The sequence below is a fragment of the Duganella sp. GW822-FHT06D06 genome (assembly GCF_058799615.1).
The window spans coordinates 1-111735 of record NZ_JBXALQ010000014.1; the positions used below are offsets into that span (position 1 = coordinate 1).

The 111735-nt window shown below is 63.2% G+C and carries 112 protein-coding genes and 1 tRNA gene (1 of these 113 only partly in view); 83 read left to right on the top strand and 30 right to left on the bottom strand.

Going from position 1 to position 111735, the window contains the following annotated elements; translation table 11 throughout:
* On the bottom strand, positions 1–866 hold an 866-nt coding region (locus tag AC1RMD_RS22445; RefSeq protein ID WP_492929561.1), incomplete at its 3' end, for a serine/threonine-protein kinase.
* 412 nt (positions 867–1278) lie between these two features.
* Between AC1RMD_RS22445 and rplC the strand changes: the two genes are divergently transcribed.
* From rplC to rplQ, 28 genes are all read left to right on the top strand, one after another.
* Positions 1279–1935, top strand: coding sequence for a 50S ribosomal protein L3 (gene rplC, locus AC1RMD_RS22450; RefSeq protein ID WP_020704370.1), 657 nt, complete (start codon positions 1279–1281; stop codon positions 1933–1935).
* Between the two features lie 3 nt (positions 1936–1938).
* Entirely contained in the window at positions 1939–2559 is a 621-nt protein-coding gene (rplD, locus tag AC1RMD_RS22455) for a 50S ribosomal protein L4 (protein ID WP_026334873.1), read from the top strand.
* Entirely contained in the window at positions 2556–2870 is a 315-nt protein-coding gene (gene rplW / locus AC1RMD_RS22460) for a 50S ribosomal protein L23 (RefSeq protein WP_492929564.1), read from the top strand. Before rplD ends, rplW begins: the two co-directional genes overlap by 4 nt.
* Positions 2870–3697 (top strand): 50S ribosomal protein L2, encoded by an 828-nt coding sequence (gene rplB / locus AC1RMD_RS22465; RefSeq protein ID WP_020704372.1) that lies wholly within the window; start codon positions 2870–2872, stop codon positions 3695–3697. Before rplW ends, rplB begins: the two co-directional genes overlap by 1 nt.
* A gap of 10 nt (positions 3698–3707) precedes the next feature.
* The gene (gene rpsS, locus AC1RMD_RS22470; RefSeq protein ID WP_008444295.1) at positions 3708–3983 is read left to right on the top strand and encodes a 30S ribosomal protein S19; all 276 of its coding nucleotides are present in this window, start codon (positions 3708–3710) and stop codon (positions 3981–3983) included.
* Positions 3980–4312, top strand: coding sequence for a 50S ribosomal protein L22 (rplV, locus tag AC1RMD_RS22475; protein ID WP_173595008.1), 333 nt, complete (start codon positions 3980–3982; stop codon positions 4310–4312). Before rpsS ends, rplV begins: the two co-directional genes overlap by 4 nt.
* 10 nt (positions 4313–4322) lie before the next feature.
* Entirely contained in the window at positions 4323–5126 is an 804-nt protein-coding gene (gene rpsC / locus AC1RMD_RS22480; protein WP_217943624.1) for a 30S ribosomal protein S3, read from the top strand.
* Positions 5127–5128: 2 nt separating this feature from the next.
* Entirely contained in the window at positions 5129–5548 is a 420-nt protein-coding gene (rplP, locus tag AC1RMD_RS22485; RefSeq protein WP_020704376.1) for a 50S ribosomal protein L16, read from the top strand.
* 12 nt (positions 5549–5560) lie between these two features.
* On the top strand, positions 5561–5752 hold the full coding sequence (gene rpmC / locus AC1RMD_RS22490) for a 50S ribosomal protein L29 (RefSeq protein ID WP_020704377.1): 192 nt from the start codon (positions 5561–5563) through the stop codon (positions 5750–5752).
* Positions 5749–6018: a 30S ribosomal protein S17 gene (gene rpsQ, locus AC1RMD_RS22495; protein ID WP_008444314.1), complete on the top strand. Its 270-nt coding sequence runs from the start codon at positions 5749–5751 to the stop codon at positions 6016–6018. The genes rpmC and rpsQ overlap by 4 nt, the downstream gene beginning before the upstream one ends.
* 263 nt (positions 6019–6281) lie before the next feature.
* Positions 6282–6650, top strand: coding sequence for a 50S ribosomal protein L14 (gene rplN, locus AC1RMD_RS22500; RefSeq protein ID WP_008444317.1), 369 nt, complete (start codon positions 6282–6284; stop codon positions 6648–6650).
* Between the two features lie 9 nt (positions 6651–6659).
* Positions 6660–6974: a 50S ribosomal protein L24 gene (gene rplX / locus AC1RMD_RS22505; RefSeq protein ID WP_008444319.1), complete on the top strand. Its 315-nt coding sequence runs from the start codon at positions 6660–6662 to the stop codon at positions 6972–6974.
* Between the two features lie 6 nt (positions 6975–6980).
* Positions 6981–7520 carry a 50S ribosomal protein L5 gene (rplE, locus tag AC1RMD_RS22510; RefSeq protein ID WP_008444321.1) on the top strand — a complete coding sequence of 180 codons (540 nt, stop codon included), beginning with the start codon at positions 6981–6983 and terminating at the stop codon, positions 7518–7520.
* A 7-nt stretch (positions 7521–7527) separates the two neighbouring features.
* A complete protein-coding gene (rpsN, locus tag AC1RMD_RS22515) occupies positions 7528–7833 on the top strand; it encodes a 30S ribosomal protein S14 (RefSeq protein ID WP_008444324.1) in 306 nt (101 codons plus the stop codon).
* Positions 7834–7847: 14 nt separating this feature from the next.
* Complete coding sequence (rpsH, locus tag AC1RMD_RS22520) at positions 7848–8243, top strand: 30S ribosomal protein S8 (protein ID WP_008444325.1); 396 nt, start codon at positions 7848–7850, stop codon at positions 8241–8243.
* A 10-nt stretch (positions 8244–8253) separates the two neighbouring features.
* The gene (rplF, locus tag AC1RMD_RS22525; RefSeq protein ID WP_116992807.1) at positions 8254–8787 is read left to right on the top strand and encodes a 50S ribosomal protein L6; all 534 of its coding nucleotides are present in this window, start codon (positions 8254–8256) and stop codon (positions 8785–8787) included.
* 13 nt (positions 8788–8800) lie between these two features.
* Complete coding sequence (gene rplR / locus AC1RMD_RS22530) at positions 8801–9163, top strand: 50S ribosomal protein L18 (protein ID WP_020704378.1); 363 nt, start codon at positions 8801–8803, stop codon at positions 9161–9163.
* Between the two features lie 9 nt (positions 9164–9172).
* Positions 9173–9691, top strand: a complete 519-nt coding sequence (gene rpsE / locus AC1RMD_RS22535) for a 30S ribosomal protein S5 (protein WP_026334874.1) — start codon at positions 9173–9175, stop codon at positions 9689–9691.
* A 10-nt stretch (positions 9692–9701) separates the two neighbouring features.
* Positions 9702–9884: a 50S ribosomal protein L30 gene (gene rpmD, locus AC1RMD_RS22540; protein WP_036623375.1), complete on the top strand. Its 183-nt coding sequence runs from the start codon at positions 9702–9704 to the stop codon at positions 9882–9884.
* Between the two features lie 27 nt (positions 9885–9911).
* Positions 9912–10343 (top strand): 50S ribosomal protein L15, encoded by a 432-nt coding sequence (gene rplO / locus AC1RMD_RS22545; protein ID WP_116992806.1) that lies wholly within the window; start codon positions 9912–9914, stop codon positions 10341–10343.
* A 32-nt stretch (positions 10344–10375) separates the two neighbouring features.
* A complete protein-coding gene (secY, locus tag AC1RMD_RS22550) occupies positions 10376–11710 on the top strand; it encodes a preprotein translocase subunit SecY (protein WP_492929573.1) in 1335 nt (444 codons plus the stop codon).
* A gap of 18 nt (positions 11711–11728) precedes the next feature.
* Positions 11729–11947, top strand: a complete 219-nt coding sequence (infA, locus tag AC1RMD_RS22555; RefSeq protein WP_005663428.1) for a translation initiation factor IF-1 — start codon at positions 11729–11731, stop codon at positions 11945–11947.
* Between the two features lie 30 nt (positions 11948–11977).
* Complete coding sequence (gene rpmJ, locus AC1RMD_RS22560) at positions 11978–12091, top strand: 50S ribosomal protein L36 (RefSeq protein WP_005663407.1); 114 nt, start codon at positions 11978–11980, stop codon at positions 12089–12091.
* Positions 12092–12118: 27 nt separating this feature from the next.
* The gene (gene rpsM / locus AC1RMD_RS22565) at positions 12119–12484 is read left to right on the top strand and encodes a 30S ribosomal protein S13 (protein ID WP_492929577.1); all 366 of its coding nucleotides are present in this window, start codon (positions 12119–12121) and stop codon (positions 12482–12484) included.
* A gap of 14 nt (positions 12485–12498) precedes the next feature.
* The gene (gene rpsK / locus AC1RMD_RS22570; RefSeq protein ID WP_008444339.1) at positions 12499–12903 is read left to right on the top strand and encodes a 30S ribosomal protein S11; all 405 of its coding nucleotides are present in this window, start codon (positions 12499–12501) and stop codon (positions 12901–12903) included.
* Between the two features lie 224 nt (positions 12904–13127).
* Positions 13128–13751 carry a 30S ribosomal protein S4 gene (rpsD, locus tag AC1RMD_RS22575; RefSeq protein WP_008444341.1) on the top strand — a complete coding sequence of 208 codons (624 nt, stop codon included), beginning with the start codon at positions 13128–13130 and terminating at the stop codon, positions 13749–13751.
* Between the two features lie 109 nt (positions 13752–13860).
* The gene (locus AC1RMD_RS22580) at positions 13861–14838 is read left to right on the top strand and encodes a DNA-directed RNA polymerase subunit alpha (RefSeq protein WP_008444343.1); all 978 of its coding nucleotides are present in this window, start codon (positions 13861–13863) and stop codon (positions 14836–14838) included.
* A gap of 236 nt (positions 14839–15074) precedes the next feature.
* The gene (gene rplQ, locus AC1RMD_RS22585; protein WP_026334876.1) at positions 15075–15473 is read left to right on the top strand and encodes a 50S ribosomal protein L17; all 399 of its coding nucleotides are present in this window, start codon (positions 15075–15077) and stop codon (positions 15471–15473) included.
* A 54-nt stretch (positions 15474–15527) separates the two neighbouring features.
* On the opposite strand, the gene AC1RMD_RS22590 is transcribed toward rplQ, so the two are convergent.
* On the bottom strand, positions 15528–17198 hold the full coding sequence (locus AC1RMD_RS22590) for a M28 family peptidase (protein ID WP_492929580.1): 1671 nt from the start codon (positions 17196–17198) through the stop codon (positions 15528–15530).
* A gap of 113 nt (positions 17199–17311) precedes the next feature.
* Here AC1RMD_RS22590 and dsbD point away from each other — a divergent pair, with 113 nt between their 5' ends.
* A complete protein-coding gene (gene dsbD, locus AC1RMD_RS22595) occupies positions 17312–19255 on the top strand; it encodes a protein-disulfide reductase DsbD (protein ID WP_492929582.1) in 1944 nt (647 codons plus the stop codon).
* 1 nt (position 19256) lies between these two features.
* Here the strand turns inward: dsbD and AC1RMD_RS22600 are convergent, their stop codons facing one another.
* Positions 19257–19742: a Spy/CpxP family protein refolding chaperone gene (locus AC1RMD_RS22600; RefSeq protein WP_492929584.1), complete on the bottom strand. Its 486-nt coding sequence runs from the start codon at positions 19740–19742 to the stop codon at positions 19257–19259.
* 197 nt (positions 19743–19939) lie between these two features.
* Here AC1RMD_RS22600 and AC1RMD_RS22605 point away from each other — a divergent pair, with 197 nt between their 5' ends.
* From AC1RMD_RS22605 to AC1RMD_RS22640, 8 genes are all read left to right on the top strand, one after another.
* Positions 19940–20668, top strand: coding sequence for a response regulator (locus AC1RMD_RS22605; protein ID WP_492929586.1), 729 nt, complete (start codon positions 19940–19942; stop codon positions 20666–20668).
* Positions 20665–22020 carry an ATP-binding protein gene (locus AC1RMD_RS22610; RefSeq protein ID WP_492929588.1) on the top strand — a complete coding sequence of 452 codons (1356 nt, stop codon included), beginning with the start codon at positions 20665–20667 and terminating at the stop codon, positions 22018–22020. The genes AC1RMD_RS22605 and AC1RMD_RS22610 overlap by 4 nt, the downstream gene beginning before the upstream one ends.
* A gap of 29 nt (positions 22021–22049) precedes the next feature.
* On the top strand, positions 22050–23198 hold the full coding sequence (locus AC1RMD_RS22615) for an efflux RND transporter periplasmic adaptor subunit (RefSeq protein ID WP_492929590.1): 1149 nt from the start codon (positions 22050–22052) through the stop codon (positions 23196–23198).
* Positions 23199–23200: 2 nt separating this feature from the next.
* Complete coding sequence (locus AC1RMD_RS22620) at positions 23201–26347, top strand: efflux RND transporter permease subunit (protein WP_492929592.1); 3147 nt, start codon at positions 23201–23203, stop codon at positions 26345–26347.
* A 71-nt stretch (positions 26348–26418) separates the two neighbouring features.
* Positions 26419–28329 (top strand): FAD/NAD(P)-binding protein, encoded by a 1911-nt coding sequence (locus tag AC1RMD_RS22625; RefSeq protein WP_492929594.1) that lies wholly within the window; start codon positions 26419–26421, stop codon positions 28327–28329.
* Between the two features lie 252 nt (positions 28330–28581).
* A complete protein-coding gene (locus AC1RMD_RS22630; protein WP_492929596.1) occupies positions 28582–29418 on the top strand; it encodes a hypothetical protein in 837 nt (278 codons plus the stop codon).
* A gap of 131 nt (positions 29419–29549) precedes the next feature.
* On the top strand, positions 29550–30437 hold the full coding sequence (locus tag AC1RMD_RS22635) for an ABC transporter ATP-binding protein (RefSeq protein ID WP_492929598.1): 888 nt from the start codon (positions 29550–29552) through the stop codon (positions 30435–30437).
* Positions 30438–30447: 10 nt separating this feature from the next.
* Entirely contained in the window at positions 30448–34032 is a 3585-nt protein-coding gene (locus tag AC1RMD_RS22640) for a M1 family aminopeptidase (RefSeq protein WP_492929600.1), read from the top strand.
* A gap of 121 nt (positions 34033–34153) precedes the next feature.
* Here the strand turns inward: AC1RMD_RS22640 and hemB are convergent, their stop codons facing one another.
* Both hemB and yihA read right to left on the bottom strand, forming a co-directional pair.
* Positions 34154–35164, bottom strand: coding sequence for a porphobilinogen synthase (gene hemB, locus AC1RMD_RS22645; protein ID WP_492929602.1), 1011 nt, complete (start codon positions 35162–35164; stop codon positions 34154–34156).
* A gap of 27 nt (positions 35165–35191) precedes the next feature.
* The gene (gene yihA / locus AC1RMD_RS22650; protein WP_217943639.1) at positions 35192–35920 is read right to left on the bottom strand and encodes a ribosome biogenesis GTP-binding protein YihA/YsxC; all 729 of its coding nucleotides are present in this window, start codon (positions 35918–35920) and stop codon (positions 35192–35194) included.
* 137 nt (positions 35921–36057) lie between these two features.
* On the opposite strand from yihA, the gene AC1RMD_RS22655 reads away from it, so the two are divergent.
* From AC1RMD_RS22655 to AC1RMD_RS22680, 6 genes are all read left to right on the top strand, one after another.
* Positions 36058–36738 carry a c-type cytochrome gene (locus tag AC1RMD_RS22655; RefSeq protein WP_492929604.1) on the top strand — a complete coding sequence of 227 codons (681 nt, stop codon included), beginning with the start codon at positions 36058–36060 and terminating at the stop codon, positions 36736–36738.
* Between the two features lie 122 nt (positions 36739–36860).
* Positions 36861–38954, top strand: coding sequence for a cytochrome c biogenesis protein ResB (locus AC1RMD_RS22660; protein WP_492929606.1), 2094 nt, complete (start codon positions 36861–36863; stop codon positions 38952–38954).
* Between the two features lie 25 nt (positions 38955–38979).
* On the top strand, positions 38980–40134 hold the full coding sequence (gene ccsB / locus AC1RMD_RS22665; protein ID WP_492929854.1) for a c-type cytochrome biogenesis protein CcsB: 1155 nt from the start codon (positions 38980–38982) through the stop codon (positions 40132–40134).
* A 92-nt stretch (positions 40135–40226) separates the two neighbouring features.
* The gene (gene msrP / locus AC1RMD_RS22670) at positions 40227–41204 is read left to right on the top strand and encodes a protein-methionine-sulfoxide reductase catalytic subunit MsrP (protein ID WP_492929608.1); all 978 of its coding nucleotides are present in this window, start codon (positions 40227–40229) and stop codon (positions 41202–41204) included.
* Between the two features lie 4 nt (positions 41205–41208).
* A complete protein-coding gene (gene msrQ / locus AC1RMD_RS22675; protein WP_492929610.1) occupies positions 41209–41829 on the top strand; it encodes a protein-methionine-sulfoxide reductase heme-binding subunit MsrQ in 621 nt (206 codons plus the stop codon).
* A 54-nt stretch (positions 41830–41883) separates the two neighbouring features.
* A complete protein-coding gene (locus AC1RMD_RS22680) occupies positions 41884–42825 on the top strand; it encodes an Rpn family recombination-promoting nuclease/putative transposase (RefSeq protein WP_492929612.1) in 942 nt (313 codons plus the stop codon).
* A gap of 51 nt (positions 42826–42876) precedes the next feature.
* Here the strand turns inward: AC1RMD_RS22680 and lysA are convergent, their stop codons facing one another.
* Both lysA and lptM read right to left on the bottom strand, forming a co-directional pair.
* Positions 42877–44154 carry a diaminopimelate decarboxylase gene (lysA, locus tag AC1RMD_RS22685; protein ID WP_492929614.1) on the bottom strand — a complete coding sequence of 426 codons (1278 nt, stop codon included), beginning with the start codon at positions 44152–44154 and terminating at the stop codon, positions 42877–42879.
* Between the two features lie 5 nt (positions 44155–44159).
* Positions 44160–44342 (bottom strand): LPS translocon maturation chaperone LptM, encoded by a 183-nt coding sequence (gene lptM, locus AC1RMD_RS22690; RefSeq protein ID WP_492929616.1) that lies wholly within the window; start codon positions 44340–44342, stop codon positions 44160–44162.
* Between the two features lie 39 nt (positions 44343–44381).
* Between lptM and cyaY the strand changes: the two genes are divergently transcribed.
* Entirely contained in the window at positions 44382–44714 is a 333-nt protein-coding gene (gene cyaY, locus AC1RMD_RS22695) for an iron donor protein CyaY (protein ID WP_492929618.1), read from the top strand.
* A 168-nt stretch (positions 44715–44882) separates the two neighbouring features.
* On the opposite strand, the gene AC1RMD_RS22700 is transcribed toward cyaY, so the two are convergent.
* The 5 genes from AC1RMD_RS22700 to AC1RMD_RS22720 form a co-directional block, all read right to left on the bottom strand.
* A complete protein-coding gene (locus AC1RMD_RS22700) occupies positions 44883–45113 on the bottom strand; it encodes a hypothetical protein (RefSeq protein WP_492929620.1) in 231 nt (76 codons plus the stop codon).
* A gap of 720 nt (positions 45114–45833) precedes the next feature.
* The gene (locus AC1RMD_RS22705) at positions 45834–47021 is read right to left on the bottom strand and encodes an IS91 family transposase (RefSeq protein ID WP_492929622.1); all 1188 of its coding nucleotides are present in this window, start codon (positions 47019–47021) and stop codon (positions 45834–45836) included.
* Between the two features lie 9 nt (positions 47022–47030).
* Positions 47031–47900, bottom strand: coding sequence for a tyrosine-type recombinase/integrase (locus tag AC1RMD_RS22710; RefSeq protein WP_492929624.1), 870 nt, complete (start codon positions 47898–47900; stop codon positions 47031–47033).
* Positions 47901–48026: 126 nt separating this feature from the next.
* Positions 48027–48443, bottom strand: coding sequence for a hypothetical protein (locus AC1RMD_RS22715; protein WP_492929626.1), 417 nt, complete (start codon positions 48441–48443; stop codon positions 48027–48029).
* A 65-nt stretch (positions 48444–48508) separates the two neighbouring features.
* Entirely contained in the window at positions 48509–50860 is a 2352-nt protein-coding gene (locus tag AC1RMD_RS22720; RefSeq protein ID WP_492929628.1) for a penicillin-binding protein 1A, read from the bottom strand.
* Between the two features lie 339 nt (positions 50861–51199).
* Between AC1RMD_RS22720 and AC1RMD_RS22725 the strand changes: the two genes are divergently transcribed.
* From AC1RMD_RS22725 to AC1RMD_RS22765, 9 genes are all read left to right on the top strand, one after another.
* The gene (locus AC1RMD_RS22725; protein WP_492929630.1) at positions 51200–52276 is read left to right on the top strand and encodes a pilus assembly protein PilM; all 1077 of its coding nucleotides are present in this window, start codon (positions 51200–51202) and stop codon (positions 52274–52276) included.
* Positions 52276–52920, top strand: coding sequence for a PilN domain-containing protein (locus tag AC1RMD_RS22730; protein ID WP_492929632.1), 645 nt, complete (start codon positions 52276–52278; stop codon positions 52918–52920). The genes AC1RMD_RS22725 and AC1RMD_RS22730 overlap by 1 nt, the downstream gene beginning before the upstream one ends.
* 2 nt (positions 52921–52922) lie before the next feature.
* Entirely contained in the window at positions 52923–53591 is a 669-nt protein-coding gene (locus AC1RMD_RS22735; protein ID WP_492929634.1) for a type IV pilus inner membrane component PilO, read from the top strand.
* Entirely contained in the window at positions 53588–54133 is a 546-nt protein-coding gene (locus AC1RMD_RS22740) for a pilus assembly protein PilP (RefSeq protein ID WP_492929636.1), read from the top strand. Before AC1RMD_RS22735 ends, AC1RMD_RS22740 begins: the two co-directional genes overlap by 4 nt.
* Positions 54130–56319, top strand: coding sequence for a type IV pilus secretin PilQ (locus AC1RMD_RS22745; RefSeq protein WP_492929638.1), 2190 nt, complete (start codon positions 54130–54132; stop codon positions 56317–56319). Before AC1RMD_RS22740 ends, AC1RMD_RS22745 begins: the two co-directional genes overlap by 4 nt.
* 71 nt (positions 56320–56390) lie before the next feature.
* Positions 56391–58586 carry a beta strand repeat-containing protein gene (locus AC1RMD_RS22750; protein WP_492929640.1) on the top strand — a complete coding sequence of 732 codons (2196 nt, stop codon included), beginning with the start codon at positions 56391–56393 and terminating at the stop codon, positions 58584–58586.
* Positions 58587–58591: 5 nt separating this feature from the next.
* Entirely contained in the window at positions 58592–60235 is a 1644-nt protein-coding gene (gene aroKB / locus AC1RMD_RS22755; protein ID WP_492929642.1) for a bifunctional shikimate kinase/3-dehydroquinate synthase AroKB, read from the top strand.
* Positions 60236–60248: 13 nt separating this feature from the next.
* Positions 60249–61385, top strand: coding sequence for a deoxyguanosinetriphosphate triphosphohydrolase (locus AC1RMD_RS22760; RefSeq protein WP_492929644.1), 1137 nt, complete (start codon positions 60249–60251; stop codon positions 61383–61385).
* A 55-nt stretch (positions 61386–61440) separates the two neighbouring features.
* On the top strand, positions 61441–61764 hold the full coding sequence (locus AC1RMD_RS22765) for a hypothetical protein (protein WP_492929646.1): 324 nt from the start codon (positions 61441–61443) through the stop codon (positions 61762–61764).
* Here AC1RMD_RS22765 and mutY read toward each other — a convergent pair.
* Genes mutY through mutM form a run of 3 tightly spaced genes read right to left on the bottom strand, consistent with a single transcriptional unit; the run spans position 61761 to position 65680 of the window.
* A complete protein-coding gene (gene mutY, locus AC1RMD_RS22770; protein WP_492929648.1) occupies positions 61761–62891 on the bottom strand; it encodes an A/G-specific adenine glycosylase in 1131 nt (376 codons plus the stop codon). The genes AC1RMD_RS22765 and mutY overlap by 4 nt on opposite strands.
* Before the next feature lie 14 nt (positions 62892–62905).
* Complete coding sequence (locus AC1RMD_RS22775) at positions 62906–64834, bottom strand: dynamin family protein (protein WP_492929856.1); 1929 nt, start codon at positions 64832–64834, stop codon at positions 62906–62908.
* Between the two features lie 12 nt (positions 64835–64846).
* Positions 64847–65680 (bottom strand): bifunctional DNA-formamidopyrimidine glycosylase/DNA-(apurinic or apyrimidinic site) lyase, encoded by an 834-nt coding sequence (mutM, locus tag AC1RMD_RS22780; RefSeq protein WP_492929650.1) that lies wholly within the window; start codon positions 65678–65680, stop codon positions 64847–64849.
* A gap of 304 nt (positions 65681–65984) precedes the next feature.
* Here mutM and AC1RMD_RS22785 point away from each other — a divergent pair, with 304 nt between their 5' ends.
* From AC1RMD_RS22785 to AC1RMD_RS22820, 8 genes are all read left to right on the top strand, one after another.
* Positions 65985–67766 (top strand): tetratricopeptide repeat protein, encoded by a 1782-nt coding sequence (locus AC1RMD_RS22785; protein WP_492929652.1) that lies wholly within the window; start codon positions 65985–65987, stop codon positions 67764–67766.
* A gap of 10 nt (positions 67767–67776) precedes the next feature.
* Positions 67777–68415: a lipoprotein insertase outer membrane protein LolB gene (locus tag AC1RMD_RS22790; protein ID WP_492929654.1), complete on the top strand. Its 639-nt coding sequence runs from the start codon at positions 67777–67779 to the stop codon at positions 68413–68415.
* 8 nt (positions 68416–68423) lie between these two features.
* Positions 68424–69302: a 4-(cytidine 5'-diphospho)-2-C-methyl-D-erythritol kinase gene (ispE, locus tag AC1RMD_RS22795; protein WP_492929656.1), complete on the top strand. Its 879-nt coding sequence runs from the start codon at positions 68424–68426 to the stop codon at positions 69300–69302.
* A gap of 76 nt (positions 69303–69378) precedes the next feature.
* A tRNA-Gln gene (locus AC1RMD_RS22800) sits at positions 69379–69455 on the top strand.
* A 164-nt stretch (positions 69456–69619) separates the two neighbouring features.
* Positions 69620–70570 (top strand): ribose-phosphate pyrophosphokinase, encoded by a 951-nt coding sequence (locus tag AC1RMD_RS22805; protein WP_026334886.1) that lies wholly within the window; start codon positions 69620–69622, stop codon positions 70568–70570.
* Positions 70571–70733: 163 nt separating this feature from the next.
* Positions 70734–71369: a 50S ribosomal protein L25/general stress protein Ctc gene (locus AC1RMD_RS22810; protein ID WP_492929658.1), complete on the top strand. Its 636-nt coding sequence runs from the start codon at positions 70734–70736 to the stop codon at positions 71367–71369.
* A gap of 114 nt (positions 71370–71483) precedes the next feature.
* Complete coding sequence (pth, locus tag AC1RMD_RS22815) at positions 71484–72065, top strand: aminoacyl-tRNA hydrolase (RefSeq protein WP_492929660.1); 582 nt, start codon at positions 71484–71486, stop codon at positions 72063–72065.
* A gap of 138 nt (positions 72066–72203) precedes the next feature.
* Positions 72204–73508, top strand: coding sequence for an amidohydrolase (locus tag AC1RMD_RS22820; protein ID WP_492929662.1), 1305 nt, complete (start codon positions 72204–72206; stop codon positions 73506–73508).
* Here the strand turns inward: AC1RMD_RS22820 and AC1RMD_RS22825 are convergent.
* The 3 genes from AC1RMD_RS22825 to AC1RMD_RS22835 all read right to left on the bottom strand — a co-directional run bounded on the left by AC1RMD_RS22825 (position 73471) and on the right by AC1RMD_RS22835 (position 80024).
* Positions 73471–74871: a DUF3999 family protein gene (locus tag AC1RMD_RS22825; protein WP_492929664.1), complete on the bottom strand. Its 1401-nt coding sequence runs from the start codon at positions 74869–74871 to the stop codon at positions 73471–73473. The genes AC1RMD_RS22820 and AC1RMD_RS22825 overlap by 38 nt on opposite strands.
* Positions 74868–78035 (bottom strand): DUF2339 domain-containing protein, encoded by a 3168-nt coding sequence (locus AC1RMD_RS22830; RefSeq protein WP_492929666.1) that lies wholly within the window; start codon positions 78033–78035, stop codon positions 74868–74870. The genes AC1RMD_RS22825 and AC1RMD_RS22830 overlap by 4 nt, the downstream gene beginning before the upstream one ends.
* Before the next feature lie 165 nt (positions 78036–78200).
* A complete protein-coding gene (locus tag AC1RMD_RS22835; protein ID WP_492929668.1) occupies positions 78201–80024 on the bottom strand; it encodes a DUF885 domain-containing protein in 1824 nt (607 codons plus the stop codon).
* A 171-nt stretch (positions 80025–80195) separates the two neighbouring features.
* Between AC1RMD_RS22835 and AC1RMD_RS22840 the strand changes: the two genes are divergently transcribed.
* Together AC1RMD_RS22840 and AC1RMD_RS22845 are read left to right on the top strand one after the other, a co-directional pair.
* Positions 80196–81110 carry a hypothetical protein gene (locus AC1RMD_RS22840; protein ID WP_492929670.1) on the top strand — a complete coding sequence of 305 codons (915 nt, stop codon included), beginning with the start codon at positions 80196–80198 and terminating at the stop codon, positions 81108–81110.
* Positions 81111–81300: 190 nt separating this feature from the next.
* Positions 81301–82572 carry an MFS transporter gene (locus tag AC1RMD_RS22845; protein WP_492929858.1) on the top strand — a complete coding sequence of 424 codons (1272 nt, stop codon included), beginning with the start codon at positions 81301–81303 and terminating at the stop codon, positions 82570–82572.
* Here AC1RMD_RS22845 and AC1RMD_RS22850 read toward each other — a convergent pair.
* The 7 genes from AC1RMD_RS22850 to AC1RMD_RS22880 all read right to left on the bottom strand — a co-directional run bounded on the left by AC1RMD_RS22850 (position 82544) and on the right by AC1RMD_RS22880 (position 88857).
* Positions 82544–83704 (bottom strand): acyltransferase family protein, encoded by a 1161-nt coding sequence (locus AC1RMD_RS22850; RefSeq protein WP_492929672.1) that lies wholly within the window; start codon positions 83702–83704, stop codon positions 82544–82546. The genes AC1RMD_RS22845 and AC1RMD_RS22850 overlap by 29 nt on opposite strands.
* Before the next feature lie 2 nt (positions 83705–83706).
* The gene (locus AC1RMD_RS22855; protein WP_492929674.1) at positions 83707–84744 is read right to left on the bottom strand and encodes a hypothetical protein; all 1038 of its coding nucleotides are present in this window, start codon (positions 84742–84744) and stop codon (positions 83707–83709) included.
* 88 nt (positions 84745–84832) lie between these two features.
* A complete protein-coding gene (locus AC1RMD_RS22860; protein WP_492929676.1) occupies positions 84833–85834 on the bottom strand; it encodes a formylglycine-generating enzyme family protein in 1002 nt (333 codons plus the stop codon).
* A gap of 112 nt (positions 85835–85946) precedes the next feature.
* Positions 85947–86714, bottom strand: coding sequence for a LytR/AlgR family response regulator transcription factor (locus AC1RMD_RS22865; RefSeq protein ID WP_492929678.1), 768 nt, complete (start codon positions 86712–86714; stop codon positions 85947–85949).
* Positions 86711–87841, bottom strand: coding sequence for a sensor histidine kinase (locus AC1RMD_RS22870; RefSeq protein WP_492929680.1), 1131 nt, complete (start codon positions 87839–87841; stop codon positions 86711–86713). Before AC1RMD_RS22870 ends, AC1RMD_RS22865 begins: the two co-directional genes overlap by 4 nt.
* A gap of 107 nt (positions 87842–87948) precedes the next feature.
* Positions 87949–88422 carry an XRE family transcriptional regulator gene (locus AC1RMD_RS22875; protein WP_492929682.1) on the bottom strand — a complete coding sequence of 158 codons (474 nt, stop codon included), beginning with the start codon at positions 88420–88422 and terminating at the stop codon, positions 87949–87951.
* Positions 88423–88431: 9 nt separating this feature from the next.
* Positions 88432–88857 carry a type II toxin-antitoxin system RelE/ParE family toxin gene (locus AC1RMD_RS22880; protein WP_492929684.1) on the bottom strand — a complete coding sequence of 142 codons (426 nt, stop codon included), beginning with the start codon at positions 88855–88857 and terminating at the stop codon, positions 88432–88434.
* A gap of 350 nt (positions 88858–89207) precedes the next feature.
* On the opposite strand from AC1RMD_RS22880, the gene ychF reads away from it, so the two are divergent.
* Entirely contained in the window at positions 89208–90299 is a 1092-nt protein-coding gene (ychF, locus tag AC1RMD_RS22885) for a redox-regulated ATPase YchF (protein WP_492929686.1), read from the top strand.
* A 365-nt stretch (positions 90300–90664) separates the two neighbouring features.
* A complete protein-coding gene (locus tag AC1RMD_RS22890) occupies positions 90665–91261 on the top strand; it encodes a PEPxxWA-CTERM sorting domain-containing protein (protein ID WP_492929688.1) in 597 nt (198 codons plus the stop codon).
* A 70-nt stretch (positions 91262–91331) separates the two neighbouring features.
* On the opposite strand, the gene AC1RMD_RS22895 is transcribed toward AC1RMD_RS22890, so the two are convergent.
* Positions 91332–91538: a hypothetical protein gene (locus tag AC1RMD_RS22895; RefSeq protein WP_492929690.1), complete on the bottom strand. Its 207-nt coding sequence runs from the start codon at positions 91536–91538 to the stop codon at positions 91332–91334.
* 181 nt (positions 91539–91719) lie between these two features.
* Between AC1RMD_RS22895 and AC1RMD_RS22900 the strand changes: the two genes are divergently transcribed.
* From AC1RMD_RS22900 to AC1RMD_RS22925, 6 genes are all read left to right on the top strand, one after another.
* Positions 91720–92448 carry a Crp/Fnr family transcriptional regulator gene (locus tag AC1RMD_RS22900; protein WP_492929692.1) on the top strand — a complete coding sequence of 243 codons (729 nt, stop codon included), beginning with the start codon at positions 91720–91722 and terminating at the stop codon, positions 92446–92448.
* Entirely contained in the window at positions 92445–94163 is a 1719-nt protein-coding gene (locus tag AC1RMD_RS22905; protein ID WP_492929694.1) for a hybrid sensor histidine kinase/response regulator, read from the top strand. The genes AC1RMD_RS22900 and AC1RMD_RS22905 overlap by 4 nt, the downstream gene beginning before the upstream one ends.
* On the top strand, positions 94160–94972 hold the full coding sequence (locus AC1RMD_RS22910) for a response regulator (protein ID WP_492929696.1): 813 nt from the start codon (positions 94160–94162) through the stop codon (positions 94970–94972). Before AC1RMD_RS22905 ends, AC1RMD_RS22910 begins: the two co-directional genes overlap by 4 nt.
* A gap of 139 nt (positions 94973–95111) precedes the next feature.
* Entirely contained in the window at positions 95112–96737 is a 1626-nt protein-coding gene (locus tag AC1RMD_RS22915; protein ID WP_492929698.1) for an NYN domain-containing protein, read from the top strand.
* Positions 96738–96849: 112 nt separating this feature from the next.
* Positions 96850–97701 carry an MOSC domain-containing protein gene (locus AC1RMD_RS22920; RefSeq protein ID WP_492929699.1) on the top strand — a complete coding sequence of 284 codons (852 nt, stop codon included), beginning with the start codon at positions 96850–96852 and terminating at the stop codon, positions 97699–97701.
* A gap of 80 nt (positions 97702–97781) precedes the next feature.
* A complete protein-coding gene (locus AC1RMD_RS22925) occupies positions 97782–98966 on the top strand; it encodes a GGDEF domain-containing protein (protein ID WP_492929701.1) in 1185 nt (394 codons plus the stop codon).
* A gap of 76 nt (positions 98967–99042) precedes the next feature.
* Here the strand turns inward: AC1RMD_RS22925 and AC1RMD_RS22930 are convergent, their stop codons facing one another.
* Positions 99043–101025: a monovalent cation:proton antiporter family protein gene (locus AC1RMD_RS22930; protein WP_492929703.1), complete on the bottom strand. Its 1983-nt coding sequence runs from the start codon at positions 101023–101025 to the stop codon at positions 99043–99045.
* Positions 101026–101165: 140 nt separating this feature from the next.
* On the opposite strand from AC1RMD_RS22930, the gene AC1RMD_RS22935 reads away from it, so the two are divergent.
* The 11 genes from AC1RMD_RS22935 (at position 101166) to AC1RMD_RS22985 (ending at position 109680) form a co-directional block, all read left to right on the top strand.
* Positions 101166–102164 (top strand): KpsF/GutQ family sugar-phosphate isomerase, encoded by a 999-nt coding sequence (locus AC1RMD_RS22935; RefSeq protein ID WP_492929705.1) that lies wholly within the window; start codon positions 101166–101168, stop codon positions 102162–102164.
* Positions 102164–102694 (top strand): KdsC family phosphatase, encoded by a 531-nt coding sequence (locus tag AC1RMD_RS22940; RefSeq protein WP_492929707.1) that lies wholly within the window; start codon positions 102164–102166, stop codon positions 102692–102694. Before AC1RMD_RS22935 ends, AC1RMD_RS22940 begins: the two co-directional genes overlap by 1 nt.
* A 12-nt stretch (positions 102695–102706) precedes the next feature.
* Positions 102707–103300: an LPS export ABC transporter periplasmic protein LptC gene (gene lptC / locus AC1RMD_RS22945; RefSeq protein WP_492929709.1), complete on the top strand. Its 594-nt coding sequence runs from the start codon at positions 102707–102709 to the stop codon at positions 103298–103300.
* A 28-nt stretch (positions 103301–103328) separates the two neighbouring features.
* Complete coding sequence (gene lptA / locus AC1RMD_RS22950) at positions 103329–103910, top strand: lipopolysaccharide transport periplasmic protein LptA (protein WP_492929711.1); 582 nt, start codon at positions 103329–103331, stop codon at positions 103908–103910.
* A gap of 2 nt (positions 103911–103912) precedes the next feature.
* Positions 103913–104665: an LPS export ABC transporter ATP-binding protein gene (gene lptB / locus AC1RMD_RS22955; protein WP_020704452.1), complete on the top strand. Its 753-nt coding sequence runs from the start codon at positions 103913–103915 to the stop codon at positions 104663–104665.
* Between the two features lie 5 nt (positions 104666–104670).
* Entirely contained in the window at positions 104671–106149 is a 1479-nt protein-coding gene (locus AC1RMD_RS22960; RefSeq protein ID WP_492929713.1) for an RNA polymerase factor sigma-54, read from the top strand.
* Positions 106150–106226: 77 nt separating this feature from the next.
* Positions 106227–106586, top strand: a complete 360-nt coding sequence (gene hpf / locus AC1RMD_RS22965) for a ribosome hibernation-promoting factor, HPF/YfiA family (RefSeq protein WP_026334892.1) — start codon at positions 106227–106229, stop codon at positions 106584–106586.
* Between the two features lie 98 nt (positions 106587–106684).
* Entirely contained in the window at positions 106685–107620 is a 936-nt protein-coding gene (locus AC1RMD_RS22970; RefSeq protein WP_492929715.1) for an alginate lyase family protein, read from the top strand.
* A 32-nt stretch (positions 107621–107652) separates the two neighbouring features.
* Entirely contained in the window at positions 107653–108738 is a 1086-nt protein-coding gene (locus AC1RMD_RS22975) for an enoyl-CoA hydratase/isomerase family protein (RefSeq protein WP_492929717.1), read from the top strand.
* Positions 108739–108750: 12 nt separating this feature from the next.
* Complete coding sequence (locus tag AC1RMD_RS22980) at positions 108751–109209, top strand: Lrp/AsnC family transcriptional regulator (protein WP_492929719.1); 459 nt, start codon at positions 108751–108753, stop codon at positions 109207–109209.
* Positions 109210–109305: 96 nt separating this feature from the next.
* Positions 109306–109680, top strand: a complete 375-nt coding sequence (locus tag AC1RMD_RS22985) for a VOC family protein (RefSeq protein WP_492929721.1) — start codon at positions 109306–109308, stop codon at positions 109678–109680.
* Positions 109681–109699: 19 nt separating this feature from the next.
* Here the strand turns inward: AC1RMD_RS22985 and AC1RMD_RS22990 are convergent, their stop codons facing one another.
* Genes AC1RMD_RS22990 through rapZ form a run of 3 tightly spaced genes read right to left on the bottom strand, consistent with a single transcriptional unit; the run spans position 109700 to position 111160 of the window.
* Positions 109700–109948, bottom strand: coding sequence for a helix-turn-helix domain-containing transcriptional regulator (locus AC1RMD_RS22990; protein ID WP_492929723.1), 249 nt, complete (start codon positions 109946–109948; stop codon positions 109700–109702).
* A complete protein-coding gene (locus AC1RMD_RS22995; protein ID WP_492929725.1) occupies positions 109941–110246 on the bottom strand; it encodes a type II toxin-antitoxin system RelE/ParE family toxin in 306 nt (101 codons plus the stop codon). The genes AC1RMD_RS22990 and AC1RMD_RS22995 overlap by 8 nt, the downstream gene beginning before the upstream one ends.
* Before the next feature lie 53 nt (positions 110247–110299).
* Positions 110300–111160 carry an RNase adapter RapZ gene (rapZ, locus tag AC1RMD_RS23000; protein ID WP_492929727.1) on the bottom strand — a complete coding sequence of 287 codons (861 nt, stop codon included), beginning with the start codon at positions 111158–111160 and terminating at the stop codon, positions 110300–110302.
* 150 nt (positions 111161–111310) lie between these two features.
* On the opposite strand from rapZ, the gene AC1RMD_RS23005 reads away from it, so the two are divergent.
* Positions 111311–111735, top strand: partial view of a TonB-dependent receptor domain-containing protein gene (locus tag AC1RMD_RS23005; RefSeq protein WP_492929729.1) — the start only. Its footprint extends 1534 nt past the window's final position; only the first 425 of its 1959 coding nucleotides appear in the window; its start codon is at positions 111311–111313; its stop codon lies off the right edge, out of view.

Here is a 111735-nt window from a genome sequence, read left to right on the forward strand (position 1 = left end):
GCCGGGTGCCGCCAACCCGGCCAGCGCGGTGCGCGCCCGGCCGGCGCCGGCCGGCCGGCGCCGATGGCGTCGATCCGCGCGCACACCGCGGCCATGCTGGCCAGCCGCTGGTCTTGCCGGCGCGCCGTCATGTCGCGCACCAGCTGCACCACGGCGGCGTCGGCGGCCGGCGCGAACGGCCACTGCGCCGACGACGACTGCATCTGCGCCGCCGCCAGCGCCAGCCCGCTGAGCTGGGCGAATGGCCGCTCGCCGCACAGCAGTTCGTACAGCAGCACGCCCAGCGCGTAGATGTCGCCCTGGACGGCGGGCGCGCCGCCCAGCAGCCGCTCCGGCGCCATGTAGGCGATCGTGCCCTGCGGATCGAGCAGGCTGAGCGAGGCGGTCGCCTGCGGGTCGCCGTGGCTGGCCAGGCCGAAGTCGAGGATGCGGGCCGCGCCCGACGGTTCGAGGATCACGTTCGACGGTTTCAGATCGCCGTGCACCAGGGTCGAGGCGTGGGCCTCGCGCATGGCCAGGGCCAGCTGGTGGACGATGCGCAGCGCCTCGTCCGGCGCCGGCCGGCGTTCGCGCAGCACGGCGCGCAGCGTCTGGCCGGGCACGAACTCCATGACGATGGACTGGACGTCCTGCTCGTCCTCGATGGCGTGGATCTTGACGAAGGCGGCGTGCTGCAGCGAGGCCGCCAGCCGCGCCTCGCGCACCAGGCTGGCGCCGTCGGCGCCGCCGGCGGCCGGCCGCAGCCGCTTGATCGCGACCGTCCGGCACAGCTTACTGTCCCAGGCCTCGAACACTTCGCCGAAGCCGCCCTCGCCGAGCTTGGCGCGGATTTCGTAGTGCTTGATGGTGGACGGGGCGAAGGTCATGGCGGCGGGGCAGGGGGCGGGTGGTCCATCGGTTCGGTGCCGGCGGATGCGAGCGGATGGCGCGCGGCCAGCGAGTTCGCCGGGCTATTGTCAGGCCTGGGCCGGCCGGCGACAAGTGAAATATTGTCCAATGCCTATCAGATCGCGCCCGGCGCGACACCGTTGACATGTCAAGCGCTGCGCTTGACATGTCAAGACCGCGCGCCGTCCCGGCAGCCGCCGCCGGCCTCGCCCGCAGCCTCGTCCGGCAACGGTGGGAAACTGCGACATACCTCTTACTTAGTTGTTGCGTCAACCCCTTTTTCGCGCTACACTAGCCGGCTTCGGTATGGATACGTCTTTTTATTGGTCCGTACTAATTTTAGTAGTTCAACATATCCCCGCCCAATCGTAGGTGGGAATTGGAGAAAAAATGAGCCTTGGCCTTCTCGGTCGCAAGGTTGGTATGATGCGCATCTTCACCGATGACGGGGATTCGATCCCGGTCACCGTGTTGGACGTATCGAACAACCGTGTTGCGCAAATCAAAACTCCTGAAACCGACGGTTATACCGCGGTTCAGGTCGCATTCGGTCAACGTCGCGCTTCCCGCGTAACGAAGGCTGTTGCTGGTCACCACGCTAAAGCCGGTGTCGAAGCTGGTACTCTGTTGAAAGAGTTCCGCGTTGACGCAGCCAAAGCTGCCGAACTGAAAGCTGGCGACGTTGTTGCCGCTTCGCTGTTCGAAGTCGGTCAGAAGATCGACGTTCAAGGTGTCACGATCGGTAAAGGCTACGCCGGTACCATCAAGCGTCACCACTTTGCTTCGGGCCGTGCTACCCACGGTAACTCCCGTTCGCACAATGTTCCAGGTTCCATCGGTATGGCGCAAGATCCAGGCCGCGTGTTCCCTGGTAAGCGCATGACCGGTCACCTCGGTGACGTCACCCGCACTGTGCAGAACCTCGAAATCGCCCGTATCGATGCCGACCGTCAGCTGCTGCTGGTCAAAGGCGCGATCCCAGGCGCGAAAAATGGCCAGGTTGTCGTATCGCCTGCTGTCAAAGTTAAAGCAAAGAAGGGAGCTTAAACGATGGAACTCAAGCTCTTGAACGCTCAAGGTCAAGCCGCCTCTAACGTAGCTGCCGCCGACACCATTTTCGGCCGCGACTACAACGAAGCCCTGATCCACCAAGTCGTCGTTGCTTACCAAGCCAATGCTCGCAGCGGCAACCGTAAACAAAAAGACCGTGAAGAAGTCCACCACACGACCAAGAAGCCATGGCGCCAAAAAGGTACCGGCCGTGCTCGTGCTGGTATGTCGTCGTCGCCACTGTGGCGCGGCGGTGGTCGCATCTTCCCGAACTCGCCTGACGAGAACTTCACCCACAAAGTGAACAAGAAGATGTATCGCGCAGGTATCTGCTCGATCCTGTCCCAGCTGGCCCGCGAAGATCGCCTGACGATCATCGAAGACCTGACGATCGAAGCGCCAAAGACCAAGCTGCTGTCGCAAAAGCTGACCGGCATGGGCTTTGACTCGGTTCTGATCATCACCGACGTCGCCAACGAAAACCTGGAACTGGCATCGCGTAACCTGCCTAACGTACTGGTTGTTGAACCACGTCACGCAGATCCAATGTCCCTGGTGTTCTACAAGAAGATCCTGGTCACCAAAGCTGCACTGGCTAAGATTGAGGAGATGCTGGCATGAGCGCATTGAAATTTAGCGAAGAGCGCCTGATGAAGGTGCTGCTGGCTCCGGTCATTTCCGAGAAGGCCACCATGGTCGCGGAAAAGAACGAACAGATCGTGTTCCGTGTAACCACCGACGCGACCAAGCCGGAAATCAAAGCCGCTGTTGAACTGCTGTTCAAAGTGGAAGTGGAATCGGTGCAGACCGTCAATCGCGAAGGTAAGCAGAAGCGTTCCGGTGCTCACTCCGGCCGCCGCAACCATACCAAGCGTGCTTTCGTGTGCCTGAAGCCTGGCCAGGAAATCAATTTCTCCGAGGAGGCTAAATAATGGCACTCGTTAAGATGAAGCCAACCTCCCCAGGCCGTCGCGGCATGGTGAAGGTTGTGAACCCGGACCTGTACAAAGGTCGTCCGTTCGCAGCCCTGGTTGAGAAAAAATCGAAAACTGCTGGTCGTAACAACAACGGCCACATCACCACTCGCCACATCGGCGGTGGTCACAAGCAGCACTATCGCCTGATCGACTTCAAGCGTCAGAAGGATGGCATTCCAGCGAAAGTGGAACGGATCGAATACGATCCAAACCGCACCGCGAATATCGCCCTGCTGTGCTACGCCGACGGCGAACGCCAGTACATCATCGCAACCAAGGGCATGTCCGTTGGCGATGCAGTGATGAATGGTTCGGAAGCGCCGATCAAGTCGGGCAACTGCCTGCCGATCCGCAACATTCCGGTCGGTACCGTCATGCACTGCGTCGAAATGCTGCCAGGTAAGGGTGCCCAAATGGCCCGTTCCGCCGGCGCCGGCGTGGTCCTGATGGCCCGTGACGGCACCTACGCCCAGGTTCGCCTGCGCTCGGGTGAAGTACGTCGCGTGCACATCGAGTGCCGTGCAACCGTGGGTGAAGTCGGCAATGCCGAACACAGCCTGCGTAAAATCGGTAAGGCCGGCGCGATGCGCTGGCGCGGTGTTCGTCCTACCGTTCGCGGTGTGGTCATGAACCCGGTCGATCACCCGCACGGTGGTGGTGAAGGTAAAACTGCAGCTGGTCGTCATCCAGTGTCGCCTTGGGGCCAACAGACTAAGGGTAAGAAGACCCGCAGCAACAAGCGTACTTCTTCCATGATCGTCTCGCGCCGCGGCAAGAAATAAGGGGTAGCACATGACTCGTTCATTGAAAAAAGGGCCGTTCTGTGACGCCCACCTGGTGAAAAAAGTCGAAGCCGCGCAAGCTGCCAAAGACAAAAAGCCAATCAAAACCTGGTCCCGTCGTTCGACCATCATGCCTGACTTCATCGGCCTGACGATCGCCGTCCACAATGGCAAGCTGCACGTGCCAGTGTACGTTTCCGAGAACATGGTTGGTCACAAGCTCGGTGAATTCGCGCTGACCCGCACGTTCAAGGGCCATGCCGCTGACAAGAAGGCGAAGAAATAATGGAAACCAAAGCTATCCTCAAGGGTGTGCGTTTGTCGGATCAAAAAGGTCGCCTCGTGGCTGACCAGATCCGCGGCAAGAAAGTTGACGCTGCACTCAACATTCTGCAATTCAGCCCAAAAAAGGGCGCGACCATCATCAAGAAAGTGCTGGAGTCCGCCATCGCGAACGCCGAGCACAATGATGGCGCCGACATCGACGAGCTGTTCGTAAAAGTCATCTACGTCGAAAAGGGCCCGATCCTGAAGCGCTTCACTGCACGCGCAAAAGGCCGGGGCGATCGCATCTCGAAACAATCGTGTCACATTTACGTGACCGTCGGCAACTAAGGAGCTAAAAATGGGTCAAAAAATTCACCCAACCGGCTTCCGCCTGTCGGTTACCCGTAACTGGGCCTCGCGTTGGTACGCGGGCAACAGCAACTTCGCTTCGATGCTGAACGAAGATCTGAAGGCACGCGCCTACCTGAAAACCAAACTGAAGAACGCTTCGGTCGGCCGCATCGTCATCGAGCGTCCAGCCAAGAACGCGCGCTTCACGATCTACAGCTCGCGTCCGGGCGTGGTCATTGGTAAAAAAGGCGAAGACATCGAAGTGCTGAAGGCCGCGCTGACCAAGATCATGGGCGTGCCGGTGCACGTCAATATCGAAGAAATCCGCAAGCCGGAAATCGACTCGCAACTGATCGCCGATTCGATCGCCCAGCAGCTGGAAAAGCGCATCATGTTCCGTCGCGCCATGAAGCGCGCCATGCAAAACGCCATGCGTCTGGGTGCCCTGGGCATCAAGATCATGTCGTCGGGCCGTCTGAACGGTATCGAAATCGCTCGTAAAGAGTGGTATCGCGAAGGCCGTGTGCCACTGCACACCCTGCGCGCCGATATCGACTACGGCACCAGCGAAGCTTCGACCACCTACGGCATCATCGGTGTCAAGGTGTGGGTATACAAGGGTGACCGCGCGCCGAACGGCGATGCACCAGTCATCGATACCCCGCCGGACGAGAAGAAGCCACGTGGCCCACGTCGTGACGACGGCAAACCAGCTGGCCGTCCGCGTCCAGCAGGCGCCGGCGCCAAGCCAGCGGCTCCAGGCGCTCGTGTTCGCACTGCCGCCAAGCCGGCCGAGAAAGCAGGAGAATAATCATGCTGCAACCAGCACGCAGGAAGTATCGTAAAGAGCAGAAAGGCCGCAACACCGGCATTTCGCATGGCACCGGCACTTCGGTGTCGTTCGGTGAGTTCGGTCTGAAAGCCGTTGCCCGTGGTCGTATCACGGCACGCCAGATCGAAGCCGCACGTCGCGCCATGACCCGTCACATCAAACGTGGTGGCCGTATCTGGATTCGTATCTTCCCGGACAAGCCAATTTCGAACAAGCCTGCCGAAGTCCGTATGGGTAACGGCAAGGGTAATCCGGAATACTACGTCGCTGAAATCCGTCCGGGCAAAGTCCTGTACGAAATGGACGGCGTAGACGAAGTACTGGCGCGCGAAGCATTCCGCCTGGCCGCTGCCAAACTGCCACTGGCGACCACTTTCGTGGTCCGTCAAGTCGGCCAATAACAGGAGTGAAATATGAAAGCATCTGAACTCCGCGGCAAAGACCAGGCAGCTCTGCAAAAAGAGCTGAATGACCTGTTGAAGGCCCAGTTCGGCCTGCGTATGCAAACCGCTACGCAGCAGCTGAGCAACACTTCGCAGCTCAAGAAGGTACGTCGCGATATCGCACGTGTAAAAACGGTAATGAACACGAAGGAAGCCAAATGACCGAACCAGTAAAGTCGCTCAAGCGCACCCTGATCGGTAAAGTGGTGTCCGACAAGATGGACAAAACCGTCACCGTTCTGATCGAACGTCACGTCAAGCATCCTTTGTACGGCAAGATCATCGTGCGCTCGAACAAGTATCACGCGCACGACGAGACCAACCAGGTGAAAGCCGGTGACACGGTGGAAATCGTGGAAGGTCGTCCGATCTCCAAAACGAAGGCATGGACCGTGACGCGCGTGGTGCAAGCCGCGCAAATCGTTTAATTGATTATTCGCCTCCGGCTTTCGGGCCGGGGGCGATTTTCAATTAGTTCTTGCAAGCCCGCGAGTTGTATGTAATACTTGCGGGCTTCGTTCATGTAACGCCGCAAAGTGTCTGGCCACAGACGCTGAACCGTGCGGTCAGTAGCAAGACGAAGGTCAAGCACCCAAACAGTGGGCTCTTCATGAGCGCTCTGGCGGGACCAAGACTGACCGCAGGTCCGCATTGTGTGGATTCTTCGGCTTAAGTTGGGAAAGAGAATACTATGATTCAAACTGAAAGCCGGCTCGAAGTGGCCGACAATACCGGTGCCAAGGAAGTAATGTGCATCAAGGTATTGGGCGGCTCCAAGCGCCGTTATGCTGGCATCGGCGACGTGATCAAGGTAACCGTTAAGGTTGCTGCGCCACGTGGTCGTGTCAAAAAAGGTGAAATTTATAACGCCGTGGTAGTGCGCACCGCTAAAGGTGTTCGCCGCCAAGACGGTTCCCTGGTGAAGTTCGACGGCAACGCTGCCGTTCTGCTGAACGCCAAGCTGGAACCGATCGGTACCCGTATTTTTGGACCAGTGACGCGCGAGCTGCGTACTGAAAAGTTCATGAAGATCGTGTCCCTGGCACCGGAAGTCCTGTAAGGAGTCGTAATGGATAAGATTCGTAAAAACGACGAAGTCATCGTTCTGACCGGGAAAGACAAGGGCAAACGTGGCGTCGTTCAGCAGCGTATCGATGCTGAGCATGTCGTGGTTGAAGGCGTCAACGTCGCTAAAAAAGCGACCAAGCCTAACCCAATGACTGGCGTACAAGGTGGTATCGTCGATAAGACTATGCCGATTCACGTGTCCAACGTTGCATTGTTCAATGCAGCGACTGGCAAGGCAGACCGTGTCGGTTTCAAGGAAGTGGATGGCAAAAAAGTCCGCGTCTTCAAATCGTCCGGCGAAGTAGTGAAGGCTTAAGAAATCATGGCACGTCTCCAAGAATTCTATAAAGAAAAAGTCGTCGCCGACCTGACCGCGAAATTCGGTTACAAGTCGGTGATGGAAGTTCCACGTCTGACCAAGATCACCCTGAACATGGGTGTTGGTGAGGCCATCGCGGACAAGAAAGTCCTCGAACACGCTGTCGGCGACCTGACTAAGATTGCTGGCCAGAAGCCAGTGACCACCAAGTCGCGCAAAGCTATCGCGGGTTTCAAAATCCGTGAAGGCTACCCGATCGGTACCATGGTCACCCTGCGCGGCGCTCGCATGTACGAGTTCCTGGATCGCTTCATCACCGTGGCTCTGCCGCGCGTGCGCGATTTCCGTGGTGTCAATGGCCGCTCGTTCGATGGTCGTGGTAACTACAACATCGGTGTCAAAGAGCAGATCATCTTCCCGGAAATCGAGTACGACAAGATCGATGCGCTGCGTGGTATGAATATTTCGATCACCACCACCGCCAAGACCGACGACGAAGCGAAAGCTCTGCTCGCCGCCTTTAAATTCCCGTTCAGGAACTAAGAAGATCATGGCAAAACTCGCACTGATTAACCGTGAGCAGAAACGCGTCGACCTGGCAAACAAGTTTGCTGCCAAGCGCGCTTCGCTGAAGGCCATCATTGATGACCAGTCGAAGTCGGAAGAAGAACGTTACGAAGCGCGCCTGAAACTGCAAGCGCTGCCACGTAACTCGGCTCCGACCCGCCAGCGTAACCGCTGCGCCGTCACCGGTCGTCCACGCGGCACCTTCCGTAAATTCGGTCTGGGCCGTATCAAGCTCCGTGAATTCGCCATGCGTGGCGAGATCCCGGGTATGACTAAAGCAAGCTGGTAATAGGAGAATATGCAATGAGTATGAGCGATCCTATCGCCGATATGCTGACCCGCATTCGTAACGCCCAAGGCGTGCAAAAGACGACCGTGGCCATGCCATCGTCGAAAGTTAAAATTGCGATTGCCAACGTCCTCAAGGACGAGGGTTACATTGAAGATTTCGCCGTAGCCGAAGCTGGTGGCAAAGCGGAACTGAAAATCGGTTTGAAGTATTATGTTGGCCGTCCCGTCATTGAGCGCCTTGAGCGCGTGTCCCGTCCGGGCCTGCGCGTCTACAAGGGCAAAGACGAGATCCCTACTGTGATGAATGGCTTGGGTGTGGCGATCGTGTCGACTCCGCAAGGCGTCATGACTGACCGCAAAGCACGCGCTACCGGTGTCGGCGGCGAAGTTATTTGCTACGTCGCATAAGGAGTTAGACATGTCTCGTGTAGCTAAAATGCCAATCGCTGTGCCAGCTGGCGCTGAAGTCGCCATCTCCGCAGCAGCGATCACCGTCAAGGGCCCGCTGGGCGTCTTGACCCAGGCCCTGAACGGCCAGGTAACGGTGGAAAACAATGCAGGAACCCTGAGCTTTGCCGCCGCTAATGACAGCCGCGAAGCCAATGCCATGTCCGGTACGCTGCGCGCACTGGTCAACAACATGGTCACCGGCGTGACCAAGGGTTTCGAGAAAAAGCTGAACCTGGTTGGTGTGGGTTACAAGGCGCAAGCGCAAGGCGACAAGCTGAATCTGTCGCTGGGCTTCTCGCACCCTGTAGTGCACTCGATGCCAGCCGGCGTCACCTGCGCAACCGCAACGCCGACGGAGATCATCATCAAAGGGATCGACCGTCAGCAAGTGGGCCAAGTGGCTGCTGAAGTTCGCGCTTACCGCTCCCCTGAGCCTTACAAGGGCAAGGGCGTCCGTTATTCGGACGAAGTGGTTAAGATTAAAGAAACCAAGAAGAAGTAACTAGGGGCTGACGATGGACAAGAAAGAATCACGTCTGCGCCGCGGACGCCAAACCCGGATCAAGATCGCGCAACAGAAAGTGAACCGCCTGTCGGTACACCGCACTAACCTGCATATCTACGCGAACCTGATCTCGCCGGATGCCAAAATTCTGGTATCGGCGTCCACGGCAGAAGTCGAAGTGCGCAACGAACTGGCTGGCAAATCGGGCAAGGGCGGCAACGCTGCTGCTGCCGCGATCGTCGGCAAGCGCGTCGCAGAGAAAGCACTGAAAGCAGGGATTACCGAAGTCGCGTTCGACCGCTCCGGTTTCCGTTACCACGGCCGTGTGAAGGCGCTGGCAGAAGCCGCGCGCGAAGCCGGTCTGAAGTTCTAAGGAACGATCATGGCAAAAATGCAAGCAAAAATGGCAAGCGACAAGCCGGATGACGGCATGCGCGAAAAAATGATCGCGATCAACCGCGTGACCAAAGTGGTCAAGGGTGGTCGTATCATGGGTTTCGCCGCGCTGACCGTGGTTGGTGACGGCGATGGCCGCATCGGCATGGGCAAGGGCAAGTCGAAGGAAGTCCCGGTTGGTGTGCAGAAGGCAATGGAAGAAGCCCGTCGCAACCTGATCAAGGTCAACCTGAAGAACGGCACCCTGCAGCACACCGTTACCGGTCGTCACGGCGCGTCGAAAGTAATGATGTCGCCTGCCAAACCAGGTACCGGCGTCATCGCTGGCGGCGCAATGCGCGCAATCTTCGAAGTAATGGGCGTGACCGACGTCGTGGCGAAATCCACCGGCTCGAGCAACCCGTACAACCTGGTGCGCGCCACGCTGGATGGTCTGGCAAAAATGAGTACTCCTGCTGAGATTGCTGCGAAACGCGGCAAGTCGGTAGAAGAGATCCTGGGCTAAGGTGGACATTATGACAACTAAAACCGTCAAAGTACAATTGGTCAAGGGCTTGATCGGCACGCGTGAAGACCACCGTGCCACCGTTCGCGGTCTGGGTCTGCGTCGTGTCAACTCGGTCGCCGAGTTGCAGGACACCCCATCCGTGCGCGGCATGATCAACAAAGTCTCGTACCTCGTTAAAGTAGTTGCGTAAGCCCTCGGGCTTACTCACGGAGAAATCATGGAACTGAATACCATACAACCAGCCGATGGCGCTAAGCACTACAAGCGTCGCGTCGGCCGCGGTATCGGCTCCGGTCTGGGTAAAACCTCGGGCCGTGGTCACAAGGGTCAAAAATCGCGTTCGGGCGGCTTCCACAAAGTCGGTTTCGAAGGCGGTCAGATGCCTCTGCAACGCCGTCTGCCTAAGCGCGGTTTCAAGTCGCTCAACGCCACCTTCAAAGCTGAAGTGCGTCTGTCCGACCTGAACAACCTGGCCGTTGGCGACATCGACATCCTGGTCCTGAAGCAAGCTGGCGTACTGGGCGTGCTGGCACGCGACGTGCGCGTCATTCTGTCCGGCGAGATCACCAAAGCGGTGAACCTCAAAGGCCTGAAAGTGACCGCTGGCGCGAAAGCCGCCATCGAAGCAGCCGGCGGCTCGGTAGCCTGAGTTGACCGCTAACAGCTTGATCGGAGCGAAAATTGGCGACTAATCCACAACTTGCTAAAAGTGCAGCGGCTGGTTTCCCTTGGGGCCGGCTCTGGTTCTTGCTTGGCGCATTGGTGGTTTATCGTATCGGCGCTCACATCCCGGTTCCCGGGATCGATCCGGTACAATTGGCCTCGCTGTTCAAGTCGCAAGAGGGCGGCATCATGGGCATGTTGAACATGTTCAGCGGTGGCGCTCTGGCGCGCTTCACAGTCTTTGCGTTGGGTATCACGCCTTACATCTCGGCCTCGATCATCATGCAACTGGTGTCGATCGTTTCGCCGCAGATGGAAGCGCTCAAAAAAGAAGGCGAAGCTGGCCGTCGCAAGATCACCCAGTACACCCGGTATTTCACGGTGGTGCTGGCTACGTTCCAAGCGTTGGCCATCGCAGTCGCACTGGAGTCGCAAGCAGGTCTGGTGCTGGATCCAGGCTATGCATTCCGTTTCGTTACGGTCGTTTCGCTGTTGACCGGAACCATGTTCGTGATGTGGTTGGGCGAGCAGATTACCGAGCGCGGTCTCGGTAACGGCATCTCGATCATCATCTTCGCGGGCATCGCCGCCGGTCTGCCGGGCGCACTGGGAGGCCTGGCCTCGTCGGTGAGCAACGGTTCGATCGGTGCGATCTCCGCGATCATCATCATGATCCTGGTTGTGGCGGTGACGTTCCTGGTGGTATTTGTGGAACGTGGCCAACGCAAGATTCTGGTGAACTATGCAAAACGCCAGGTGGGTAACAAGATTTACGGTGGACAGACGTCACACCTGCCATTGAAGTTGAATATGGCCGGCGTGATCCCACCGATCTTCGCTTCGTCGATTATCTTGTTCCCGGCAACGATCGTGGGCTGGTTCACTGCGGGCGCCGATACGGCCAACCCTGGTGTCCGGTTCCTGAAAGATTTGGCTGCATCGATGGGGCAAGGCGAGCCCATCCACGCACTGTTGTACGCCATTGCGATCGTGTTCTTCTGTTTCTTCTATACAGCGCTGGTCTTCAACAGCAAAGAAACAGCGGATAACTTGAAGAAGAGCGGGGCCTTTGTGCCAGGGATACGTCCCGGTGAGCAGACTGCCCGCTACATCGACAAGATCCTGACACGTTTGACACTGGCTGGCGCCATCTACATCACTTTGGTGTGTTTGTTGCCGGAATTCATGCAAGCCGAGTGGAAAGTATCGTTCTATTTCGGCGGCACTTCTCTGTTGATTATTGTGGTTGTTACCATGGATTTCATGGCGCAAGTGCAAAACTACGTGATGTCGCAGCAATATGAATCGCTGCTGCGCAAAGCAAATTTCAAGGGCGGAATTCCGACGCGATAAGCGCGGTAAACATACCGAATGGCAAAAGACGACGTCATACAGATGCAGGGCGAGATTCTTGAGAATCTCCCGAATGCAACATTTCGAGTGAAGCTGGAAAACGGACACGTGGTGCTCGGGCATATTTCGGGTAAAATGCGGATGAACTATATCCGCATTCTTCCTGGCGACAAGGTGACGGTAGAGCTGACACCTTACGACCTGAGCCGTGCACGCATCGTGTTCCGGACCAAGTAACTATAAATCGAACCAAGAAGAGAGAGCAAAATGAAAGTTAACGCCTCAGTCAAGCGGATCTGCCGCAACTGCAAGATCATCAAGCGCAAGGGCGTTGTTCGCGTAATCTGCGTCGAACCACGTCACAAGCAGCGTCAAGGTTAATAACCGTTATTTATCGAGGAATAACGAATGGCACGTATTGCAGGGGTTAATATCCCCAATCATCAGCACACCGTTATCGGCCTGACGGCCATCTACGGTGTAGGCCGTCCACGCGCAAAGTTCATCTGCGCCGCAACGGGTATCGAGACCACTAAAAAGGTCAAGGATCTGGACGACAGCGAACTGGAAAAACTGCGCGATGAAGTAGCTAAATTCATCGTCGAAGGCGACCTGCGTCGTGAGCTGTCCATGAACATCAAGCGTTTGATGGATCTGGGTTGCTACCGCGGTATGCGTCACCGTAAGGGCCTGCCGGTCCGCGGCCAACGCACCCGCACCAATGCACGTACCCGCAAGGGCCCGCGCAAAGCCGCTCAATCGCTCAAGAAATAATCTAGGGAAATCACATGGCTAAGCAACAAAGCAGCGCAGCAGCAGCGCGCGTCCGCAAGAAGGTCAAGAAGAACGTTGCCGAAGGTATCGCGCACGTTCACGCTTCCTTCAACAACACCATCATTACCATCACCGACCGTCAGGGCAATGCTCTGTCGTGGGCGACCTCCGGTGGTGCTGGCTTCAAGGGTTCGCGTAAATCGACCCCGTTCGCAGCGCAGGTTGCGGCCGAAGCAGCTGGTAAAGTCGCAGTGGAATGCGGCGTGAAGAACCTGGAAGTGCGTATCAAGGGCCCTGGTCCTGGTCGCGAATCCGCAGTGCGCGCACTGAACAACCTGGGCATCAAGATCACCGAGATCCAGGACGTTACCCCAGTACCGCACAACGGCTGCCGTCCTCCAAAACGTCGTCGTATCTGAGTTCGTGAGGTTGTGGAGGCTTGCCTCCACTCCTTTCGACTAGAAGAAATCGCTGGAGCAGGAGACCGGAAACGGTTATACTGCCCGGCTGTTGTCGCCTGTCGAACAACGTTCGGCGGGTTATTCGCATTTTGAGCCACCGTCTGGCCCACACTGAGGATCAGACTAGCGCCTAACCATCGCAGGATGGCTGGGGCGTTATTATTTAAAAAAAAGGAAGCATCGTGGCACGTTATATCGGACCTAAAGCAAAACTCTCCCGTCGTGAAGGTACTGACCTGTTCCTGAAGAGCGCACGTCGTTCGCTGGACAGCAAGTGCAAACTGGACGTCAAACCAGGCCAGCACGGCGTGAAATCGGGTGCCCGCACCTCGGACTACGGCAACCAACTGCGCGAAAAGCAAAAAGTCAAGCGTATGTACGGCGTTCTGGAACGTCAGTTCCGTCGCTACTTCGCAGAAGCCGACCGTCGCAAAGGCAACACCGGCGAAACCCTGCTGAAGCTGCTGGAAACCCGCCTGGACAACGTTGCATACCGCATGGGCTTCGGCTCGACCCGCGCTGAAGCGCGTCAGCTGGTATCGCACAAGGCGTTCACCGTGAACGGCCAAGTGGTCAACATCGCTTCGTACGTGGTCAAAGTCGGCGACGTCATCGCTGTTCGTGAAAAATCGAAAAAGCAAGTGCGTATCGTTGAAGCGCTGTCGCTGGCTGAACAAGTTGGCATGCCAGCTTGGGTGTCGGTCGATGCCAAGAAAATGGAAGGTACTTTCAAGTCCCTGCCAGAGCGCAACGAGATCGCCAACGACGTCAACGAATCGCTGATCGTCGAACTGTACTCGCGTTAATCCGTAGTCTAGTCGTAAAAAAACCCGCCCGCTGTGACCAGCGGGCGTTTTCACTGATGCCATCAGCCTTATCGGCCTAACGCGCCGAGGGTATTGAAGAGGACACCACATGCAAAACAGTCTGTTGAAGCCACGTATTATCGATGTAGAGGCGCTGGGCGCCGGCCACGCTAAAGTAGTGATGGAGCCGTTCGAACGCGGCTATGGCCATACATTGGGTAATGCGCTGCGCCGCGTACTGCTGTCGTCGATGGTGGGCTACGCGCCGACCGAAGTGACGATCGCGGGCGTTGTACACGAATACTCGTCGCTCGACGGCGTGCAGGAAGACGTCGTTGACCTGCTGCTGAACCTGAAGGGCGTGGTCTTTAAAGTCCACAACCGTGACTCCGTCACCCTGACCCTGAAAAAGGAAGGCGAAGGCGCCATCCTGGCATCGGACATCGATCTGCCACACGACGTGGAACTGATCAATCCGGACCACGTGATCGCCCACCTGACCGCCGGCGGCAAACTGGACATGCAGATCAAGGTCGAAAAAGGCCGTGGCTATGTGCCAGGTAACGTACGCCGCCTGTCCGAAGACACCAACAAGACCATCGGCCGCATCATTCTGGATGCATCGTTCTCGCCGGTACGCCGCGTTTCCTACTTCGTCGAGTCCGCTCGCGTGGAACAGCGTACCGACCTGGACAAGCTGATCATCAACATCGAAACCAACGGCGTCATCTCGCCGGAAGAAGCGATCCGTCAATCGGCCCGCGTGCTGGTCGATCAACTGAACGTGTTCGCCGCCCTGGAAGGCACCGAAGCCGCTGCCGAAGCTCCTTCGCGCGCACCGCTGGTCGATCCTATCCTGCTGCGTCCAGTGGACGACCTGGAACTGACCGTGCGTTCGGCCAACTGCCTGAAAGCCGAAAACATCTACTACATCGGCGACCTGATCCAGCGTTCGGAAAACGAACTGCTGAAGACGCCGAACCTGGGCCGCAAGTCCCTGAACGAAATCAAGGAAGTGCTGGCGTCGCGCGGCCTGACCTTGGGCATGAAGCTGGAAAACTGGCCGCCTGCTGGTCTGGAAAAATAACAGATTGGGTGACAGTGCTGGACATCGCGCAGCGATGTTCTGCCCTGTTACCAACTGATTTGAGATTGGGTGACAGTGCTGGACATCGCGCAGCGATGTTCTGCCCTGTTGCCAACTGATTTGTCGTACCCGCCCGGCGCATGTTGTGCCGGGCGTTATCCCTAGAACCGGTCCGCGCTCGCCTTCAAACGTGAGCGATCGAAGAACTCGGATTTAAACACCTGAAAGGAAGTACCATGCGTCACCGTCACGGCCTCCGTAAACTGAATCGTACCTCGTCCCACCGTCTGGCAATGCTGCGCAACATGACCGTTTCCCTGCTGCGTCATGAAGCCATCAAAACCACGCTGCCAAAAGCTAAAGAGCTGCGCCGCGTAGTTGAGCCTATCCTGACCATGGGCAAGACCGACACCCTGGCTAACAAGCGTCTGGCATTCGCCCGTCTGCGCGATCGTGAAATGGTTCTGAAGCTGTTCGCAGAACTGGGCCCACGCTACGCAAACCGCAACGGCGGCTACCTGCGCATCCTGAAAATGGGTTTCCGTGTTGGCGACAACGCTCCAATGGCTTACGTTGAGCTGATGGACCGTCCAGAAGTCACCGACATCGACGCAGCGCCAACCGCAGAAGAGTAATCTTCGCCGTTGTAAGCGTTTAAAGAAAAGCCAGGCTCTGCCTGGCTTTTTTTATTACTTCAAGCGCCGCTCGCCGGCCGCCTTGAACTCCGAGCCGGCGTTCCATGCCGGCGTCGTCCCCTGGGCGATGTCCAGCCCCACCTGGAACAGCAGCTGGATGTCCTGCACGCCGCCACGGAAGTCCCAATCGTTGCGGACGTCGTCGGTCACCTGATGGTAGTCATGCGCGACATAGCGGTCGACCACCTGGTGCGCATAGTCGTCCGGCTGGTCCAGGAAGCGGCTGCGGGCCTTGGTGTACAGCACCGGCACGCCCACGCGCGCGAACTCCAGCTGGTCGGCGCGGTAGAAGCTGCCCAGCTCCGGCCGCGAGTCCTTCTCCATCAGCCGCCCCTGCAGCATCGCGTATTTGGCCAGCAGCTCGTCGATGCTGGAATGGCCCGAGGTCACGTTCTCGATCTGCGCCGTCTTGCCCCAGGCGTTGATGCCGTCGATATTGATGTTGGCCACCGTCCGCTTGAGCGGGTACAGCGGATGGGCCGCATAGTATTTCGCCCCCAGCAGGCCGCGCTCTTCGGCGGTGGTGGCCAGGAACAGGATCGAGCGCTTGGGCGCCTTCGGCAGCGCCTGGTAGGCCTTGGCCAGCGCCAGCAGCGCGGCGGTGCCGGAGGCGTTGTCCAGCGCGCCGTGGTAGATCTGCTGCGTGCGCGTGCCCGGCAGGCGCTGGTCGATGCCCAGGTGGTCCCAGTGCGCGCTGTAGATCAGGTACTCATGCTTGAGCTTGGGATCGCTGCCCTCGATCAGGCCCAGCACATTGTTCGAATCGACTGTGCGCGCCGTGTTCTCCACCTTGAAGTCGGCCGTGCCCTTCAGGCTGACGGGGCGGAAGTCCCGGGTCTGCGCCTGCCGCTTGAGCGTGTCGAAATCGTAGCCGGCCGCCGCCATCATCTGCCTGGCCTGGTCCAGCTGGATCCAGCCCGGCACCGCCGGCGCGTCGGGATCGGCGCCCTCGTGCAGCAGGCTGAACTGCTCGCCATTGCCGCCGCTGCGCACCACGTCCCACGGATAGGCCGCCGGCTTGGTCTCGTGGATGATGATGGCCGCCGCCGCGCCCAGCTTGGCGGCGATCTCGTACTTGTAGGTCCAGCGGCCGTAGTAGGTCATGGCGCTGCCCTTGAACATGGCCGGGTCCAGCCGGGACGGATCTTGCGGATCGGCCACGGCCGGGTCGTTAATCAGCATCAGGATGGTCTTGCCGCGCACGTCGACACCCTTGTAGTCGTCCCAGCCGTACTCGGGCGCCTGCACGCCGTAGCCGACGAACACGATCTCGGAATTGGCGACGTTGACGCTGGTCGGCTGGCTGGTCGAATGGGCCACGTAGTCTTGCGGGAAGTTCAGCGCCACCGTCCGGCCGCCTATCGTGTAGCTGAAGCTGGGCGTCGGTTGCAGGCCGCGCATCGGCACCGCCTGGGTCCAGCCGCCGTTGGGATTGCCCGGCTTCAGGCCCAGCTTCTTGAACTGCCGCTGCAGGTAGGCCACGGTCTTGGCCTCGCCCGGCGAACCCGGCGCGCGGCCCTCGAAATCGTCCGACGCCAGCGTCTTGATATGGTTCAGCAAATCCTGCGGCGTCACGCTGGCCAGCGCCTTGGCGGGCGCCTGGGCGCAGGCGGCGCCGGCGGCCAGCGCCAGGACGGAAAACAGCAGGGGGCGTAGTGTCGTCATCGGGTGCTCCATCACGGGGAAAAGCCGAGTTTAGCAGGCTTTAAGGCTGGCCTCAGGCGCAAAAAACGGCCCCGGTGTACTATGCTGGTGCTCGTTTCGTCGAAAGAAAACCCATGCCTCGTATTGCCCGCCTGTTCGTGTCGCTGCTGTCGCTGATCGCCTTGTTGATGGCGCGTCCCGCGCTGGCCGACGACGGCTTCCTGGAACCCGATGCGGCGTTCAAGTTCTCGGCCCGCATGGTCGACGGCCACACCGTGTCGGTCAGCTTCCAGATCGCCGACGGCTACTATATGTACCGCGAGCGTTACAAGTTCAGCGCCAACGGCGCCAAGCTGGGCGCGCTGTCGATCCCGGCCGGCACGGTGCACTTCGACGAGACCTTCCAGAAAAACCTCGAGACCTACCGCAAGACCGTCACCATGACGCTGCCGGTGGAGGGCGATGGTCCGTTCACGCTGATGGTCGTGGGGCAGGGCTGCTCGGACAAGGGCCTGTGCTATGCGCCGCAGGATTACAAGGCGTCGCTGGCCGCCAGTGGTTCGGTGCCGCTGCCGGCCGGCGCCAAGCCCGCCGCCGCCGCCGTCGCGGCAACTCCCATCAACGCCACGGCGGCGCCGCTGATGACCGTGCCGCCGGCCGCCAGCGCACCGGCCGCCAGCGCAGCGCCGGCCGCCAGCACCGCGGTCGGCGAAGGCAAGCCCGCGGCGCTGACGCCGGGCGTCACCATCCGCGCCATCCCGATGCCGGCCGCCACCATCCTGCCGCCGCTGAACCCGCCGGCCGCCGCCGTGCCGGCCGGCGATTCCGGCCATCTTGAAGCGGCGCTCAAATCGGGCAGGCTGCTGGTCATCCTGCCGCTGTTCGCCTTGCTGGGCCTGGGCCTGTCGTTCACGCCGTGCGTGCTGCCGATGGTGCCCATCCTGTCCTCGATCATCGTCGGCGAGGGCGCCAACAGCAGTCGTGGGCGCGGCCTGCTGTTGTCGGTCACGTATTCGCTCGGCATGGCCATCGTCTACACCGCGCTGGGCGTCGCCGCCGGCCTGGCGGGCGAGGGCTTGGCCGCCGCGCTGCAGAACCCGTGGGTGCTGGGCGGCTTCGGCCTGCTGATGGCGGCGTTGTCGCTGTCGATGTTCGGCTTCTACCAGCTGCAAGTGCCGGCCGCGCTGCAATCGAAACTGAGCACGGTGTCGAACCGCCAATCTTCCGGCAAGCTGGCCGGCGTGTTCGTGATGGGCGCGATCTCGGCGCTGATCGTCGGTCCTTGCGTGGCCGCGCCGCTGGCCGCCGCGCTGGTCTACATCAGCCAGAGCCGCGACATCGTCATCGGCGGCAGCGCGTTGTTCGCCATGGCGGTCGGCATGAGCGTGCCGCTGATGTTGGTCGGCGTCTCGGCCGGCGCCTTGCTGCCGCGCGCCGGCATGTGGATGGACGCCGTCAAGCGCTTCTTCGGCGTGCTGATGCTGGCGATGGGCTGGTGGCTGGTGTCGCCGGTGCTGCCGGCCGCGGTGCAGATGATGGGCTGGGCCGCGCTGTTCATCGGCTACGGCATGTACCTGCTGATGAACCGGGGCAGGTGGGTGGCCAAGTCGGTCGGCGTCATCGTCGCCGTGCTGGGCCTGATGCAACTGGTGGGCGTGGTCAGCGGCGGCCGCGATCCGCTGGCGCCGCTGGCGCATCTGAGCGGCGGCAAGCATGAGGCGCCGCTGGCCTTCCAGCGCGTCAAGACCGTGCAGCAACTGGACGCCGTGCTGGCCCGGACTGGCGGCAAGACCGCCATGCTGGACTTCTACGCCGACTGGTGCGTGTCCTGCAAGGAAATGGAAAAGCTGACCTTCGTCGATCCGCAAGTGCGCGCCCGGCTGGCCAACAGCGTGCTGCTGCAAGTGGACGTGACCGCCAACGACGCCGACGACAAAGCCATGCTGAAGCGCTTCGGCCTGTTCGGCCCGCCGGGCATCATCCTGTTCGATCAGCAAGGCAAGGAAATCGACGGCGCCCGCGTCATCGGCTTCCAGGATGCGGCCAAGTTCACCGCATCGCTGGCGCGACTGAACTAGCTCAGCCGCGGTGGCTGTGCCAGCCGCCGCGCGGGCCGGCGTGGCCGCCGTGCGCGCCGCCCCGGCTATGGTCGTCGAAGATGGCTTTCTGCTCGGCCGTCAGCTGGCCATAGAACGCCGTCAGCGCGGCCAGGTGCGCCTCCATCCTGACCTGGCGCTGCTTGCTCAGGTCGAGCATCTTGGCCATGCGGTCCGGCGCCGACATCTTGGCGATGGCCGCGCGGTCGGGCAGCGTGCCGCCGGTCGCGGCGGGACCGATGGCCGCCTGGTAGGTGGCCCAGGCCGCTTCCTGCTGCGCCGTCAGCTTCAGCAGATCATGCATCCTGGCCTGGCGCTTGGCGTACATCTCCGCCATCCTGGCTTGCATCTGCTCCTTGTTGACAGTGGCGCCGTGGCGGCCGGCCGCAGGCAACGTATCCTGGGCCTGCGCCGCCGCCATGCCCAGCACGGTAAAACCGATCAATATGCTTTTGCGTAAGACGTTCATGGTGGTTCCTCTATCATTGAAAGTTAGGTATCGCGATGCATTCGGCGCCGCGCTTGACTGCATAGTGGCAGCGCAAGGTTGCCGCCAAGTTTCCCAGACCTGAGATTTTGTATCCAGATGTTTCGTCCCTGGGGGGATATACAAGACGATACAATTGGTGATTGGTCACGCGCCGTCTAACTGGGGATAATTAGCACATGGAACCCACATCAACTATCTTGATCGTAGACGACGATCGCGACATCCGCACCTTGCTGGCCGACTACCTCGAATCGAATGGCTACCGCGCCCTGTGCGCCGCCGACGGCAGCGCCATGTGGAAGCTGCTCGACGAAGGCCGCCCGGACCTGGTGGTGCTCGATCTCAACCTGCCCGGCGACGACGGCCTGACCCTGTGCCGCAAGCTGCGCGCCCACTCCACGCTGCCGGTCATCATGCTGACCGCCCGCAACGAACCGCTGGACCGCATCCTCGGCCTGGAAATGGGCGCCGACGATTACCTGCCGAAGCCGTTCGAGCCGCGCGAGCTGCTGGCGCGCATCCGCAGCGTGCTGCGCCGCAGTAACGCCATGCCGGTCGGCAGCGGCGCCGAGAAGGCGCAGCAGCTGCGCTTCTCCGGCTGGACGCTGGACCTGACCGCGCGCCACCTGCTCAATCCGGACGGCATCGTCATCATGCTGTCGGGCGCCGAGTTCCGCTTGCTCAAGGTCTTCCTCGAGCATCCGAACCGCGTGCTCAACCGCGACCAGCTGCTCAACCTGACCCAGGGCCGCGACGCCGATCCCTTCGACCGCTCGATCGACATCCAGATCAGCCGGCTGCGCCAGAAGCTGGGCGAGGACGCGCGCCTGCCGCAAATCATCAAGACCGTGCGCAACGGCGGCTACGTGCTGGCCGGCACCGTCAGCGTGGAGCCGCAAGCGTGAAAGTCTTCCTGGGATCGATGACCGGGCGGGTGTTCCTGATCCTGCTGCTCGGCATCGTCGCCTCGGCGGCGCTGACCCAGTGGCTGGCGGTGGGCGAGCGCACGCGCGCGCTGGAACGCTACCGCGACTTCCACGCGCTGGAGCGCGCCGAGCAATTGATCACCACGGCCGACGTGCTGCCGGAAGCCTCGCGCCCGACCTACCTGCGCATGGCCAACCGCGGCACGGTTCGGCTGGAGGCGACCGACATGCCGCTGGCCGCCGCGCTGCCGCCGACCGAGTTTTCCGCCACCTTGCAATTGCGCCTGGGCCAGGGCTTCAAGCTGGGGCCGCTGGCCGAACATCCGGCCGCCTGCGACCTGCCGCGCAAGAGCAACAACATCTTCGCGCCCAGCCAGTGGCGCGGCACCTGCGAAACCATGAACGTGCAGCTGCACGACGGCCAGGTGCTCAAGCTGTCCGTGCTGCCGCCGCGCGCGCCGCCGCCGTCGGGCCATAGCGAGTTGATGGCCATGCTGCCTTTCCTGTTCAGCATTGCCGCGCTGGCCTACCTGGTCACCCGCATGACCGTGCGTCCGCTCAAGCAGCTGGCGCAGGCCGCCAAGGACCTGGGCAACGACATCAACCACGCGCCGGTGGTGCTGAGCGGCGCGGCCGAGATCCGCCAGGCCAGCGCCGCCTTCAACGCCATGCAGGCGCGCATCCGCCAGCACATCATGCAGCGCACGCAGATGCTGGCCGCCATCACCCACGACCTGCAGACGCCGCTGACCCGGTTGCGCCTGCGCCTGGAAAAAGTCGGCGACCGCGAGTTGCAGCAGCGCCTGGTCGACGACTTGTCGGCGATGCAGCAAATGGTCAAGGAAGGCCTGGACCTGGCGCGCAGCATGGACACCACCGAAACCATGCAGGCGCTGGACCTCGATGCGCTGCTCGACAGCGTGTGCAGCGACGCCACCGACGGCGGCCAGCAGGTCGAGCTGCGCGGCCGCGCGGCGATGGCGCTGATGGGCCGGCCGCTGGCGATACGCCGCTGCCTGGTCAACCTGATCGACAACGCCGTCAAATATGGCCACTACGCCAACGTGACCGTCGAGCGCATGGTGGGCGCGGCCCGCATCCGCATCCGCGACGGCGGCCCCGGCATCGACCAGGACCAGATGGCACGCGTGTTCGAACCGTTCTACCGCATCGAAACCTCGCGCTCGCGCGAATCGGGCGGCACCGGCCTGGGCCTGACCATCGCCCGCAACATCGCCGAGCAGCACGGCGCCAACGTCATGCTGTCCAACCATGCGGACGGCGGCCTGGAAGTCACCCTGATCGTGCCCGAATACTACGCCGGCGCCTGAGCCCCGCGCCCAACCCCATTAAAAAAATAATGAAAAAATCTTCTTTAGCATTCCTGGTCGGCGCCGTCGTGGCGGCAGGCGGTGGCGTCTGGTACCTGACGCATCCAACGGCGGAACAGCCCAAAGCCGCCAACGGCCCGGGCGCCCAAGGCCCGACCACCGTCAGTGTGATCGCGCCGGTGCGCCAGGACGTGCCGGTGGTGCTGCAAGCGAACGGCACCGTCACGCCGATCAGCACGGTGGACCTGCATCCGCAAACCACCAGCACCATCGCCAAGGTGCACATCAAGGAAGGCCAGTTCGTCAAATCGGGCGAGCTGATGTTCACGCTGGACGACCGCAGCGCGCGCGCCAACGTCGACAAGGCCCAGGCCCAGGTCGCGCGCGACCAGGCCGCGCTGGCCGACTACGAGCGCCAGTACCAGCGCTCGCTGGAACTGCTGGCCAAAGGCTTCATCGCCCAGGGCGCGGTCGACACGCTCAAGAGCCAGGTCGATGCGGCGCGCGCGCTGCTGCAGTCCGATGTGGCCGCCGCCCGCTCGGTCGGGGTCGACGCCAGCTACACTGCGATCCGCGCGCCGATGAACGGCCGCGTCGGCGCCATCAACGTCTATCCGGGCAGCCTGGTGCAACTGGCCACCTCGCTGACCACCATCACCCAGCTCGATCCGATCAACGTCTCCTTCACCTTGCCGGAGTCGGCGCTGGCCGGCCTGCTGCAGGCGCAGCACCAGGGCGCGGTGCCGGTCAAGGTCGCGCTGGGCAACTCCGACCAGGAAATCAGCGGCGCCCTGAGCTTCATCGACAACACCGTCGATCCGGTCGCCGGCGTGATCCGCGTGAAAGCCCAGTTCGACAACCGGGACACCAATTTGTGGCCGGGCCAGTACGTCAACACCAAGCTCATCTCGCAAGTGTTGAAAGATGCCATGGTGATTCCGCAAAACGCTATCATCAGCAACACCCGCGGCACCTTCATCTACGCGGTCGACGCCGACCAGTCCGCCAAGGTGGTGAACATCAAGCGCCTGTACGCGTTCGGCGAGCACGCCGCCGTGTCCGGCTTGAGCGGCAGCGAGCAAGTCATCGTCGACGGCAAGCAAAACCTGCGGCCGGGCGGCAAGGTGCGCATCGCCGGGGCCGACAAGCCTGCGGACACGACCAGGCAGAAAGGCTGAGCATGAACCTTTCCGAGTTATGCATCCGCCGGCCGGTGATGGTGGTGCTGCTGTCGCTGAGCTTGATACTGGCCGGCGTGCTGTCGTACTTCTACATCCCGGTCGCCGCGCTGCCGAGCTACAACACCCCGGTCATCAACGTCTCGGCCGACCTGCCGGGCGCCGCGCCGGACACGATGGCCTCGTCCGTCGCGCTGCCGCTGGAAAAGCAGTTCTCCACCATCGCCGGGCTGGCGCTGATCACCTCCACCAACACGCTGGGCAATTCCTCGCTGACCCTGGAGTTCGACCCCAGCGTCAATGTCAACGAAGCGGCGGTCGATGTGCAGGCGGCGCTGCTGCGCGCCCAGCGCCAGTTGCCGATCGAGATGACCGACCTGCCGTCCTACCGCAAGGTCAACCCGGCCGACGCGCCGGTGCTGTTCATGACCATGAACTCGCCGTCGCTGACCCTGGCCGAACTGAACGACTACGCCGAAAACCTGATCGCGCCCAGCCTGTCGACCTTGCCGGGCGTGGCCCAGGTCAGCGTCAACGGCCAGAAGCGTTTCGCCGTGCGGGTGCGCGCCAAGTCCGAGCTGATGAACGCCCGCAACCTGACCCTGGATGAATTGCAGCAGGCGCTCAAGTCGGCCAACGCCAACACGCCGCTGGGCATCCTCGACGGCCCGAGCCAGACCTTGACCATCCAGGGCAACGCCCAGCTGATGAAGGCCTCCGAATTCGCCGAGCTGATCGTGGCCCAGCGCAACGGCCAGCCGGTGCGCCTGAAGGACGTGGCGACGGTCGAGGACAGCTTCCAGTCGGTCAAGACCGCCGGCAGCTACAATGGCGAGCGCTCCATCGTGCTGCTGGTGCAGCGCCAGCCGGACGCCAACACCGTGCAGGTGGTCGACGGCGTGCGCCGCCTGCTGCCGCGCTTCAAGACCCAGTTGCCGGCGTCGATCAACATCAACCTGGTCAACGACCGTTCGGTGTCGATCCGCGAAGCCATCCACGACGTCAACCTGACCTTGCTGCTGACCATCTTCCTGGTGGTGCTGGTGATCTTCCTGTTCCTGCGGCGCGCGGCCGCCACCTTCATCCCGGCCATCACCATGCCGATCTCGCTGCTGGGCGCGCTGGCCTTGCTGTACGCCTTCGGCTACAGCCTCGACAACGTGTCGCTGCTCGGCATCACCTTGGCGGTCGGCCTGGTGGTCGACGACGCCATCGTGGTGCTGGAGAACATCGTGCGCCACATCGAGATGGGCAAGAAGCCCTTGCAAGCCTCGCTGGTGGGCGCCAAGGAAATGGGCTTCACCATCATCTCGATCTCGGTCTCGCTGGTGGCCGTGTTCATTCCGATCTTCTTCATGCCCGGCGTGATCGGCCTGATGTTCCATGAGTTCGCCGTGGTGGTGGCGCTGTCGGTGCTGGTGTCGGCGGCGGTGTCGCTGATGCTGGTGCCGATGCTGGCCAGCCGCCTGCTGCCGGCCGACGCCATCGATCCCGAGCACGACAAGGGCGGCTTCATCGGCCGCTGGTTCGAGGCCGGCTTCACCGCGCTGCGCAACGGCTATGTGCGCACGCTGGACATCGCGCTGCACCACCGCTACCTCGTGCTGATGGCGGCGATCGGCACCTTCGCGCTGACGGCGGTGCTGTACATCACCATCCCGAAAGGCTTCTTCCCCGAGGAAGACCTGGGCCAGATCCGCGTCAACACCGAAGCGTCGGAAGACATCTCGTCGGCCTCGCTGATGGACTTGCAGGAGCGGGTGGCGGCCGTCATCAAGGCCGACCCCAATGTGCAGGACGTGACCTCGTTCGTCGGCGGCGGCAACGGCGGCCGCATGTTCCTGGTGCTCAAGCCGCGCAACCAGCGCCAGAAGATGCCGCAAGTGCTGGACAGCCTGCGCAAGGCCACCAAGACGGTGGCCGGCATCTCGGTCTACCTGAGTCCGGTGCAGAACCTGCAGCTGGGCGGACGCCAGTCCAAGAGCCGCTACCAGTACACGCTGCAATCGGTCAGCCCCGGCGCGCTCAACGACTGGGCCCAGAAATACCTCGACCAGCTGCGCGCCGATCCCGACTTCCGCGACGTCACCAGCGATTCGCAGAACAAGGGCCTGCAAGCGTCGCTGAAGATAGACCGCGACCGGGCCAACAACCTCGGCGTGGCCATCGGCGACGTCCGCACCGCGCTCTACCTGGCCTTCGGCGAGCGCCAGGTGTCGACCATCTACTCGCCGGCCGCCAGCTACTACGTGATCCTGGAGGCGGCCACCGCCGACCGCCAGTTCGACGACGCGCTGACCCGCATCTCGGTGCGCAACAAGAGCGGCAACCTGGTGCAGCTGTCCAGCTTTGCCACGGTCGAGCGCACCATCGGCCCGACCGCCGTCAACCACCAGGGCCAGCTGCAGGCGATCACCTTGTCGTTCAACCTGGCGCCGGAGGTCCCGCTGGGCAAGGCCACCGCCAAGATCGACCAGATCGGCGTGGACATGCATCTGCCGCCGTCCATCATCACCAACTACGGCGGCGACGCGGCGGTGTTCCAGAGCTCGCAAAGCAGTCAGCTGATCCTGATCATCGCCGCGCTGGGCGTGATCTACGTGCTGCTGGGCGTGCTGTACGAGAGCTACATCCACCCGCTGACCATCCTGGCCGGCCTGCCGTCGGCCGCGGTCGGCGCCTTGCTGACCTTGCGCCTGTTCAACCTGGACCTGACGATGATCGCCATCATCGGCATCCTGATGTTGATCGGCATCGTCAAGAAGAACGCCATCATGATGATCGACTTCGCGCTGCACGTGCAGCGCAACGAAGGCCGCACCCCGGCCGAGGCGATCCGCGAAGCCTGCGTGCTGCGCTTCCGGCCGATCATGATGACCACCATGGCGGCGCTGATGGGCGCCTTGCCGATCGCGCTGGGCCTGGGCGCCGGCGCCGAGCTGCGCCAGCCGCTCGGCCTGGCGGTGGTTGGCGGCCTGATCTTCTCGCAGGTGATCACGCTGTACATCACGCCGGTCATCTACCTGTTCCTCGACAAGTACAGCGGCAGCGGCCCGATGAGCGACGCCGAGCTGGTCGCCGGCGACGTCCCGGACGTCGATGGTGTGCACGCCGTGCCACTGAAAGCCGTGAACACGGTTAAGCATTGAGCGGTAGCAAGTTGCTATAAAGACCGTTTCTTTATCATGGGCAAGTTGACCACGATAAAGGACGGTTGCCCATGAAACGCTACAGTGTCACCATCATCGGCATGGGCCCGCGCGGGCTCAGCGCTTTTGAGCGCATCGCCGCCATCGCCGCCAGCCGGCAACTGCCGCTGGACATCAACCTGATCGAACCGGGCGACTGCGGCCCCGGCGTGCACCGCACGCGCCAGCCGCAGCATCTGCTGATCAACACCATCGCCAGCCAGGTCACGCTGTTTCCCGCGCCCGGCGCGGTGCAATATGCGCCGGTGTGCGCCACGCCCTCGCTGACGGCGTGGGCGCGCCAGGCCGGCTACCGCCGCGTCGGCGAGCGCTACTACCAGCTGGGCGAACACGGCGGCGCCGCCATCACCGAAGCCGACTACCTGCCGCGCAGCCTGCTGGGCGAATACCTGGCCTGGGCCTACCGCCAGATCGCCGCCGCGCTGCCGGCCAGCGTGCGCCTGACCCACCACCGCCTGCGCGCGCGCGACATGTGGCGCCAGCCGGACGGCGGCTGCACCGTCGAGCTCGACACCGGCTACCTGGTGTCCAGCGACTTCGTCTTCCTGACCACCGGCCACGGCCGCAACCAGCCCAGCGCGCTGGACGAGCAGCTGGCCGGCTTCGCGCGCGAGCACGCGCGCCACAACAGCCGCCTGGCCTTCGTGCGCCACGCCTATCCGCTGGAGCAGCTCAACGGCATAGCGGCCGGCGCCCGCGTCGCCATCCAAGGGCTGGGCCTGAGCGCGCACGACCTCATCGCCGAGCTGACGGTGGGGCGGGGCGGGGCCTTCGTGCGCGGCGAGCACGGCTTGCGCTACCAGCGGTCCGGCGCCGAGCCGCAGCTGACCCTGTGCTCGCGCAACTGCCTGCCGGCGGCCGCGCGCGGCGTCAACCAGAAGGGGCTGGACGGCCGCCACCAGCCGCACTACTTCACGCCGGACGCGGTGGCCGCGCTGCGGCGCCTGGCGCTGGCCGCGCGCGGCAGCCGCCAGCTGGACTTCGAGCGCGAACTGCTGCCGCTGCTCAAGCGCGAAATGGCCTGGGTCTACCGCAGCACGCTGGCCAGGGCCGAGCCCAACGGCGCCGCCCCCGATCCCGCCGGCTTCGCGCTGAGCGCGGACGACGAGGCGATGATCGACCAGCTGCTGTTCCCGCTGCGCGGACGCCAGTTCGCCACGCTGGAGGAGTTCCGCGCATTCTTCAGCGGCTGGCTGCGCGAGGACCTGGCCGAAGCCAGGCTGGGCAATGTTGACAGTGCGATCAAGGCCGCCACCGACGTGTTGCGCGACTTGCGCGCCACCCTGCAGGCGGCGATCGAACACGGCGGGCTGACGCCGGCCTCGCACCGCCAATTCCTGGAGCTCTACCACCCGGCCATCAACCGCAGCGCCTTCGGGCCGCCGCTGCGGCGCAACCAGGAACTGCTGGCGCTGATGGACGCCGGCGTCATCGAAATCCTGTCCGGACCCCGCAGCAGCATCGAGCTCGACGAGCGGAATGCGTGCTATGAGCTGAGCACCCCGTTCGGCGCCGGAGTCGCCAGGCATGCGATCGATGTGTTGCTGATCGCCCGCCTGGACGGATTTTTCCCCGCCAGCGACGATTCCTTACTCATCCGTAATATTCTCAAGCGGGGCCTGGCGCGGCCGTATTTCAACGGCAGTTTCCACCCCGGCGGCATCGACATCGACGCCGGCGGCCGGCCGCGCGACGACTTCGGCCAGCCGTCCCGCAACATCTGGGCGCTGGGCTACCTGGTCGAGGGGGCGCATTACTACACCCACGCCTTGCCGCGGCCGCAAATGCGCTCGCGCCAGGTGCTCGACGCCGACCGCAGCGTGCACGCCATGGTGGCGCTGATGGACGCCGTCCCCCAGCCCGACGTCCGCCGCGCGGACGCCCCGGCGGCCTCGATGGTGTTGCCGCGCGTCACTTTGTGAAGCCGGTGGATACATACGGTAACACCCGTCAAGACGCGGAACTTGTAAGCTCTCGCTGTTAAATCCCCTGGAGCGCGCGCGCCGCTGTCCGGCGCGTTATCATGGCCTTGCCCGGCGGTTCCCAAAACGCCGGGACTCTGGCACTATGGCCGCATTTTGTCGACTTCGTTCCAACCAAGGTTTGCTATTTTGCATCACGATTCCCATTTACTCTCTGCAAATTCCGAATATTGCGAAACTTGCGGCCAGCGTTTGCCTGAGGCTGGGGAGCGGTTCGCCGCATGGGATCGGAAATCGCAGTCCAACCGCATCGGCGTCGGCATCTCCATCGCCTTGCACTTGCTGGGCGTGCTGTACTACTTCCTCTCGCCCGCGCCGAAGAACACCCATTCGGCGCCGCCCAAGGGCGGGGCGATAGTCTACGTCGCGCCGTTGCCGGACCAGCCGCGGAACCAGCCGCAGCAGAAGAAACCCGAAGTGTCCAAGGCCACCAAGCCGCCGCCGCCGCGCAAGCAGGTCGCCACCAGGGACGCGCCGGCCGCCATCCGCCCCAAGCTGGAAACCTATGTGCCGCCGGTGCAGGCGACGATGACGCCGCCGCCCGAGCAGGACATGTCCGAAATGATCGCCAAGCGCCGCGCCGCGCGCGAGGCCAACAACCCGCAACCGGCGCCGAGCGCCCCGGCCGAGAGCGACAGCGAACGCTCGCTGCGCATCGCCAAGGGCAATATCGCCGGCGCGCAGGGCCGCACCAGCGGCGCCGACAAGGACGACACCGGCGGCGTTTTCCAGGTCGACAAGAGCTATCACAGCGCCGACGTGAAGTTCCGCGGCTGGAACACCAACTTCAAGCGCCGCTGGCTGCAGCAGATCCACGTCGAGCAGGGCGCCGAGCAGGATATCGAGACCGCCGTGGCCAAGGAAATGGTCAAGATCATCCGCAAGGAAAAGCCGGGCGACTTCGAATGGGATTCGCGCCGGCTGGGCAAGGTGGTGACGATGAGCGCGCGCAAGGAGGACGAAAAGGAGTTGATCGCCTTCTTGCTGAAGGAAATGTTCCCCGAGTACACGCGCGGCCCCGGGCGCTGATTTGCCAAAAAACTACGGTTTGATCCGCAAAATCTGCCGTTGGTCGCAAAATCCCTGATAGCTTGGCAACTTTGCCTTAAGGTAACGTTGCCGCGGACTGTGTCCGTTTCCCTATCAGGAGATTGTGTTCCATGCTATCGATCAAACAGCTGAGCAAGACCTACGCCAACGGCGTCAAAGCCATCAACGACGTCAGCCTCGACATCCCCAACGGCATGTTCGGCTTGCTCGGCCCCAACGGCGCCGGCAAATCGTCGCTGATGCGCACCATCGCCACGCTGCAAGACCCCGATAGCGGCAGCATCCATTTCGACGGCCTCGACGTGCTGGCCCAGCCGGAGGCGCTGCGCCGCCAGCTCGGCTACCTGCCGCAGGACTTCGGCGTCTACCCCAAGGTCACGGCCGAAGTGCTGCTGAACCACTTTGCCGTGCTCAAAGGCCTGACCGCGCGCGGCGAGCGCAAGGAAGCGGTCGAAGCGCTGCTGCAGCAGACCAATTTGTGGGAAGCGCGCAAGCGCGGCCTGGGCACCTATTCGGGCGGCATGCGCCAGCGCTTCGGCATCGCCCAGGCGCTGCTGGGCGCGCCACGGCTGGTGATCGTCGACGAACCCACCGCCGGCCTCGACCCCGACGAGCGCAACCGCTTCCTCAACCTGCTGGCCAAGATCGGCGAGCAGGTGGTGGTGATCCTGTCGACCCACATCGTCGACGACGTCACCGACCTGTGCCCGCGCATGGCGATGATCGTCAAGGGCGAGGTGCTGCTGCAGGGCGAGCCGCAGGCCGCCATCGATACCTTGAAGAACAAGGTCTGGCGCCGCAGCGTCAGCGCCGAGGCCTTGCCGGAGTACCAGCAACGCATGAATGTGCTGCACACCCGCCTGGTCGGCGGCAAGCCGCAGATCAACGTGTTTGCCGACAGCCAGCCGGACGACGGCTTCGTCTCGGTGGAGGCGGACCTGGAGGACGTCTACTTCCTGCATGTGCGCAACGCGGGCCGTGCCGCCGCCGCTGTCTGAGGGGCGCGCCATGTTAATGGAATTCTTTAAATTCGATGTGCGCTACCAGTTGCGCCAGCCGCTGCTGTGGGTGACCGGCGTGATCCTGGGCCTGATGGCCTTCGGCGCCGCCACCAGCGACGCCATCCAGGTCGGCGGCGCGATCGGCAATGTGCACCGCAACGCGCCGGTGGTCGTGGCTCAGCTGATGGGCATGTTCACGGTGATGTCCACCTTCATCGTCACCATCTTCATCGCCGGCGCCGTGCTGCGCGACAGCGAGGTCGGCATCTCCGACATGCTGTTCGCCACGCCGATGCGCAAGTACCAGTACCTGGCCGGGCGCTTCATCGCCGGCCTGGTCGCTTGCCTGGCGATCTTCGTGCTGATCGCCGTCGGCCTGCTGCTGGGGCCGTTGATGCCGTGGGTCGACGCCGCCCGCGTCGGCCCGCAGCCGCTGTTTGCCTACCTGTGGGCCTTCGCTTTCTTCGTCATCCCCAACCTGGTCTTCATCGGCGCCTTGCTGATGCTGCTGGCCGCCACCACGCGTTCGATGATGCTGGTCTACGTCGGCGTGCTGGGCTTCTTCGTGTTGTGGATCGTGGCCGGCGCGTTCACCCGCGACATCAACAACGAATGGACCGCCGTGTTGCTCGACCCGTTCGGCGTGCGCGCCTTCGGCCGCGCCGTGCGCTACTTCTCGAGCGCCGAATCGAACGCCGGCCTGCCGCCGCTGGGCGGTTTCCTGCTGGCCAACCGCGCCTTGTGGCTGGCGGTGGCGCTGGTGTTGTTCGGCGCCACGCTGGTGCTGTTCAAACCGCAGCGCGCCGGCACCGGCCGGCGCTGGTTCGGCAAGGCCAAACCGGACGGCGCCGGCGCGGCGCCGGCGCCGTCCGGGCTGGCGCTGCCGCGCACGGCGGCGCGCTTCAGCGCAGCGACCGGCTGGATCCAGTGCTGGCACATCCTGCGCTTCGACGCCGTGGGCGTGTTCAAGAGCGTGCCCTTCCTGGTGATGCTGCTGTTCAGCGTGCTGAACTTCGTCGGCGGCGCCACCCAGGCCGGCGCCAACTTCGGCACCACCGTCTATCCGGTCACCGGGCTGATGCTGCGCACCCTGGCCAGCAGCTTCAACTTCATGCTGATCATCGTGCTGACCTTCTATGCCGGCGAGCTGATCTTCAAGGAACGCCAGGTCAAGATCGCCGACGTCAGCGACGCCATGCCGGTGCCGGACTGGGCGCCGTTGCTGGCCAAGTCCATCGCGTTGGTCGGCGTGATCTTCGGTTTCCTGCTGGCCGGCGTGCTGGCGGCCGTGTGCTTCCAGCTGGTCAAGGGCGGCGCGCCGATTGAAGTGGGCCTGTATCTGCAAGGGATGCTGCTGGACTCGGCGTTCTTCGTGCTGATGGGCTTGATGGCGCTGGCGCTGCAAGTGCTGACCAATAACAAATTCCTCGGCTACCTGATGGTGATCGTGCTGATGGTGTCGCAGATGGTGCTGAACATCATGCACTTCGACCATAACCTGTACAACTTCGGCGCCATGCCGGGCCTGCGCTATTCGGACATGAACGGCTACGGCCATTTCCTCAAAGGCTGGTCGTGGTTCGGCGTATACTGGAGCCTGTTCAGCCTGGCCCTGATGGTGCTGGCGCAGGCGTTCTGGGTGCGCGGGCTGGCGCGTCCGTGGCGCCAGCGCGTGCGCGTGGCCATCGGCCGCCTGAAGGGGCGGTCCGGCTTGGCGCTGGCGATGCTGCTGGCCGGCTTCGTCGGCAGCGGCGCCTGGATCTACTACAACACCAATGTGCTGAACAAGTACCAAGCGTCCGACGTGGCGATGGACAAGCAGGCCCGCTACGAAAAGCTGTACCGCCAGTACAAGGGCTTGCCGCAGCCGCGCGTCACCGACGTGCGCGCCGATGTCGACATCTATCCGGAACAGCGCCGGGTGGCGATCCGCGGCCACTACCTGATGGAAAACAAGACCGGCGCGCCGCTCGCCGTGTTGCGCATCCAGCGTAATCCCGACATCGAAACGCGCTTCGACAACCTGCCGCCGCACGAAGTGGTGCTGGACGACAAGGTCGCCGGCTTCAGCATCCTCAAGCTGGCGCAGCCGCTGGCGGCGGGCGCGCGGCTGGACCTGTCGTTCAAGGTCGACGTGCGCAACCAGGGCTACACCAACAGCGGCGCGGCCGACAGCATCAACCTGAACGGCACCTTCTTTAATAACTTCGACTTCTTCCCGCACTTCGGCTACAACCAGCAGTTCGAGCTGACCGACCGCAACGAACGGCGCAAGCGCGGCCTGGGCGAGCCGGTGCGCATGGCCAAGCTGGAGGACGAGCAGGCGCGCGCCAACGCCATCTTCAGCGACGAGGCGGACTGGATCAACTTCGAGACCACCGTCTCGACCAGCGCCGACCAGATCGCGATCGCCCCCGGCTACCTGCAGAAGCGCTGGGAGCAGAACGGCCGTCGCTACTTCCACTACAAGATGGACCGCCCGATGGTGCCGTTCTTCGCCTACCTGTCGGCCCGCTGGGAGGTGCGCAAGGGCGAGTGGCACGGCTTGCCGATCGAGATCTACTACGACAGCAAGCACGCCTACAACGTCGACCGCATGATCAGCTCGGCGCAGAAATCGCTCGACTATTTCGAAGCCAACTACACGCCCTACCAGCACAAGCAGGTGAGGGTGCTGGAGTTCCCGAACTACCAGGGCTTCGCGCAATCGTTCGCCAACACCATTCCGTACTCGGAATCGATAGGCTTCATCGCCGACCTGCGCGACAAGGATGACATCGACTACGTCTACTACGTCACCGCGCACGAGATGGCGCACCAGTGGTGGGGCCACCAGGTGGTCAGCGCCAATATGCAGGGATCGACCATGCTGATCGAATCGCTGGCGCAGTACTCGGCGTTGATGGTGATGGAAAAGGAATACGGCCGCGACAAGCTGCGCCGCTTCCTGCGCTTCGAGCTGGACCAGTACCTGCGCGAACGCGGCGGCGAGTTGGTGGAAGAGCAGCCCTTGATGCGCGTGGAGAACCAGCAGTACATCCACTACCGCAAGGGCAGCCTGGTGTTCTACCGACTGCGCGACGAGATCGGCGAGGCGGCGCTCAACCGCGCGCTGAAGCGCTTCCTGGTGGACAAGGCCTACCAGCAGGCGCCGTACGCCACCAGCCGCGAGCTGCTGGCCTACATCCGCGCCGAAGCGCCGCAGGACAAGCAGGCGCTGATCACCGACCTGTTCGAGAAGATTGTCTTCTACGACAACCGCGTAACCGAGGCCAGGGCGCACCAGCGTGCCGACGGCCAATGGGATGTGACGATGACGCTGCACCTGGCCAAGATGGAAGCGGACGGCAAGGGCAAGGAAACGGCGCGCGCGTATGACGAGCCGGTGGAGATCGCCGTATTCGCCCGCGCCAAGGGCGCCAAGGAGCGCGAAGAGCGCGTGCTGTTCACTGAAAAGCGCGTGTTGCAGGGCAGCGATCCGGTGCTGACGGTGACCGTCAAGGAACAGCCATTCGACGTCGGAGTCGATCCCTACAACAAGATGATAGACCGCGTTTCGCGCGACAACCGCAAAGAAGTCACGCTCGACTAAAACCAACCCGGGGTCAAGTCTGACATTCGGACACGAGCTCTGCCGTAAGCAAAGCTACGGCAGAGCTCGTGTCCGAATGTCAGACTTGACCCCGTTGTTTTTAGACTTGACCCCGTTGTTTTTACGCTTTCAGCAGGCGGGCGACGTCGAGCGCGAAGTAGGTCAGCACGGCGTCGGCGCCGGCGCGCTTGAACGCCAGCATCGACTCCATCATCACTTTGTCGTGGTCGAGCCAGCCGTTTTGCGCGGCGGCCTTGATCATCGCGTATTCGCCGCTGACCTGGTAGGCAAAGGTCGGCACTTTGAACTCGTCCTTTACGCGGCGCACGATGTCCAGGTAGGGCATGCCCGGCTTGACCATCACCATGTCGGCGCCTTCGGCCAGGTCCAGCCCCACTTCGCGCAGGGCTTCGTCGCTGTTGGCCGGGTCCATCTGGTAGGTGTTCTTGTCGCTCTTGCCCAGGTTCTTGGCCGAGCCGACCGCGTCGCGGAACGGGCCGTAGAAGGCCGACGCATACTTGGCCGAGTACGCCATGATGCGGGTGTGGATGTGGCCGTGCGCTTCCAGCGCCGCGCGCACCGCGCCGATGCGGCCGTCCATCATGTCCGACGGCGCCACCACGTCGACGCCGGCGTCGGCCTGGCACAGGGCCTGGCGCACCAGCATGTCGGTGGTGACGTCGTTGATCACGTAGCCGTTGTCGTCGATCAGGCCGTCCTGGCCGTGGCTGGTGTACGGGTCCAGCGCGACGTCGGTCAAAATGCCCAGCTGCGGGAAGGCCTGCTTCAGCGTGCGCACGGCGCGCGGCACCAGGCCGTCCGGATTGGTCGCTTCGATGCCGTCCGGGGTCTTCTTGGCGGCGTCGATCACCGGGAACAGCGCCAGCACCGGGATGCCCAGCTCCACGCATTCCTGCGCCACTTTCAGCAGCACATCCACCGACACCCGCTCCACGCCCGGCATCGACAATACCGGCTCGCGCTGCTGCGTGCCTTCCAGGATAAACACCGGATAGATCAAGTCCGCGGCCGTGACGTTGTTTTCACGCATCAATGCGCGCGAAAACGCGTCGCGGCGCATGCGGCGCATGCGGATGGCGGGGAATTGGGCGGAAACGTGTGGATTATGCATCGCTAAAACTTTCCTGTAACAGTGGGGTTATTGCTCGTCGGGCTCGGCGTCGTCTTCCATCTCGATCAATGGCACCTGGGCGGCGGCTTCGTCGTCGGTGACGCCGGCCAGTTCCAGGATCTTGTCGTTGGCTTCTTCGATGCCGACGCGCTTGAGCGCGGAGAACAGTTGTACGGTGAACGGGAAACCTTCGCCGTCTTCGTCGACATAGCTGGCCAGCTTGGCTTTCGCCTGGCGCAGCACGTTGACGGATTCGTTGCGGTTCAATTTGTCAACCTTGGTCAGGATGCAATGAATCGGCTTGCCGGTCGGGGCGAACCATTCCAGCATCTGGATGTCGAGGTCGGTGAACGGGCGGCGCGAGTCCATGATCAGGATCAGCGCGGCCAGCTGTTCGCGGCGCTGGACGTAGTCGCCCAGCAGGCGCTGCCAGTGCAGCTTGGCTGAACCGGACACTTCCGCGTAGCCGTAGCCCGGCAAGTCGACCAGCAGGCACTCGATTTCCTCGACGATGGTCGGGTCCTTGCGGTGCTGCGCAATGTGCGCGCCGCCGATCGAGAAGTAGTTGATGTGCTGGGTACGGCCAGGGGTCTTGGACGCGAACGCCAGGCCTTTCTGGTTGCACAGGATGTTGATGGCGGTCGATTTGCCGGCGTTGGAGCGACCTGCAAAGGCGATTTCCGGCACGTGAGTGTCGGGCAGATCGCGCAATTGGTTAACGGTCGTAAAGAAGCGGGCTTGCCAGAGTTTGGACATGGGATGGGGAAAAATGCAACAAAAGGGAGCAAATATGCTGGAAAGCTATTGTACAATGAGTGGTTACGAAGTGTTGCCATAGCATCTCGTGCCTAGCCTGCGGCATACTTTCGACAAACTTTTTTGAGGGTGCTTGAATGAATCGTGCGTTTTCACCGTTTGTAACTTCCTTGTTGGTCGGCCTGCTGGCAATTGCGGGCACCGCAAGCGCCACAGAAGCAAAAAAACCGGCCCACGCCGAAGCGGCAGCGCCCAAAGTCGACGCGGCCAAAGGCGGCACCCTGTATGACAGCGGCGACAACGCGCGCGGCCTGCCGGCATGCGTCTCCTGCCACGGCGCGGGCGGCAACTCCACCATCGCGGTCAATCCCAAACTGGCCGGCCAGCACGAAGGCTATCTGTACAAGCAGCTGGTGAACTTTTCGGGCGACGACCGGAATCAACCGGTCATGACCACCTACGCGAAGATGCTGACGGACGAGGAAAAACACAACATCTCGGCCTGGCTGGCCGCCCAGGCGCAAAAGCCGGGCGCAGCGAAGAGCAAGGACACGGTTGAACTGGGCAAGAAGATCTATCGCGGCGGCATCGCCGAGAAGAACGTTCCTGCCTGCGCCAGCTGCCACGGCGCGGCCGGCGCCGGCATCCCGGTGCAATATCCGCGCATCGGCGGCCAGCACCAGGATTACACGGTAGCCCAGCTGGGCCTGTTCAAGGCCGGCGGCCGCAAGAACAGCGCGCAGATGACCACCATCGCCAAGCGCATGTCGGACGAGGAAATGAAAGCCGTGGCCGATTACGTCGCCGGCTTGAAATAAGCAGCTGGCCGCGCCCCCGGGTTGCGGCGTAGCTGATAGTGCATAGAGGGCGGCAGCGTAAGCGGGCTGCCCTTTTTGTTGATATGCTGCCGGCAGCATACTTTTTTTGAGATAGTTCCAGCATGAGCAGCAGCCCCAGCACCACCGGCATCGAACTGAAGACCCGTCGTCCCATCGTCGGCGAAATCGTCGAACTGATTTCCTCCATGCGTTTCGCCATCGCGCTGCTGGCGATGATCGCGATCGCCGCCATCGTCGGCACCGTGATGAAGCAGGGCGAGGCGACCAACAACTACATCAACCAGTTCGGACCGTTCTGGTTCGAGGTGTTCGGCAAGCTGGGCCTGTACGGCGTGTACTCGGCCTGGTGGTTCCTGCTGCTGATGACGGCGCTGGTGACGTCGACCTCGCTGTGCATCATCCGCAACGCCCCCAAGATGCTCAAGGACATGCGCAGCTGGCGCGAGAACGTGCGCGAGAATTCGCTGCGCAATTTCCACCACAAGATGCAATGGCGCGCGCCGCTGGCGCGCGCCGCGCTGGCGCAGCAGACCGCGGCCCGCCTGGCCGACGCCGGCTACAAGGTCAAGCTGGTCGACAAGGAGCACGGCACCCTGGTGGCGGCCAAGCAGGGCGCGGCCAACAAGTTCGGCTACATCTTCGCGCACTCGGCCATCGTCGTCATCTGCATCGGCGGCCTGCTCGATTCGGACGTGCCGATCCGCCTGCAGGAATGGTTCCTCGGCAAGGTGCCGTTCAACGGCAGCGGCTTGATCTCGGCAGTGCCGGCCAAGAGCCGCCTCGGCCTGGGCAATCCCACCTTCCGCGGCAACACCATGATCCCGGAAGGCCAGTCCAGCGAAAGCGCCATCATCACCCGCCCCGACGGTGTGCTGATCCAGGACTTGCCGGTCACCATCAAGCTGAAAAAATTCACCATCGATTTCTACTCCACCGGCATGCCCAAGCTGTTCGCCAGCGAGGTGGAAGTGCGCGACCACGCCAGCGGCGAGGTGATCAAGGCCGTCATCGAAGTCAACAAGCCCTTGCTGTACCAGGGCCTGGCGATCTACCAGTCCAGCTTTGACGACGGCGGCAGCAAGCTCAAGCTGACCGGCTTCCCGATGGTGGGCGCGGCCACCACCAAGTTCGACATCGCCGGCGAAGTCGGCGGCAGCACCGCCATGGGCGAGGCCTACAGCGTCGAGTGGTCGGGCTTCCGTCCGTTCAACGTCGAGAACCTGGCGGCCGCGCAGGACGCGCGCGCCGTCACCAAGGGCAAGAGCCTGGAAGAGCAGTTCGCCAACAGCCTCGACAAGCACACCGGCTCGGCCGGCCGCAACGCCAACAACAAGGACTTGAAGAACGTCGGCCCCAGCGTGACCTACAAGCTGCGCGACAAGACCGGCCAGGCGCGCGAGTACCAGAACTACATGCAGCCGGTGACGGTGGACGGCGCCACGGTGTTCCTGGCCGGCATGCGCGTCAATCCGTCGGACCCGTTCAGCTTCCTGCGCATCCCGGCCGACGACGCCCACAGCGTCAACGAATGGATGCGCCTGCGCGCCGCGCTCAGCGACGCCGGCCTGCGCGCCGCCGCCGCCAAACATTACGCCGAACGCGCCACGCCGCAGTCGGCCCATGGCGACGCGCTGCGCGGCCAGCTGCAAGCCTCGGCCGAGAAGAGCCTGACCATTTTCGCCGGCAACGACAAGGCTGCCGGCTTCATGGCCATCTCGCAGTTCCTGGAAAAGATCCCGGGCGCCGAGCAGGAAAAGGCCGCCGATGTGTTCATGAAGATCCTCAACGGCAGCCTGTGGGACCTGTGGCAGGCCGCGCGCGCCAAGGACGGCCTGGAGCCGGTCAGCGCCGACGAGCAGCACGCCCGCTTCCTGCAGCTGGCCACCAACGCCCTGTCGGACGCCTTCTTCTACGGCGCCCCGGTCTACCTGCAGCTGGACGACTTCACCCAGGTCCAGGCCTCGGTGTTCCAGGTCACCCGCTCGCCGGGCAAGAAGGTGGTCTACCTGGGCTGTGTGTTCCTGGTGCTGGGTGTATTCTCGATGTTTTACATCCGCGAGCGCCGCCTGTGGGTCTGGATCAAGGACGACGGCGACGGCGCGGAAGCGCTGATGGCCATGAGCACCCAGCGCAAGACGCTGGACTTCGAGCGCGAGTTTGAAACTTTGAAAGAAAAGCTGCCGCAATCGGCGTAAGCTGTAGCAGCCACGGAGATAAATGATGGAACTGACGCAATCGACACGAACCTATACCCAGGCGCCCGGCTACTTCAAGCGCCTGACTGCGTTCGACTGGGTGTTCGCGCTGGCGCTGCTGGCCGGCTCGCTGTACGGCCTGAACACCTACGGCCACTACATGGACGTCTACGAGAAGGGCATCCTGCTGGCCGCCGCGCCGGCGTTCGCCGCGCTGGGCTGGCACTGGAAGCCGGCGCGCTGGCTGATGCCGCTGGTGGCGCTGCTGGCGCTGGGCGCGATCGCCATGTACGCCGGCGAGCTCGATAACGGCACCAAGAAATTCTGGCTGCGCATGATGCTGTCGAGCCAGTCCGCGATCCTGTGGATGAGCGTGATGTTCTGCCTGTCGACCTTGTTCTACGTGATCGGCCTGGCCGCGCGCTCGGAGATGGCCTCCAGCATCGGCTCCAAGCTGTGCTGGGCCGCCGTGGTGCTGGGCCTGACCGGCATGATGGTGCGCTGGTACGAGTCCTACCTGATCGGCGCCGACGTCGGCCACATCCCGGTGTCGAATCTGTACGAAGTGTTCATCCTGTTCTCGCTGATCACCGCGATGTTCTACCTGTACTTCGAGCAGCGCTACGCCACCCGCCAGCTGGGCGCCTTCGTCACCATGGTGATCACCGCCGCGATCGGCTTCCTGTTCTGGTACACCACCTCGCGCGACGCCGCCGACATCCAGCCGCTGCTGCCGGCGCTGCAAAGCTGGTGGATGAAGATCCACGTGCCGGCCAACTTCATCGGTTATGGCAACTTTGCCCTGGCGGCAATGGTGGCGGCCGCCTATCTGCTGAAAACCTCGGGCCGCCTGGTCGACCGCCTGCCGTCGGAGGAAGTGCTGGACGACGTCATGTACAAGGCCATCTCGGCCGGCTTCGCCTTCTTCACCATCGCCACCATCCTCGGCGCGCTGTGGGCGGCCGAGGCGTGGGGCGGCTACTGGTCGTGGGATCCGAAAGAAACCTGGGCGCTGATCGTCTGGCTCAACTACGCGGCCTGGCTGCACATGCGCCTGATGACGGGCCTGCGCGGCCGTCCGGCGGCCTGGTGGGCGCTGGTGGGCCTGCTGGTGACCACCTTCGCCTTCCTGGGCGTGAACATGTTCCTGTCCGGTCTGCATTCCTACGGCAAGTTGTAAACGCGATGTGAACTTTTGCTGGCCAAGTTTGGTGTAAGGTTCAGGCTATTGGGGCGACCAAGTCTCAACCTTGCACTTTCTTTGGAGTCAGCATGCTGATCAAGCGTAGCCCCAACGGCATCGAGTTGCCGTTTTCATCAGAAATCACCTCGCGCGAAGTCTACGAATCGCGCCGCAGCTTCATCAAGCAGATCGCCGCCGGCGCCATCGGCAGCGCCGCGCTGCTGGAGATGGCCAACCGCGAAGCGTTCGCGCAGGGCGCCAACCCCAGGCTGGCCGCCAAGCTCAATCCCTCCTACTCGGCGCTCGACAAGCAGACGCCGTACAAGGACGCCACCAGCTACAACAACTACTACGAATTCGGCACCGACAAGAGCGAGCCGGCGATGTACGCCAACACGCTCAAGACCCGTCCGTGGACGGTGAGCATCGAAGGCGAAGTGCACAAGCCGATGACCCTGGACATCGACGCGCTGCTCAAGCTGGCGCCGCTGGAAGAGCGCGTCTACCGGCTGCGCTGCGTCGAGGGCTGGTCGATGGTCATTCCGTGGATCGGTTATTCGTTCTCCGAGATCATCAAGAAGGTCGAGCCGACCAGCAACGCCAAGTACGTGGAGTTCGTCACGCTGGCCGACAAGAAGCAGATGCCGGGCGTCGGCAGCCGCGTGCTGCAATGGCCGTACACCGAGGGCTTGCGCATCGACGAAGCCAATCATCCGCTGGCCTTGCTGACGCTGGGCATGTACGGCGAAACGCTGGCCAACCAGAACGGCGCACCGGTGCGCATGGTGCTGCCCTGGAAGTACGGCTTCAAGTCGGCCAAGTCCATCGTCAAGATCCGCTTCGTCAAGGAGCAGCCGCGCACCTCGTGGAATCTGTCGGCGCCGAACGAGTATGGCTTCTATTCGAACGTGAATCCCGAGGTGGACCACCCGCGCTGGTCGCAGGCGTCCGAGCGCCGCATCGGCGAGGACGGCTTCCTGGCCCGCAAGCGCAAGACGCTGATGTTCAACGGCTACGCCGACGTCGCGCCGCTGTATGCCGGCATGGACCTGAAGAAGTTCTTCTAAGCGTATGGCGTTCCATCCTTCCCCGCGTCAGGCCAGCCTGATCAAGGCCGCCATCTTCGTGCTGGCGCTGGTGCCGCTGGCGCGCATGGTCTACCTGACCTTGACCGGGCAACTGGTCGAACCGCTGGAGTTCCTCACGCGCGGCACCGGCGACTGGACTTTGTACTTCCTGTGCTTCACCCTGGCGGTGACGCCGCTGCGCAGGCTGAGCAAATGGAACTGGCTGATCAAGCTGCGCCGCATGCTGGGGCTGTACATGTTCTTCTACGGCTTGCTGCACTTCATGACCTTCCTGTGGTTCGACCATTTCTTCGACCTGCAGGAGATGTGGAAGGATGTGCTGAAGCGGCCCTTCATCACGGTGGGCTTCATCGCCTTTGTGCTGTTGCTGCCGTTGGCGGCGACCAGCACCAACGCCATGGTCAAGCGTCTGGGCGGCAAGCGCTGGCAGTGGCTGCATCGGCTGGTGTACGTGATCGCGCCGCTGGCCATCCTGCACTTCTGGTGGATGAAGGCGGGCAAGCACAACTTCACGCAACCGATCATCTTCGGCGTGATCCTTGGATCGCTGCTGCTGGTGCGCGTGGTCTGGGCGCGCAGCAAGGCGCTGGCGGCAGCGCGCTAACACCCCTTTGAGCGCGCCCAACAGCGGCGCGCTGCACCTCGCTACACTGAGCCGATGGCTAGCGAGGACGACACCGCATACAAGCAACTGTTCGCGCATCCAGAAATGGTGCGCGACCTGCTGCTGGGTTTCGTCCCTGGCGACTGGGTGCGCCAACTGGACCTGACCAGCTTCGAGCGTGTCAACGGCAGCTACGTCAGCGAAGGTGGCCACCATCGCCACAATGACATGGTCTGGCGCGTGCGTCTCGCCGGCGAGTGGATCTACATCTACCTGCTGCTTGAATTCCAATCCCGCTCCGATCATTGGATGGCGTTGCGTATGCAGGTCTACATTGGCCTGTTGTACCAGGACCTGATCAAGCGCCATGAATTGCCACAACCTGACAGGCTGCCTCCGGTGTTTCCGGTTGTGCTTTATAACGGGAAGCGGCCATGGAAGGCCTGTTTAAATTTGACCGAGCTTGTCGCTGGTGTCCCATCCGATCTCCGGTATCTGCAAGCTACGCAACAATATCTGCTGATTGATCAACAGCGACTGAACTCCTCTGACCTGGCGTTGGTAAGTAATTTCGCCGCGTTGGCGTTCCGTATTGAACGCACGCATGCAGTATCTGACCTGGCAATTGAGCTCAAGAAATTACAACGCCATATCGTTACCGATGGCGTGATGGAAATCATGGGGCGATGGGGCGCACGCCAATTGCAGCACCTCGCAGGCGAGCGTACTATTGATTTAGCGAGTTCTTTCGAGAGGAGCGCTGCAATGGCTACCCCGGAATTTAAGACATTTGGAGATATCTTCCGCTCTGAAGCGGAATTGTTTGGGCATAAGAATCGACTGAAAATAATGCTGACCAAACGTTTTGGCAAACTTTCGAGAAAGCTGCGGAGCCGCATCGACTGGGCGGACATGGAGGATGTGGATCTTTGGTTCGATCGTCTTTTGGATGCCAAGGACATCAAAGAGATATTTGCCGAGGGGCAGCCCGCATGAAAAAAGCCGCCGGCGGTGAGGCGGCCGGCTTTTGTTTGCTGGCTGAACGGCTTACTTGATCAACGCTTCCAGCGCGTACAGGTCGGCCGGGTTCTCGCGCTGGCGCACCACGTGGCACAGGCCGCCATCGACGATGATTTCCGCCGCGCGGCCGCGCGTGTTGTAGTTGGACGCCATCGTCATGCCGTAGGCGCCGGCGCTGTGCATCACCAGCAGGTCGCCGGCGGCCACCGCCAGCTCGCGGTCGCGCGCCAGCCAGTCGCCCGATTCGCAGATCGGCCCCACCACGTCATACGTCAACGCGCCAGGCTTGCCCTGCACCACCGGCTGCATGTCCATCCACGCCTGGTACAGCGCCGGACGCGCCATGTCGTTCATCGCCGCATCGACCACGCAGAAATTCTTTTCTTCGCCGTGCTTGATGAACTCGACCTTGGTCAGCAGCACGCCGGTGTCGCCGACGATCGAGCGGCCCGGCTCGAAGATCACCTTGATCGGCTGGCCGGCGTGGCGCGCCGCGCGCCAGGCGTCGATCCTGGCGAACAGCCGGCCCAGGTAGTCGCCCACCGGCACCGGCGCCGCTTCGCCCGCTTCGCCGTAGTTGATGCCGATGCCGCCGCCGATGTCCAGGTGGTGCAGCACGATGCCCTCGTCGCCCAGCTTGTCGATCAGCTCGATCAGGCGGTCCAGCGCCTCCAGCAGCGGCGCGTCGTCCAGCAATTGCGAGCCGATGTGGCAGTCGATGCCGGCCACCTCCAGGTGCGCCAGCTTGGCGGCCGCGCGGTAGGTGTCGAGCGCGTCGTCGAAGGCCACGCCGAACTTGTTGGCCTTCAGGCCGGTCGCGATGTAGGGATGGGTCTTGGCGTCGACGTTGGGGTTGACGCGCAGCGACACGCGCGCGGTCTTGCCCATCGAGCCGGCCACTTCGTTCAGGCGGTGCAACTCGGGGATCGATTCGACGTTGAAGCACAGGATGTCGTGCGACAGCGCCAGGCGCATTTCGTCCACGCTCTTGCCGACGCCGGAGAAGATCACCTTGCGCGGATCGCCGCCCGCCGCCAGCACGCGCAGCAGCTCGCCGCCGGAGACGATGTCGAAACCGGCGCCCTGGCGTGCCAGCAGGTCGAGGATGGCCAGGTTGGAGTTGGCCTTCATGGCGTAGCAGACCAGCGCGTCGCGGCCGGCGCAGGCGTCGGCGTAGGAGGCGAAGTTGGCCAGCAGCGCCGCCTTCGAGTAGACGTAGGTCGGGGTGCCGAACTGCTCGGCGATGGCGGCAAGCGACGCGCCCTCGGCGTGCAGCACGCCATTTACATAAGAAAATTGCGACATAAGGATTATTTTTGGGGTGCTGGAGTGGATAGAACCGGGGCAGCTTCAGTGCTCTTGGCAGGCTTGGCCGGTGGAGCCTTGGGCAGGTACAGCGGGCCGGGTTGGCCGCAGCCGCTCAACAAGACGGTCAGGCACAGGGCGGTTATGCCGCTCACTGAGCCGATAAACAAACGGAATGTGGACTTCACGATAAAATCATGGATTGACTATAGATACTGGAGTGTAGCATGGGCGAATCAGAATTCCTGGCGCAGGCCGAGGCCACCCTCACCACCATCGCGGCCGCGCTGGACCGTTTGAACGACGAGGACATGCTCGACGTCGAGTGCAGCCGCAGCGGCAACGTGCTGGAGATCGAGTTTATCGACAATGGTTCCAAGATCATCGTCAACAGCCAGGCGGCGATGCAGGAGCTGTGGGTGGCCTCCCGTTCGGGCGGCTACCACTACAAGCAGAAGGACGGCAAGTGGCTCAATACCCGCGACGGTTCCGAGCTGTTCTACTCGCTGTCCGAGATGGTCACCGCCCAGGGCGGTAGCCCGGTGGTGTTAGAGCCATAAGATCCATCGCTTCGAGGTTTTCCCTGTAACAGGATGGCGGATGCGCTAAGAAGTGCCAGGTCCGCTATCGTTAAGGGTTGTCCGATGCCGGCCGGGAGCGGCTGCGCGCATTAGTTCTGGCCTGTGGCGGCGGCCGGCATCGGACAACCCTTAACGTTCTCTGCCAAGTTAACGGCGTAACTCTAACACGACATCTTCAGGTCGAAACGCAAATAGCCATTGCGTAATACCTCCTGCATCACTGCACTCCAATTCGTAACCTGGCGGTGAGGAATAAAGTTCAATGATGGTTGCGACATCACCGACTGCGGGCTGTCGTAGATTTGAGTCATCACTCAGCGCAGCCTGTTGCACCTTGAATGCTATAAGCCTGACTACATCGTATTGCTTAAATTTCATATTTGAACACCATAGTTGAGCGGCTATTCCTGGCCGCTAGATGTCGTGGTGCTCTGTGGCCGAACATACCAATAACGCGCGGCAAGCCTCAAAAATCTCATCCACGCAGTCGGCGGCCAAGATTCCAACCTCAACATGCCCAGATTGGTCATGAGCTAAGGCGGAAAATAATTCCAAGGATTCCGGATAATGAAGCTTCGCAGCGATAGACGCAATCAGTGCGCAACCTATGTTTGCATCAAACGATTTTGATAGTACGTCTTGAGCCAAAAGTTTCGCATCATCGAAAGTCTCGTACGTTCTCATATCACTCGTCCCAATTTCTCGTCCGTGCTTATTCCAAAGGCCTGCAACTATTAAGGGTTGTAGGATGCCTGCCATTTATCGAAAATGCAATAGTGCCGCTAGTGCCGCTAGTGCCAGCTGGCAGGCGTCGTACAAGCATCAAGGGAGGAAACCGCGGGAGAAGTTGCTGCGGCACGAGTAGGCTGGTGGTTTATGGGGATTTGACTGATCCGATGCTCGTGAAACACCCCGGAGAGACAGCCAATGCGGTTTTCGGCGGCACTTTCGGCACGCCAGCCAAGCCATCGTATCGCTCTCCGGAAGCTACACCATGCAGGGCAGAGCGGAAATTCCGAGCACGACGCAGCCGTCCTCCTGCGGCGGATCGCGGCGCCGACGGTGGTGGCCCGGTGGTAAGCATCTTAAGGGCCTATGTCATATCATCACTCCCAACGCTGGCGGCGCCCGGATCGAGTAGAGGCGTGGCAAAGTCTCGGTGATGACCATGGCGGCGCCGCAATGAGGGCAGACGGAGGTTGGCTGGGGAGCCTCGGTTCTCAGATCCCTGGCTTGGCGGACCTCGACGGGAACCTGCAATAATTGCCGCACGCGCGCGAGATGTTCCCTGCGACCGGCATTGGCAAGCAGCCCGTAGTGACGGATGCGGTGAAAGCCGCCCGGCAGGACGTGCAACAGGAAACGGCGCATGAATTCGGCGGCCGAGAGCGTCATGGCCTTCACCGGGCCCCGCCCCTTGGCGCGGTAATCCTTCCAGCGAAACGTGACGCCTCGCTCATCGAGCGCAACGAGGCGCTGGTTCGAAATGGCCACCCGGTGGGTATAGCGGGACAGATAGGCCAGCACGGCCTGCGGGCCGGCGAATGGTCGCTTGGCATAGACGACCCATTCGCATTTACGCAGTGGTGCCAGCCAATCGGTGAAGGCACGCGCCCCTGCCAGTGCGGCATACTCGCCGAAGAACTGAAGGCGCCCGGTGCCGTGGGCCTGCGCGAGCGCTTCAAGGAAACGCCGTCGGAACAGGCGCGAGAGCACCCGTACTGGCAAGAAAAAGCCGTGCTTGCAGGCCACCCAGCGCTCGCCGTCAGACGACAGTCCTCCTCCCGGGACGATGCCATGCACGTGGGGATGGTGCGTCAGCGCCGATCCCCTGGTGTGTAGGACCATCGTCATGCCGATCTGCGCCCCCAGGTGCTTGGGGTCGGCGGCGATGGTGCGCAGAGTGTCGGCGGCGATATCGAACAGCAGGCCATAGACCACGGCCTTGTCGTACCAGGCGATGGCCGCGATCGGGGCCTGCAGCGTGAACACCACATGGTAGTACTCGACCGGCAGCAGATCGGCCTGGCGCGCGTCGAGCCAGCGCTTGGCGGCCTTGGCCTGACACTTCGGGCAGTGCCGGTTGCGGCATGAGTTGTAAGCCATTTCCGTGTGGCCGCAGGCGTCGCAACGCAACGCGTGTCCTCCCAGCGCCGCAGTGCGGCACTGTTCGATGGCCGACATCACCTTGAGCTGGCCCAGGCTCAAGCGCTCCGTCTGCTGCCAAGCCGAGCCGTGGCGGCGGAAGATGTCGGCAACTTCCAGGGCCGGCCGTGTCGTGCCCACGGCCGTACGCTATTGCACGGCCTCCAATGGGCTGATCACCTCGCGCAGCATTTCGGTGGCGACCTGGGCGTAGCGAGCGGTGGTGTCGAGTTTCTTGTGGCCAAGCATCACCTGGATGACACGGATGTCGACCTTCTGTTCCAGCAGATGGGTGGCAAAACTATGGCGCAGCGTATGCATCGAAACGCGCTTGTCGATCTGGGCCTCGTGCGCGGCTGCGTGAATGGCCCGATTGAGCTGACGTGTGCTGAGCTGATTGATCGGATCGAGCCCGGGAAACAGCCAGCCGCCGTCTGGCATCTTGCCCTGGGCGCGTGCCACACGCCACCATACGCGCAGGCGTTCAAGCAACACCGGCGCGAGCATGGCATAGCGGTCCTTCTGGCCCTTGCCCTGCTGCACGCGCAGCGTCATGCGCTCGCTGTCGATGTCGCTGACTTTGAGGGCGACCACCTCGCTGGCGCGCAGCCCTGTGGCATAGGCTAGCGCGAGCGCCGTTTGATGCTTGAGGTTGCCGGCGGCGATGATCAGCCGGCTAACTTCTTCACGGCTCAGTATCACGGGAAGGGTATCCGGTACCCGTACCGGACGTATCTTGGCCATTAATTCCGGATGATCGACCGTCCCGTCAAAAAAGAACTTCAATCCGGTGATGGCGGCGTTGAGCGAGACTGGCGATGTGCCCTGGTCCACCAGGTACAGCTGATAGCGCCGCAGGTCTTCTCTGCTGGCCGTAGCGGGCGAGCGCCCGAGAAACACCGCGAACCGGCGCACGGCACGCACGTAGTGCTGCTGCGTCTTGGGCGCGAGCTTGCGCATGCGCATGTCGTCGATCATCCGCTGGCGCAGCGGGCTGGTGGTACTGATTTGCGCTTTCATGGCTTGGCTCCTGTCGGAAACGAAGCGAATTACCTCTGTTTCACGATAGAAACCGGAGCCACTCAGTCAACTACGAGTCACCGTTAATCGAAGTCCTACCGCGCGAGCGGTTTAGTCCACTGGCCGTTAGCCAGCCTGCCAAGTTGTTGGCTGAAGTTCTTTTATTCTCTGTTCCGACTTGACAGAGATGCGGCATTGTTCAATATGGTTGTCCACTTTTGGGAAGAAAGTCTCGGGTTCGCAAAGAGTGCCCGGACGTGAGATTTTACATAGGCCCGCAATAAGAAAATCGCTCATCGCATGAGCGCAGGATGGATAGCGCTCCAATGCGGTGGCGTCCTGGGTGTTCCAGCCATCGAAAAACGCCTGCACGCGGGCATGTGCCGGAGCAAAATAGCTGCGGTCCTTGTTAGCGACGGCCTGATCCATCTGTGGAAGCTCGGCATCTAGAAAAGCTACCGCCTCCACGGCAAATTTACTCTCATCCGCAGCGAAGGCGGACAACGCAGAGAACAAGACAATAAAAGAAAACAAAAACTTCATACATCTTCCTGGAATGGACTTTCAATAAACAAGGAGCCTTGCGGCCCCTTGGTTTGTTTCGGTTTTTAGAACAACTCGTTTTTGACGGCATCCTTGGCTTTTTCCTCGGCCGGCGTGCCGTGCGAGGCGCCGTCGATGTTGTGCACGCCGCTGCCCGGCGGATTCTCCGCGTAGTAGTACTCGTCGCCCACCAGCATCACGCCTTCCGGCACCGCCCGCTCCTCGATCGGGATGTTCTTCAGCGCCTTCTGCATGTAGCTGATCCAGATCGGCAGCGCCAGGCCGCCGCCGGTTTCGCGGTTGCCCAGGTTCTTGGGCTGGTCGTAGCCGATCCAGGCGATGCCCACCAGGTGCGGCTGGTAGCCGGCGAACCAGGCGTCGATCGAATCGTTGGTGGTGCCGGTCTTGCCCGACAGGTCGGGACGCTTGAGCACCAGCGCCTTGGTCGCCGTGCCGAAGCGCACCACGTCTTTCAACATGCTGTCCATCATGAAGGCGTTGCGCTCGTCGATGACGCGGTTCTTCTCGTCGCCGGCCTTGTCCGGATTGGCTTGCGACAGGATCTTGCCGTCCGCGTCGGTCACCTTGGAGATCAGGTAGGGGCTGACCTTGTAGCCTCCGTTGGCGAACACCGCGTAGGCGCCCGCCATCTGCAGCGGCGTGACGTTGCCCGCGCCCAGCGCCAGGGTCAGGTAGGGCGGGTTCTTCTCGGCGTCGAAGCCGAAGCGGGTGGTGTATTCCTGGCCGTACTTGGCGCCGATCTTGTGCAGGATGCGGATCGAGACCATGTTCTTGGACTTGGTCAGGCCGCGCCGCATGGTCATCGGACCTTCGTACTTGCCGTCGTAGTTCTTCGGCTCCCAGGCCTGGCCGCCGGTCTGGCCGGCGTCGAACGAGATCGGCGCGTCGTTGATGATGGTGGCCGGCGACAGGCCGCGCTCCAGCGAGGCCGAATAGATGAAGGGCTTGAACGACGAGCCCGGCTGACGCCAGGCCTGGGTCACGTGGTTGAATTTGCTGCGGTTGAAGTCGAAGCCGCCCACCATGGCCTTGATGGCGCCGTCGCGGGTGTCGGCCGCGACAAACGCCGATTCGATTTCCGGCAACTGCGTCACTTGCCAATCCTTACCCTCCTGCATGACGCGGATCACCGCGCCGCGGCGGATGCGCTTGTTCGGCGCCGCCTTGTCGGACAGCCACGAGCGGCCCATCTCCAGCCCGGCGCCGCTGATCTTGATTTCCTCGCCGGTCGCGGTGACGGCGGTGATCAGCTGCGGCGTGGCGGCCAGCACCATGGCGGCCACGATGTCGTCGCTGTCCGGGTGGTCGGCCAGTTCGGTCTCGACCGCGTCGTCGGCTTCTTCCTTGTTCTGCGGGATGTCGATGTAGGCTTCCGGGCCGCGATAGGCGTGGCGCTTCTCGTAGTCCATCACGCCCTTGCGCAGCGCCAGGTAGGCGGCGTCCTGGTCGGCCTTGGTGATGGTGGTGAAGACGTTCAGGCCGCGGGTGTAGGTGTCTTCCTTGAACTGCTCGTAGACCAGCTGGCGCGCCATCTCGGCCACGTACTCGGCGTGCACGCCGAACTCGCTGCTGTCGGTCTTGACCTTCAGTTCCTCGGCCTTGGCCGTTTCGAACTGCTTGTCGGTGATGTAGCCGAGGGCGTGCATGCGCAGCAGGATGTACTGCTGGCGGGTGCGCGCGCGCTTCGGGTTGACCACCGGGTTGTAGGCCGACGGCGCTTTCGGCAGGCCGGCCAGCATGGCCGCTTCGGCCACGCTAATGTCTTTCAGATTCTTGCCGAAATAGATTTGTGCGGCCGACGAAAAGCCGTAGGCGCGCTGGCCCAGGTAGATCTGGTTCATATACACCTCGAGGATCTGGTCCTTGCTGAGGTTCTTCTCGATCTTCCAGGCCAGCAGCACCTCGTAGGCCTTGCGCTTGAGCGTCTGTTCGCTCGACAGGAAGAAGTTGCGGGCCACCTGCTGGGTGATGGTGGAGGCGCCCTGCTTGGCGCCGCCGGTGGCGTTGTGCACGGCCGCGCGCAGGATGCCGGTGTAGTCGACCCCGCCGTGCTCGTAGAAGCGGTCGTCTTCGATCGCCAGCACGGCTTTCTTCATCACATCGGGGATGTCCTTGATGCGCACCAGGTTGCGGCGCTCCTCGCCGAACTCGCCGATCAGCACGTTATCGGCCGAGAAGATGCGCAGCGGCATTTTCGGCCGGTAGTCGGTCAGCGTGTCGAGTTCGGGCAGGTTGGGGTAGGCCATCGCCAGGCCGAACACCACCAGCAGCAGCCCGACCAGCCCCAGTCCGACCACCGACAGGCCGGCCAGAAGGAAGAAACGGGATGCGGGTTTGGCTTTGGTGGAGGCGCCAGGCGGATTCGATGGTGGAGGTGCCGAATTGGAAGAAGCCATGCAGTTCGATCTTTCTGTTATGTATGCGAGTCATTATAAGCGAGCGGCAAGTGCCGCGGCGCGCACTGCCAGACGTCAGGGTTTTTTGCCTGTAAGTAACAAAACAACTGAGTTGTTTTTGAGGCTACAGCAGGTCAAAAAAGTGTGGTGAAACCCTCACACCAAGGCAATTGTGCACAATAGAAATACCTTTACACTTATATAGGCAGGATTTAATGTACGGTCTTATATAAGCTGTCTAAACGCTGGTTTTCAAACGAGTTCCACAATGCAAACTGTTCGAATGTTGATTCGGCGGCAAAGAAACACAGGCGCCAGCCATGGCGCCGGGAGGCTCGTATGATCGATATCAAGGCGTTGCTGGGGCAGGGCAACCCGCCGCTGGTGGGCATCGACATCAGCACCTCCAGCGTGCGCTTGGTCGAACTGGCGCAGGGCGGCAAGGGCGAGTACCGGCTGGAGCGCTACGCCGCCGAGCCGCTGCCGCGCGGCGCCGTGGTCGACGGCAATATCGAAAACATGGACCAGGTGGTCGACGCGGTGCGCCGGGTGTGGAAGAAAAGCGGCACCCGCACCAAGCTGGTCGCGCTGGGCATGCCGCCCGCCTCCGTCATCACCAAGAAAATCATCCTGCCGGCCGGCATGTCGGAAGACCAGCTGGAAGTGCAGGTCGAATCCGAGGCGAGCCAGTACATCCCGTTCGCGCTCGACGAGGTCAGCCTGGACTTCGACGTCATCGGCCCGGCCGCCAACTCGCCGGAAGACATCGAAGTGATGCTGGCCGCCTCGCGCCGCGAGAAGGTCGAGGACCGGGTCGCCATCGCCGAGGCGTCCGGCCTCAAGGCCACCGTGATGGACATCGAATCCTACGCCGCCCGCGCCGCGCTCGACCGCGTGACTTCCCAGCTGCCCGAAGCGGGCGCCGGCCAGGTGGTGGCGCTGTTCCAGATCGGCGCCCAGGTCACCCATATTTCCGTGATGCTGGACGGCGTCACCGTCTACGAGCGCGAGCAGCCCTTCGGCGGCAACGCGCTGACCCAGGACATCGTGCGCTCCTACGGCATGAGCTTCGACGAGGCCGAGACGCGCAAGAAATCCGGCGACCTGCCCGACAATTACCACGCCGAGCTGCTGACGCCCTTCCTGGAAAGCGCGGCGCTGGAAGTGACGCGGGCGATCCAGTTCTTCTACACCTCCACGCCCTACACGCGGGTCGACCAATTGTTCCTGGCCGGCGGCTGCGCGCTGCTGCCGGGCCTGCTGGAACTGGTGGCCAGCCGCACCAAGATCTCCAGCGCCGTGATCTCGCCGTTCAAGGGCATGCAGCTGGCCGCCTCGGTGCGCGAATCGCAGCTGCGCAGCGACGCCCCGGCCTACCTGGTCGCCTGCGGCCTGGCCATGCGGAGGTTCGGCTGATGATTAAGATTAACCTGCTGCCGCACCGCGAGGAAAAGCGCAAACAGAAAAAGGCGGCCTTCTTCGCGCTGCTGGCGCTGGGCGCCATCGTCGGCGTCGGCGTGGTGCTGCTGGTGGGCGGTTACAACGCCCGCGCCATCTCCATCCAGAACGAACGCAACCACGTGATCAAGACCGCGATTTCCGGCCTCGACAAGAAGATCGCCGAGATCGCCACGCTGAAGCAGGAAATCGAGGCGCTGAAGGCGCGCCAGCAGGCGGTGGAAGACTTGCAGGGCGACCGCAACCAGCCGGTCTATCTGCTCGACGAGCTGGTCAAGCAGATCCCGTCCGGCGTCTACCTCAAGGGCTTCAAGCAGGAAGGCCAGAAAGTGGCGATCGGCGGGTTCGCGCAGTCGCAGGAGCGGGTCTCCGAATTGCTGGGCAACCTGGCCGGGGTGTCGCCGTGGCTGGAGCGGCCGGAACTGGTCGAAGTGAAGGCCACCGGCCTGGGCCAGGGCAAGACCGCCAAGAAGGTGGTGGAGTTCAACCTGTCGGTCAACATCAAGCGTCCGCGCGACAAGGACGCGGCCGCCAACGGCGCCAAGGGCAAGGACGCCCCGGCCACCGGCCCGGCGCCGGCCAAGAGCCAGGAGCGCGGATAACCATGGCCAAGCTGAACCTCAATCTGCTGGGCGCGCAACTGGCCGACCAGTTCCGCAACCTCGGCGACCGCCATCCGGGCCAGTGGCCGCTGGCGCCGCGCCTGCTGTGCAGCATCGGCGTGACGGCGGCGGTGGTGGCGGCCGGTTACTTCGGCTACTGGAGCTCGCAGTTCGACGAACAGGAAGCCGGCGCCCTGGCCGAAATCAAGCTGCGCGACGAGTACAAGTTCAAGACCGCGCAGGCGGTCAACCTGGAAGCGCTGCGGGCGCAGAAAATGCAGGTCGACCAGTACGTCGACCGCTTGCAGAAGCAGCTGCCGAGCAAGGCCGAGATGGACGCGCTGCTCAAGGACATCGGCCGCGCCGGCACCGGCAGCGGCTTGCAGTTCGAGTCCTTCAAGCCGGCCCAGGTGGTGGTCAAGGACTACTACGCCGAACTGCCGATCGACATCCGCGTCACCGGCAGCTACCACGACATCGGCGCCTTCGCCGGCAACATGGCCAACCTGTCGCGCATCGTCACGCTCAACAACATGAGCCTGAACACCGGCAAGGACGGCGTGCTGACCCTGGAGGCGGTGGTCAAGACCTTCCGCTACCTCGACCCCGAGGAGGTCAGCGCCCAGCGCAAGGCCGCCGCCGACAAGAAAAAGGCGGCGAAAAAATCATGAGAACCCCGATCCCCGCGATGCTGCTGGTCCCCGTGCTGGCGCTGCTGGCCGGCTGCGGCGACAGCGACGTGCAGGAAGTGCGCGCCTGGATGAAGCAGGTCGATTCCCAGGCCAAGGTGGCGGTGCCGCCGCTGGCCGAGCCCAAGACCTTCATCCCCTTCGCCTACGCCCAGGCCGAGGCGATCGACCCCTTCAATCCCAACAAGCTGCTGGCCGAGCTGGCCAAGGCCTCGGCCAGGGGCAGCAACGGCATCAAGCCCGATACGGAGCGGCGCAAGGAGTTGCTGGAGAGCTTCCCGCTCGACACCGTCAAGATGGTCGGCACGGTGCAGCAGAAAGGCGTGTTGTACGGGCTGTTGCAGGTCGACCGCAACCTGCACCACGTGGTCGTCGGCCAGCACGTGGGCCAGAATTTCGGCCTGATCACCGCCATCAACGACAACAGCGTCAGCGTCAAGGAAATCGTACAGGATGCGGGCGGCGATTGGGTCGAACGCATGTCCAAGTTGGAATTGCAGGAAAGCAAGGAGAACACCAAATGACCGCTCACATCACGCCCCGGCGCGCCCTGGCCGTCGCCAGCTGGATGCCGGTGCTCGCTTTCGCCTTCGCCATGCAGCTGGCCGGCGTGGTCCGCGCCCAGGCCGCGCCGGACGCGGCGCCGTCCAACGCCATCGAATCGATCACCGCCAACCAGCAGGGTTCGAACGTGATCGTCAAGATCGCGCTGAAGAACGCGCCCGGCAAATTGCCGATCGGCTTCGCCATCACCAATCCGCCGCGCATCGCGCTCGACTTCGGCGCCACCTCCAACGCCACCGGCAAGACCGTGCAGGAGCTCAGCCTGGGCGACCTGCGCGGCGTCAACGTGGTGCAGGCCGGCGAGCGCTCGCGCCTGGTGTTCAACCTGAAGCGCAGCCTGAACTACGCCACCGCCATCGACGGCAACGCCGTGATCCTGACCATCGACGGTTCCGGCGGCCTGGCCCAGGCGGTCGACGCCCGCGGCTTGCCGGTGGCGGTGGCCGCGCCGGCGCTGCCGCCCGGGCGTCAACTGCTGCGCGACATGGACTTCCGCCGCGGCGCCAACGGCGAAGGCCGGGTGGTGGTCGACCTGCCCAACAGCCAGGTGGCGGTCGACGTGCGCCAGACCCCGACCGGGGTGGTGGTCGATTTCCTCAAGACCGGCGTGCCGGAAAGCCTGCGCCGCCGGCTCGACGTCAGCGACTTCGGCACCCCGGTGGCGCTGGTCACCACCGTGCCGCAGGGCGACAACACGCGCATGACGATCGAGGCGCGCGGCCTGTGGGAACAGACCGTCTACCAGAGCGACACCCAGCTGGTGATCGACGTCAAGCCGATCAAGGAAGACCCGAACAAGCTGACCCAGGGCACCCAGGGTTATCGCGGCGAAAAGCTGTCCTTCAATTTCCAGAACGTCGAAGTGCGCGCGGCCTTGCAGGCGATCGCCGACATCTCCGGCCTGAACATCATCACCAGCGACAGCGTCAGCGGCAACCTGACCTTGCGCCTGAAGGAAGTGCCGTGGGACCAGGCGCTGGACGTGGTGTTGCAGGCCAAGGGCCTGGACATGCGCAAGAACGGCTCGGTGCTGTGGATCGCCCCCAAGGAAGAATTGCTGACCAAGGAAAAGCTGGAGCTGGAGCAGCGCGCCCAGATCGCCGATCTGGAACCGCTGAAGTCCGAGATCTTCCAGCTGAACTACCAGAAGGCCGACGCCTTCAAGACCGTGTTCGGGCTGGAGGGCGGCGGCGACAGCAAGAACCGCATCCTGTCCAAGCGCGGCAGCGCCATCATCGAGCCGCGCACCAACCAGCTGTTCGTCACCGACATCGCCTCCAAGCTGGACGACATCCGCAAGCTGATCGCCAAGACCGACATCGCCTCCAAGCAGGTGCTGATCGAGGCCCGCATCGTCGAGGCCAGCGACACCTTCACCCGCAACCTCGGCGCCAAGCTCGGCTTTGCCGACCTGCGCACCCAGCGCGGCGGCGACTCCGGCTACCAGCTCGGCACCAGCAACACCCGGGTCGCCATCGGCGGCAACATCAACGGCGTGGGCGAGACGACCGGCCAGATCAAGGCCTCCGACGCCAGCTACAGCAACAGCCAGTTCATCAACCTGCCGGCCGCCAACATCAACGGCGCCCAGGCCGGCAACCTGGCGATCAGCCTGTTCTCGTCGGCCGCCAACCGCTTCCTCAACCTGGAACTGTCCGCGCTGGAAGCGGACGGCACCGGCAAGATCATCTCCAGCCCGCGCGTGATCACGGCCGACAAGGCGATCGCGCTGATCGAGCAGGGCATCGAGCTGCCTTACCAGGTGGCCACCAGCAGCGGCGCCACCTCGATCATGTTCCGCAAGGCCAACCTGCGGCTGGAAGTGACGCCGCAGATCACGCCGGACGGCAACGTCGTCATCGACGTCGACGTCAACAAGGACAGCGTCGGCCAGGAAACCCGCGCCGGCTTCGCCATCGACACCAAGCACGTCAAGACCCAGGTCATGGTCGAGAACGGCGGCACCGTGGTGCTGGGCGGCATCTACCAGCAGACCGAGCGCAACACCACCACCAAGGTGCCGCTGCTGGGCGATGTGCCGGTGCTCGGCTATCTGTTCCGCAGCAACACCCGTACCAACGACAAGACAGAATTGCTGGTCTTTATCACGCCGAAGATCGTCGCCGAGCGGCTGTCGACCCGCTAGACCGGCCGCCGCACCGTATCGCAAGCGCACGTTTCACAAGCTTATTTTTGAACCCTAGGGGAATTCGCATCATGAAAAAAATCACCGGATGGCTGGCCCTGCTGGCATGCGCCAGTGTCTTGTCCGCCTGCGGCGGCGGCGGCGGTTCGGCCGGCGCCAACGGCAACGGCGTGACGCCGTCCAAGGCGGCTTCCGTGGTGCTGACGGCCAGCGCGAACACCATCGCCTCGTCCGGCCTGGACGGCACCGAGGTGACGCTGACGGCCATCGTCAAGGACGCCGGCGGCAATGCGCTGGCGAACGAGACGGTCAGTTTCAGCGCCAGCTCCGGCACCATCAGCAGCACCAACCGCATCACCAGCAACTCCGGCCAGGTGATTGAAAAGCTCAGCGTCAAGGGCGACAGCAGCACCCGCACCATCACCATCAGCGCCAGCGCCAACAATGGCGCGGTCAAGTCGACCGAGATCAAGGTCGACGTGGTCAGCGCCGTGCCCAGCCTGACGCTGACCACCTCCGCCGGTTCGCTGGCCTCGGTCGGCACGGCCGGCAGCGAAGTCGATGTGATTGTGCTGGTACGCGACTCTAACAACGCCGCGATGGCCGGCGTGAACGTCAACCTCAAGGCCGACTCGGGCAACCTTTCGCTGGCCAACGTCGTCTCCGACGCTCAGGGCAGGGCGACCGCCAAGCTCGGCACTGGAGACGATCCAACCTCGCGCGATATCAAAGTCACCGCGAGCGCGCCGGGGGCAGTGGCCAAGACCACCGTGGTCCCCGTGACCGGCAACAAGCTGACTATCAACGCCCAACCGACCATCAATGTCGGCTCCAGCGCCGACGTCACCCTTAAGTTGGTCGATTCGGCCGGCAATGGCTTGATCAACAAGGCGGTGACCTTTGGCTCCAACTCCAACTCGCTGACCGTCAAGAACGGCGGCGCCGCCGTCACCAATTCGGCCGGCCAGCTGGTGCTGACCTATGCGGCGTCCAGCGGCACGGCAGACCAGATCACTGTGCGCGCCGGCGGTGAGATCGCCACGGTCGGCATCGTCATCAATTCCTCGACTTTTGCGATCAAGGTGCTCGACCTCAAAGGCAATGTGGAAACCGTCGCCGACATCGGCGGCTGCCAGCAGGTTGCCGTGACCGGGGGGCCGAGCTCGCCCGCCAGCGTCATCATCAACACCTCGCGCGGCGACGTGTACAGCAATGCCAACTGCACCACCAAGCTCAGCGGATCGATGGCATTGAGCGGCGGCGCCGCCACCGCCTACGTCAACGCCAGCGGCCCTGGTGTGGCCACGCTGACGGCCACTTCCGGCACGCTCAATACCCAGACCGACCTGGAGTTTGTCGCGCCGCTGACCGATGTTGCCACCATTTCGGTGCAGGCCGACCCGGCGGTGATCGGCGTCAATCCCAAGGGCATCACGACCCAGCAGGCCACATTGCGCGCCGTGGTGCGTGACGGCAGCGCACTTAACAATGTGGTCAAGAACGCCACCGTGGCCTTCACCATCGCTGCCGACCCGAGCGGCGGCACTCTGAGCCAGCCTAACGTGGTGACCACCGGCGCCGACGGTGCCGCCACCGTCAGCTTTATCGCCGGCAGCAATCCGTCGGCCCTGAATGGCGTGCAGGTGCAGGCCAAGCTGGTTGCCGGTTCCAAAGCCAGCGCCATCGCCAGCCTGACGGTGGCGCAGAAATCGCTGTTCATCAGCGCCGGCACCGGCAATACCGTGATCATTCCGACCGACACCACCACGCTGTACCAGCTCGACTACTCGATCCTGGTGACCGATGCCGCCGGCAACGCGGTGCCGGGCGTAAAACTGACCGCGTCGGCACTGCCGTTGACTTACTTCAAGGGCATCATGTTCTTCCCCGAGCCACAGGGCCCATGGCAACCGGCGAGCAAACTTGACTGCGCCAACGAGGATGCCAACGGCAACGGCATCCTGGACGCCGGCGAGGATTTCAACGGCAGTGGCACACTGACCCCTGGCATTCCGGTCACCGTCACAACCAATGTGACCACCGACGCCAAGGGCCAGGCTCTGGTCTCGCTGACCTATACCAAGGACAACGCCTACTGGCTCGATCTGAACCTGACGGTGCGCGGCCAGGCAAATGGCACTGAGTCTTCCTATACGGCTCTGGTACACTTGCCGGGCGCCGCGGTCGATTACGCGACGAAAACTGTGCGGCCGCCGGGTTACACCAGCCCGTATGGCACCTCAACTTCGTGTAGCAACAATAATTAACGTTCATGCCTAATGTGTTTCTAGTCGGCCTGATGGGGGCAGGAAAAACCACCATCGGCCGCATCCTGGCCCGCAAGCTGGGGTTGCGTTTCATCGATTCCGATCACGAGATCGAGGCCCGTACCGGCGCCTCGATCCCGTGGATTTTTGAAATTGAAGGCGAACAAAGCTTCCGCCGGCGGGAGGCGGACGTGATCCGCGAGCTGACCGCCCAGCCCGACCTGGTGCTGGCCACCGGCGGCGGCGCCATCCTGAACCCGGACAACCGCGCCTACCTGAAGGAGCGCGGCACCGTGATCTATCTGCGCGCCACCGTCAACAGCATCCTGCAACGCACCGCGCACGACAAGAACCGGCCGCTGCTGCAAACGGCCGATCCGCGCAAAAAACTCGAAGAATTGATGGCCACCCGTGATCCTTTGTACATGGAAATTGCCGATATCGTCATCGATACCGGCCGACCTAACGTACAATCGATGGTTCAATCCATCCTGACCCAGCTGGAAACCCGGGCTTGCGTAGCCTCGCCCAACTGCGTCACACAAGCCGAACCATCGATGAACGAAGAAACCACCATCCTGTTAAATGTCGAGCTGGGCGAGCGCAGCTACCCCATCTCGATCGGTCCGGCGCTGCTGCAAGACAGCATGCTGCTGGCGCGTCACGTCAACGGCGACAAGGTCGCCATCGTCACCAACACCACCATCGCGCCGCTGTACCTGGAGCGGGTCGAGGCCGGCTTGCGCCGTGCCGGCAAGCAAGTCACGTCCATCGTGCTGCCGGACGGCGAAGAATATAAAAACTGGTCCAGCCTGATGCAGATCTTCGATGCGCTGCTGGCCGCCAAGGCCGACCGCAAGACCACGCTGATCGCCCTGGGCGGCGGCGTCATCGGCGACCTGACCGGCTACGCGGCCGCCAGCTATATGCGCGGCGTCGATTTCATCCAGGTGCCGACCACCTTGTTGTCGCAGGTCGATTCCTCGGTGGGCGGCAAGACCGGCATCAACCATCCGATGGGCAAGAACATGATCGGCGCGTTCTACCAGCCGCGCGCGGTGATCGCCGATACCTCGACCCTGGAAACCCTGCCGGCGCGCGAGCTGTCGGCCGGCCTGGCCGAAGTGATCAAGCACGGCGCCATCATCGACGCCGCCTTCTTCGACTGGATCGAAGCCAATATCGTCAAGCTGATGGCGCGCGACAAGAGTGCGCTGGCCTACGCCATCGCCCGCTCGTGCGAGATCAAGTCGGACGTGGTGCGCCAGGACGAACGCGAAGGCGGCCTGCGCGCCATCCTGAATTTCGGCCACACCTTCGGCCACGCGATCGAGAACGGCCTGGGCTACGGCGAGTGGCTGCACGGCGAAGCCGTCGGCTGCGGCATGGTGATGGCGGCCGACCTGTCGCACCGCATGGGCCTGGTCGACGCGGCCACCGTGGCGCGCATGCGCGCGCTGGTGGTGGCGGCCGGCCTGCCGGTCAAGGCGCCCGACCTGGGCACCGAGCGCTGGCTGGAGCTGATGGAGGTCGACAAGAAGAACGAGGGCGGCGCCATCAAGTTCATCCTGCTCAAACCGCTGGGCGCGCCGAGCATCACCAACGCGCCGCACGAGCTGCTGCTGGCCACGCTGGCCGCCAGCATCTAAGCGCAGGAGCACCATGCTGCCCGACGAATACCTCGCCCCTTACGCGGCCCATTCGGCGGGCGGCGCGGGGCGCCGCTTTGACGAAACGGCGCACGCCTCGCGCAGCCAGTTCCAGCGCGACCGCGACCGCATCATCCATTCCTCGGCCTTCCGCCGGCTGGAATACAAGACCCAGGTGTTCCTCAACCACGAGGGCGACCTGTTCCGCACCCGGCTGACGCACAGCCTGGAGGTGGCGCAGATCGGCCGTTCGCTGGCGCGCAACCTGCGGCTGAACGAGGACCTGGTGGAAGCGATCTCGCTGGCGCACGACCTGGGCCACACGCCGTTCGGCCACGTCGGCCAGGACGTGCTCAACGAATGCATGCAGGACCACGGCGGCTTCGAGCACAACCTGCAAAGCCTGCGCGTGGTGGACGAGCTGGAAGAACACTACGGCGCCTACAACGGCCTGAACCTGATGTTCGAGACCCGCGAGGGCATCCTCAAGCATTGCTCGCTGAACAATGCGCGCTTGCTGGGGCCGGTGGCGCAGCGCTTCATCGACCGCACCCAGCCGTCGCTGGAGGCGCAGCTGACCAACCTCGCCGACGAGATCGCCTACAACAGCCACGACATCGACGACGGCCTGCGTTCCGGCCTGATCACCATCGAGCAGCTGGAGCAGGTGGAGTTTTTTGCGCGGCTGTGGCGCGACGTGCAGGTGACGTTCCCCGGCCTGTCGGGCCGGCGCGCGATCTATGAAACGCTGCGCCGCCTGATCACCGCCTTGGCCGACGATTTGATCGCCACCTCCAGCGCCTTGCTGGCCGACGCCGCGCCCAAGAGCCTGGACGAGGTGCGCACCGCGCCGCCGCTGATCCGCTTTTCCGATCCGATGCGCAAGGACGCGACCGAGCTCAAGCGCTTCCTGCGCGAGAATCTCTACCGCCACTACAAGGTCAACCGCATGCGGGTGAAGGCCAGCCGCATCGTGCGCGAGCTGTACCACTCGTTCATGGCCGAGCCGGTGCTGCTGCCGCCGGACTACCAGGACAAATCGGGCGACGTCGGCAAGCAGGCGCGCAAGATCGCCGACTATATCGCCGGCATGACCGACCGCTACGCCATCCGCGAACACCGCCGCCTGTTCTCGCTCGACGAGCTTTGAGTGGGCTCAATCGTGCGGTCTTGAGCGTCAACGGTGTTCGGCGCATGATGGCTCGATGGACGAGCAAATCGCACAACTGGACCGGCGGCTGACCTCGGTGGAGATCGAGGTGGCCTCGCTTGCGGCTGAGGTATCCGCCACGCGCAGCCAGTTCGCCAGCAGGGAGGATTTCGCCAGGCTGGACGGACGGCTAGCCGTCATCCAATCCAATTATGTGACGAAAGAGGATTTGGCTGCGGTGGAAAATAAACTGAGCGGTGAAATCGCGGCGCTGAGGTTGCAGATGGCAGAGCTTGAGAAACATATGATGCGTTGGTCTCTTGCAACCATCGTTGCCATTTCCAGCGTGGTGCTTGGCGTCGTCAAGATCTGGCCTTAGAACATCCTTTGCTGCGCGGCCTTGCTGTCGCCTACCAGTTCCAATAGCAGTTTCTTGATCGGCGCCGGTAGCGGGGCGTCGGGGATTTTGGCGGCGTCGTACCAGACGTGGCCGGATTCGGCCGCCATCGTCAAGCGGCGCGCCAGGGTCACGCGGTAGGGCGCGATGTGCAGCTTGTAGTGGGTGAACACGTGCGTCACCGTCGACAGCCGCTCGTGCGATTCCATCTCGCCGAACTTGCCCACCGCCAGCATCAACGCGGCATCATCGACCGCTTCCACTTCATCGTCCTCGGCCAGCAGATGGCCGTCCAGCTCCGGCAGCGACAACAAACCGCCCCATATCCCGCTTGGTGGACGCTGTTCCAGCAGCACCTGGCCGCCGTCGATAATCGCCAGCATCACCGCATGCTTTTCCGGGCTGACCTTCTTCGGCTTGCGCACCGGCAGGTCCTTGGTGCGGTTAGTGGAAAACGCCACGCAGCGCGGCTGCATCGGGCAGCGCTCGCACGAAGGACTGCTGCGGGTGCACAAGGTCGCGCCCATGTCCATCAAGCCCTGCGTGTACGATTCGATGCCTTGCTCCGGCAGCAGCGCCTCGGCGCGGCGCCACATCATCTCCTCGGTCTTGCGCTCGCCGGGATAGGTGTCGATGCCGAACACGCGCGCGAACACGCGCTTGACGTTGCCGTCCATGATGGCCGCCCGCGTGCCGCTGGAAAACGCCGAGATCGCCGCCGCCGTCGAACGGCCTATGCCGGGCAAGTCCGCCAACAGCAAAGGATCGGCAGGGAACACGCCGTCGTACTCCGCCACCACGCGCTGCGCGCACTTGTGCAGGTTGCGCGCCCGGGTGTAGTAGCCCAGGCCGCTCCACTGCGCCATCACATCCTCGACCGGCGCGCAAGCCAGGTCGCGCAGGGTAGGGAAGCGCTCCAGGAAGCGCGCGTAATAACCCAGCACCGCCGACACCTGCGTCTGCTGCAACATGATTTCCGACAGCCAGATCAGATACGCGTCGCGCGTGTTCTGCCACGGCAGCACATGGCGTCCATGCACTTTTTGCCAGCCGATCAGATCGGCCGAGAAACTGGGATCCGTAAAATTCTCACCTGCTACAACTTTCATTCTTTTCCTAAACTCTAAGCGGCGGCGTCCAGCGCCACGAATTCCGCATTGATGGCGATGCTGATCTGCCCCGCCAATTCATTGAGCCGCGCCTTCTGCGTCTCCAGCTCCTGCTGGCTGCCTTCGAACGCGTCGATTTTCTGTTCCAGGCTGTCGGTCGCATCGTGGATGCGCTGGATCGACGCCAGCCGGTGTTTCAACTGATCCTTGTGCTGGCGGATCTGCGCCTCCAGCGGCGCCATGATCACCTTCAGCCACGCCTCCGCATCGTTGTTGGCGGCGCGGAAGCAGCCGCGCACGCGCGAGGCGATGGTGTCGAAGAACTTCTCCATCAACACCACGCGGCTGGTGGTCAGCAAGGTCGCCGTGCCGAACTGCTTGTAATAGATCGCCTCGATAGCCTCGATCTCCTCGCGGTAGTGCGCCAGCGAAAACGGCATCGGCAAGGCCAAGGTCAGCCCGTGCTCGTTGGAGAAGCGGCGGTACATCACGCCCATCATCTCGCTGATCTCCACCGTCTTGTGCTCGGCCGCGTCGAGGCTGGCGCGGATGCGTTCGAAGTAGTTGCGCACCGCCTCGCGCACGCCGGTGAAGAAGCGGCTGCGCTGCATCTCCTGGCGCACCAGTTCGATGTCGTCGCGCACGATGTCCATGCCCATGCTGGTGTACAGCTCGGTGGACAGCCGGGTGAACACGGCGCGCGTGGCCTGCAGCTTGAACAGGCTGGCGTCGAACTCCTTCTTCTCCACATCGATGCGGCGCATCATGTGGGCGATCACGCTCTGGTTCTTGCCGCGCAAACCCTTCAACTCATGCAGCTGTTCGACCACGCCGCGGCTGCGCGCGTTGACCATCGCCAGCTGTGCCGTGCTCAGCGCATGCAATTCCTCGCTCAGCTGCTTGCGCACGATTTCCTTCTTGGCCGGAATCAGCTCGTTGAACAGCGCGCCTTCCAAGGTCTGCAGGCGGCTGCGCTCCAGCAGCGCCGGGTCCTGGTTGATCTTGGCCACCAGCGCCTTCTGCGCCGACACCGGGAACACCTGGCGCGGCTCCAGCGCCAGCACGTGCGCCACGTTGGCTTGCTGGCGCTCGATCTCGATGTTGATCTCGGCCTCGCTGCGCAGTTCGTCCCACATGCTGTCGATCTTGTTGAGCACCACCAGGCGGCCGGCGCCGGCGCCGATGTGGTTGCGCCAGACTTCGATATCGCTCTTGGTCACGCCGGTGTCGGCGGCCAGGATGAACAGCACCGCGTGCGCATTCGGGATCAGGTTCAGCGTCAGCTCCGGCTCGGTGCCGATCGCGTTCAGGCCCGGCGTGTCGAGGATCACCAGGCCCTGCTTCAGCAGCGGATGCGGGAAGTTGATGATCGCATGGCGCCACAGCGAAATCTCGACCAGGCCGGCGTCGTCCAGCGTCACCGGCATGTCGGGATCGTCCTCGTCGTACAGGCCGTAGCGCTTGGCTTCCTCGACCGGCACGTGGCGCGTCATGCTGACCTGCTTGAACACCTCGTGCATGTCGGCGCCGGCGTCCAGGTTCAGCGGCAGCACGGTCCAGGCGGCGGGCTGGTCGCGGTAGTCGCTGGTGGACAGGTTCTCGGCCCGCGTCTCGATCGGCAGCAGGCGGATCGACGGCGCGAAGCTGGCGTCGTACATCAGCTCGGTCGGGCACATGGTGGTGCGGCCGGCGGCGGACGGCAGGATGCGCTGGCCGTAGTCGGCAAAGAAAATGGCGTTGATCAGCTCGGATTTTCCGCGCGAGAATTCGGCCACGAAGGCCACCGACAATTTATCGTCGGCCAGCCGCGCCAGGGTGCGCACGATGCGCTGGTCGGTGGCGGCGTCGGTCAGGGACGCGCCGGCCACCCAGGCTTGATACTCTTTCAACGCCGTGACGACGCCTTGCCGCCAGGCGCTGTATTGTTCGAAATCCCTGACCATCATGTTCCGCCCTTATTTTTGGCAATTCACACAGTAGAACGTGGACCGTTGCCCCTGCTTGATCTGCCGTATCGGCGCCGCGCACACCTTGCAGGGGACACCTGCACGATCATAGACGAAATAACTCTGCTGAAAATACCCGGATTGGCCGTTGACGCTAATAAAATCGCGCAAGGTGCTGCCGCCCTGGACAATGGCCTCGGCCAGGATCTCGCGCACGGCCTGGGCCAGCTTGTCGTAGCGCGCCAGGCTGATGCGCCGGGCCGGTGTCTTCGGATTGATGCCGGCGCGGAACAAGCTTTCCGAAGCATAAATATTGCCGACGCCGACAACGATATCGCCCGCCAGCAGCACCTGCTTGACGGGCGCGCTGCGCTGCCGGGTTTGATCGTACAGCAATTTTCCGCTGAAGCCAGCCTCCAGCGGCTCCACGCCCAGCTCGCGCAGCAGCGCGTGGTGTTCCAGCAAGCCGTCGGCGGCGTCGTGCCACAGCACCGCGCCGAAGCGGCGCGGATCCTTCATGCGCAGCACGCGCAGGCCGTCCGGGGTTTCGACCACGAGGTCAAAATGATCATGTTTTTCCGGCGTTATGTCGGACGGCATGATGCGCAGGTGGCCCGACATGCCGAGGTGGATGATCAGCGTGCCATGGTCGAAATGCACCAGCAGGTATTTGCCGCGGCGGCCGGTGCGCAGCACCTGGTGGCCGGCCAGCAGCTGCGGCAGCTGCGCCGGAAACGGCCAGCGCAAGCCTTCGCGGCGCAGCACCACCTGATGCACGGTGCGCCCCTCGATATGCGGCGCAACGCCGCGCCGGGTGACTTCAACTTCTGGTAATTCTGGCATCTGGTTCGCAAACTGTCGAAATATTGAGGCGGCTGACTCTGGTCGTGGCGGAATATTTGGTTACACTAGTGAACTGTAACGCTTAAATCGGAAGCGCTTGCCGCGCAGGCAACGCGCAGGGCGGCGTTGCAAATGCTCGCGATAGCTCGCTATCGCTGCGCTTTGCGCCTTGCCCTGCGCGCCGCCTGCGCGTCCTTCGCTCCCAATTTAAGCGCTACAGTCCACTATCAAAAGACGCAATCGGTGTGTTGCGCGTAGAATCCGATTGAATCAGTACCTTTTGCCGACTTGCCAGGATCTTCCCTTGAAAAACGCTTTCGCCATTGTAACCCTCTCCGCCTTGCTGTCCGCGTGCGCCGTCGCGCCGCAAAAAAAGGTGGAGTCCGCCGCTGCGGCGCCTGCCGACGCGGCTGCGGACAGCCCTGCGCCGGTCGCCGCGGCGCCGGCGAAGGCCGAGGAGGCGTTGCCCGATGTCGAGCTGACCAGCGATATGCTGTTCCGCATCACCAAGGCCGAGCTGGAATTCAAACAGGGGCAGTGGCAGGGCGCCTACATCACCATGCTGGCGCTGGCGCAGCAAACGCGCGATCCGCGCCTGGCGCGCCGCGCCGCCGAGATGGCGTTGACCGCCAAGCAGGGCCCGGAAGCGCTGTCGGCCATCCGCCTGTGGCGCAGCCTGGCGCCGGACTCGGACGAGGCCACCCAATACTTCCTCGGCTTCGCCGTCGTCAACGACGACCTGGGCGAGGCGGAGCAGATCTTTGTCGAACGCCTGAAGGCCGCGCCGGCGCAGGCGCGTCCGCTGGCCATGTTCCAGATGCAGCAATTCCTGCTGCGCGCCAAGGACAAGAACGCCGCCTTCGCGCTGGAAGACCGCGTGCTGGCGCCGTACAGCGACACGCTGGAAAGCCACCTGATCCTGGCGCAGGGCGCCTTCGCGCTGGGCGACAACGAGCGCGCCCGCGCCGAGGCCGAACAGGCGCTGCGCATCAAACCCGATTCCGAGCTGGCCATCCTGACCACGGCGCAAGTGTCGGGCGATATCGATGCCGCGCTGAAAGTGCTGTCCGTCTTCCTGGAAAAATATCCGAAGTCGCGTGAAGTGCGCGCCGCCTACGCCCGCATCCTGGTCGACGCCAAGCAGACCGAACCCGCCCGTAAGGAATTCCTGACCCTGCTGAAAGAGCAGCCGGACAACCTGTCCACGCTGTACGCGCTGGGCGTGATAGCGATGCAGACCAACGACATCCCTAACGCGGAAAAGTACTTCACCGATTTCGTCAAAGTGCTGGCCGATCATCCGAGCGACGAGCGCGACCCGTCCAAGGTGCTGATGATACTGTCGCAGATCGCCGAGCAGCGTAACGACGTCGACGCCGCCTACAACTGGCTGGACAAGGTCGACGGCTCCGATGAAAAAATCTATCTGGCCGCGCGCATGAAGATGGCGCAGCTGACGGCCCGCAAAGGCAATGTCGATGAAGCCCGCAAGCAGCTGGCCGAGCTCAAGCCGACCGAAGCCGTCGACCAGGCGCAGATCTTCCAGGCCGACGCGCAAATCCTGCGCGATGCCGGCGACCACCGCGCCGCATACGTCGTGCTGGAAAACGCCGTCAAGCGCTATCCGGACAATCCCGACCTGTTGTACGACTTCGCGCTGATCGCCGAAAAGCTGGGCCAGGTGGAGCTGATGGAAAAGGCGTTGCGCCAGGTGATGATCGCCGCGCCCGACAACCAGCACGCCTACAACGCGCTGGGCTACTCGCTGGCCGAGCGCAACGAGCGCCTGCCGGAAGCCTACTCGCTGATCGACAAGGCCATGAAGATGGCGCCGGGCGATCCCTTCATCATGGACAGCATGGGCTGGGTGCAGTACCGCATGGGCAACCTGAACGAAGCGGAAGCCTTGCTGCGCCGCGCCTACGCCCTGCGCGGCGATCCTGAAATCGCCGTCCACCTGGGCGAAGTACTGTTCGTCAAGGGCGACACGATCGGCGCCCAGCAGATGTGGCAGGAAGCGCAAACCAAAGACCCGAAGAACGACGCGCTGAAAAGCACGCTCGCCCGTTTGAAACTAAGTCTGTAAGCGATACCTGATGACCTTATTCAAGCTGCGCCGCCGCGCGCCCGCCGCCATGCTGGCCGCCGCGCTGGCGACCTCCGTGCTGGCCGGCTGCGCCACCACCTCCGCACCGCGCTCGGCCGATGTGGTCGCGCCCTACCAGGACCGCATCGAGCTGGGCGGCGGCATCGCCATCAACTACAGCAAGGACGGCAAACGCGAATCGCTGACCGGCAAGTTCACCTGGCAGCAGACCAAGACAGCAACCGACGTCAGCCTGATCTCGCCGACCGGCCAGGTTCTCGCCGTCATCAACGTCACGCCGGGTTTGGCGACGCTGAAGCAAAGCGGCAAGGAGCCGCGCAGCGCGCCCGACCTCGACAGCCTGACCACGCAGACGCTGGGCTGGACGCTGCCGGTGTCCGGCCTGCGCGAATGGCTGCAAGGCTACGCCACCGACGCCAGCGGCAAGCGCTTCGTCGCCTCGCCGGCCAACGACACGGTGGTCACGCGCGACGGCTGGAAAGTCGAATACGCCACCTGGCAGGAGCCGTTGCAAGGCAACGGCGCGGCACCTGTGCCGCAACCGAAACGCATCGACCTCACGCGCCTGGGCGCGGGGCAGGTCGATGACCTGACGATACGCATCGCCATCCGTCCAACCGCGGAATAAGAAGCACCATGACCAGTCTGAAGAATTGCCCGGCTCCGGCCAAGTTGAACCTGTTCCTGCACGTGAACGGCCGCCGCGCCGACGGCTACCATTTGCTGCAAACCGTCTTCCAGTTGATCGATCACGGCGACACGCTGCATTTCGAGCTGCGCGGCGACCATCAGATCCGCCGCGTGACCGACCTGCCCGGCGTGCCGGAAGAGAGCGACCTGATCGTCCGCGCCGCGCGGCTGCTGCAAGCCGAGGTGCTGCGCCGCACCGGCGCGCTGCCGGCCGGCGTCGACATCGCCATCGACAAGATCCTGCCCATGGGCGGCGGCCTGGGCGGCGGCTCGTCCGATGCGGCCACCACGCTGATGGCGTTGAACCATTTGTGGCGGGCCGGTCTAAGCAAGGAAGAGTTGATGGCGCTGGGCCTGCCGCTGGGCGCGGACATCCCCTTCTTCATCTTCGGCCAGACCGCCTTTGCCGAAGGGGTGGGGGAGGCGATGCAGCCGGTAACAGCGCCGGATTGTTGGTATGTCGTCATCGAGCCGGGCGTCGCGGTGCCGACCGCTGCAATTTTTTGCTCAGAATATTTGACAAGGGATACTCCGGTCGTCATAATAACGGACTTTTCCAGCCACCTCGAAAATCGAATCGGTTTAACAGGGTTTGGAAAGAACGACTTGCAGCAAGTAGCAACGAAGTTATTCCCTCCGGTAGCAGAGGCGGTAGAATGGCTCGGTGCTTACGGTGACGCCAGGATGACTGGCTCCGGTGCTTGTGTGTTCAGTGCGGTAGCAACCGAGAACGAAGCGGATGCGGTGCTTGCAAAAGTACCGGCGAAGTGGAAGGCCTGGAAAGCAAAAGCGCTGGAACGCCACCCGATCATCGAAAAGTTGTGAGGCGGTAAAAAAATTTGGCTTAGCGTGAAAATGGCTGTAAAATACCGGCCATGTAACGACAAGCAGTCAGTTGCGTAGGGGAATCGCCAAGCTGGTTAAGGCACTGGATTTTGATTCCAGCATACCAAGGTTCGAATCCTTGTTCCCCTGCCATTCGTTTGTATCTGGATCCGTCGAGGCGCAAGTTGTCTCCGGCCAGGTAGAGCAAAGATGGCATCGCCCCAGCGCGAACCATACCCTAAGTTCTAAGTACAGCGCCACGCGGTTTTCGCTGGCGACTTTTCAAAAATTTTCATCGACTATCTCTGGGACTCCCAATGGCTTTCGAAAACCTGATGGTTTTTACCGGCAACGCTAATCCTGCATTGGCAGAAGGAGTCGCTAAAAATCTCGGCATCCCTCTCGGCAAGGCAAACGTTTCGAAATTCTCGGACGGCGAAGTGATGGTTGAGATTAACGAAAACGTCCGCGGTAAAGACGTCTTCGTTCTGCAATCGACTTGTGCCCCGACCAACGACAGCCTGATGGAGTTGATCCTGATGGTCGACGCTCTGAAACGCGCGTCCGCTGGCCGTATCACCGCAGCTATTCCTTACTTCGGCTATGCCCGTCAAGACCGCCGCCCACGTTCGGCGCGCGTTGCGATCTCGGCTAAAGTCGTCGCCAACATGCTGGAAGAAGCGGGCGTCGAGCGCGTCCTGATCATGGATCTGCACGCAGACCAGATCCAGGGCTTCTTCGATATCCCGGTCGACAATATTTACGCTTCGCCAATTCTGCTGGGCGACCTGCAGAAGAAGAACTACCAGGATCTGCTGGTGGTATCGCCGGACGTCGGCGGTGTGGTACGTGCGCGCGCCCTGGCAAAACGCCTGGGCTGCGACCTGGCCATCATCGACAAGCGTCGTCCTAAGGCCAACGTTTCTGAAGTGATGAACATCATCGGTGAAGTCGAAGGCCGTAACTGCGTGATCATGGATGACATGGTCGACACCGCAGGTACCCTGGTCAAGGCCGCCGAAGTGCTGAAAGAGCGCGGCGCGAAGAAAGTCATCGCGTATTGCACCCACCCAGTGCTGTCCGGCCCGGCAATCGAGCGCATCACCAATTCGTCGCTGGACGAGCTGGTCGTGACCGACACGATTCCACTGTCCGACGCGGCCAAGGCTTGCGGCAAGATCCGTCAGCTGACCTGCGCACCGCTGCTGGCCGAGACGTTCAAACGCATTATCAAGGGCGATTCCGTGATCTCCCTGTTTATCGACTAAAGATAAACGATTTAGCCAGTTTTTGACGGCGCGCCCTGTAAATATGCAGGGCGCGCCGTTGTACTTCCCAGTTTCATGAGCGCAGTCAGCTCATTTTCGAAGCACCCTGGTCGCGGGGGCTTCATAACACGGGGCGCGAGCCCTGTTATTTTTGGAGTTACACATGAAAGTTGTTGCATTCAAACGCGAATTGCAAGGTTCCGGAGCGAGCCGCCGCCTGCGCAATTCGGGCCAAACCCCTGGCATCATCTACGGCGGTACCGAAGCGCCAGTGACCATCTCGCTGGATCACAACGCGCTGTACCACGCGCTGAAAAAAGAAGCCTTCCACTCGTCGATCCTGGATCTGGAAATCGACGGCGTCACCCAGCAAGTTCTGCTGCGCGACTTCCAAGTCCACGCGTTCAAGCAACTGGTTCTGCACGCTGACTTCCAGCGCGTTGATGCAAACGCCAAAGTGCACATGAAAGTGGCTCTGCACTTCGCTAACGCCGACGTGTCCCCAGCAGTCAAACTGCACGGCGCCACCATCAGCCACGTAGCCAACGAAATCGAAGTTTCGTGCCTGCCAAAAGACCTGCCAGAGTTCATCACCGTTGACCTGTCGAACATCGACGTTGGTCACTCGCTGCACATCGCTGACCTGGTCCTGCCAGCTGGCGTGACCGCGCTCACCCACGGTTCGAACCTGACCATCGCTACCGCTTCGGTACCTGCCGGTCACGTAGCTGCTGAAGCCGCTGCAACCGCTGAAGCCCCGGCTGCTGACGCTAAGCCAGCTGCTAAAGCCAAGAAGTAATCACTGACGCCGCCTGCGGGCGGCTGCAGCAGAAAACCCCCGCCAGTGCTTCATGCCAGCGGGGGTTTTTGTTTTTAAGCGATAATCACGTTTCTCTTTTAACGACCTCACGTCATGCCTATACGCCTCATCGTCGGCCTCGGCAATCCCGGCCCCGAATACGAACAAACCCGTCACAACGCCGGCTTCTGGCTGGTGGACAAGCTCGCCAACGACATTGGCGCCCGCCTGCAACGCGAGACCAAGTATAACGCGCTGATGGCCAAGGGCGCGGTCGCCGGCCAGGAAGTCTATCTGCTGGAACCGCAGACGTATATGAACCGTTCCGGCCAGTCGGTCGGCGGGCTGTGCCGCTTCTTCAAGATCCTGCCGGACGAGGTGCTGGTCGTGCACGACGAGCTGGACCTGATGCCCGGCGCCGCGCGCCTGAAAAAAGGCGGCTCCTCGGGCGGCCACAACGGCTTGAAGGACATCACCGCCGCGCTCGGCACGCAGGATTACTGGCGGCTGCGCCTGGGCATCGGCCATCCGCGCACGCTCAGCCTGGCGCAGCAGGTGGCCGATTTCGTGCTGCACCGCCCGCGCCGCGAAGACCAGGAGCTGATCGAGCAAGCGATCGACAAGTCGCTGCTGGTGATGCCGCTCATCGTCGAAGGCAAGTTCGACGCCGCCACGATGAAGTTGCATACAGCCTGATCGCGGGGGTCAAGTCTGACATTCGGACACGGCCTCTGCCGTAGTGTCCACTACGGCAGAGGCCGTGTCCGAATGTCAGACTTGACCCCCGCTGTGGTGGTATGCTGGTTTGCTTATCCCCAGACCAGGAAGCCACCGATGAAGCTGCTCCCGCTTGCCGCACTATTGATCGTCCACGCCGCCCAGGCGCAGGACGCCTCCGCCGTCGCCAGCCAGATCAACGGCATGTATCCCAAGCTCGACGCGATCTACAAGGATCTGCACGCGCATCCCGAAATCGCCTTCCAGGAAGAGCGCACGGCCGCCAAGCTGGCCGCCGAGATGCGCGCGATCGGCTTCGAGGTGACGGAAAAGGTCGGCAAGACCGGCGTGGTGGCCATCTACAAGAACGGCGCCGGCCCGACGGTGCTGGTGCGCACCGAGCTGGACGGCCTGCCGATGGAGGAGAAATCCGGCTACGCCTATTCCAGCAAGGCGCACGCGCTGTTGGAAGGCAAGGATACGATGGTGGCCCACAGCTGCGGCCACGACGTCCACATGACCGCATGGCTGGGCGCGGCGCGCGCGCTGGTGGCGCTGAAGTCGCAGTGGAAGGGCACCCTGATGTTCATCGGCCAGCCGGCCGAGGAAACCGTCAGCGGCGCCAAGGCCATGCTGGACGACGGCCTGTTCAAGCGCTTCCCGAAACCGGACTACGCCTTCGCGCTGCATACCTGGCCGCTGGCCCACGGCACCATCGGCTACAACAGCGGTCCGGTGTCGTCGAACTCGGACGCCATCGAGATCACCTTCAAGGGCCGCGGCGGCCACGGCTCGGCGCCGGACAAGGCGCTCGATCCGATCACCATCGCCGCCCGCTTCGTGGTCGATGTGCAGACCGTGGTCAGCCGCGAGAAAGATCCCAAGGAATTCGGCGTCGTCACCATCGGCGCGATCAACGGCGGGACGGTCGGCAACATCATCCCCGACAGCGTGCGCGTGCGCGGCACGATACGCTCATACAGCCCGGAGGTAAGGGCGAAACTGCTGGCCGGCGTGCGCCGCGTCGCCAATGCCGCGGCCGCGATGGCCGACGCGCCGGCGCCCGATGTCGAGCTGATCACCGGCGGCGCCGCGATCGACAACAGCGACGCGCTGGTCAAGCGCACCGAGGGCGTGTTGAAGAAAGCCTTCGGCGAGGCCAACGTCTCGCGCATGCCGGCGATGACGGCCAGCGAAGATTTCTCGGCCTACATCAACGAAGGTGTGCCGGGCATGTTCTTCTTCACCGGCGTCTACGATCCGAAGGCGGTGGCCGAAGCGGCCAGGCCGGGCGGCAAGCCGATCGCCTTCAATCACTCGCCGTACTACGCGCCGGTGCCGGAACCGTCGATCAAGACCGCCGCCCAGGCGATGACCCTGGCCGTCATGAACGTGATGGGCGCAGCAGGCGCCAAACCATAAACGCCAGCACGGCCACACCCAGCAGCAACACGCCCCACAGCACCACCAGGCGCTGCCGGGCGGCGCTGGCCGCGCTCAGTGCCGCGGTGGCGTCCTGCGCGCCGCTGCCTTGCTGCTGCCTGGCCGGACCGGCGCTGGCTGGTTCCAGCTTCTGCAATTCCGCATCGGAGAAGCCGGGCGCGACCTGGCTCAACTCGCGCACCACCGGTATGGCGCGCTCGCGGCCGACCGCCAGCGTGTAGGGCCCGTTGCCGTTGGCGAGGAAAATCAGCGTGGCCGGCGGCCAGCTCAATCGCAAAGCGGGCCTTGCTGTTGCTGGCGCCGTGGTCCGCAGCACCCATTGCGTCGCATGCACCGGCGGCACCTCGATGTCGCCCGAACTGCGCACCTGCTCGCCCTGCGCGATGCGGTAGAACGTCGCGCTGGCGAGCGGATCGAAGCGCCAGGCCGGGCCTTGTCCGGCTTGCCTTGCCGGCAGTTCGCGATAGCTGCCCAGCGTGCCGGACAACACAATATTGGCTTCGCTGAATTGCAGCCCGGCCTTGCTTGGCGCGACGGCCGGCGGCACGGCGTAGACCAGGTCCTGCGCCTGTCTCCCTGCTGCCGCCTGCAGCAGCAGTTGCTCGGTGGGCTGGGCCACATCGGCGTGGACCAGCTGTTCGGCCGCGATGGCGGCGAACTGGATCGGCGTGCCGCTGCGCCAGTTCAGCCGGGCATAGCGGAAGCTGCGCGCGTCGAACTCCAGCCGGTCGTTGGACAGCGTTTGCGCATCCTGGTTGACCAGCCAGTTCAGGTCGGCGGCGCCGACGGTGTCCCAGTGCTTCATGTCGGCGCTGGTCTCCAGCCAGACTTGTGCGCTGTACTCGCGCTGGCCGGACGGCAGCGTGAAGCGCAGCGCGCTGACCGGCGTGGCGGCCGCATCCTTGCCGAGGTCGAGCACCAGCCCCGCCAAGTGCGGCGGCTGGGTCGCCTGGTCGCGCGCGTTGTCGGGACGGACCTTGACCGACAGCAGGCGGCCGTCGGTGGCCGTGCTGACATCGAGGTCCAGCTGCCCGGCCGATGCGGCCGTGCTCATCAGCGGGAAGATGGCGGACGGCAGCTCGCGCCGGCTGGTGCGCGTCGCCGGCGCCGGCGTGCGCAGCGCGAACGGTTGCAAGGCGCCGCTGGCGTCGAATACCCGCACGTCGTCCAGCAATGGCGAACGCGCATGCAGGTAGACGTCTTTCGGTAGCCGCACTTGCAGCACGCCCTGTTTGGCGCCGGCGGTCAGCGGCAGCAGGTGGGTGTAGTCCTGCGGCGTGTCGCTGGCCGCCGCCGATGCGATGGTCGATGCGGCCACTGCCGCGATCAGGATGTTTTTCATTTCTTTTCCGTTTCTGTAGGGTAGGGCGCCAGGTAACCGATGCCGACCATCAGCGCGCCCACGCCGACGAAGGAAACGATGCGCTCGACGCCGCCCACGTTGGACAGGTCGACCAGGAACAGCTTGGCGACCACCGGGGCCAGCAGCACCGCGCCGCCTATCCAGACGGCGCGCAGCACGCGCCTGGCGGCATAGCGCATCATCAGCAGCGCCGTGATGCTCCACACCAGCGACAGCATCGCCTGCACGAACTGCGACGCGAACATGGCGTCGAATTGGTACGGCACGTTCATGTAGTTGGAAACGGTGCGCAGCAGCGCCAGGTTGAGCCAGCCATAGCCGGCCAGCGCGGCCAGCAGCGGCAGCGGCGCCACCCAGTTCGGCGGCCGGGAGGCGATCAGCTTGTGGCGCAGCGTTCCGCCGGCGTCCATGTCGCGCAGCAGGCGGTAGCAGCCGTAGGCCATCAGCATGGCGAAGCAGGTCGTCAGGTCCAGCGGGTTCAGCAACGGCAGGTAGGGCAGCGGCGCCATGGCGCCGTTCTGCGACAGGTTCCAGACCGCCACCAGCAGCAGCGCCCAACCGCACGCCAGCGGGATCAGGCGGCGCCGGTACCATGCGGCCAGCGGCGCGACCGGCCAGCCGCCGGCGCGGCTGCGCCGCATCAGCCAGCCGACGGCGGCCATCATCAGCCAGGCCGGAATGAAGCGCGCCCAGCTGGCGCTGGTCTGCCAGCCGGCGTCGGCCAGCAGCTGCGCCTCGGCGCTGCTGGCGCCGTGCAGCCAGCGCGTGATCCAGATCGCCGCGACCGGCCAGATCATCAGCCACGGGCCGCCGGTGCGCACGATGTGCAGCAGTTGCAGAGGGATGTCGCGCAGCATCCAGCCGCTGGCGGGCCAGATGCGCAACAGCCATTCGCCGACCAGCCACAACGCGGCATAGGCCAGCCAGGTGGATGCGGCGGGCAGGCGCTTGTCGAAATACAGGCCGCCCAGCATCAGTGCGCTGGCGACGGCCAACGCGACCCAGGCCGGCGCCGTCAGCGCGCGCAGGCTGCGCCATTGCAGGCGGCGCGCCAGCTTGACGATCGCCACGGTGCCGGCGGCGATCAGCATGCCGTAGATGCCGGGGCCGAGGATGTCGTCGCTGGTCCAGCTGCCGGTGCTCATGATCTGGTAGCGGATCGACAGCCAGCCCGCCAAGTCGGGCAGGATCAGGGCGAACCACCACAGGCCGGCCCACAGCATCGTCAGGCGCGACAGGCCGTAGCCGGCGCTGCCGGGTTGCTGGCCGTCGTGGCGCATCAGCGCCCAGCTGCTGAACAGGGCGCCGGCGCAGATCATGGCCGCGCCCAGTATCGGCCGGTCGAACAGGTCGGGTGTCGCGGCGAGCCAGTTCCATTGCGTCAGCGCCAGGATGGCCAGCATCACGCCCGCGACGGCCTGCGCAACCAGGGCGAAGCCGCTCGCCAGCAGCCACGCCATCTTGCGCGCGATGAAGTACAGCGCCGCCGCCGCCACCAGCGCGCTGACCACCAGCAGGTTGGCCTGGCTGGCGCCGTCGGTGCGCAGGAAGATCTCGGTCCAGGCGCCGGCCACCAGCCAGATCGATGCGAACGCGAGGAACAGCGCCGCCAGCGCGGCAAACAGTTTGGTGCCGCTGTCCTGCTGCGCGCGGAAGCGGGTCGCCATCAGGAAGGCGGTGATCGACAGCAGGATGAAGCCCAGCCACAGATTGGACTCCAGCGCGCTTTGCGGCGATAGTCCGCTGACGGTGCCGAAGAACGACAGCCAGGCGCCCGCTTGCACCAGCAGGCCGAACATCCACGCCAGCGTTTGCTTCTGGCGCAGTCCGATCCAGACGATGCCGGCGCCTTCCAGCGCCCAGGCGGCGGACGTCCAGCGGCCGTCGAGTGCGAACGGTATCGCCAGGGTGCCGAACACGATGCCCAGCGCGAGGAAGGCGTCGGCCAGCAGGGCGACCTTGTCGCGCCGGCGCAGCACGGTGGCCAGGACGATGTAGAACAGCCCCAGCGCCAGCGCCGAGTAGGCCACGCCGAACGGGTAGCCGCGCACCAGGCCAAACTGCAGGCCGAAGCCCAGCATCGGCGTGCCGAACACCAGCGTGCCGTCGACATAGTTTTTCAGTTTGACCGATTGCCGGCTTGCATAGGCCAGCGGGATCGAGACGTAGAAGGCAAAGAACAGCAGCAGGAACCATTGCACCGACAGATAATTTTCCGGCGCGTAGCGCAGTACGCCCCAGGCGGTGCCGATGGCGAAAGTGAAGGCGAAGCCCAGCAGATTCAGCGGGCGCCACGAGCGCAGCATGGCCAGCGCGAACACGCCGGCGTTGAGCAGCGCGTAGTACGAGAACAGTCCGATGTGGCTGCCGCCGCCGGTGGACGCCAGGATGGGCGCGGCAAAGCCGCCGACGATGCCGAAGATGGCCAGCCACATGGCGTCTTGCAGCACCGCCAGCAGGCAGGTGAAGACGGTCAGCACAAACAGCAGCGCGAAGGCCAGCGAGCCGGGGATCAGCTGGTACAGGCGGAACGCGCCGAAGGTCACCAGCATCAGCACGGCCAGCGCCGCGCCCTGCACCGGCAGGCTGATGGCCGGACGGCTCAGGCGTATGCGCCAGGCCCAGGCCAGCAGCGCGATGTCCACCAGCACGATGCCGGCCAGGCGGAATTCGATCGGCACCGTCACGCGGGCGGCCGTGTATTTCAGCAGGAAGCTGACGCCGATGAACAGGATCAGCAAGCCGAGCTTGGCGACCAGGTTGCCGCCGAAGAGCCAGGCCTTGGCGGCCACCAGCCAGCGCGGCGGCGTGGGCTCGGGCCGGGGCGCCGGCGGCGCGGCCGGTTCGATGGGAGCGGGGCGGGGGGATGGCGCGGCGGGCGCGGGGGGCTCGACCGGTGCCGGCGTCGGCAAGGCCGTCGCAGCAGGCGGCGCAGCCGGGCGCGCAGCCGGAGCTGCTTGCGGAGGAGTTTGCTGTGCTGTCGGCGGCGCGGCGGTGCGCTGCATCGTCGTTTGCAGCGCGCGCAGCGCGTCCACTTCGCGCTGCAATTCCGAGGCGATCTTGCGCGCCTGCTTCGCTTCCGTGCGCGCGCGCCATGCGACGCTCAGCGTGAACACGCCGAGGATAAACAAAAGGAATTCCATCGAACGGCTCCCCTGAGGTAATGTCGCAAACTATCACACTTGCAACATTGCCTCAATCGGAACGGTCAGTATAAGCGGGGGTCAAGTCTGACATTCGGACACGGCCCCTTCCGTAGCGGCCGTTACGGAGGAGGTCGTGTCCGAATGTCAGACTTGACCCCAATTTTATTTGGCGGCGATCCAGCGGTCGACGCGGGCTTCCAGGATCGGCAGCGGCAGGGTGCCGTCGCCGATCACGACTTCGTGGAATTTCTGGTAGCTGAACTTGTCGCCCAGCGCCTGCTGCGCGCGCGCCCGCAGTTCCAGGATCTTCAGCGAGCCGACCTTGTAGCTCAGCGCCTGCGCCGGCCACACCATGTAGCGCTCGATCTGGTTCTTGGCGCGCGCTTCGCTCCAGCCCAGCGTGTCGGCCAGGTAGGCGATGGCTTGCTCGCGGCTCCAGCCCTTGGCGTGCATGCCGGTGTCCACCACCAGCCGCGCGGCGCGCAGCATCTCCGCGTTCAGGTGGCCGTAGTAGGCCACCGGATCTTCATACAAGCCCATCTCGCGGCCCAGCGTTTCCGAGTACAGCGCCCAGCCCTCGGTGTAGGCCGCGCTGTTCGGGTTCTCGGTGCTGAATTTGCGGAAATCCGGCAAGTCCAGTTCCTTCAGCAGCGCCGCGTGCAGGTGGTGGCCGGGCACGCCTTCGTGCAGCAACAGGCTGACCATGTCGACCCGGCTGTATTTCTTCGGATCGTTGACCACCGGCCAGAACACGCCCGGATGCGAACCGTCGGCCGCCGACGGCGTGTAGTGGTCGGACGCGGTGGCGCGCGTCAGCTCGGGTTCCAGGTGCAGCTCCAGCTTGGCTTTCGGGATCAGGCTGAAGTAGGTCGGCAGCTTGGTCTGCACGGTCGCGTAGATGTCGCGATAGGCGTCCAGCACCTGCTCGTCGGTGCTGAAGACCTTGAATTTTTCCTGCGCCGCCATCCATTGCGGCAGTTGTTTTTCCGGACCGTCGTAGCCCAGCTTGGGGCCGAGCGCGGCCAGCTGTTGCTGGATGCGCGCCACTTCCTTCAGGCCCAGCGCGTGCACCGCGTCCGGCGTCAGCGGCAGGTTGGTGCTGTCCTTGATGCGCGCGGCGTACCAGGCGGCGCCGTTCGGCAGCGCGCTCCAGCCGGTGCTGGCGCGGCTGGCCGGCAGGTATTCGTTTTCCAGGAAGCTGACCAGGCGCGTCAGCGCCGGCGCGATCTTGCTGTCCACCGTGTTCAGGTAGGCGGCCGTCAGTTTTTTCTTGTCGGCGTCGGAGAAGCCGGCCGGGAAGCGCGTCACCGGCGAGTAGTAGATGCTCGTTTCCGGCGTGGCGCTGCGCAGGTTCTGGAACTGCGGCAGCATCGCCACCGTGATCGCCTTCGGCTGCACGATGCCGCTGCGCATGCCCAGCTTCATGTTGGCGATGGCCTGGTCTATCCATGCCGGCAACTGGTTCAGGCGGCTCAGGTAGGCCTGGTATTGCTTGACCGTGCCCAGCGGCTGCGAGCCGTTGCCGTCGGCGTAGTTGGCCAGGGCGCTCGGTACGTTGTCGAGCTGGTTCAGCGGCAGCAGGTGTTCCGGGAAGGACTCCAGCTGCATCGCGTTGTTGAGTTCGTAGGACAGCAGGTCGTAGGTCAGCTGCTCCTGCTGGCCGAGCTGGTCGCGGCGCACCGTCATCAGCTGCTTCTGCATCTGGCGGTACAGCGTGAACTGCTGCGCGCGCACCTTGGGCGAGATGGCCAGGCCGAGCTGGTCGTCATAGCGGCCGTCGCCGTTGGCGGTGGCGAACAGCAGCGGATCGAATTTACAGCGCGCCGTGTGGAAGGCCGCCGCCAGCCTGGCCAGCTGCCTCTGGGCTTGCCCGGCCTGCTGCGTATGCGCCGGTTTGGCGGCCGCCATCGCGGGCGGCGCGGCCATCAGCAAAGCGGCAATCAGGGCGGAGATCGTCAGTTTTGTGAACTCGCGGGCAGATGACATATGGGTCCTTTTGGGCAATGGAATAAATCAATGCCGAGCAGTCTAGCATCTGTTGCGACGATTGTTGAGTGTCTCGATACCCGCATCGTTTGATGCAAACGCTTGCTCCAGCCTGGTTATCTGAATTATGGTCGAAACCCGACACACCGGTTTTTTAAAAGGAGAGAAATCATGGGCAATTTTTCACATCCTGCACGTTCCCAAGCTATCCGATCACAACGTTTCCATCCCTCGGTACTGAACCGGAAGCGTGGCAATAAGAAAGGCGATGAGTCTGACAAAGGCGCTAGTCTGCGCAAGCGCGAAATGATTGGGCTAGCAATTGCCGCCATCTCGCTGTGCACCGTGTTGTTGGCATTAGTTGGCTATGGAGTCGCCATTTCGGCCGAAATCGCGTTCGGCATGCCTCATGGTGCACTATTCAATTCCACAATAGATTTGCTGGACCTCTCCGTCTGGGCGATTTCGCGCTTCATCGAAAATTTAGGGAAGGCCTCACCGATAAAAATCGGCTTTGAGGTTTTAATGGCCATCTTGCCCTTGATGCTGTTGATCTGGCTGCTGTGGTGTGTTGTGGTGGTACTCCTCAAACGGAGAAGTACAGCTAGTGGAAAAAGGAAAACGCCAACTTGGCTCAGAACTCTGTTCGTGGCGCCGGCGCTTTCGCAAAGCATGCCGATGCTCATGTCAAAAGGCTTGATGTATGTTACGGGGTTGGCGTTCGGCATTCCAACGATAATGGCGCTTATGAGTGGGGTGCTGATCTATGTAGTCGTCATGGGCTCCATGGCTACTGTGATAGGCATATCCACCGGCACCGCCCACATTCGTCAATATGTGATTGCTCCCTCGTCATGCAAGCCTGTAAAAACTCGGATTGAGCTGATGCGGGCAACTGTGTTGTCTCAAGTGGCGCCCCCCCAATATGCCGATTGTGTTCTAGTCTCTTCGGAAAAAGGAATACTGGGAAAGGGCCGAGTGGTGTTTCCCAGCACTAGTGCGATAGTCTTGTTTGATCCCATCACTGGCTCGGCTCGACGGGTACCGATCAAGGATGCGATCATTGATTCGGTTCCCACGCTTTAGCGGATCGTGCCGCAGGGCGGAGCACATGCGGGGCCGTCACATATCAATAGTCTCCGCGCGTTTACTCACGGCGCGGAAAATTGCGTATTCTATGCTTGCCGCGCACCGGCCACCCATAAAAACGCCAACAAAAGCGAGACCAGACATGCAGATAAAAGATAACGCAGCAGCCATCGCCCCAAGCCCCGGCATGGATCACAGCGCCACACCCGCCCGACCGCTTACCCGCCAGGATTACAAGACCCTGTCGCTGGCCGCCCTGGGCGGCGCGCTGGAGTTCTACGATTTCGTTATTTTTGTTTTCTTCACCGCCGTGATCGGCAAGCTGTTCTTTCCGCCGTCGATGCCGGGTTGGCTGAGCATGCTGCAAACCTTCGGCATCTTCGCCGCCGGCTATGTGGTGCGTCCGCTGGGCGGCATCATCATGGCGCACTTCGGCGATCTGTTCGGCCGAAAAAAAATGTTCACCATGTCCATCCTGCTGATGGCGGTGCCGACGCTGCTGATGGGCATGCTGCCGACCTACGCCAGCATCGGCCTGGCGGCGCCCATGCTGCTGTTGCTGCTGCGCGTGTTGCAGGGCGCGGCCGTGGGCGGCGAGGTGCCGGGCGCCTGGGTGTTTGTGTCCGAGCACGTGCCGGCGCGCCATATCGGCTATGCCTGCGGCACGCTGACGGCCGGCCTGACCTTCGGCATTCTGTTAGGTTCGGTGGTCGCCACCGGCATCAACACCGCCTTCACGCTGGAGCAGGTGGCCGACGGCGCCTGGCGCCTGCCCTTCCTGCTGGGCGGCTTCTTCGGCCTGGGCGCGATGTACCTGCGCCGCTGGCTGCATGAGACGCCGGTGTTCGCCGAGCTGCAGCAGCGCAAGGCGCTGGCCGCCGAAATGCCGCTCAGGGCGGTGCTGCGCAATCATCGCGGCGCGGTCGTGGTGTCGATGCTGCTGACGTGGATGCTGTCGGCCGCCATCGTCGTGGTGATCCTGATGACGCCGACCCTGCTGCAAAAAATATACGGCTTCGATCCGCATACCTCGCTGGTGGCCAATACGCTGGCAACCTTTTGTCTGGCGCTGGGTTGCGTGGTGGCCGGCGTGCTGGCCGACCGCGTCGGTTCACGCCGCACCTTGTTCGGCGGCGCCTTGCTGCTGGCGATCAGCACCTACGTGTTCTACACCACGCTGCACGCGCGGCCGGATCTGCTGTTGCCCCTGTATGCGCTGGTCGGCTTCACGGTCGGCGTGGTCGGCGCCGTGCCTTGCGTGCTGGTCAAGGCGTTCCCGGCGCAGGTGCGCTTCTCCGGCATGTCGTTCTCGTACAACGTGGCGTACGCCGTCTTCGGCGGCCTGACGCCGGTGGTGGTGGCGCTGATGCTGAAGAATAATCCGCTGGCGCCGGCCTACTATGTCATCGCCGTGAGCGTGGTCGGCATGGTTACCGCGCTGTTCGTGAAGGAACGTTGAGTCGGGTTGCGACGGCACGGTCGCGCAGCAGCAGGAACGGTTTTTCCAGCGCGACGTGCAGCAGCCACGCTGCGGCCCAGGACATGGCGCCGTAGATCGCCAGGAACAGCAGGCTGCCCGCCACGGGCGCCTGCCGCATATCGCCAAGCAGGGCCTGGCATAGTTTTGTGGCAGGTGCGATCAGCGGGTAGTGCACCAGATACAGCGCATAGGACAGCCTGGCGATGTAGCGCAGCGGACGCGCGGCGCCGAACGAAGGCAGTCGGGCATTGACGGCCAGGCCGCAGCGAACCAGCAGCGCAAACAACATGGACGACAGCGCGATGATCCAGCAGACCGTCGTCCAGTCGCCCTGCACCAGCCAATCCCGGTACATCAGCAGCGACAGCGGCGGCATCGCCAGCGACAGCAACAGCGCGCGCGGCGCGCGCCATGCACTGGATGCGCCATGCTGGACGGCGACCAGCACGCCCGCCAGGATGCCCAGTACGGCATGGTGGAATGGCGCGCGTATCGCCCAGAAGAAGGCCGGGTAGTCGCCCGGCGCGAGGCCCGGAGCGCTGGCCTGCATCGACCAGCATAGCGCTCCTATCACCGCCGCCAGCACGATGCAGGCGGGGCGCGCGCCGATCCGCGTTAGCAGGAACAACAGCAATGGCGCGGCCAGGTAAAACTTCTCTTCCACCGCCAGCGACCACAGCGTGACCATGACATCCGAGCCCAGATAATCCTGCAAGAACAGCAGGTGGGTGGCGAAGGACAGGCTGGAGAATTCCGCAGCCGGCGTCCACGGCGCCGCCAGCCAGCCAAGCAGGATCACGCCCCAGTACAGCGGCAACGTGCGGAAGGCGCGGCGGCGGTAGAAGTCCAGCACCGAGGCGCGCTCGAAAGGCGCGGCATGCGGCCCGGCGAAGTGGCTGCCGATCAGGAAGCCGCTGAGCACAAAGAACAGGTCGACGCCGATCCAGCCGTTGGCCGACAGCACCGCCAGCGGACCGCCGGGCACGACGCCGAACGTGTTCTGCGAAGCGACCGCCCAGTGCCGCGCCAGCACCAGCAGGATCGCCACGGCGCGCAGCGCATCGAGGACGGGGTAGCGGCCCGGCTTGCCGGCCAGTCCGGTGTGCGGCATGGTCAGACTATCTTCAAAGCGCTCTGGACGTCGCGCTTGCGCAGCTTCCAGATGATGGAGTCGACGATGTAGTGGTGGAAGTTGATGCCCTGGTAGGCGATCACGACCAGCGGCACCAGCGTGTAGTTGGCGAAGTAGGCGTTCGACAGGTCGATGGAGCGGTACACCACGCCGGTCAGCGCCAGGCAGGCCATCAGGTAGAGCGGCCAGCGGCCCTCCTGGCTGAGCCAGGACAGCGCCCGCTGCTCGGGGTTGACGCCGCCCTTGAACTGGTTGGAATTGAACAGCCACACAAAGGCGATGTACTGCGCGTTGTGCCAGACGTTGATGACCAGCCAGCCGCTGGTGATGTCGTGGATCGCGACATACGACACCAGGTAGATCAGGTAGTGCGAGCACAGGTAGGCGAAATGCAGGCGGCCCAGCGTGCCGGCGCGCAACGCGCGCAGCTGCGCCGCCAGCCACCACGCCAGGCAGGCGCCCGCCGCCGCCAAGGTGGTCGTGGCCAGCCATTGCGGCACCGGCAGTTTCCACACTTCCATCCCCAGGAAGGTCGAGTCCGGGCGCGCGCTCATCATCAGGAAGGCGGCGGCCGGCACCAGGTAAAAGGTGACGCGGTTGAACACCGGATTGCCGGCCTGGACGCTGCGCGTCTTCATGCCGTAGGCCTTGTTGATGCCTTCGCTTTGCCGCGTGTAGTGATACCACTGCCAGTGCATGTACAGCGTGGCGACCGCCGCCAAACCGCCCCAGACTATCAGCAGGTAGACGCCGGCAAACACCGCCACCGGCAAGGGCAGCAACAGCGCCCAGTGCCGGCGGGCCGACTTCAGGTCGAACAGCAGGCGGGTGTAGGTGGAAATGACATGGTGGTAACCCAGCAAGGCCAGGTCCAGCGAAATGATCAGCACAAAGTATTCGGGGAAGCCGAGCGCCAGCGCGCCCACGGCCAGCGCGAGCAGCGGAATGCCCAGCACGAACAGGCGATCGAATCGCCTGCTGCGCATATAGATCGGGGCCGTCTCGGCGATTGCTGGCATGGCGTGGACTCCTGCGGATGGCACTGTCTGTATGATAGTGCCATACGGCAATAAGTCCACTATTCCTTTTGTGCGGTGTTGCGCCGGTTTATTTTGCGCGGCGGCCGCGTTCGGCGGCCTGCGCCTTCGCCAGGCCGGCGTCGAAGGCGCTCGCGCCGCCATCCTGGACCGTGCCGCCGGCGACATCCTCGGCGATGCGGAAGCCTTCGCCGACGCTGCTGCGGTTTTCCGTTCCCGTATGGCCGCGGTAGGTCGGGCTGGCGCCAACCGGGCCGCTGTTGTAGTTGCCGCCGCGATGGATGACCATGGACGAGCCGTGGAACAGATCGCAGCCGGTGGTCCAGGCCGCGCCATTGTTGGGGGCGCCCTTATAGCTCAGGTGCTGGCAATCCTCGACCACTTCGCCCGCGTTGCCCTGCATGTCGAACAGACCCCAGGCGTTCGGCTGGTACATGCCGACCACCGTGGTCAACTCGGCCTGGTCGTCGCAGGCGATCTCCTTCCTGTCCTTGCCGGTCAGGCGGGTGATGGCGGTCTTGCCGCTGCGGTCGTAAACGTTGGCGTATTGGCACAGCGCGGCCGGATCGTCGCCGTAGGAATAGCGGGTGCTGCTGCCGGCGCGCGCCGCGTATTCCCATTCCGCTTCGCTGGGAAGACGGAAGTGCCGGCCGGTTTGCTTCGACAGCCATTGCAGGTAGGCGTGGGCGTCGTCCCAGCTCACGCACATTACCGGATGGTAGTCGCTGGGTGCATTGACGGCGGCGTTCCAGCTGATTTTGCCGCTTTCCATGCCCCAGTCGTTGGCCGCCAGCTTCCAGCAATCGCCGTCGGCCTGGTAGCCGGTGGCCTCGATAAACTGGCGGAATTGTCCGACCGTGGTTTCGTAGCGGGACAGGCGGTAGCTGTTGATGTTGACGGTGCGCAGCGGCTCCGAGTTCGGATAGTCATCTTCCTTCGGATTGGCGGTGCTGCCCATGACGAATTCGCCGCCCTTGAGCGTGACCATGGAGGGTGTGAGCAGGGGAGCGGTGGCCGCGAACAGCGGGCAGCTCAACATCAGCATCGGCAACAACGAGAGGGTTTTTTTCATGGCAGGGTCCTGTGGGATCAATGTTTGCGAGAGTGCAACGATCCCACAGGGGCCGCGCCGACGGCAGCGGCAAGCGATGAATCGACAGCCGCGCCGACGAATCGCCAGCCGCCTACATCGCCCGGAACAGGTGGACGTAGGCGCGGCTGACGCGCAACTCGCGCGCATGGCCCTTGATGCGCAGGAACAGGCGGCTGCTTTCATCGCGCCGGGTGCCGGCCAGGTAGTCCAGGTTGACCAGCGTGGAGCGGTGCACCTGCCAGAACTGGTCCGGGTCGAGCTGCTCGGAAAGCTCGACGATGGTGGTGCGGATCAGGTGCTCGCCGCCGCTGGACTGCACCACCGTGTACTTGTCGTCGGCATGGAAGTACAGGATGTCGCTGACGGCGATCTGATGCACGTACTCGCCCTGGCCGGCGCGCACGAAGCGCAGCCGCGCCGGCGCCGCCGGTCCGCGCGTCAACTGGTGCAGCGCCTGCGACAGGCGCGCATCGGGCTGCGCGCTGCGGCCGGCCGCCCGCAGGGCCAGCGTGGCCTTGACCCGTTCGATCATCTGCGTCAGCCGCTCGGTCTTCAGCGGCTTGAGCAGGTAGTCGAGCGCGCAATGGTCGAAGGCCTGCACCGCGTAGGTGTCGAAGGCGGTGACGAACACCACGCGGGTGTCGCCCTCGATGCCCTGCGCCACTTCCAGCCCGCTCAGGCCGGGCATCTGGATGTCGAGGAAGGCCAGGTCCGGCTCCAGCTGCTCGATGCATGCGGCCGCCTCCACGCCGTTGCGGGCGATGTGCACGATCTCCAGTTCCGGCCATAGCAGTTCCAGCTGCTCCTTCAGGTACAGCGCCAGGTGCGGCTCATCGTCGGCGATCAGCGCGCGCGTCATGCCGGCGTCCGGTAGGGGATGGACAGCGTGGCTTGCGTGCCCACGGTCCGCGGCGCCAGCGTCAGCGCGGCCTTGCCGCCGTAGCGGGTGCGCAGCCGTTCGTGGATGTTGGGCAGGGCCATGCCGCTGCCGCGCCGGCGCGGACGGCGCGGGCCGTCCAGGCCGAGGCCGTCGTCGTCGATGCAGATGTCGAGCTGGCCATCGACGACGCGCGCGCGGATGCGGATGCGGCCGCCTTCGATCTTCGGCTCCAGTCCGTGTTCGATGGCGTTTTCCACCAGCGGTTGCAGCAGCAGCGTCGGCAAGGTCGCCGCCAGCGCGTCGTCGCTGGCGTCGATCTCGAAGCGCAGCCGGTCTTCCATGCGGATCTGCAGCAAGGTCAGGTAGCTGCGCACCATCGCCAGTTCGGCCGCCAGCGTGCTGTCGGTGTGGCGCAGCTGGCCCAGGCTGGCGCGCAAATAGTCGGTGAAGGTTTCCAGCATCAGCCGGGCGCGCGGCGTGTCGCGCTCGAGCAGGCTTTGCACATTGGCCAGCGTGTTGAACAGGAAGTGCGGTTCGATCTGCGCCTGGAGCAGGCGCAGCTGGGCCTCCATCGCCTGGTGCAGCAGCCGGTCCTGCTTGACCCGCAAGCGCCACCAGAACCAGTTGGCCGCCGCCACCACCATGACGAAGGCGAGGAATTCGGTCTGGGCCACGCTGTGCTGCATGAACGATGCCCAGCCATTCCAGTCGGTGAGCCAGGTGTACAAACTCAGGCTGAAGGCGGCGCCGCACACGACGCCGCCGACGGCGATCGCGTTGATGAGCAGCGCGGCGCGCCAGTCGGCCGCCTCGGACAGCCGTTCGATGCTGGCGGCGGGCAGCAGCTTTTCGACGATGCGGGTGATCGCCAGCATGCTGTAGGCGACGGCCAGGCAGATGAACAGGTTGAACAGCAGCGAGGCGCGCCACCAGCCGGGATCGCTCACGCGCCCGGTCAGCAGGCCGTTGATGAGCATCATGACGGAGCCGATCGGCAGCGCCAGCGCGGCGCCGACCGCCAGTTGCGCCCACAGCGGTTCCTGGCGGTGCTTTTTTAACACCCAGAACGAGCGCCAGGCCAGGTGGAAGGAGGAGCTGATATTCATGGCGGCAATTGTAGCCGGGAAGAACGGCGGGGCAGGGCGGAATGCGATGGATCGACAGGATTGGCGACGGAATGCAAGTTTCTATTCGGTTTAAATGGCGCTTTGCGCTAGCCCCCCGTACTTTTTGCGCGCGTCGTGGTTCGTTTCTTGGCTACGCCAACTGGCTTTTTTGCCGGTGCCTTCGCAGCGGTGTTCCTGGTTGGCGTCTTGGCGGCAGGTGCGTATGTTTCGGCATGGTCGCCGGCCGAGCTGTCTGACCATTGTAGGAAATTTTGCAAGTCAATTCGAACGCCGTTTTTGTCGAGAACCGACAGTTCAAGCGTCAATCCCAAGGATTTCAGAAAACGGCGCAACGTTGAAACATAGGTATCGGAACGTTTTTCAAGTTGAGAAACCGCGTTCTGGTTGATGCCCAGGTCTTTGGCTACTTCAACCTGGGTCTTGCCTACCGCCTTGCGGAAATCGGTAAGCGTCGCCGCGTGCGCAATCATCTCTTCAATTTTTTTATGAGAAAGCGCCGCGATTTTTTTCTGACGGTCAGCCGGCAGGTTGTTGATGACATCGTCCAGATTTCGTCCCATGGCAATCTCCTATTTCTTACCTTTGCTGCTTTTCGTCTGCGCTTTGGTGGGCGGAGCCGCTTCGGCTGACTTCAAGTTTTTCAAGTGTTTATCGAAGCGCTCATTTGCCTTCGTCAATAGGTTCTTATAGAATTTTTTCTCATCTATGCCCTGCTTGTCGGCGGCAACCAAGATGATCGCTTGACGATGAGGATCAAAGGCAAATGCAGCCCGCCAAATTTCCGAACCGTTGTTTGCCTTGAAACGCAGCTCTTTCATATTGGGATGCCTCGGATTCTCCAGCGTTCCCACGTGCGGACGATCGGCAGCTGGTCCGAGCTCCCTCACCGCGACAGCAACTGCAAGCAATTCATCTTGAACATCTTTTGAAAAGGCGTCGAATTCGGGGTCAAATTCGTCGTGGAAAAACACTTGCCACTTCTGAGATTGATTCAATTATCATCTCCTGGTGATATCACGTCAAGATGCTTTTATGGTTGGGCGCGCGCCCCTGGATCCTTGCTGCGCGGCGTAACCTCACGACTTGGCGGCTGGTCGATGTTTGCGGTTGGCCGCTCTGTCCGCCACTGTGAGCACAGGCACCGCCTCCATGAGCCTTTGGATCATGGCTTCCGAGAGAGTTATAATGGCCATTATCAGGGACAAAATGGGGAACTGCGGCGTCATATGCGGTTTGTTCCAATTTCCCGTTCTTTGTGCAACTTCGAAATTCAGCCTAACTCAATATTGTTGGCGTGACTAACGATCTGAAGCACCGCTAACCAATTGATTTAACAAGGAATTCCATGTCTTTACAATGCGGCATCGTCGGCCTGCCTAACGTCGGCAAGTCCACCCTCTTCAACGCCCTGACCAAGGCCGGCATCCCGGCCGAGAACTATCCGTTCTGCACCATCGAGCCGAACGTCGGCGTGGTCGAAGTGCCGGATCCGCGCATGGGCGCGCTGGCCGACATCGTCAAGCCGGAACGCATGGTCAACGCCATCGTCGAGTTCGTCGACATCGCCGGCCTGGTGGCGGGCGCGTCGCAGGGCGAGGGCCTGGGCAACCAGTTCCTGTCGCACATCCGCGAAACCGACGCCATCGTCAACGTCGTGCGCTGCTTCGAAGATGACAACGTGATCCACGTGGCCGGCAAGGTCAGCCCGCTGGACGATATCGAAGTGATCCAGACCGAGCTGGCGCTGGCCGACCTGGGCACCGTGGAAAAAGCCATCCACCGCGAAAACAAGAAAGCCCGTTCCGGCGACAAGGACGCCGCCAAGCTGCTGGCCATCATGGAGCGCATCGTGCCGCACCTGAACGAAGCCAAGCCGGTGCGCGCCATGGGCCTGGACGCCGACGAAATGGCCCTGATCAAGCCGCTGTGCCTGATCACCGCCAAGCCGGCCATGTACGTGGCCAACGTCTCCGACACCGGCTTCAAGAACAATCCGCTGCTGGACCAGCTGACCGCCTACGCCGCCTCTCAGAACGCGCCTATCGTCGCCATCTGCGCCTCGATCGAAGCGGAAATCGCCGACCTGGAAGACGCCGACAAGACCGCCTTCCTGAACGACATGGGCATGGAAGAGCCAGGCCTGGACCGTCTGATCCGCGCCGCCTACAAGCTGCTGGGCCTGCAAACCTACTTCACCGCCGGCGTGAAGGAAGTGCGCGCCTGGACCATCCACGTGGGCGACACCGCGCCGCAAGCGGCCGGCGTGATCCACACCGACTTCGAACGCGGCTTCATCCGCGCGCAAACCATCTCCTATGACGACTTCGTCCAGTACAAGGGTGAGAGCGGCGCCAAGGAAGCGGGCAAGATGCGCGCCGAGGGCAAGGAGTACGTGGTCAAGGATGGCGACGTGTTGAACTTCCTGTTCAACGTCTAAACGCGAACGAGTAGATCACCGCATTTCACGCAGTATCAGAAATGCAAGGAAGCCCCGCAGATGCGGGGCTTTTTCGTTTTAGGTCATCTCATGTCACCTCCATGTATCTGATTCATTACCGGGGACGATGCCGGGTATGACCGTGGCACGTCGATGCGCAGTCGGTTACGAGGAGGCCATACTTCCGTTTCGCGGAAACCGCTGGACTGCGAGGCCATCCTCGCTGCGATCGCCACAGGCAGCTCGCCACTTTCGTCCAGACGCAACTCGCTGTGCTCGCCCAAGTTGGCGAATTAATTGCACAAAACAGTGCGCATGCGATATTATCGTTGCATTATTAATAAGCTCACGAGGGGATATTTATTTTGAAGCTTAATCGATTCAATCAGACATTTTTGGCGGCCATTTGCCTGATTGGTGCCGCGCAGGCACAGGCTGACGTGATATGGGATTGGAACTTCGTTTCCAATAACTTTCAAGTCAGCCCGACAGGAAATATCTATGGTCGCGCAATTGTCGCCAATAGCGCCAGCTCGACAGATAATCTCAGCTTTAACGGATTCGGCGCCAGGGCTGTGCGCCTGAATGGAGTCTATAACTGGGAATACCGCACCAATTTAGGTCGCGACGAGGAGTTTCCGTGGCCGAATGCCGGCACAGAAATCTTCGGCTTGTCTATTGCTCCCGGTGAAAGCCGCAGCTTCGACCTGGTCTGGTTCACGCCGGCGTATGGATCAGTAAGCGATGGCGCTTACAGTGTTGGGGTTAACTTGTCGACAGGAAATGGCAGCACGGCAACCATAGAGCGTGAGCTGACTTGGCGCGTGGCTGCCGTACCAGAACCGGCTAGCTATGCAATGATGTTGGCAGGGCTTGGGGTACTGGGAGCAATTGTACGTCGTCGTAAACCAGGTAAGAATGGAATTATTGCGGGCAGTTGTCGCGCCAACGTTGACTTGTAGTGATGGACTTCCTGTTCAACGTCTAAGCACTTCCAATATCCAAAAAAACCCGCAGCTGCGGGTTTTTTTGTCAGGACTTGAAGGTCTCGACCAGCTTGAACGCCGCCAGCGTCCTGGCGCGGGCCGCCGTCACGCGTTCGAACAAGTCGGCGGCCAGCAGGTTGTAGACCTCGATCTTGGCGCATTGCGCCAGCTCGTGCGCCATCGCATGCTCTTCCGCCAGCGCGGCCTCGTAGTCGCGGAATGCTTCCAGCCCCTCGGCACGATAAATTGACATACAACCTCTCCGGAATGCCTATGTGTGCTTCAGACTAGCACGATTGCAGCCCGAAATCCTTCCGCACGCCAGACTTGCCGCAAACGGTGCCATTGCTCCCATGTGTGTTACCCTGATGGACGGTCATCGTTTGCCGTCCCCGCCCACCGCCTAGTTGACGACTGGAACAAGGAATGTTTCCATGCGTCTTAACGACCCCAACCAGAACCACCTGCTGGCCGCGCTATTAGACGCCGAGTTCGACCGCCTGTCGCCGCACCTGGAACCGATCATGATGCGGCTGGGCGATGTGCTGTATGAATCCGGCGGCAAGCTCGATTACGTGTATTTCCCGACCTCGGCCATCGTCTCGCTGCACTATGTGCTGGAGAACGGCAGCTCGTCCGAGATCGCCGGCGTCGGCAATGAGGGCATCCTCGGCATCTCGCTGTTCATGGGCGGCAACACCACGCCCAGCCGCGCCATGGTGCAGACCTCCGGGCATGGCTACCGCCTCAAGGCGCACATCCTGATGGAAGAGTTCAACCGCGCCGGCCCCGTCATGCGCCTGCTGCTGCGCTACACCCAGGCGCTGATCACCCAGATGTCGCAGACGGCGATCTGCAACCGTCATCACACGGTGGAGCAGCAACTGTGCCGCTGGCTGCTGCTGACCTTGGACCGCCTGCCGACCAGCGAGCTGACCATGACCCAGGAACTGATCGCCAGCATGCTGGGCGTGCGGCGCGAAGGGGTGACGGTGGCGGCCGGCCGCCTGCAGGCCAACGGCTATATCAGCAACCGCCGCGGCCATATTTCCGTGCTGGACCGGGCCGGACTGGAAAGCGACGTCTGCGAATGCTATGGCGTGGTCAAAAAAGAATTCGCGCGCCTGATGTCGGACGTGCACCAACGCCAGGGACTGAAATGAAACCGATCCAACTGCCGGAAGGCCCGCTGCTCAAGGCCGACGCGCTGCAAATGGCGATCCACAACAGCGCCAACTTCTCCAGCATCGCCACCGACGCCCAGGGCGTGATCCAGATCTTCAACGTCGGCGCCGAGCGCATGCTGGGCTACAGCGCCGCCGAAGTGGTGAACCAGATCACGCCGGCCGGCATCTCCGACGCGCAGGAAATCATCGCGCGCGCCGCCGCGCTCAGCATCGAAGCGGGCGTGACCATCCTGCCGGGCTTCGAGGCGCTGGTGTTCAAGGCGTCGCGCGGCATTGAAGACATCTACGAGCTGACCTATATCCGCAAGGATGGCAGCCGCTTCCCCGCCATCGTCTCGGTCAGTCCGCTGCGCGACGCCGAAGAAAAGGTCATCGGCTACCTGCTGATGGGCACCGACAACACGGCCCGCAAGCAGGTCGAGCGCGAACAGGCGCTGCTGGACCAGCGCCTGCGCGAGCAGCAGCTGGCGCTACAGGAAACCAATGTGGAGCTGGAGGCGGCGCGCGCGCTGGCCGAGACGGCCAACCGCGCCAAGTCGGAATTCCTGTCGGCCATGAGCCACGAGCTGCGCACGCCGCTCAACGCGGTGCTGGGCTTTGCGCAGCTGCTGGCGTCGGACAAGCCGCCGCCCAGCGCCTCGCAGCAGCGTTCGCTCGACCAGATCCTCAAGGGCGGCTGGTACCTGCTGCAACTGATCAATGAAATCCTCGACCTGGCGATGATCGAATCGGGCAAGGTGACGATGTCGCAAGAATCGATGGGCTTGTCCGAAGTGCTGAGGGATTGCCAGGCGCTGATCGGCCCGCAGGCGGAAAAGCGCGGCATCCGTTTGTTCTTCGCCTCGATGAGCGAGCCATTCTTCGTGCATGCGGACCGCACGCGCGTCAAACAGGTGATGATCAACCTGCTGTCCAACGCCATCAAGTACAACCGGCGCGGCGGCAAGGTGACGGTGGAATGCGCGGCCGGCAGCAAGGGCATGGTGCGCATCAACGTCACCGATACCGGGGCCGGCCTGAGCGCCGAACAGATGGCGCAGCTGTTCCAGCCCTTCAACCGCCTGGGCCAGGAAGACGGCGCGGAAGAGGGCACCGGCATCGGCCTGGTGGTGACCAAGCAGCTGACCGAATTGATGGGCGGGTCGATCGGCGTGCACAGCGAGATCGGCGTCGGCACCACCTTCTGGATCGAACTCGGCGCCAGCAATGAGCCGGTGCTGGAGATTGCCGCCTTCGACGGCGCGCTGGGGCTCAACGGCCAGGACCACGCCACGCTGAGAACGCTGTTGTACATCGAAGACAATCCGGCCAACCTGAGCCTGGTGGAGCAACTGATCCAGCGCCGCAGCGATCTCAAGCTGTTGACCGCGATCGACGGTCACAGCGGCATCCAGCTGGCGCGCGCCTACCAGCCCGACGTGATCCTGATGGATATCAACCTGCCCGGCGTGAGCGGCTACGGCTGCCTGAAGATCTTGCAGGACGATGCCGCCACGGCGCATATTCCGGTGGTGGCGCTGTCGGCCAACGCCATGCCGCGCGATATAGAAAAAGGGGTTGAGGCCGGCTTCTTCCGCTACCTCACCAAGCCGATCAATGTGGTTGAATTCATGAGCGCGCTGGACCTGGCGCTGGAATTCGCCGCCGAACATGGCCACCTGCACACCAGTACCCACGGAAGCGCATCATGATAGATCCATCTGAAATACTCTGCGCCCAGATCCTGATCGTCGACGACCAGGAAGCCAACGTCATGCTGCTGGAACGGATGCTGGCCAACGCCGGCTACACCAATGTCAGCAGCACGATGGACCCGTTCACCGTGTGCGAGCTGCACCTGAAGCACCACTACGACCTGATCCTGCTGGACCTGCAAATGCCCGGCATGGACGGCTTCGCCGTGCTGGAGGCGCTCAAGGACATCGAGCCGGACGGCTATGTGCCGGTGCTGGTGGTGACGGCGCAGCCGAACCACAAGCTGCGCGCCTTGCAGGCCGGCGCCAAGGACTTCGTCGGCAAGCCGTTCGAGCTGGTCGAGGTGGAGACGCGCATCCGCAATTTGCTGGAAGTGCGCCTGCTGCACCGCAAGCTGCAGCGCTACAACCAGCAGCTCGAATACACGGTGCTGGAGCGCACGGCGCAATTGCGCGCCAGCGAGGCGCGCTTCCAGCGCTTCGCCGAACTGTCGACCGACTGGTATTGGGAGCAGGATGTCGACGGCCAGCTCACCAACTGGTCCGGGCCGGTGGCCGACATGGTGGGCATCGGCAGCAGCGACACCGGCGGCTGGGACGTTGCCGAGCACGCGTTACTGCAATCGAATATCGCCGAGCGCAAGGCCTTCCTGGACTTCGTCTACAGCCGCACCATAGGCGGGGCGTTGCAATACCTGCAAGTGAGCGGCGAGCCCATGTTCGACGAGACCGGCCGTTTCGTCGGCTATCGCGGCGTCGGCCGCGACGTGACGGCGATGGCCGGCATGTTTGCCAAGACCGAGTAACAGGCCGGGGCGTTGCCGCTAGTTGTCGTGTTCGTCGCGCCTGCGGCTTTGTTGGGTATAATCGCCGGATTGCCTGATCGCCGGACCGCAACGTCTGCCTTCCGCGCCCGTCTCACCTCTCACTAGAAAAATACTCTTCATGGCATCTTCCAACGATAACGTCAGCATGGCGCTGTTCTGCGATTTTGAAAACGTGGCGCTCGGTGTGCGCGACGCCAACTACGACAAGTTCGACATCAAACCGGTGCTGGAACGGCTGCTGCTCAAGGGCAGCATCGTGGTCAAGAAGGCGTATTGCGACTGGGACCGCTACAAGGGCTTCAAAGCGCCCATGCACGAGGCCAACTTCGAACTGATCGAAATCCCGCACGTGCGCCAGTCCGGCAAGAACTCGGCCGACATCCGCATGGTCGTCGATGCGCTCGACTTGTGCTACACCAAGTCGCACGTCGACACCTTCGTCATCATTTCCGGCGACTCCGACTTTTCGCCGCTGGTGTCCAAGCTGCGCGAGAACGCCAAGAAGGTGATCGGCGTCGGCGTCAAGCAGTCGACCTCGGACCTGCTGGTGGCCAACTGCGACGAATTCATCTTCTACGACGACCTGGTGCGCGAAAGCCGCCGCGCCAAGCGCGAATCCAGCCCGGAGACCAAGCCGGCCGTCAAGCGCTCGCCGGAAGAAGAGCGCGTGCGTCGCGAAGAGATGGACAAGCGCCGCAACCAGGCGGTGGAAATCGCCGCCAACACCTTCGAGGCGCTGGTTTCCGAGCGCGGCGACAGCGGCAAGATCTGGGCTTCCGTGCTGAAAGAGGCGATCAAGCGCCGCAAGCCTGACTTCAGCGAGTCCTACTATGGCTTCCGCACCTTCGGCAACCTGATCGAGGAATGCAAGGCGCGCGGTTTGCTGGAATTCGGCCGGGACGAGAAGTCCGGCGCCTATGTGTATCGCGGCACCGGCGTGGCGACGCCGGGCGAGTCGTCGGTGGACGGCGCGCCGGCCGAGGCGCAGGAAGGCGGCAAGCAGGAATCGCGCCGCAGCCGTGGCCGTGGCCGCACCGCCGCCGAGCGCTTTGCCGAACGTCAGGCCGAGCGCCAGGCGCAGCAATCGCGGGTGGCGGGGCAAACCGATGGCGACGAGGACGACGCCGACCAGCCGGCGACTGGCTACGTCGAGCCGGAACAACTGGCCGGCCAGCCGGATGCGCCCGAGGCAATGGAGGCGCCGGCCGCCGCGCCGGCAGGCGACTCCGAGCGCGGCCGTGGCCGTGGTCGCGGCAATCGCGGCGGCCGCAAGCAGGGCGAGCGCCAGGGCCAGCAGGATGCCGTAGCCGCCGCCGAAGCGCCGGTGGTGACGCAGGCTGCGGTCGAGGCACCGGTGGCCGTCAGCGCGCCGGTGGCGGCCGAGGAAGCGCCAGCCAAGAAAAAGGGCGGCCCGAAACCGCCTGCGCGCAAGCTGAAGGAGGCTGCCAAGCCGAAGGCCGAAGCGGCGGCGCCTGCCAAGGGCGGCAAGAACGCTAAAAACGTCCGTGGCGCCAAGGGTGCGGCAGTGGCCAACGGCGAACAGCCGGCGGCGGCGCCAGCCCCGGCTCCGGTCGAAGCGGCTGCGCCGGTGCCGGTATCGGTTCCGGTCGCTTCGGCCGAGTCCGACGCCAAGTCGGCGGCCAAGCCTGCCAAGGCCAAGGCTGCCGCCAAGCCGGCGGCCCGCAAGCCGGCCGCGCCGCGCGCGCCGCGTCCTGCCAAGGCGGCGGCCAAGGCCGAGGAGTAATCCCGGAGCGGGAAGGGCGGGCCGCCAGCGGCCCGCCGCCGCTGGTGCGGATGCTCGCGCCGTTGCTCGTATAATGGCAATGTTTTCATCTGCCTAACGACTGGTGCCGAGCATGCCCATCCTCTCCGAAATCACGCTGTATCCGATCAAATCCTGCGCCGGCATCGCCTTGCAGGAAGCCACGCTGACCGTCACCGGCCTGATGACCGCGCAGATCTACGACCGCGAATGGATGGTGGTGGACGGCGCCGGCGTCTGCCTGACCCAGCGCGAACACCCGCGCATGGCCTTGATCACCCCCAGCCTCAAGGGCAGCACGCTGGAACTGCGCGCGCCCGGCATGTTGCGCCTGGAAATCCCGCTCGACCTGCCCGATCCCTATCTGGCGCCCACCCTCACCACCCAAGTCTGGGACGACACCGTGCTGGCCTACGACTGCGACGACCTGACCGCCGAATGGTTCAGCAAGGCGATCGGCGTGCCGTGCCGGCTGGCGCGCTTCCACGCCAAGGCCGAACGCGCCGTCAGCCAGAAGTGGACCGGCGGCGTCGCCGCCACCACCATGTTCTCGGACGGCTACCCGCTGCTGGTGGCCGGCGCCGCCTCGCTGGACGACCTCAACGACAGGCTGCGCCAGGCCGGCCGCGAGGCCATACCGATGAACCGCTTCCGTCCCAACCTGGTCGTGGCCGGCATCGAAGCCTTCGAGGAGGACTACGTCGAAACGTTCCAGCTGGGCGATGCGCTGCTGAAACCGGTCAAGCCCTGCTCGCGTTGCCCTATGCCATCGGTCAACCAGGTCACCGGCGAGTTCGGACCCGACCCGCTGGACCTGATGCAAAGCTACCGCGCCAAGCCGGAGCTGGACGGCGCCCTGTGCTTCGGCATGAACAGCATCCTGATCGCCGGCGAAGGCCAGCACGTGCGGGTCGGGCAGGAAATCGTCGTCACGCTGGCGTTTTAACGCAGCTAGCCATTCCCAAGCGCTAAAACTTGGCGTAATGTGACATCTGGCATGAAACTAGCTGACGAGTAAGGGCATATATGACGCAAACTGCAACCGGCAAGTTCTCGCCGCAGACCGACCACGCCGCGCGCGCGGTGGATCTGGCGGCCGAAAACCAGGCCCTGCGTGCGCGCATGGCCTACCTGCTGGAGCAGGCCGAGCGCAACCACTCGATCATGACGCGCCACCAGGCCTTCGACCTGGACATCGTCAGCGCCGCCAATTTTCCCGAACTGATAGGCACCATCTTCCGCGTGCTGCCGGTGATCTCCGAGCTCGACAGCGTGACCCTGACCTTGATCGACGAAGACGCCGACATCCGCACCGTCATGGCCAAGCTGGACGTGGTGTTTGCGGACTTCCCCGAACTGATCTTTGTTGAAACGCTGGACGACCTGGGTTGCGACCTCGGCCAGCGCAACGCCTACACGCCGACGCCCAAGCCGCTGCTGGGCATGTACGACGCGCGGCGCCATGCGACGCCGTTCCCGCGGCCGCCGGCCGGGCTGCAAAGCGTGGCGCTGGTGCCGCTGCTGCGCAACAAGCGCATCATCGGCAGCCTGAACCTGGGCAGCTGCGACCCGACCCGCTTCACGCCCAGCCTGGGCACGGATTTCATCGAGCACATGGCGTCGATCATCGCCATCTGCCTGGAAAACGTCATCAGCAACGAGATGCTCAAGTACATCGGCCTGACCGATTCGCTGACCGGCGTCTACAACCGGCGCTACATCGACCGGCGCTTGCTGGAAGAGATCGCGCGCGCGCGGCGCCAGCAGTATCCGATCTCGTTCATGTACATCGACATCGACCATTTCAAGCGCGTCAACGACACCGTCGGCCACGGCGGCGGCGACGATGTGCTGCGCGAAGTGGCCATCCGCATCAAGAACGAGTTGCGCACCTCGGACGCGCTGGCGCGTTTCGGCGGCGAGGAATTCGTCGTGCTGCTGATCGACGCCAACCTCGACAGCGCCGCCTTCGTGGCCGAGCGCATCCGCGCCAGCGTGGCCGGCAGCATGATCGCCCTGTCGCAGGAATTGCAGCTGTCGGTGACGGTATCGATCGGCGTGGCCTGCCTGAATCCGGGCGAAGCCGAAGGCGATCCGGCGGCCGTCGCGCGCGCCTGGGTGGCGCATGCCGACAGCTTGCTGTACGTCGCCAAGGAAACCGGCCGCAACCGCGTAGTCAGCCGCGACCCGGAACCCCGGGGTCAAGTCTGACATTCGGACACGAGCTCTGCCGTAGCGTTGCTTACGGCAGAGCTCGTGTCCGAATGTCAGACTTGACCCCCATGGGTTAGCGCAGCAGGCGCTGCTCGGCGCGGTTGACGGCTTCGGCGGTGCCGCGCAGGACCACCACGTCGCCCGCTTCCAGCACGATCTCGGGCGTCACGTCCAGCCGGCCTTTGCCGCGGCGGATGCTGCTGACTTCGGCGCCCGTGCCGGCCACGTCGATCTCGCTCCATGGCTTGCCCACGCTGACCGCGCTGCCGCTCAGGGTGACCGAATGCAACCGCTCCAGGTCGGCCTCCTCGCCGGCGTCGCTGGCGCCGTGGAAGTAGCCGCGCAGCGATGCGTAGCGCTCTTCGCGCGCCGTCTGCACCCGGTGCACCACGCGCCGCAAGGGCACGCCCAGCATCACCAGCGCGTGCGAGGCCAGCATCAGGCTGCCCTCCATCAGCTCCGGCACCACTTCCGCCGCGCCGGCCGCTTTCAATCGGTCGAGGTCGGTGTCGTCGTGGGAACGCACGATCACCGGCAGGGCCGGCGCCAGCTCGTGCACCAGGTGCAGCACCTTCAGCGCCGACGCCGTGCTGGCGTAGGTGATCACCACCGCGCTGGCGCGGTAGATGCCGGCGGCCACCAGGCTTTCGCGCCGCGCCGCATCGCCATACGACACGTGGCGGCCGGCGCTCTGCGCTTCCTGCACCCGCTCCGGGTCCAGGTCCAGCGCGTGGTAGTCGATATTCTCTTCGCCCAGCAGGGTCGCCAGGCTTTGCCCGCTGCGGCCGAAGCCGCACACGATCACGTGCTTGTTGGTCGACATGGTGCGGCTGGCGATCTTGGTCAGCGCCAGCGACTGCATCATCCACTCGTTGCTGGACACCTTCATCACGATCTGGTCCGACTTGGCGATGATGAACGGCGCCACCAGCATCGACAGCACCATCGACGCCAGCACCACCTGGATGATGAACGGGTCGATCAGATGGCTGCCGCCCGCCAGGTTCAGCAGCACGAAGCCGAACTCGCCCGCCTGCGCCAGCGCCAGGCCGGTGCGCATCGACACGCCGTCCGAGGCGCCGAACAGCTTGGCCAGGCCGGCGATCAGCGCGAACTTGAGCAGCACCGGCCCGGCCAGCAGCACCAGCACCAGCCACCAGTGCGCCATCACCATCCGCACATTGAGCAGCATGCCGATGGTGATGAAGAACAGCCCCAGCAGCACGTCGCGGAAGGGCTTGATGTCCTCTTCCACCTGGTGCTTGTATTCGGTCTCGGAAATGAGCATGCCGGCCACGAAGGCGCCCAGCGCCAGCGACAGGCCGGCGCGCTCGGTGATCCAGGCCGCGCCCAGGGTGATCAACAGCAGGTTCAGCATGAACAGCTCCTGCGAGCGCCGCTTGACCACGATGGTGAACCAGCCGCGCACCAGCTTCTGGCCGAAGAACAGCAGCAGCGCCAGCACGATCACGGCCTTGACGCCGGCCCAGGCCAGCGTCTCGACCAGCGCGTCCGGCCGCTGGCCCAGCGAGGGTATCAAAATCAGCAGCGGCACCACGGCCAGATCCTGGAACAGCAGGATGCCGATGATCTTGCGGCCGTGCACGCTCTCCAGCTCCAGCCGCTCGGTCAGCATTTTTGACACGATGGCGGTCGACGACATGGCCAGCGCGCCGCCCAGCGCAAACGAGGCTTGCCAGCCGATCTGGATGCCCGACGGTAGTTGGGTGGCGATGGCCCAGCCGAACACCATGGTGGCGACGATGGTCAGCACCACCTGCGCCATGCCCAGCCCGAACACGATGCCGCGCATGGCCATTAACTTGGGCAGGGAAAATTCCAGCCCGATGGAGAACATCAGGAATACCACGCCGAATTCGGCCAGCGAGTGGAACGCTTCGCTCGACTCGGCCAGACCCAGCGCGTGGGGGCCGATCAGGATGCCGACCGCCAGGTAACCCAGCATCGGCGGCAAATGCATCATGCGGAAAGCGACGACGCCCAGCACCGCGCTGCCCAGCAACAACAAGGTTAATTCCAAAGGTGAAAACGTCATATCAACATAGCCAGTGTTTGTGATTCAATGCGATTATTTCGTTGTTTGTCGAACGCCGCGGGCGTTATGTTGTAACTGGCAAGTTTTTTGCTTTCTCAATTCGGCTATACTTGGGCATGAGTGTAACCCATGAAAAAACAATGCTGAAAGCTTTTGACGCAAATATGGCCGCGCATGCGTTGCGGCTGGCCCGCGACACCCTGCAGAACGAAGCAGAGGCGATCGCCGCCCTGAACGCCCGCATGGACGCCGACGACAGCGTGGTGCAGGCCATCGAACTGCTGCTGAACTGCAAGGGCCGCGTGGTCGTGTCCGGCATCGGCAAGTCCGGCCATATCGGCCGCAAGATCGCCGCCACCCTGGCCTCGACCGGCACCCCGGCCTTGTTCGTGCACCCGGCCGAAGCGGCCCACGGCGACCTCGGCATGGTGACCGCCGACGATGCCTTTATTGCCATTTCCTACTCCGGCGAAAGCGCCGAGCTGATGACCATCCTGCCGGTGGTCAAGCGCATGGGCAGCAAGGTCATCGCCATGACCGGCAAGCCGGGCTCCAGCCTGGCCGGGATCGCCGACGTGCACCTGAACGTGGCCGTGGCCAAGGAAGCCTGCCCGATGAACCTGGCGCCGACCACCTCGACCACCGTCACGCTGGCGCTGGGCGACGCCATCGCCGTCGCACTGCTGGACCTGCGCGGCTTCAAGGAAGAAGACTTCGCCCGCTCCCATCCGGGCGGCGCGCTGGGCCGCCGCCTGCTGACCCATGTGCGCGACGTCATGCGCAGCGGCGACGCCGTGCCGAAAGTCACCGCCGACGTCAAACTGACCGACGCGCTGCTGGAGATCACGCAGAAGGGCATGGGCATGACCGCCGTGGTCGACGCCGACGACCAGCCGATCGGCGTGTTCACCGACGGCGACCTGCGCCGCATGATCGAGAAGGTCCAGGACTTCACCAAGGTCGTGATCCGCGACGTGATGCACGCCAACCCGCGCAGCATTTCACCGGAAAAACTGGCGGTCGACGCCGTGGCCGTGATGGAACAGTTCCGCATCAACCAGATGCTGGTGACCGACGCCGACGGCAAGCTGGTCGGCGCGCTGCACATCCACGACCTGACCCGCGCCAAGGTGATCTGATGACGGACTTGACCTATGTGGAACGCGCCGCGCGCGTCAAGCTGATGATCTTCGACGTCGACGGCGTGCTGACCGACGGCAGCCTGCACTACGGCGCCGACGGCGAGGCGCTGAAGACCTTCAACGTGCACGACGGCCTGGGCATCAAGCTGCTGCAGGAATCCGGCGTGCAGACCGCCATCATCAGCGCGCGCACCTCGCCGCAGGTGATCAAACGCGCGGCCGACCTCGGCATCGTCCACCTGCACCAGGGCGGCCACGACAAGCTGACGCCGTTCAAGGCGCTGCTGGAAAAGACCGGCCTCACCGCCGACCAGGTCGGCTTCATCGGCGACGACGTGGTCGACCTGCCGATTCTGACGCGCGTCGGTTTCGCCGTCGCCGTGCCGAACGGCCGCGCCGAAGTGCTGGAGCGTGCCCACCACGCCACGCTGGCCGCCGGCGGCCGCGGCGCGGTGCGCGAAGTGTGCGAGCTGCTGCTGCACGCGCAGGGCACGTACGAGCGCGTGATGGCGCAATTCCTGGTTTGACGAGGATAGCCCATGCGTAAAAAAACAGCCCATCGCTGGCAGCTGACCGTCATCATGATGGTCGGCGTGTTTGTCGCCGTCGGCAGCTTCTGGCTGGTGCAGGTGGTCAACCAGGCCGGCCAGGATGCGCAGGTGGACCAGCATCGCAACGAGCCGGACTACATCATCGACCGCTTCAGCATGGTGCGCATGAACAAGACCGGCCAGCCGGCCTACATTATCTCCGGCGAGAAGCTGACCCACCGGCCGGTCGACGATACCTCCGTCATCGACAAGCCGTATGTGCACAGCCTGGCCGGCAGGCAGCCGCCGATGAATATCCACGCCGACACCGCTTTTGTCGATCAGGGCAATACGCGCGTCAAGCTCAGTGGTAATGTGGACGTGGTGCGCCCGGCCGGGCCGCAGGCGCAGGCGATGCGCATGACCACGCCGACCCTGACCGTGTATCCGGACGAAGAACGGATGGAAACCGCCAGCCCGGTGGCGCTGGAAATGGGCAACGCCACCGCCAACGGCGTCGGCATGAAGGCCAATAACGCCACCCGCGAAGTGCAGTTGGGCGGACGCGGACAGCTGACGATGCCGCCGCGCGCCGGCCATTGAGGAAACAATGATGATGAATGGAATGACGATGAAGAAACTGATACTCTCGGCGGCGATGCTGCTGATGGCGGCCGGCGCGGTCCACGCGGAAAAAGCGGATGCCAACAAGCCGACCAAGATCGATTACGACGACCTGCAAATCGACGACGTCAAGCAGATCAAGACGCTGATCGGCAATGTCGTGCTGACGCGCGGCACGCTGCTGATGAAGTCGCCGAAGGCGGTGGTGACCACCGATCCCGAAGGCTATAACTTCGTCGTGCTGACCAGCACGCCGGGGACGCTGTCGACCTTCCGCCAGAAGCGCGACGGCGCCGGCGACCAGTGGATCGAGGGCGAAGCCGAGCGCATCGAGTACAGCGACAAGACCGACCTGGTCAAGCTGTTCTCGAAAGCCCGGGTGCGCCAGCTGGAAGGCGCGCGCATGACCAGCGAAGTCAACAGCGAGTTCATTTCCTACGACAGCCGCACCGAACATTTCGACGTCAAGAATAACGTCTCCGGCGTCAGCAAGCCGGGCGCCGGCCGTGGCACCATGGTGATCCAGCCGACCATCCGTCCGGCCGCGCCGGCACCGGCCGCATCGACGCCGCCGGCCACGGAGAAGTAAGCATGGAGCCATCCTGCGGTAGCACCCTGATCGTGCGCGGCCTGCAAAAGACCTACGGCAAGCGCCAGGTCGTGCATGACGTGTCCCTGCAAGTCGAATGCGGCGAAGTGGTGGGCCTGCTCGGCCCCAACGGCGCCGGCAAGACCACCTCGTTCTACATGATCGTCGGCCTGGTGCCGTCGGACGCCGGCAGCATCGATATCAGCGGCACCGATATCTCGTCGCTGCCGATCCACCGCCGCGCCTCGCTCGGCTTGTCCTACCTGCCGCAGGAAGCGTCGGTGTTCCGCAAGCTGACGGTGGAAGAAAATATCCGCGCCGTCCTCGAAATTCAAAAAGTGGACGGCAAGCCTTTATCCAAGGCTGCCATTGATGAACGGCTCAATACCCTGCTGGCCGATTTGCAAATCGAAAAGCTGCGCGAGAACCAGGCGCTGTCGCTGTCGGGCGGCGAGCGCCGCCGCGTGGAGATCGCGCGCGCACTGGCGACCAATCCGCGCTTCGTGCTGCTCGACGAACCATTCGCCGGGGTCGACCCGATTGCCGTGATTGAGATCCAGCGCATCGTGCGCTTCCTCAAGGAACGCGGCATCGGCGTCCTCATTACCGATCACAATGTGCGCGAAACGCTGGGCATCTGCGACCGCGCATATATCATCAACCAGGGCACGGTATTGGCTTCAGGCCGGCCAGACGACATCATCGCCAACGAATCGGTGCGTCGCGTGTATCTGGGCGAACACTTCCGTATGTAAAACCCATGAAACAGTCTTTGCAACTGCGCACGTCGCAGCACCTCGCGCTGACACCTCAGTTGCAGCAGTCGATCCGGCTGCTGCAGTTGTCGACGCTGGAGCTGCACCAGGAACTGGAACAGCTGCTGACCGATAATCCGCTGCTGGAGCGCCTCGACGACCCGCTGGACCGCTCGCTGCGGCTGCTGTCGGACGGCGCCATCAGCCAGCAAGCCCCGGTCGGCGACGCGCCGCCCGAAGGCCCGCCCAACACCCAAGAGGCGCCGGCCGCCGACGCCGACAACTACGACGGCCCGGCCGCCGACACCGAAAGCACCAGCAGCGACGCCGACGTCGACTGGAGCGACGCCGGCCGCAGCAAGGCGCCCGACGACGAGGACTCGCGGCCGCAACTGGAGGCCAGCCACTGCACCTTGCGCGAGCACCTGATGGAGCAGATGCGGGTGACGGTGCTGGAGATGCGCGACCGCGCGCTGGTCGAGCTGATCATCGACGCGCTGGACGAAAACGGCTACCTCGAAGAATCGCTGGAAGAAATCCTGGCCCGCCTGCCGGAAGAGCTGGAACTGGAGCTCGACGAATTGCAGACCGCCTTGTCGATGCTGCAAAGCTTCGACCCGATGGGCGTGGGCGCGCGCAACGCGTCCGAATGCCTGGCGCTGCAGATCAAGCGCTTGCCGGGCATTCCGATGGTCACGCGGCGCATGGCGCTGGCCATCGTTGAAAATCATTTGACCTGGTTTGCCCAGCGCGATTTCAACAAATTGAAGAAGGCGCTGCTGTGCGACGACGAAGATTTGCGCGAAGCACAAACCGTCATCCGCCAGTGCAATCCGCATCCGGGCTCGGCGTTCGCGTCGGACGTGTCGGACTACGTGGTGCCGGACGTGATCGTCAAAAAAGCGCGCAACGGCTGGCAAGTGAGCCTGAACAACGACGTCATGCCGCGCCTGCGGGTGAACGCCATGTACGCCAACCTGCTCAAGCAGGGAAAAGGCGAGGGCGCGATGGGCGCGCAGCTGCAGGAAGCGAAGTGGCTGATCAAGAATATGCGCCAGCGTTTCGACACGATTTTGCGCGTTGCACAAGCGATAGTAGAACGACAAAAGAACTTTTTCTCCCATGGCGCGGTTGCCATGCGCCCCCTTGTGCTTCGCGAAATTGCTGATACACTGGGTCTACACGAGAGCACTATTTCTCGTGTAACAACTCAAAAATATATGCTGACCCCGCACGGTATGTTTGAGTTGAAATATTTCTTTGGCAGCCATGTCGCCACTGAAGCGGGGGGAGAAGCAAGTTCGACGGCGATACGCGCACTCATTGTGCAATTGACAGGAGCAGAAGACCCGAAAAATCCTTTATCCGACAGTAAGATTGCGGACATGCTGGGAGAACAAGGCATGGTGATTGCGCGACGCACTGTTGCCAAATATCGCGAAGCGTTGAAGATCCCGCCAGTCAGTCTCCGTAAATCTTTGTAGTTACTTGGTTCCTGCGCGCCCGGCGCTAATGGGCTCCGCACTAACCGTAAGAAGCGACATTATCTTTAGGAGTGTGTATGAATCTCACCATCAGTGGACATCATCTCGAAGTGACCTCGGCCATCCGTGAATACGTGCAGAACAAGCTGGAACGCGTCACCCGCCACTTTGATCAAGTGATTGATATTGCTGTCATCCTGACTGTAGATAACCTCAAAGAGAAAGAGAAACGCCAGAAGGCTGAAATCAACCTGCGCATGTCGGGCAAAACCGTCTACGTGGAAAGCCTGTCCCAGGACCTGTACGCCGCCATCGATACCTTGATCGACAAGCTGGATCGGCAGGTCATGAAGTACAAAGCCAAGGTCCAAGAGCACGGCCACGATGCGATCAAGCATCTCCCGGATAGCTACGAACCCGCTGCCGCCGCCCTATAACAACGGCCCCGGCACCATCAAACTAAGGGCGCAGAGGCGCCCTTTTTTGCGCCCAAATGGTTTAGAGTAAACGTTTTCCTCATTGCAACGGGCGTGGCATGAAACGAGCTAAACTATTTACGGCATGGATGCTGACTCTGGCGATGCCGGCCGCGCTGGCATGCACCGCGCCGCCGCCGGCCGTGATCGACATCGACGCCAACAGCTATTACTCGGATGCGCACCATTCCGTCATCGATCCGGTGCTGCGTGCGCGCAATATCGCCCACACCAAGCCGATCGACGACTTCCTGGCCGGGGTGGCGAAAAACGCCAGCCGGGGCGACGCCGCCTGCGCGCTGGGCTGGCTGGAGAGCTGGGCCGGGCAACAGGCCTTGCTGGGCAAGCTGTCCAGCGAACAGGCCTGGTATGTGCGCAAGTGGACCCTGGGCGGCATGGCGTTGAGCTACGCCCGCGTCAAGCCGGCCGCCAGCCCGGCGCAGCAGCAAGCCATCGAAGCCTGGTTCAAGACGCTGGCCGACGCCACCATGGCGCATGCCGACGCGCGCAGGGGCACGCGCAACAACCACTACTACTGGGAAGGCCTGGCGGTGACGGCGGTGGGCGGCGTCACGCACGACGAGCGCTACCTGGCCTGGGGCCGCAAGGTGTTCGAACATGCGATGGGTCAAGTTGCGGCGGACGGTGCGCTGCCGGCGGAGATGGAGCGCGCGGCCAAGGCCTTGCACTACCACGTGTTCGCGGCCGCGCCGCTGGTGATGAGCGCGTCCATCCTGGACCTGCGCTCGGCCAAGCTGGACCAGCTGATGCGCTACACGCTGGCCGCCGCGCAAGATCCGTCGGCGATGGAAAAGGCCACCGGTTTCGCGCAGCAGCGGGCTAACGCCAGCGAGCTGTCGTTCGCCATTATCTATGCGCGGCACGAGGGCAGGGCGGAGCTGATGCCGGCCAAGGCCAACTTCCAGCCGCGCCTCGGCGGCGACCTCAACCTGGCCAATCCGCTGGAGCATCTGGCGCCCCGCAACTCGCAGTAGAATAGGGTTTTTTCCACCACCCCAAGCACCTCATGAGCGAATACGTCCACACCAGCGTCAGCAACGGAACCGGCTTCATCACACTGGACCGGCCCAAGGCCTTGAATTCTTTGTCGCTGGCGATGGTGCGCGATATAACGCAGGCGCTGATGGCGTGGCGCGACGACAGCGGCGTGGCCGCCGTGGTCATCCGCAGCAGCAGCGAAAAGGCCTTCTGCGCCGGCGGCGACATCCGCTTCTTCTACGACGCCGGCCGCGCCACGCCGCAGGGCGGCAGCGCGCTGGTGGAAGATTTTTTCACCGAGGAATACGCGCTCAACCACCTGATCCATTTTTATCCCAAGCCCTACGTCGCGCTGATGGACGGCGTGGTCATGGGCGGCGGCATGGGCGTGGCGCAGGGCGGTCCGGACTGCCGCGTGCGCATCGTCACCGAGCGGACCAGGATGGCCATGCCGGAAGTGAACATCGGCCTGTTCCCGGATGTGGGCGGCAGCTATTTCCTGGCGCGCGCGCCGGGCAAGCTGGGCTGCTATTTGGGCGTCACCGGCGTCACCATCGGTGCGGCCGACGCGCTGCACGCGGGGCTGGCCGATCACTTTGTGCCGGGCAGCGAAATGGCGGCGCTGTCGGCGCTGCTTGAGTCGACTCCGGGCGCGGTTTTGGCCGAGGCCATCGCGGCTTTCGCGGCGCCGTTCAAGGATGCTGCCGGCGACAGCAAGCTGGCCGTCGAGCGCGCCGCCATCGATCGCCACTTCGGCGCCGCTTCGGTGCCCGCCATCGTCGCCTCGCTGACAACCGACGACAGCGCCTTCGCGCAAAAGACGCTGCAAGTGATGGCCTCCCGCTCGCCGCTGATGATGTGCGTGACGCACGAGCTGGTCCAGCGCGGCGCCGCATTGGACGTGGCCGATTGCCTGCGCATGGAGCGCACGCTGGTGCGCCACAACTTCGAGGACGGCGAAGTGATCGAAGGCGTGCGCGCGCTGGTCATCGACAAGGACAACGCGCCGCAATGGAAGCCGGCCTCGCTGGACGAGGTCGGCGAGGCGATGGTGCAACGCTTCTTCCAGCCGGTGTGGCCGGACTACGCCCACCCGCTGCGCCACCTGGACTAAGCGCCGATGGCCGTGGAACTGGACCGACTCGACATCCAGATACTGAACCTGCTGCAGGACGACGCCAGCATCCCGCTGCGGCGCATCGCCGAGCAAGTGCACGCGTCCGCCGCCACCTGCCAGCGCCGCATCGCGCAGTTGCGCGCCAACGGCGTGCTGGTCAAGGAGGTGGCGCTGGTGGACCGGGTGCGCGTCGGCCGTCCGCTGACCGCGTTCGTCACGGTGCAGCTGGAGCAGCTGAATACCTCGCTGTTGAAAATGTTTGAATCGCTGATGCGCGAAGAGCCCGACGTCATGGCCTGCTACGAAGTGGCGGGCGAATTCGACTTCATGCTGGTGGTGACGGCGGTGTCGATGGAAGCGTTCCAGGCCTTCACCCGGCGCGTGTTCACGTCGAATAACAACGTCAGCAACTACAAGAGTTTGCTGGCCATGAACTGCGCCAAGTTCGAGACCAAGGTGCCGTTGTGAAGATCGAGTAATTCTTGCAGCGGGACGGGTGAGTTTGCAATTTTGTCTCACCGCCGCTCAGTATGATGGGCCTTCCAACTTCAGGAGGGCAGCATCATGATCGACCACGTTTCCATCGGCACCCGCGCACTGCCGCGCGCCACGGATTTCTACACCGCCTGCTTCGCGCCGCTGGGCTACACCTTGCAGCACAGCGACGCCACCCAGGTGATTTACGGCGCCGACGGCGCCTGGAGTTTTTGCCTCTACCCGTCGACGGCCGAAGGCGTGCTGGTCGGCGATCGCGCCCATGTGGCCGTCGCCGCGCCCAGCCAGCAGGCGGCCAGGGCGTTCTTCGACGCGGCGATGGGTTTGGGCGCGACGCCCTTGCGCGAGCCCGGCTTGCGGCCGGACATCAACGAGTGCTATTTCGGCACCATGATCAAGGACCCGGACGGCCACACCATCGAAGTGGTGCACTGGAGCCGCTGACCAGGACTGCTCGCATGGATTAGGATGTGCTGGCCGGGATAGCGGCGATAGTCAGTCTCAGCCCGAATGCTTGAATGAGTTCCAGCGTCGTTTTCAGGGATGGTTCACCAGTTAATTGGGTGAGCCCTTGCGCTTTGGCGACGACATCCAGTGCCGCAGCGATATGTGCGGCATCGCCGGTTTCGAAAGCGTCAGCCATAAAAACCTCGACGGCCTCGCGGCTGTTGAGCGCTTCCGCCGGATCGTAAGGAAAAAATTTCTCAGCCATGATCTAGCCTCCATTGACGAGCAAGTCGTTTCGCGGCCCGGATATCTCGTCCCTGCGAGCTTTTGTCTCCACCGCATAGCAAGACTATGATCGCATATCCGTGATGTAGGTAGTACACGCGATAGCCGGGTCCAAAATGAAGACGCAGTTCGTTCACTCCATCGCCGATCAGCCGTGTGTCGCCCGCTAGGCCGCGAGCCAGACGCAGCAGCCTCGCGGCGACCAATGCCCCAGCCTGTCGATCGCGTAAGGTCGACACCCATTTACGAAACGTTGCCGATTGGATGATCTCTATCATTCAGCGATCGTAGTGGAGGCACTACGAACTGCATTGATCGAGATCGCTGTTGCTTACTGCTCGCGGTGGCGCAGGATGACGCGTTCGGTTTTCTGGAAGTAGGCCGCCAGTTGCTCGGCCATGTAGACCGAACGGTGCTGGCCGCCGGTGCAGCCCACCGCCACCGTCAGGTAGCTGCGGTTGTCGGTCTTGAAGGACGGCAGCCATTTTTCGATGAAGACGCGGATGTCGTTCATCAAGTCCAGCGCGCTCGGCTGGGCGTTGAGGAAGTCGATCACCGGCGCGTCGCGGCCGGTCAGCGGGCGCAGCGTCAGGTCGTAGTAGGGATTCGGCAACGCCCGCACGTCGAACACGAAGTCCGCGTCCAGCGGCACCCCCAGCTTGAAGGCGAACGATTCGAAGAACAGGATCAGCGGCGCCCGCTCGACCGCGACCAGGTCCTTGACCCAGGCGCGCAGCTTGTTGGCGCTCAGCTCCGAGGTGTCGATCACGTGGCCCAGTTGCTCGATGGCCGACAGCCGCTCGCGCTCTTCCAAAATACATTCGATCAGCGTGCGGCGCGCCGCCGGGTTCTGGCCCGGCCGCAATTCGTGCGACAGCGGATGGCTGCGCCGCGTTTCCGAGAAGCGCGCCACCAGCGAGTGCGTGTTCGCGGTCAGGAACATGACTTTGACGTCGTGCCCTTGCTGGCGCAGGTGTTCGACGGCGGCCGGCAGCGTGGCCAGCGATTCGGCGCTGCGCGCGTCGACCGCCACGGCCAGCGCCCCCAGGCCATCGGCGACCAGCGTGTCCACCAGGCTGGAGAGCAGGGCCGGCGGCAAATTGTCGACACAATAGTGTCCCGTGTCTTCCAGGACGTTCAGGGCCACGGACTTGCCGGAGCCGGAAATACCGGTAATGAGTACGATGCGCATAGTCTCGGATGATACCGCAGCCCGGCCAGACTTGCCCGGAATGACCATCTTTAGTTTCGGCAATGATGGGCGAAATGCATCAAATGTCTTGCAAATCTAAATAGAAATAATTATCATTTGCATTCATTTTTTCCAAAGCGCAGGGATGGTATGTCTAATAAAAAAACGATGGTCGCCGCGATAGCCGGCGTGTGTGCGGGTGCGTGGTTCGGCCCGGTGGTCGCGGCAGGCGCGGTGGATGCCCAGGATGCGGCCATCGTGGTGGTCAGCGCCACGCTGCGGGAACATAAGCTGGCCTCGGCGCCGGCGTTCACCACGGTGCTGACGGCGGAGGATATCGCCAAGTCGCCGGTCAACAGCCTGGCCGACCTGCTGCGCGAAACCGTGGGGGTCAACAACCAGAGCGACGGCACCGGCCGCGACGAGATCCAGATCCGCGGCCTGGCCGGCAAATACACGCTGATGCTGGTCAACGGCCGCCGGCTGTCGTCCGGCGGCGCGCTGTGGCGCGGCGGCGATTTCGACTTCAGCTCGATCCCGCTCAACAGCATCAAGCGGGTGGAAATCGTGCGCGG

Coding starts and splice junctions, on each gene's coding strand:
- AC1RMD_RS22765 (WP_492929646.1), top strand. CDS start 61,441: ATGGACGAGCAAATCGCACAACTGGACCGGCGGCTGACCTCGGTGGAG.
- AC1RMD_RS22960 (WP_492929713.1), top strand. CDS start 104,671: ATGAAACAGTCTTTGCAACTGCGCACGTCGCAGCACCTCGCGCTGACA.
- AC1RMD_RS22590 (WP_492929580.1), bottom strand. CDS start 17,198: ATGACGACACTACGCCCCCTGCTGTTTTCCGTCCTGGCGCTGGCCGCC.
- mutM (WP_492929650.1), bottom strand. CDS start 65,680: ATGCCAGAATTACCAGAAGTTGAAGTCACCCGGCGCGGCGTTGCGCCG.
- AC1RMD_RS22775 (WP_492929856.1), bottom strand. CDS start 64,834: ATGGTCAGGGATTTCGAACAATACAGCGCCTGGCGGCAAGGCGTCGTC.
- AC1RMD_RS22740 (WP_492929636.1), top strand. CDS start 53,588: ATGAGAACCCCGATCCCCGCGATGCTGCTGGTCCCCGTGCTGGCGCTG.
- AC1RMD_RS22730 (WP_492929632.1), top strand. CDS start 52,276: ATGATTAAGATTAACCTGCTGCCGCACCGCGAGGAAAAGCGCAAACAG.
- yihA (WP_217943639.1), bottom strand. CDS start 35,920: ATGTCCAAACTCTGGCAAGCCCGCTTCTTTACGACCGTTAACCAATTG.
- rplX (WP_008444319.1), top strand. CDS start 6,660: ATGGATAAGATTCGTAAAAACGACGAAGTCATCGTTCTGACCGGGAAA.
- AC1RMD_RS22995 (WP_492929725.1), bottom strand. CDS start 110,246: ATGATAGAGATCATCCAATCGGCAACGTTTCGTAAATGGGTGTCGACC.
- AC1RMD_RS22680 (WP_492929612.1), top strand. CDS start 41,884: ATGGCTAGCGAGGACGACACCGCATACAAGCAACTGTTCGCGCATCCA.
- AC1RMD_RS22850 (WP_492929672.1), bottom strand. CDS start 83,704: ATGCCGCACACCGGACTGGCCGGCAAGCCGGGCCGCTACCCCGTCCTC.
- AC1RMD_RS22720 (WP_492929628.1), bottom strand. CDS start 50,860: ATGGCTTCTTCCAATTCGGCACCTCCACCATCGAATCCGCCTGGCGCC.
- msrP (WP_492929608.1), top strand. CDS start 40,227: ATGCTGATCAAGCGTAGCCCCAACGGCATCGAGTTGCCGTTTTCATCA.
- rplB (WP_020704372.1), top strand. CDS start 2,870: ATGGCACTCGTTAAGATGAAGCCAACCTCCCCAGGCCGTCGCGGCATG.
- AC1RMD_RS22910 (WP_492929696.1), top strand. CDS start 94,160: ATGATAGATCCATCTGAAATACTCTGCGCCCAGATCCTGATCGTCGAC.
- AC1RMD_RS22845 (WP_492929858.1), top strand. CDS start 81,301: ATGGATCACAGCGCCACACCCGCCCGACCGCTTACCCGCCAGGATTAC.
- AC1RMD_RS22895 (WP_492929690.1), bottom strand. CDS start 91,538: ATGTCAATTTATCGTGCCGAGGGGCTGGAAGCATTCCGCGACTACGAG.
- AC1RMD_RS22930 (WP_492929703.1), bottom strand. CDS start 101,025: ATGACGTTTTCACCTTTGGAATTAACCTTGTTGTTGCTGGGCAGCGCG.
- aroKB (WP_492929642.1), top strand. CDS start 58,592: ATGCCTAATGTGTTTCTAGTCGGCCTGATGGGGGCAGGAAAAACCACC.
- AC1RMD_RS22915 (WP_492929698.1), top strand. CDS start 95,112: ATGGCATCTTCCAACGATAACGTCAGCATGGCGCTGTTCTGCGATTTT.
- AC1RMD_RS22835 (WP_492929668.1), bottom strand. CDS start 80,024: ATGTCATCTGCCCGCGAGTTCACAAAACTGACGATCTCCGCCCTGATT.
- AC1RMD_RS22745 (WP_492929638.1), top strand. CDS start 54,130: ATGACCGCTCACATCACGCCCCGGCGCGCCCTGGCCGTCGCCAGCTGG.
- AC1RMD_RS22790 (WP_492929654.1), top strand. CDS start 67,777: ATGACCTTATTCAAGCTGCGCCGCCGCGCGCCCGCCGCCATGCTGGCC.
- AC1RMD_RS22615 (WP_492929590.1), top strand. CDS start 22,050: ATGAAAAAATCTTCTTTAGCATTCCTGGTCGGCGCCGTCGTGGCGGCA.
- AC1RMD_RS22715 (WP_492929626.1), bottom strand. CDS start 48,443: ATGAAGTTTTTGTTTTCTTTTATTGTCTTGTTCTCTGCGTTGTCCGCC.
- AC1RMD_RS22710 (WP_492929624.1), bottom strand. CDS start 47,900: ATGAAAGCGCAAATCAGTACCACCAGCCCGCTGCGCCAGCGGATGATC.
- AC1RMD_RS22830 (WP_492929666.1), bottom strand. CDS start 78,035: ATGGAATTCCTTTTGTTTATCCTCGGCGTGTTCACGCTGAGCGTCGCA.
- lptC (WP_492929709.1), top strand. CDS start 102,707: ATGCGTAAAAAAACAGCCCATCGCTGGCAGCTGACCGTCATCATGATG.
- AC1RMD_RS22920 (WP_492929699.1), top strand. CDS start 96,850: ATGCCCATCCTCTCCGAAATCACGCTGTATCCGATCAAATCCTGCGCC.
- AC1RMD_RS22825 (WP_492929664.1), bottom strand. CDS start 74,871: ATGAAAAACATCCTGATCGCGGCAGTGGCCGCATCGACCATCGCATCG.
- dsbD (WP_492929582.1), top strand. CDS start 17,312: ATGCCTCGTATTGCCCGCCTGTTCGTGTCGCTGCTGTCGCTGATCGCC.
- rplC (WP_020704370.1), top strand. CDS start 1,279: ATGAGCCTTGGCCTTCTCGGTCGCAAGGTTGGTATGATGCGCATCTTC.
- AC1RMD_RS22660 (WP_492929606.1), top strand. CDS start 36,861: ATGAGCAGCAGCCCCAGCACCACCGGCATCGAACTGAAGACCCGTCGT.
- AC1RMD_RS22970 (WP_492929715.1), top strand. CDS start 106,685: ATGAAACGAGCTAAACTATTTACGGCATGGATGCTGACTCTGGCGATG.
- AC1RMD_RS22725 (WP_492929630.1), top strand. CDS start 51,200: ATGATCGATATCAAGGCGTTGCTGGGGCAGGGCAACCCGCCGCTGGTG.
- AC1RMD_RS22840 (WP_492929670.1), top strand. CDS start 80,196: ATGGGCAATTTTTCACATCCTGCACGTTCCCAAGCTATCCGATCACAA.
- lysA (WP_492929614.1), bottom strand. CDS start 44,154: ATGTCGCAATTTTCTTATGTAAATGGCGTGCTGCACGCCGAGGGCGCG.
- AC1RMD_RS22805 (WP_026334886.1), top strand. CDS start 69,620: ATGGCTTTCGAAAACCTGATGGTTTTTACCGGCAACGCTAATCCTGCA.
- cyaY (WP_492929618.1), top strand. CDS start 44,382: ATGGGCGAATCAGAATTCCTGGCGCAGGCCGAGGCCACCCTCACCACC.
- rpsH (WP_008444325.1), top strand. CDS start 7,848: ATGAGTATGAGCGATCCTATCGCCGATATGCTGACCCGCATTCGTAAC.
- AC1RMD_RS22875 (WP_492929682.1), bottom strand. CDS start 88,422: ATGGGACGAAATCTGGACGATGTCATCAACAACCTGCCGGCTGACCGT.
- rpsK (WP_008444339.1), top strand. CDS start 12,499: ATGGCTAAGCAACAAAGCAGCGCAGCAGCAGCGCGCGTCCGCAAGAAG.
- AC1RMD_RS22940 (WP_492929707.1), top strand. CDS start 102,164: ATGACGGACTTGACCTATGTGGAACGCGCCGCGCGCGTCAAGCTGATG.
- rplD (WP_026334873.1), top strand. CDS start 1,939: ATGGAACTCAAGCTCTTGAACGCTCAAGGTCAAGCCGCCTCTAACGTA.
- rplO (WP_116992806.1), top strand. CDS start 9,912: ATGGAACTGAATACCATACAACCAGCCGATGGCGCTAAGCACTACAAG.
- rplP (WP_020704376.1), top strand. CDS start 5,129: ATGCTGCAACCAGCACGCAGGAAGTATCGTAAAGAGCAGAAAGGCCGC.
- AC1RMD_RS22640 (WP_492929600.1), top strand. CDS start 30,448: ATGTTAATGGAATTCTTTAAATTCGATGTGCGCTACCAGTTGCGCCAG.
- AC1RMD_RS22735 (WP_492929634.1), top strand. CDS start 52,923: ATGGCCAAGCTGAACCTCAATCTGCTGGGCGCGCAACTGGCCGACCAG.
- rpsC (WP_217943624.1), top strand. CDS start 4,323: ATGGGTCAAAAAATTCACCCAACCGGCTTCCGCCTGTCGGTTACCCGT.
- hemB (WP_492929602.1), bottom strand. CDS start 35,164: ATGCATAATCCACACGTTTCCGCCCAATTCCCCGCCATCCGCATGCGC.
- lptA (WP_492929711.1), top strand. CDS start 103,329: ATGAAGAAACTGATACTCTCGGCGGCGATGCTGCTGATGGCGGCCGGC.
- AC1RMD_RS22925 (WP_492929701.1), top strand. CDS start 97,782: ATGACGCAAACTGCAACCGGCAAGTTCTCGCCGCAGACCGACCACGCC.
- AC1RMD_RS22635 (WP_492929598.1), top strand. CDS start 29,550: ATGCTATCGATCAAACAGCTGAGCAAGACCTACGCCAACGGCGTCAAA.
- AC1RMD_RS22750 (WP_492929640.1), top strand. CDS start 56,391: ATGAAAAAAATCACCGGATGGCTGGCCCTGCTGGCATGCGCCAGTGTC.
- rpsQ (WP_008444314.1), top strand. CDS start 5,749: ATGACCGAACCAGTAAAGTCGCTCAAGCGCACCCTGATCGGTAAAGTG.
- ychF (WP_492929686.1), top strand. CDS start 89,208: ATGTCTTTACAATGCGGCATCGTCGGCCTGCCTAACGTCGGCAAGTCC.
- infA (WP_005663428.1), top strand. CDS start 11,729: ATGGCAAAAGACGACGTCATACAGATGCAGGGCGAGATTCTTGAGAAT.
- rpmC (WP_020704377.1), top strand. CDS start 5,561: ATGAAAGCATCTGAACTCCGCGGCAAAGACCAGGCAGCTCTGCAAAAA.
- rpsM (WP_492929577.1), top strand. CDS start 12,119: ATGGCACGTATTGCAGGGGTTAATATCCCCAATCATCAGCACACCGTT.
- AC1RMD_RS22605 (WP_492929586.1), top strand. CDS start 19,940: ATGGAACCCACATCAACTATCTTGATCGTAGACGACGATCGCGACATC.
- hpf (WP_026334892.1), top strand. CDS start 106,227: ATGAATCTCACCATCAGTGGACATCATCTCGAAGTGACCTCGGCCATC.
- ccsB (WP_492929854.1), top strand. CDS start 38,980: ATGGAACTGACGCAATCGACACGAACCTATACCCAGGCGCCCGGCTAC.
- AC1RMD_RS22700 (WP_492929620.1), bottom strand. CDS start 45,113: ATGAAATTTAAGCAATACGATGTAGTCAGGCTTATAGCATTCAAGGTG.
- mutY (WP_492929648.1), bottom strand. CDS start 62,891: ATGAAAGTTGTAGCAGGTGAGAATTTTACGGATCCCAGTTTCTCGGCC.
- rplQ (WP_026334876.1), top strand. CDS start 15,075: ATGCGTCACCGTCACGGCCTCCGTAAACTGAATCGTACCTCGTCCCAC.
- rpmD (WP_036623375.1), top strand. CDS start 9,702: ATGACAACTAAAACCGTCAAAGTACAATTGGTCAAGGGCTTGATCGGC.
- rplE (WP_008444321.1), top strand. CDS start 6,981: ATGGCACGTCTCCAAGAATTCTATAAAGAAAAAGTCGTCGCCGACCTG.
- msrQ (WP_492929610.1), top strand. CDS start 41,209: ATGGCGTTCCATCCTTCCCCGCGTCAGGCCAGCCTGATCAAGGCCGCC.
- AC1RMD_RS22905 (WP_492929694.1), top strand. CDS start 92,445: ATGAAACCGATCCAACTGCCGGAAGGCCCGCTGCTCAAGGCCGACGCG.
- rpsE (WP_026334874.1), top strand. CDS start 9,173: ATGGCAAAAATGCAAGCAAAAATGGCAAGCGACAAGCCGGATGACGGC.
- AC1RMD_RS22900 (WP_492929692.1), top strand. CDS start 91,720: ATGCGTCTTAACGACCCCAACCAGAACCACCTGCTGGCCGCGCTATTA.
- AC1RMD_RS22760 (WP_492929644.1), top strand. CDS start 60,249: ATGCTGCCCGACGAATACCTCGCCCCTTACGCGGCCCATTCGGCGGGC.
- AC1RMD_RS22990 (WP_492929723.1), bottom strand. CDS start 109,948: ATGGCTGAGAAATTTTTTCCTTACGATCCGGCGGAAGCGCTCAACAGC.
- AC1RMD_RS22975 (WP_492929717.1), top strand. CDS start 107,653: ATGAGCGAATACGTCCACACCAGCGTCAGCAACGGAACCGGCTTCATC.
- AC1RMD_RS22820 (WP_492929662.1), top strand. CDS start 72,204: ATGAAGCTGCTCCCGCTTGCCGCACTATTGATCGTCCACGCCGCCCAG.
- rpsS (WP_008444295.1), top strand. CDS start 3,708: ATGACTCGTTCATTGAAAAAAGGGCCGTTCTGTGACGCCCACCTGGTG.
- rplF (WP_116992807.1), top strand. CDS start 8,254: ATGTCTCGTGTAGCTAAAATGCCAATCGCTGTGCCAGCTGGCGCTGAA.
- lptB (WP_020704452.1), top strand. CDS start 103,913: ATGGAGCCATCCTGCGGTAGCACCCTGATCGTGCGCGGCCTGCAAAAG.
- AC1RMD_RS22870 (WP_492929680.1), bottom strand. CDS start 87,841: ATGAATATCAGCTCCTCCTTCCACCTGGCCTGGCGCTCGTTCTGGGTG.
- rapZ (WP_492929727.1), bottom strand. CDS start 111,160: ATGCGCATCGTACTCATTACCGGTATTTCCGGCTCCGGCAAGTCCGTG.
- AC1RMD_RS22620 (WP_492929592.1), top strand. CDS start 23,201: ATGAACCTTTCCGAGTTATGCATCCGCCGGCCGGTGATGGTGGTGCTG.
- AC1RMD_RS22810 (WP_492929658.1), top strand. CDS start 70,734: ATGAAAGTTGTTGCATTCAAACGCGAATTGCAAGGTTCCGGAGCGAGC.
- AC1RMD_RS22935 (WP_492929705.1), top strand. CDS start 101,166: ATGCTGAAAGCTTTTGACGCAAATATGGCCGCGCATGCGTTGCGGCTG.
- ispE (WP_492929656.1), top strand. CDS start 68,424: ATGACCAGTCTGAAGAATTGCCCGGCTCCGGCCAAGTTGAACCTGTTC.
- rplN (WP_008444317.1), top strand. CDS start 6,282: ATGATTCAAACTGAAAGCCGGCTCGAAGTGGCCGACAATACCGGTGCC.
- AC1RMD_RS22600 (WP_492929584.1), bottom strand. CDS start 19,742: ATGAACGTCTTACGCAAAAGCATATTGATCGGTTTTACCGTGCTGGGC.
- AC1RMD_RS22865 (WP_492929678.1), bottom strand. CDS start 86,714: ATGACGCGCGCGCTGATCGCCGACGATGAGCCGCACCTGGCGCTGTAC.
- AC1RMD_RS22625 (WP_492929594.1), top strand. CDS start 26,419: ATGAAACGCTACAGTGTCACCATCATCGGCATGGGCCCGCGCGGGCTC.
- rplW (WP_492929564.1), top strand. CDS start 2,556: ATGAGCGCATTGAAATTTAGCGAAGAGCGCCTGATGAAGGTGCTGCTG.
- AC1RMD_RS22855 (WP_492929674.1), bottom strand. CDS start 84,744: ATGCCAGCAATCGCCGAGACGGCCCCGATCTATATGCGCAGCAGGCGA.
- AC1RMD_RS22985 (WP_492929721.1), top strand. CDS start 109,306: ATGATCGACCACGTTTCCATCGGCACCCGCGCACTGCCGCGCGCCACG.
- rplR (WP_020704378.1), top strand. CDS start 8,801: ATGGACAAGAAAGAATCACGTCTGCGCCGCGGACGCCAAACCCGGATC.
- AC1RMD_RS22580 (WP_008444343.1), top strand. CDS start 13,861: ATGCAAAACAGTCTGTTGAAGCCACGTATTATCGATGTAGAGGCGCTG.
- AC1RMD_RS22860 (WP_492929676.1), bottom strand. CDS start 85,834: ATGAAAAAAACCCTCTCGTTGTTGCCGATGCTGATGTTGAGCTGCCCG.
- pth (WP_492929660.1), top strand. CDS start 71,484: ATGCCTATACGCCTCATCGTCGGCCTCGGCAATCCCGGCCCCGAATAC.
- AC1RMD_RS22655 (WP_492929604.1), top strand. CDS start 36,058: ATGAATCGTGCGTTTTCACCGTTTGTAACTTCCTTGTTGGTCGGCCTG.
- rpsN (WP_008444324.1), top strand. CDS start 7,528: ATGGCAAAACTCGCACTGATTAACCGTGAGCAGAAACGCGTCGACCTG.
- rpmJ (WP_005663407.1), top strand. CDS start 11,978: ATGAAAGTTAACGCCTCAGTCAAGCGGATCTGCCGCAACTGCAAGATC.